Here is a 109,654-nt window from a genome sequence, read left to right on the forward strand (position 1 = left end):
CCGCGTCATCGCTTTTGTTTTGTGCAAGTCGCTGGTCCCAAACCGGTTTCCACTTTTGGGCGACATGCATTAAGTCCAGATTAACCCTGATATCTGGAGCAGGCACTTTGCCTGTCCAGACGTCACCGCTACCTCGCATCGCTCGAATTTCCGCCGACGCCGGGGCACGGTTAACGTTTCGAATCGTCCTGATTCCGCCAATCTGCCAGAAGGTCAAGCGCCTCTGGCATGATTCGCATGAAAAAAGCGAATCAATTACCCGACTTAGAGGCGTCGATTCGACGCGCTGCACGTTTCCACTTCATTTCGAGCGCAGTCCGGCCTAAACGCGTCCAACCCTGCCCGACGAGACGCCGAACCCTTCGATCAGCGCTTCCGTTGCCTGCACGTCGTTGAATTGCGCTTGAATCTCGACGAGATGCCGGAAGTTTTCATCCGAGGGGTCTGCATCGAGCGCCGCCTGCGCCTGCTTCAGCTCTCTATGTAAGGTGCGGGCGCTGCGCTGCAAGTGCAGTGCCTGGTTGAAGGCGTCGCGGGCGTCGTCGAGTCCGGCGGTCTCGAGCGCTGGCCACTGCCGCGCCCGCTTGATCAGCGCCACCGCCCTCTCCCAGATGCCGCCGCAGCCGGCGCGCTCGATGGTGGTGATGACCGCGCCGCGATCGTCGGCCGCGTCATGCGCCATCGCATCGAGGATGGCGACATGGAGCTTGCGCAGATCCGAATTGGCAAGGTCGAGGAATTCGACATGCGCGAAATTCTCGTCGATCAGTGCCGGATGGTTGACGAGCGCCACGACGATCGTCGCCTCGCGCACCGACATTCCCTCGCTGCCGCGCTTGACCAGCGCGGACTGGCCGAGGCTTTCGCTGATCGCCATGCGGCCGCCGCCGGGCTTGGCGAATTGTCCGCCGGGCGCGGGCTTGCCCTGGCCGCGCTCGCCTGGCCGGCCGCCATCCTGGCGGCCTTGCCGCGCATTGCGCTGGGGGCCGAAGAAGCTCAGCACCCGCTCGCGCATTTCTTTCTGGTAGTAATAGCGCGTGCTCTCGTCGCGGATGCGGCTGGTCAGTTCGTGCAGCGTCTTTCCCAGCTCAGCCCGCCGCTCCGGCGTATCGAAGACACCACCGGCCGTCTCGCGCATCCACAGAAGATCGGCAAGCGGCCGCGCTTCGGAAAGCACGGCGCGGAACGCGTCCGGCCCCTCGGCCTTGACGAGGTCGTCGGGATCCTTGCCTTCCGGCAGCAGCGCGAAGCGCGCAGAGCGGCCCGCCTGCACCGATGGCAGCGCGAGATCCGCGGCCCGCCAGGCGGCTTTCAGTCCGGCCTTGTCGCCGTCGAAGCACAGCATCGGCTCCGGCGCCATGCGCCACAACAGTTCAAGCTGGTTTTCGGTGAGCGCGGTGCCAAGCGGCGCCACGGCATTCTCGAAACCGGCCTGCGCCAGCGCGATCACGTCCATGTAGCCTTCCACCGCGATGACGGTGCCGCCCTTGGCCAGCGCCCCCTTTGCCAGCGCTTGGCGGGCGCGGGCGAAATTGTAGAGCACATTGCCCTTATGGAAGAGTTCGGTGTCGGGCGAGTTCATGTACTTGGCGAGCGCATCGGGGGCCAGCGCGCGTCCGCCGAAGGCGATGATCTTGCCGCGCGAATCCGGGATCGGGAACATGATGCGGTCGCGGAACCAGTCATAGGAAACCGGAATGTCGTCGCCATGCCGAACCAGGCCACAGGCCTCGATATCGGCTTTCGGCACGCCCTTTGCCGCCAGATGCTCTTTCAAGGCATTGCGGCTATCGGGCGCGAAGCCAAGCCGGAACGACTGCTGCGTCGCCGGCGTCAGCCCGCGCTCCCTGAGATAGGCGCGCGCCTTCGCCCCTTCCGGGCTCTGCAGGCGCTCCTGGAAAAAGGCGGTCGCCATCTCCATGACATCGGTCAGGCTGGCGCGTTCCTTCTCGCGCCGCTCCTCCTGCTCGTCGCGCGCCGGCATCGGCACGCCGGCCATCTCGGCGATCTTTTCGACCGCTTCCGGAAAGCTCATGCCGTCGAGCTCGGTGAGGAACTTGAAATGGTCGCCCGACACCGAGCAGCCGAAGCAGTGATAGCGGCCCTTCTTGTCCTCGCAGTGGAACGACGGGCTTTTCTCGCCGTGGAACGGGCAGCAGGCCCAGTAGTCGCTGCGCGAGGCGTTGGTCTTCTTCCTGTCCCATGCGACGCGCGTGCCGATGACCTGCGAAATCGGCACGCGGTCGCGTATCTCGTCGAGGAAGGCGGGCGGAAAGCGCATCGGGAAAGCTCGTTTGCCCTCCATATAATCAAGCCGCACGGGCGAGGCGACTCTGTCTTGCCCACCGTACCCGCTTTTCACAGACGAAAAGAAGGCGGCCGGGCGGCCGCCGTCTTCTTGGATTACGGATAGTCGCCGATTACTGCGCGGCGATCGCGCCGAAGATGATGCCGGAAAGGATGCTGACCAGCACATAGTCGTTGCCGACGCGGATCCATTCCTGGCCGGGGCCGGGACGGCGCAGGCCGTAGCGGTTCCAGTCACGGACCGGCTGGTGACGCTTCCAGTTGGAATACCTCTGGCCGTTGCGCCAATGATCGCGCTTCACCACCTTCTTCTTGACGATGACACGCTTGTCGACATGCCTGCCGGGCTTCTGCCAGTCGACCTGCGTGTAATTCGACTGCGGCGCGCTCAGCTGGGCGAGCGGCGCGGCTTGGCCGGAGAAGGCCGAGGCGGCCAGCATCGAGGCGGTGACGGCGCAAAGTATGAGACGCTTCATGGTCGGTACTCCTTGTTGTCGATAGGCAGAGGAATAGCCGCCAATGGATGAACCGAAACTGAACGTGAGAATTACAATTCTGTAATGATTTCCGATGCTTGCAGAGGCTCCCTCAACAAGGCTCTGGATCGCGCTCGGCTCTTGCCTCCCAGCCGTCGCGGCATGCTGAGCGAAGCGCCGCCGCGCGGCCCGTGCAACCAATGCGCCCTGTATTCATTTCCGACATGTTCCGTCGAGCAAAGGCTATCATCACATCAGAAAAATCTATTATTCGGCTAATCTTAACTGGTATATTCCCAGGCCTCGAAATGGCTAAGATTCGTATCCCCCTCCGCGTCGCCGGAGTCACCCCGCGAGGTCGGCTGTGAGCGGCTCCGTCGTCCTCCTGCACCTTGCCGGCGCGGTGGCGCTGATGCTGTTCGCCACCCGCATGGTGAAGACAGGGGTCGAGCGCGCCTATGGCGACGTGCTGCGCCACAGGCTGCGCGCCACCATGCGCAATCCGATCATGGCGGTGCTGGCCGGCTGTGGGCTGGCGATCGCGCTGCAGAGCTCGACCGCGGTGACGCTGCTGGTCGGCTCCTTCGCCGGCGCCGGCATCGTCTCGGGCGCCGCCGGTCAATTGGCAGTGCGCGGCGCCGAGATCGGTTCGGCGCTGGTGGCCAAATTGCTCACCTTCGACCTTACGCTTTTGGTGCCGCTCTGCCTGATCGCCGGCACGGTCATGTTCATGGCCACCGAGCGGCGCGACTGGCGGCGCTTGGGCCGTATCCTGATCGGTGTCGGCCTGCTGATCCTGTCACTGGAGATGATCGGTCAGGCCTCGGAGCCGCTGCGCAACAGCCAGTTGATGCCGCTGGTCATCAATTACTTCTCGAGCGACTCCATCACCACCTATCTCCTGGCCGCGCTGGTCACCTGGCTATTCCAGTCGAGCATCGCCGCGGTCCTTTTGATGGCGACGCTGGCGGCTCGCGGGCTAATCACGCCGGAGCTCGGCGTGGTCCTGGTGCTTGGCGTCAACCTTGGCTCGTCGCTGATTGCGCCGTTGCTGACGCGGTCGGCGCCGCCGGAAGTGCGGATCGTGCCGATCGGCAATCTCCTGATGCGAGGCCTCGGCTCACTGATCATGCTGGTCCTGATCATGACCTTCAAGCCGGATGTCGCCTTTCTCGGCAAGACCGCGCCGGATCAGATCGTCAACGCCCACATCTTGTTCAACGTGCTGATCCTGCTGGCCGGGCTGCCGCTGGCCGGCCTCGTCTACCGCGCTTCCGAAAAGATCGTGGCGCTGGGCAGCAAGCCTCAACTGGCTGCGGCGCTCGAGGTGGTCGAGCTGTCGGCGCTCAACGAGAGCGCCCTCGATACGCCGAGCCAGGCGCTGGCCAATGCGACGCGCGAGGTGGTTCGGGTCTGCGAGACGGTCGAGATCATGCTGAAGCGCATCATCGAACTTTACGAGGATGCCGATCCCGCCAAGATCAAGGCGCTTGCCGCGCTCGACGACCGCGTCGACCGGAAGCACGCCGCGATCAAGCTCTACCTCGCCAAGATCACCAGGAACCCGCTGACCGAGGACGAGGCGTTGCGTTGCCAGGAGTTGATCGGCGCCTGCGTCAAGCTCGAGCAGGTCGGCGACATCGTCGTGCGCAACATGCTGGTGCATGTCAGGAAGAAGCTGGAGCGCGGACTGGAATTCACGCCTGAGGGCTGGCAGGAGCTTTGCGCTTTCCATTCCTCGGTGCTCGCCAATGCACGGCTCGCCTTCAACGTGCTGGTTTCACGCGATCCGGAAACCGCGCGCCAACTGGTGCTGGAAAAGGATCTCTTGCGCGAACGTGAGAAGGAAACCAGCGCCAGCCATTTCGTGCGCCTGCGCGAAGGCACCGCCAAGAGCGTCGAGACGAGCTCGATCCATCTCGACACCATCCGCGATCTGAAGCAGATCAACTCGCTGCTTGCCTCGATGGCGTACCCAGTGCTCGAGGAGCGCGGACTGCTCGGTGCCTCGCGCCTGAAGGCAAGCTAGCGCTGGACATCCCTGGCCACGCGCAAATTTAATCTTTGCCCATCCTCGCCTCTGTCGGCTAAGGATCACCCGAGAACCTGTTGGGAGGACGATCGGTTGATGGACACCCATTCGCGCAGCTTCGCCAAGGCGCTTTCGTGGCGCGCCACCGGCACGATCGACACGATGATCATATCGCTGGTGGTGACCGGCAGCATCAAGCTCGCGGCCACCATCGGGCTCACCGAAGTCGTCACCAAGTCACTGCTTTACTATCTGCATGAACGGGCCTGGCTGAAGATCCCGTATGGGCGCAAAACGGCCGTCTAATGCATATCGCAAAAGTGGGCGGCGGTTTTGCGATCACGACATGCGACGCGCTTTAGCCTCTACACTCAAGAAAAGCTAAAGCGGCATCGACAATTTCTGCATTGCCGCGCCCGCCCAAGCGTGGTTTGAGGCGTGCATTCCTCGCATATGTTTTGAATCATGCTGCCGCTAATTGCCCTTTTCCTTGCCGCCTTCGCCTTCGGCACCACCGAATTCGTCATCGCAGGCGTGCTGCCCGAGGTGGCGCAGGGCCTCGGTGTTTCGATACCGACCGCCGGCTATCTCGTCTCGGGCTATGCCTGCGGCATCGCCATCGGCGGCCCGCTCCTGGCTCTGGCCACCGGCAAGGTCTCGCGCAAGACGCTGCTGATCGGCCTCACTATCGCCTTCACCCTCGGCCAGGTGGCCTGCGCGCTGGCGCCCGACTTCACCTCGATGCTTCTGCTGCGCATCGCGACCGCCGTTGCGCATGGCTGCTATTTCGGTGTCGCCATGGTGGTTGCGGTCGGCCTGGTGCGCGAGGACCAGCGCGGCAGGGCTGTGGCGATCATTCTCTCGGGGCTGACGGTTTCCAATGTCATAGGCGTGCCGGCCGGCACCGCTATCGGCAGCCTGTGGGGCTGGCGGGCGACCTTCTGGGTGATGGGCGCGCTTGGGATCATCGCCATCATCGCCATGCTGGCGCTGCTGCCGCGCACGACGGGCGCCGCCAACCGGCCGGCCGGGCTGGCGCGCGAAGTGCGTGTGCTCGGCCGCCAGCAGGTCTGGACATCGTTGATCCTGATGCTGATGCTGATGATCGGCCAGTTCGGGCTGTTCACCTACATCACGCCGACGCTGCTCGAGGTCACCTGCCTCGACGAAAGCCTGATCCCCTGGGTGCTGCTGCTCAACGGCGTCGGCGCCACGATCGGCGTCCTTGTCGGCGGCAAGCTCGCCGACTGGAAATTGATGCCGGCGCTGATCGTCATGCTTGCCCTGCAGGCGGTGATGCTGGGCGTCATTCATCTTGTCAGCCCCTACCCGGTACCGATGATCGTCGCCATCGTCATCTGGGGTGGCCTCAACTTCGCCATCGGCGCACCGATCCAGACCCGCATCCTTGCCTGGACGGCGGACGCGTCCAACCTCGCCTCCTCGCTGATCCCGTCCGGCTTCAATGTCGGCATCGCGCTCGCCGCATCGCTGGGCGCGACGATGCTCAATGCCGGCTATGGCTATCGCAGCCTGCCGCTGGCCGGCGCTTTGGCCATGCTGGTGGCGGTGGTGGTGGCTGTCGCCTCGCAGACCTGGGAATGGCGCAGCCGCGCGATGCCGCCGCTGCCGGCGGCAGCGGAATAATCTAGAGATCGATCCGGAACTTGAGGCTCTCCGCGCCGCCATAGGCGGCGTCCTCGAAGAAGTGGCCGACGAGCCTGCCGCCATTGGCCGTTATGACCTTCTGCGAAGCTGGATTGCCCGGCTTCGCGGTGATCGCTACGTGGTCGAGCCCGACCGCCCTCGCCTCGTCCAGCATCAGCCGCAGCGCTTCGGTGGCATAACCGCGGCCTCGCTTCCATGGTACCACCGCATAGCCGATATGGCCAAGCACATGCGAAGGCAGCGCCGACGTGCCCTTCTGCCAGCGAAAGCCGATCGAGCCGGCGGCCTCGCCATCCCATATCCAGCGCCGAAAGCCCGGCAGGCGCGGCACTTCGGTGCCGTCCGGCAAGGCGATAGGCGGGCCCTTCGCCTCGGGGTCGTCGAGGCTGGCGAGAAATTCGACAGGATCCTTCTCGATCGCCTCAAGCTGCTCGCGCGTCGCTTCCAGGAGCCGCACATTGTCGGGCGACCACCCGCGCTCCAACGCCGCCTTGTAGGACGGCAGGTGTTCGAGCGTCGGCTTGACGATTTCGATCATCGTTCGTTTCCTGTCGAGAGGGACAGGCATAACCGCCGCACGGATCGCTCTCAAGTCGCCTGAAACTGGATTTCGCCCCGGTTGAGGAAACAGGCCTTGTCGAACAGCGACAAGTCGAGCGGGTTCGGCAGCCGGATATCGCCGATATCCGGAAACGGCTTCCTGGCGGAATCATACGACCTGTCGACCTGCGAGATGAAGACCAGCACCAGTCCGCGTTCCCGGGCAAACGACCTCAGCGCGCGGATCTGGACCATGAGCTCGGGATTCTCCCGTTTCTGGTCGAGCAGCTGCAGATAGTCGATGACCGCCAGCGTGCCGCGCGGCGCCGACCGCAACGTCTCGATGATGTAGCCGGCACTGATGGCGTCGGAATTGTCGAAGTCGAACAGTTGGTCGAAATCGGCAGGGTTGCTCCCGATGTCCCGGAAGCGGTCCAGGATGTCGGCATGCATGTATTCCAGGCTGAAGAATACGGCGCGATTGCCTTGCGTCATGGCCGCCACGGCGAGTTCGAGGCTCATCAGCGTCTTGCCTTGGCCCGGCCGCGCCGCCATGAGAACCATGTCGCCGGGCATCAGCCTCGCCAACAACCTGCCGGCGGGCGCTGCCTCGGCGGCTTTGGCGGCAAGCAGGCTCCAGCTGCCAAAACCTTCCTTGGCGGCAACGCGGTCGAGCGCTTGGTGGAGGGGGACATTCTCCCTGCGAGACAGGAGCCTCGCCTGGCGTTTCAGAAGATGGACGGGTGCGGAAAGCCGCATCGAAAAACCTCCTGCCGCGAGCAGTCTTCGCAACCCTCCTTATGCCTGGCGCTCTAACAGTCGGTTGATTGATCGACTGCCCTGCATGAACAATGCTTTCCCGACGGAGGGAGGAGGCGTGGGCGCACCGGAATCAGATGATAACCCAATCCACGCCGACCGAAAATCGCGGAGTTGCGCAGGCGGCACAGTGGCGATGGCGCTGTGAAATGTCGTCGCAGCAAATTCCGCCTGCAAAAGGTGTTGCTAAACTAGAAGTGTTTCGCCGATGGATGCGAGATCTTCCATAATCTCCCCGGATGATTCATGGTGCGGGACAACGCTTCGACAGGAGGGGCAAACCGGTGCGGTTGATATCTGTTCCGCTGGGCGCGGCCATCTTTTGTCTTGTCGCGATCCTGGCCGCCTTGACGGCATCGGTCAGCTCATTTGCAGCGTTGCGGCCGTCAAGCGTGCCGGACTGGTTGCAGCGCCATGTCGGCGATAGTGAAGGACAGATCTCGCAGGTCGTGCTGGAGCGGGCCCGCGCGCTCTACCAGAAAAAGGTAAGCGATGGTTCGGTCAGCAACCCTTGCTACTTCGCCATGGATGCGACGCGTCCCGGTGATCTCGGCAACAGTGTGCTTGGCCAGCGCTATTATGTCATCTGCGAAGCCAGGCAGCTCTTCCGCGCCGTTTCCTCGGGCCATGGCGGCGGCCGCAATCTGAAAGGCGTTGCCGATTTCTCCAACGGCAGGCGTTGCGCGAAAAACTTCGGCAATGCGATGGACTCGGAGCTGACCGCCGGCGGAGCCTATATGACCGCCGAGACGAAGACCTCGTTCAAGGGTTACTACCGCGTCGGCGCACAGGACACTGTGTTCATGCGCAGTTTCATCCAGTTCGACGGCGAAGGCGAAGCGGCGAACGCCAGGCAGCGTGTGATCGGCGGGCATCCGGCTGCCTTGCTCAGGGGCATGTGCCTGCGCAAAGATCCGAACAGCTCCTACGCCGACCATGACGGCTTTGTCCCGTTCGGCAAGCTGGTCAATTATGCCGGCGGCCGCAGCAATGGCTGCACCAGCTGGTCGCCGGCCGACGCCGAGCAGATCATCCCCATCGTGAAGAACAACCCGACGACGCTCTACATCTATCCCGAGTCGCGCGACATCGCCGCCGTTGCGCGCGCAAAGTCCGGCGGCCAGGCGCTCTCAGTTGCGGGAGCCTATTGGAACGCCTCCTGCCTGAAGGAGATCGGCACTCCCAAATTCTGGCCGAAGAAGACGCTGGAGCCGATCATCGCGCAGTACAAGCAGGATCATCCGGCGCCGCCCCCGCAGCCGGTGCCGATCTGCAAGGATCCGTAAGACCGCAATCCCCTACTGCAGCAGTGCCTTGATGATGGCGCTCGCCTTGGCGAAGTCCATCTGGCCGGCATATTTCTGCTTCAGCGCGCCGATCACCTTGCCCATGTCTTTCTGGCTGGCAGCACCCATGGCGGCGATCGCCTCGCGCGCTGCCGCCGTGATCGCCGCATCGTCGAGTTGCGTCGGCAGGAACCCGCGGATGATCTCCATCTCGCCGCGCTCCTGCGCCGCCAGTTCCGGCCGCTTGCCGTCTTCGAAGGCCTTGGCCGATTCCTCACGCTGCTTCACCATCTTGGCGAGGATCTGCAGGATCTCCTCCTCGCTCGCAGGCGGCTTGCCGGCGCCGCGATTGGCGATGTCGCGGTCGTGGATGGCAGCCTGGATCAACCGCAGGGTCGGCAGGCGGTGCTTGTCCTGAGCCTTCATCGCGCTCTTCATGGATTCGGCGATTTTCTCGCGCATCGTGCTTCTCCTTCGAATGCGGCGGACAATAGCTTTGCCGAACGGCCAACGCAAATCCCGGCAAGCTGCTGATATTGCTGGGCGAAATGCAAACCGACCCTGGCTTGGGGGCGCCGCATTGACCGCTACGGCACCTTCCCCTATGTACTCGGTCCTGCATGAGACAATGAAGTCATGTCGCCCAAAAGTGCGTAGCGGTTTTGGGAAAACGGCATGATCGGAAAGAACCGGCGTGTGAAAGCGGGAAAGCCTGCTTCGCGCGCCTTGCTGCGCAAACGGCCCAGCCGGCCGTGTTGAAGCGCCTGACAGGAGTGCCGCCATGGCCACGACCACCGCCCCCTGGGCCACCGAAAAGCCGACCGCCCTTCTGGTGCTCGCCGACGGCACGGTAATCGAGGGCCGCGGTCTTGGCGCCACCGGTTCGGCCGTTGCGGAAGTCTGCTTCAACACGGCGCTTACAGGTTACGAGGAGATCCTCACCGATCCCTCCTATGCCGGCCAGATCGTCACCTTCACCTTCCCGCATATCGGCAATGTCGGCACCAATGATGAGGACATCGAGGATCTGCATCCAGCCGCCCGCGCGGGCGCTGTCGGCGCCATCTTCAAGGCCAATGTCACCGACCCGTCCAACTATCGTGCCGCCGGCCATCTCGACCAGTGGCTGAAACGCCGCGGCATCGTCGCGCTTTCCGGCATCGACACCCGCGCGCTGACCGTGCTGATCCGCGAGAAGGGCATGCCCAATGCCGTCATCGCGCATGCGCCCGACGGCATCTTCGACATCGAGGACCTGAAGCGGCAGGCCGCGGCCTGGTCGGGCCTGATCGGCCTCGATCTCGCCAAGGAGGTCACCTCGGGCCAGTCTTCGGTCTGGCGCGAGACGCCCTGGATCTGGAACGAGGGCTATAGCGAGCAGGACGCGCCGTCCATGCATGTCGTGGCCATCGACTATGGCGTCAAGCGCAACATCCTGCGTCTGCTGGCAGGCCTCGGCGCCAAGGTCACGGTCGTGCCGGCCAAGACCGATGCTGAGGAAATCCTGGCCATGCAGCCGGACGGCATCTTCCTGTCGAACGGCCCCGGCGACCCGGAAGCGACCGGCGAATATGCCGTGCCGGTTATCCAGGACATCCTCAAGACCGATATACCGGTGTTCGGCATCTGCCTCGGCCATCAGATGCTGGCGCTGGCGCTCGGCGGCAGGACCGAGAAGATGCACCAGGGCCACCACGGCGCCAATCATCCGGTCAAGGACCACACCACCGGCAAGGTCGAGATCGTCTCGATGAACCACGGTTTCGCCGTCGACGCAGACTCGCTGCCGGAAGGCGTCGAGGAAACCCATGTCTCGCTGTTCGACGGCTCCAACTGCGGCATCGCGCTGACCGGCCGTCCCGTGTTTTCGGTCCAGCATCACCCCGAGGCCTCACCCGGCCCGCAGGATTCGCACTATCTGTTCCGGCGCTTCGTCAACCTGATCCGCGGTCGGCGCGGCGAGGAAGCGCTGGGGGAACGTTGACACGCTTAGCCGGTAGAGACGGCTACAGGCTGCGGATCGGTCGCTACCGAGTTATATTCGATGAGGACCGCACCACTATCCTGGCTATCTACATAGGAAAACGCGAGACAACAACCTACAGCAGGTTATAGCAGGACAAGATGTCATGAATGCCCCGCAAATCATCAAAACCTCAACCGGCGAGGAACTGGTCGTGATCCCCAAAGCGGATTACGAGGCGTTGCTGCATGCCGCCGAGGAGGCTCTCGAAGATGCCGCGGATGCCGCCATCTATGACGGGCGCAAAGCCGACCTCAAAACCGAAAGGGCGCTGCCGGCGGACGTGACCATGGATGTCTTGCGCGGCTCCAATCGACTAAAGGCGCTGCGCAACTGGCGAAAGCTTACCCAAGCCGAACTGGCTGCGGCGATCGGTGTCAGCCAGGGTTTTCTGTCGGACCTCGAATCCAATCGCCGGAAGCCGTCCGAGCAGACCAGCGCAATGCTGGCGAAGGCCCTCGATATCCCCGGAGAATGGATCGAGCCTTAATCGCCCTCAAGCCGCGTCGGTCACCGCTTCCTGCGTGTGCATGCGCTCGACTTCCTTCGGGGTCGGCTTGGCCACTTTCGTCACGAAGACGATAACCGCCAGCGTGAGGAAAATCGCGCCGAGCGCATAGGGCGCGCCGCCGAATACAACCGGCGCGCTCGGCCCGGTGAACCAGGAAAAGATCGCCGTGTAGAGCAGCGGCGTGATGATCGAGGTGATCGAGAAGATCGAGGTCATCGCACCCTGCAATTCGCCCTGCGCCGAAGGCGGCACCTTGCCCGCGGCGAGGCTCCTCAGCGGCGGGTCGGCAAGCGCCTCCAGGCAGCCGGCCACGATCACCGCATAGATCATCCAGCCTTGTGTCGAAAACGCGTAGCCGAAGGCGCTGAGCGCGGTGAAGGTCAGCCCGATCACCGCCGTCTTCCACTCGCCGAGCTTGGGAATGACCCGCGGCAGCACCGTCGCCATGACGATCGCGCCGCACAGGCCGAAGGCGCCGAGCGAAAAGCCGATCTGCTGCTGGTTCCAACCGTAGCGATAGCTGGAGACGAACGACCAGACCGCCGGATACATCATGTGACCGAGCGTCATCAGGAAGAAGACGAGACCGATCCAGCCGATGCCTTGATAATTGCGCATCTGCATGAGCGTGCCGACAGGATTGGCGCGCTTCCACTCGAAGCGGCGGCGATGCTTTTCGTCCAGCGTCTCCGGCAGGAAGAACATCGCGATCAGGAAATTGACGAAGGCAAGGCCCGCGGCGAAATAGAACGGCACGCGCGGTCCTAGGGTGCCGAGCAACCCGCCCAGCACCGGGCCGATGACGAAACCGACACCGAAGGCGATACCGAGCAGGCCGAAATTCTTCGCCCGGTTCTCGTCGTTCGAGATGTCGGCGATGAAGGCCGATGTCGTCGAATAGCTGGCGCCGGAAATGCCGGCGAGCAAGCGGCCGATGAAGAGCATCGGGTAGGACCAGGCGACGGCGCAGATAAGATTGTCGATCGAGAAGGTCAGCACCGAGGCAAGCAGGATCGGCCGCCGTCCGAAGCGGTCGCTCAACCCGCCCATGATCGGCGCGAAGAAGAACTGCATCGCGGCATAGACGAAGAACAGCCAGCCGCCCTCGATCGCGGCCTGGCTGACGCTGACGCCGCTCAACTCCTCCAGATAGGCCGGCAGCACCGGCATGATGATGCCGAAGCCGATGATGTCGAGCAGCAGCGTGGTGAAAACGAGCGCAAGGCCCCGCTTGGCGGTCTTGGGATCGATCATGACGATAAGCTCCTCATCCGCCTTGGGGCACAGGCGGGACCGACCTTATAGGCGAGGTCATCGGCGGGAACAATCCGCGAACGAGGGCAAATGTCTTATGCTGACATCACTTGCCAGCTGCCACTGATCGCGGATCGCCGTCAGAAATCAGGCGCATACGCCGGCCTCAGATCGGACCACTCATCGTGTTGCAGTCGGTCAGCTTGCCGCTCTTGAAGCCCCGCGCCAACCAGGTCTGCCGCTGCTGCGAGGTGCCATGGTTGAAGCTTTCCGGCACGACATAGCCCTGCATCTTCTTCTGCAGCGTGTCGTCGCCGATCTGCTTGGCGGCATTGAGCGCGCTCTCGATATCACCCTGTTCCAGGATGCCCTTTTGCTGGGTGAAATGCGCCCATACACCGGCGAAGCAATCGGCCTGTAGCTCGATGCGCACCGACAGCTGGTTGGCGTCGGCCTCGCTCATGCCCTGCCGCATCTGGTTGAACTTGCCCATGATGCCGGTGAGGTTCTGCACGTGATGACCCACCTCATGCGCGACCACATAAGCGCGGGCGAACTCGCCTGAAGCGCCGAACTTCTGGTCGAGCTGCTGGAAGAAGGTCATGTCGAGATAGACCTTATGATCGCCCGGACAATAGAACGGTCCGGCCGCCGCCGAGGCAAAACCACACGCCGAACGAACCTGGCCGCTGAACAACACCAGCTTGGGATCCGAGTAGGTCAGACCCTGGGATTTGAAAATGCCGGTCCAGGTGTCCTCGGTGTCGGCAAGCACGGTGGCGACGAATTGCTTCATCTCGTCGTTGGCGGGCGCGCCGCCACTACCCTGGGAGCCGCTGTTGTCGGTGATCTGGCCACCGCCACCCGGGAGCAGGCCGCCGCTGCCGTCGCCCAGGATTTGCGATGGGTCGAAGCCGAAATACCATCCTGCGAGCACAACCAGGATGACCAGGATGATGCTGCCGCCGCCACCGGTACGGCCGCCGATAGGAAGGCGGAACTGGCCACCGCCGCCCAATCCACCGCCAAGTCCGCCGCCGCTGTCGCTGCGGTCATCCTCGATGTTGTCGCTCTGACGACGGCCTCTCCAAAGCATGGCAACTCCTCGCAACGCGAATGTCTGGAGGAACCGGCCCGCGACCGCCCCCCTGCAGATAATTATCGCAACGGCTGGCCCAAGTCACAGAATTTTTCGCGCTCCAAATGCCGACGCGCAAAGCAATTGCAGTCAGGCAGATAAAAGTTCCACTGACCATAACCCGGCTAAAAGCCTCAACTTTTCTGCTTGGCGCCGGCGCGCGTTGCCGTCCGCGGCGGTTCCGCCCACCGCGTTTTCAGCGATGCGTCATCGCCCGGCGAAAAGCTTCCAGCGTTTCGGCACTGACATGGTGCTCGATGCCCTCGGCGTCGATACGCGCCGTCTCGGCGCTGACGCCCAGCGAACGCAGGAAGGCCTCCACCGTCTGGTGGCGGATGCGGCTTTCCTCGGCGACCTTGCGGCCGGCCTCGGTCAGGAACACACCGCGATAGGGCTTTCTCGAGACCAGCCCATCGGCGCACAGCCTGGTCAGCATCTTTGCCACCGTCGGCTGCGCGACGCCAAGCCTTGCCGCGATATCGACCTGCCGCGCCTCGTTGCCGTCCTCGATCAGATCGGCAATCAGCTCGACATAGTCCTCGACAAGCGCGCTGCGGCGCGCTTCGCGCGTCTGCCGGAATCCTTCCGAATGGATTTCGGCATTGGGAAGCGGCTCTTCGCGTCGAACCGGTTTGTTCCTCAGCGCCAACGCGCGCTCCTCTTAGCTGCCCTAGAGCATGACGCCGAAAAGTGTGAAGCGGTTTTCGGACGACGTCATGCTCTTCGATTGAATCGGGATCGCATCCATAGCACGACCCCTGATGGTCCGGCCGTTTATTTGCATTCCCGTGCAGGCGCAACCAGCGTTTGCGGCAGCCCAGCGCCAGCCTGCCGCCGGCGTATCACGAAAGCATGATCAATGAAATATAGCATATTGCATAATGTTGAGCCATGGCATAGATAATGGGAGCAGCGATACATTCCAGCGGAAATCCTCCATGTCCGACGCCGATGCAGCAACCGTAGCCCGACCCGCGTGGCGATTCGACAGGCCCGACGACGAACAGCCGAGCCTGCGCGAGGTCAACGCATCGATCGCGGTGCCGCAAACCGGCGTCTGGTTCCGCCGCTTGTTCGCCTTCATGGGGCCGGGCTACATGATCTCGGTCGGCTATATGGATCCGGGCAACTGGGCGACCGACCTCGCCGGCGGCGCCCAGTTCGGCTACACGCTGCTTTTCATCATCATGCTGTCGAACCTGATGGCGATCCTGCTGCAGGCGCTGGCCGCTCGTCTCGGCATCGCCACCGGCCGCGACCTCGCCCAGGCTTGCCGCGCCTACTATCCGCGTCCCGTCAATTTGATGCTGTGGATCGCCTGTGAACTGGCGATCATCGCCTGCGACCTCGCCGAGGTGATCGGCACGGCGATCGCACTGCAGCTTCTGTTCGGCATACCGCTGGTCGGCGGCGCCATCCTCACCGCGCTCGACGCGTTCCTCGTGCTGCTCTTGATGAACAAAGGCTTCCGCTATCTCGAGGCCTTCGTCGTCGCATTGCTGATCATCATCTTCGGCTGCTTCGCCATTCAGATCTTCGTCGCCGCGCCGCCGGCGGGCACGATCCTGCATTCGATGTTTGTTCCGTCGTCCGAGATCGTCACCAATCCGGCGATGCTCTACATCGCAATCGGCATCATCGGCGCAACGGTCATGCCGCATAACCTCTATCTGCATTCATCGATCGTACAGACCCGCGCCTATGAGCGCACCGATGCCGGCAAGCGCGACGCCATCAAGTGGGCGACGGCGGATTCGACCATCGCGCTGATCCTGGCGCTGTTCGTCAACGCTTCGATCCTGATCGTCGCGGCGGTCGCCTTCCACGATACCGGGCATCAGGGCGTGGCCGAGATCGGCCAGGCCTTCGAGCTGCTCTCGCCGCTGCTTGGGCTTGGCATCGCCTCGATCCTGTTCGCCGTCGCGCTGCTTGCCTCCGGCCTCAACTCGACAGTCACCGCGACGCTCGCCGGCCAGATCGTCATGGAAGGCTTCCTTCGCCTGCGCATTCCGCAATGGGCGCGCCGCCTCGTGACGCGCGGCATCGCCATCGTCCCGGTCGTGGCCGTCACCGCGCTCTACGGCGAAAAGGGCACGGCCCAGCTGCTGGTCTTCAGCCAGGTGGTTCTGTCGATGCAGTTGCCCTTCGCGGTCATCCCGCTGGTGCAGTTCGTGTCGGACAAGAAGAAGATGGGAAATTTCGCCATACCGCGGGGCGTTGCCGCTCTGGCGTGGGTGGTGGCCGCCGTCATTCTGGTGCTCAACTTCAAGCTGCTCTTCGACGCCCTCGCCGGCTGAAATCGGGCAGCGACATTCCGGCCGGCCGCGCTATGTTCTTCAGGCATGGCCGGATCGGACGACGCTCGAAAATTCTACGCCAGGCTGATGGCCGCGCATGCGCGTTCGGCCGACCCGCGCATCGAGGAGGTGTTCGCCTCGGTGCCCCGCGAGGCCTTTCTCGGACCCGGACCGTGGACAGTCTTTGCTGGCGACGGCAGGATCGAAACGCCGAGCGCCGATCCGGGCTATATCTATCAGAACGTGCTCGTGGTGCTCGATCCCGACAAGGGCATCAACAATGGCGAGCCGATGCTGCATGCCATGTGGATCGGCAAGGTCGCGCCGAAGCCGGGTGAGATTGTCACCCATATCGGCGCCGGCACCGGCTACTACACGGCGCTGCTGGCGAGGCTGGTCGAGCCGGGCGGCAGCGTCACCGCTGTCGAGCTTGAGGCCAATCTCGCGGCGCGCGCCAGGGCGAACCTTTCGGCTTACGGGAATATCGAGGTTATTGAAGGCGACGCCGTCACCAATCCGCTGCGGCCATCCGACATCATCTATGTCAATGCCGGCGTCGTCGCCCCGCCCGCCGCATGGCTGAAAGCGCTGAAGCCCGGCGGCCGCATGATCTTCCCGTGGCGTCCATCCGAAACCGTCGGCCTCGCGGTCCTCGTTACCCGCCTGGAAAACGGCTTCGCCTGCCGACCCTTCATGGGCTCATGGTTCATCCCATGCGTCGGCGCCTCCGTTGCCGGACCTGGGACGAAAATACCGACCCGCGAACGCGCCGCTCGAACCCGGTCGATTTGGCTGACGGCGGACAAAGTTCCGGACCGCACGGCGACTGCCGTCTTCGGCGATGTCTGGTTTTCATCTCGTGCCATTCGCGCAGAAAGGGCGCGATAGAATTTTTTCAGGCCCTTGTCGAAAACGCGCTTCGCAGTTCGTCCTTAGAGCAATTCCAGGAAAAGTGCGAAGCGGTTTTCCGTCCGGAATTGCGTAAAAACAAAGAGATAGAAGCGGTTCGGCGTTTCCGTGAAACGCTGAACCGCTCTGGAGAGAAATCCGGCCCTGACGGCGCGGATCGTGAAAACGGAGAAGACAGATGCGCAAGATCATCGCCGCCACCTTCGTCAGCCTCGACGGCGTCATGCAGGCGCCGGGCGGTCCGGAAGAGGATCCGGTTGGCGGCTTCAAGTTCGGCGGCTGGACCTTCCATTACTTCGACGAGGTGACGGGCGCGGCAATGGATGAAATGTTCTCCAAGCCGTTCGCCCTGCTGCTCGGCCGCAGAACCTACGACATCTTCGCCGCGTACTGGCCGTATCAGAAAGATCCGATCGCGGACGCCTTCAACCCTGCGACCAAATATGTGGCGACGCATCGGCCGGATAGCCTGATCTGGCAGAACACGCAGTCACTTGGACCTGATATCGTCGCGACGTTGCGCCGCCTCAAGCAGGAGGATGGACCTGACCTGCTCATCCAGGGATCGGGCAATCTGATCCAGACCTTGCTCGCCAACGGGCTGATCGACGAGATCCGGCTGATGATCTTCCCGCTGTTGCTAGGCAAGGGCAAGCGGCTGTTCGGCGATGGCGCGATGCCGGCCGCCTTCAAGCTTGTTAAGTCGCAGGCGTCGAGCACAGGCGTGATCATGGCGACTTATGAGCGCTCAGGCGAAATCAAACTCGGGTCGTTCGTGCAGGGGCAACCGTCCGAGGCCGAACTCGAGCGGCGCAAGAACTGGAAGTAGGAGAGGATATCGCGTGGTGGGCCAAGCCCGCCACGCGTTCGCCAGCAGCCTCGAACTACGATCTGAATGACCAGGAGCCCGCCGATGATTCCCACCATTACCGCCTTTGAACGATCGCCCGACGGCGGCAGGGGGCTGGCACGTGACATGCACGTCCGCTGGGCACTCGAGGAAGTAGGCCAACCTTATGACGTGCGTCTTGTTTCGTTCGATGAGATGAAGCAACCCGCGCATCTTGCGCTTAACCCCTTCGGCAAGATCCCGACCTATGAGGAAGGCAATTTCGCTTTGTTCGAGTCGGGGGCAATCGTCTTTCACATCGCGGAGCGTCATGCGGGCCTGTTGACCGGCGATGCGAACGCACGGGCGCGCGCAATCGCCTGGATGTTCGCGGCGTTCAGCACAGTGGAGCCGCCGATCCTCGAGCGCACGACCGCCGTGATTCTGGAGCGCGACGCGACGTGGCACGACCAGCGCCTGCCTTTGGTCGATGACCGTATCCGCAAGCGGCTGGCCGAACTCTCCCGCTATCTCGGCGATTCCGACTGGCTCGATGGCGCGTTCAGCGCCGGCGACCTTGTCATGGTGGGAGTGCTGCGCCGGTTGAACAGATCGGGGCTGCTGGACGAATTCCCGAACCTTTCCGCCTATGTCGCCCGCGGCGAGGCACGACCGGCGTTCAAGCGGGCATTCGATGCGCAATTGGCGGTTGCCATGGCCGCGTCGAACGGCTGATCGAGTCCGACCGTTCACGCCGCCTGGCGATAGCGTGAAAGGCCCTCGCGGATATGGCTGGCAAAAGCCTGCGCGGCCGGCGCGGCGGTATGTTTGGGCAGATGCAGGTTGACGGAGAAATTCGGCAGGGCCGGAAGGCCGGCATCGGACAGGATGTCGAGATCGGCCGGAACCGTCGAGGCAAGCCAGGTGGTTACTGCAAGGTCCGACCGCACCGTCGCGGTCGTTGCGTCGATGTTGCCGTTTTCGAACACGGTGCGCCAATCGAGCCCATGCTCGCCGAGTGCTGCCAGCACCGCCGGCCGGAACGCGCAGGTGTCGGCGACGATCGAGACCGGCAGCGGGCGCTTCAGGCGTGCCGAGCCGCCTTTGGCGCCGACCCAGACCAACCTGTCGACGAGCAGGCATTCGCCGGCGGACCGCCCCACCCGCTCCTCGATGATGGCAAGATCGATGGTGCCGGCCGCCAATGCCGCCGCAAGTTCAGGTGAAGAAGCGCAGACCAGCGAAATCTCTACTTGCGGATAGGCTTCGGCGTAAGCTTTCAGCACCGGCGCGAGCAGCGTGCCGACGAGATCGTAAGGCACGCCGATCCGCACTTGTCCGGCAACTGCCCCGCCCCTGATCTCGGTGAGGATCTCGTCGTTGAGCTGCAGCAGTCGCCTGGCCTTGTCGAGCAGCCGTTCGCCTCCCCGCGTCAGCCTCAGGCCGCGCCGGTCGCGCTCGAACAGGCTTTGACCGAGTACCTCTTCCAGCCGTTTGATCTGCTGGCTGACTGCGCCTTGCGTCAAATGAAGCGCATTGGCCGCCGCCGTCATGCTGGCCTTGTCGGCGGTGGTGACGAAGGTGCGGATGAGGGTCGTGTCGAGGTCGCGGATCATGGGTAGCATTATAATTGCTAATGCAAACCATATCAAACATTGCATTTACTGATGGCGCGAAACGCCTAAGCATGCCTGCTTCTTCGACTGGGAAGTCCGCATGTCCGAAACCATCATCCCGCTGATCCTGTTCGCGCTGATCTCGACCTCGACGCCCGGCATCGCCACGACATTGTCGACCGCTTCCGGCGCGCAGTTCGGCTTTCGCCGTTCGGTGCCGCTGATGGCCGGCAGCGCCGCCGGGCTGGCTTCGGTTGCGGCCGCGGGCGCAGCCGGACTTGCCGGCCTGCTCGCCGCCGTCCCCTCGCTGCAACTCGCGATGAAGATCGCCGGCTCGCTCTATCTGATCTGGCTGGCGATCAAGATCGGCCGCAGCGGTCCACCCAAGCTCGACATCGCCATGGCCAGGCCGAACAGTTTCTTCGGCGGTGCCGGAATCCAGTGGATGAACCCGAAAGGCTGGGCCATGGGACTGGGCGCCGCCGCATCCTTCGCTGCACTGGCTGATGGTCCGATGCAACTCGCGCTGCTGCTGGGCGCCGTGTTCGGGCTGGCCGCGGCTTTCTCGCTGTCGCTATGGTGTGTGGCGGGAACACTGCTTGCCCGCCTGCTCAAGACGGAGCGCCAATGGCGCGCGCTCAACATCGTGCTCGGCGTGCTGCTGGCCGCCTCGATCCTGCAGATGTGGCGGCCGGCGTAGAGCGCTGGGCCTGGTTCCTCGCCCCCGCCAGAGCGGGGGAGAGGCGGCCGCGAAGCGGTCGGAGAGGGGCTTCGTAGGGCGGATGCCTTTGGAGTTCAATCTTCGTCGCGCCAATCCCCTCTCCGTCTCGGCTTTCGCCGAGCCACCTCTGCCCCATTTCATGGGAGTGAGGAAGCTGAGCCTCGTTCAGCCCTCAAGCCGCGTAGCGAGCCGCCGGCTTGTCGGCATGCAGGCTGCCATAGAAGGCCTGCCGGGCGCCAAGGAATGTGTCCAGCTTTCCCGTGTCGGCAAGCGCCGGCACGGTGACGGCTTCGCCACGCGCCAGGCCGACAAGGGCGGCATCGACCATATCGTCGGCGGTCATGATGATCTCCTTCGGAAGGGTATCGATATCGCCGCCGGAAAGCTCCCAGAAATCGGTCCGGGTCGCGCCCGGCAGCACCACCTGAACCGTCACCCCGGTGCCCGCGACCTCGCGATGCAGCGCTTCGGTGAAGTTGACGACATAGGCTTTGGTGCCGCTGTAGATGCCGCCGAACGAGGTGTCGAAGGCCAGCACCGAGGCGATGTTGACGATCCCACCACGTTTGCGCGCCAAAAGCCCCGGCAGCACGGCACGGGTCAGCCGGGTCAGCGCCACGACATTGACCTTGATCATGCGCTCGGCGGCATCCGCATCCGCGGTCGCCACCACTGCCTGACCGCCAAGCCCGGCATTGTTGACCAGCAGCGTCACGGATTCATCGGCTGATATCGCCTGCTCGACACGGCGCACATCGTCATCGTCGGACAGGTCCGCTGCGATCATGCTGACGTTGCGGCTGTAGGCATGGCGAAGCTTCTCGGCCAGTTCCTGCAACCGGTCGGCGCGGCGCGCCACCAGCACCAGATCGTAGCCCTGCCCTGCCAGCCGGTCCGCATAGACCGCGCCGATGCCTGAGGAGGCACCGGTGATGATCGCCGTGCCCTTGTTGTCCTTCGTGCTCATTGTCCTTTTCCTTTCGTCGTTGTTCCTGCACGGACCCACGGGGCCGGTGGATATATTCGCTTTCGGTTCAATTAGTGGCATATGCCACTTTCGGTGAAGTAGGTATATGCCACCATCTTGTCAACGGCGGCGGCGAAAACTATTTCTGCCATAGGCCGGCGCACCTCTTCGCCGGCAAGGAGCGAACATGACCGAAGTTCGGAAGCCAGGATTTAGCAGCTGCAACAACGCCACGCTGCGGCGCGCCGCGCGCAGCCTCGGCCGCTTCTACGATGATGCGCTGGCGCCGTCGGGCTTGAAGGGCACGCAGTTCGGCCTGCTCTTCCAGATCCACGTCGGCAGCGAGCCGACAATGGGAACCATCGCCGAGGCGCTGATCATCGATCTCTCCGCGCTCGGCCACACGCTGAAGCCGTTGATCCGCGACGGCTATGTCGAGACCTTTGCCGACAAGGACGACCGCCGCGTCAAGCGCGTGCGGCTGACGCCGCAGGGCGAAACCAAGCTCGACGAAGCGATCAAGCTGTGGAGCGTTGCACAGCAGCAGTTCGAGGACAGGGTCGGCGCGGAGCAGGCGGCGAAGCTGCGCGCGGCGCTGGATGAGGTGGCTGATCTCAATCTGGAAATACCGACGGCCGCTCCTTCACCCTGAAGAAGCCGCCGCCGCTCGAGCTTTGTGTCCGCCTTATTCCGCCGGCATCGCCACCGGACGGGCGAGCGCACGGCCAGCCATCACCACGCCCAGCCCTACGATCGGAAACACCGCCGCAATCAGGCCGAGATCGGCCGGGGCGCCGAAGCGCAGCACGGCGGCTCCCACAACCGCGCCAAGCGCGACGCCGAAATAGAGCGCCGAGGCGTTGAGCGACAGCACGATCGGAGCAGCATCGGGTGCCAGCTTGATGATGCGGCTCGCCTGCGCCGGCGGGAAGGCCCAGCCGACGATACCCCACGGCACCATCATACCCATCAGCGCCGGGCCGGCGATCGAATGCGGCAGGAAGGTCGGGATCAGCGAGAAAGTGGCAAGCATGGCGGCGCTGAGCGCCAGCGACCAGCAGACGGTTCGTGTCGCGCCGAAACGGTCGGCGGCCTGGCCGCCGGCGATGTTGCCGATGACCGCGCCGACGCCGAAGGCAAGCAGCATGCCGGGCAGCGCCAGCGGGCTCAAGCCGCCGCCCTCGATGGCCAAAGGCGCGATGAAGGCAAAGACGGTGAACGCGCCGATAAGCGCGAGCACCGTCGTCACCAGGATCGGCATCACGCCGGGACGGACCGAGGCCGCCAGCCGCGCTTTCAGCGGCAGCCTGGTGCCGACGATGCCGCGCGGCAGCCGCCACCAGAGGATCGCGCCGGACAGCGCGCCGAGCCCGGCGATGGCGAAGAAGGTGCCGCGCCAGCCGGCAATCGCCGCGACCAGCGCGCCGAGCGGCGCGCCGACCGCCACCGCCACCGTGGTGCCGCCGACGACGACGGCAATGGCGCGGGCGCGATGATGGTCGTCGACCAGCGCCACCGCGGTCCCTTGCGCGGTCGCGGCGAACAGGCCGGACGATAAGGCCATGACGATGCGGGCGATCAAAAGCAGCTCGAAGGACGAGCTCATCGCCGCCACCAGGTTGCCGATGACGAAGAACGCGATCGTCCACAGAATGACGCGCCGCCGGTCCCATTCGCCGGTCAGCGTCGCAAGCACAGGCGCGCCGATCGCATAGGCGAGCGCGAAAGCCGTGATCAGCGAGCCGGCGAGCGGCACGGATATGCCGGCATCGGCCGCGATATCGGGAAGAAGGCTGGAGATGACGAAGCCCTCGGTCGAGATCGCAAACGATCCGAGCGCCAGCCAGTAGATCCGCTTGTCCATGGGGATTTGTCCTTAGTTCAAAAGTTATTGAACAATTGGACATAACAGGGCATGATGTCAACCGAGCCGGGAGAAGATAGCTGAACCCTGCTGACAGCACTGTGTCAGGACGGAACCAAAATGAAGAAGCCACGCTTACCGGCGGGGAAAGGAGTCGCGTTGAAGTTCGTCCCGTTTGTGCTTAATTCTGGGTCATGAGCCTGCCCCATCCAACCACCGACCAGATCAGCCTGCCGATCGTGTTGGCCGTCCTCGGCGATCCGACCCGGCTTGCCATCGTGCGCTATCTGGCAAGCAAGGAAGGCGTGCCGCTGAACTGCAGCAAGTTCCTCGATCTCGCCTCCAAGACCAATCTCAGCTACCACCTCGCCAAGCTGCGCGAGGCGGGTGTCACCCGCAGCGAAGCGGTCGGCACCAGCCGGCTGATCACGCTGCGCCGCGACGACCTCGACAAGCGCTTTCCGGGCCTGCTCGACAGCGTGATTGCCGCCGCTGACGGGGACAAGGCGTTGCCCATGGTCGGCACGTCCGAGGTCGAGCTTTCGACCTGAGCGGCAGATTTGCGTGTATTCGGGTCTCACAATCGCCGCCAATTCAGGATGACATCGCACCGTCTCGCCGCCTATAAGCGCCTCGGCATGTGGTCGGCACTCCCAGAGTCAAATAGCGTTGAGTTGGTCGCGCCTTGGAAATTAGCAGTGCATTTGCCCGTGGCCAAAGGATGAAGCGCAAAGTCACCCTCCGATCGACATTGCTGGTCGCCGCTCCCTTGCTGCTTGCCGCCCTGCCTGCGGTCGCGCAAGACGCGTCGACGACGATCATTTCGATCATCGGCGGCCTTGCGCCGGACGATCTCCTCAACATCCGCGCCACCGCTTCTGCGAGTGGAAAGATCGCGGCGCGGCTGCCCAACGGCACGGCGGTCAAGAATTTCGGCTGCAACCTCGTCAACGGCTATCCCTGGTGCAAGGTCGAGGATACGCAGGACGCTCACATCGTCGGATGGGCGCCCGGCCGCTATCTCAGCCCCAACAATCCCGCGCCTGCGCCTGAGGACGCCGCCGCGCCGCCCGCCGAAGCCGTTGCGCCTCAACCAGCATCCGAGGAACGGCAGCCGGATATCGCGGCGCGCCTGGGCGGCGCAGAGCCGGCCGAGCCGCCCTCCGCGGCCGAGATCGGCATGACCGCGATGCAAGATGCCTACACCCTCGCCTTCGCGGCCTCGGCAAGCGCCGAGACCGACGACCCTGCTCCTGATGCCGCCGGCGGCATTCCCTGCGCGCGCCACATCGGCCAGCCGATGACCCGCTGCGAGATCAGCGTCGCGCGCACGGGCGATGACAGCGCCGTAACCGTGACCTGGCCGGACGGCGGCAGCCGCGTCATCACCTTCCATGGCGGCGTGCCCGCCAACTCGGACTCACCGGACGAATTCCGCTTCACCCGCGAAGGCAGCTTGAACATGATCCGCATCGGCGCTTCCGAGCGCTTCGAGATTACGGATCAGCTTGCGCTGGGAGATTAGGGATTAGGCAATAGGCAGTAGGCAGTAGGGAATAGGCACCGGGCGCTTGAACCCCTCCCTATTCCCTATTCCCTATTCCCTATTCCCTATTCCCTATTCCCTATTCCCTATTCCCTATTCCCTATTCCCTATTCCCTATTCCCTATTCCCTACTGCCTACTGCCTACTGCCTACTCCCTTACCCCCTCGCATTTTCGGGGTTACATCCGCCAAAACTCTTCCCTATAAGGCCCTCCTAGCCTGATACCAGAATCGCAAGCACAACCGGCCGGGTCCTCCCGTCCCGGTTTTTCGTGTAAGCCGCTCGCCGAACGGAATCCGAAGACATGCCAAGACGCACCGACATCAAGTCGATCCTGATCATCGGGGCCGGCCCCATCGTCATCGGCCAGGCTTGCGAGTTCGACTATTCCGGCACCCAGGCCTGCAAGGCGCTGAAGGAAGAGGGTTTCCGCGTCATCCTGGTCAACTCCAATCCGGCCACGATCATGACCGACCCGGAACTGGCCGACGCCACCTATATCGAGCCGATCACGCCCGAAGTGGTGGCCAAGATCATCGCCAAGGAGCGGCCGGACGCGCTGCTGCCGACCATGGGCGGCCAGACCGCGCTCAACACCGCTTTGTCGCTGCGCCGCATGGGCGTGCTGGAGCGTTACAATGTCGAGATGATCGGCGCCGATGCTCACGCCATCGACAAGGCCGAGGACCGCGCGCTGTTCCGCGAGGCGATGAGCAAGATCGGCCTGGAGACGCCGCGCTCGATGCTGGCCAACGCCACCGACGTCAAGAACGCCGACCGCAAGACGCATGAGGCCGAGCGCGCGGCCGTCAAGGCTGAAGCGCCCGCCGATCTCGACGCCGCGCTCGATGCGCTGGAAACCCGCTGGAACCTCGGCGAAGGCGACCGCAAGCAGCGCTATATCAGCCATGGCATGGCGATCGCCGCCCAGGCGCTCGACCATGTCGGCCTGCCAGCCATCATCCGCCCCTCTTTCACCATGGGCGGCACCGGCGGCGGCATCGCCTACAACCGCGCCGAATTCTACGACATCGTCCAGTCCGGCCTCGATGCCTCGCCCACCACCGAGGTGCTGATCGAGGAAAGCGTGCTCGGCTGGAAGGAGTATGAGATGGAGGTCGTCCGCGACAAGGCGGACAATTGCATCATCATCTGCTCGATCGAGAACCTCGATCCGATGGGCGTGCACACCGGCGATTCCATCACCGTCGCGCCGGCGCTGACCTTGACCGACAAGGAATACCAGATGATGCGCAACGCCTCGATCGCGGTGCTGCGCGAGATCGGCGTCGAGACCGGCGGCTCGAACGTGCAGTTCGCCGTCAATCCGGCAGACGGCCGCCTCGTCGTCATCGAGATGAACCCGCGCGTCTCGCGCTCGTCGGCGCTGGCCTCCAAGGCCACCGGTTTCCCGATCGCCAAGGTCGCCGCCAAGCTCGCCGTCGGCTACACGCTGGACGAGCTGGAGAACGACATCACCGGTGGCGCGACGCCGGCCTCCTTCGAGCCGACGATCGATTATGTGGTGACGAAGATCCCGCGCTTTGCGTTCGAGAAATTCCCCGGCGCCGAGCCGGTGCTGACGACCGCCATGAAGTCGGTCGGCGAAGTGATGGCCATTGGCCGCACTTTCCAGGAATCGCTGCAGAAGGCGCTGCGCGGGCTGGAAACCGGCCTCACCGGCCTCGACGAGATCGAGATCCCCGGTCTCGGCCATGGCAGCGCGCCCGCAAACCATGCCGACGACCGCAACGCCATCCGTGCCGCTCTCGGCACGCCGACGCCGGACCGGCTGCGCATGGTGGCGCAGGCGATCCGCATGGGCACCTCGCTGGAAGACGTGCACGCCATGTGCAAGATCGACCCGTGGTTCCTCGAGCAGATCGCCGGCATCATCGCCATGGAGGAACGCATCCGCGAGCACGGCCTGCCGCGGGATGCCGAAAACCTCCGCATGCTGAAGGCGATGGGTTTTTCCGACGCCCGCCTCGGCTCGCTGACGAAGACCGACGCGGAAGTGATCCAGAAGGCCCGGCAAAAGCTCGATGTCCGTCCGGTCTACAAGCGCATCGACACCTGCGCCGCCGAATTCGCCTCGCCGACCGCCTATATGTACTCGACCTATGAGGTGCCTTTCGTCGGCGAGCTCGCCAACGAGGCGCACGTGTCAGCGCGGAAAAAGGTCGTCATCCTCGGCGGCGGTCCGAACCGCATCGGCCAGGGCATCGAGTTCGACTATTGCTGCTGCCACGCCGCCTTCGCGCTGCGCGACGCCGGCTATGAAGCGATCATGATCAACTGCAACCCGGAGACCGTGTCGACCGACTACGACACCTCCGACCGGCTCTATTTCGATCCGCTGACGGCGGAGGACGTGCTGGAGATCCTGCGCGCCGAGCAGGCCTCGGGCGAACTGGTCGGCGTCATCGTCCAGTTCGGCGGCCAGACGCCGCTGAAGCTGGCCGACGCGCTGGAAAAGGCCGGCATCCCGATCCTCGGCACCTCGCCCGACATGATCGACCTCGCCGAAGACCGCGACCGCTTCCAAAAGCTGCTGCACAAGCTGAACCTCAGCCAGCCGAAGAACGGCATCGCCTATTCGGTCGAGCAGGCCCGCCTCGTCGCCGGCGAGCTCGGCTTCCCGCTGGTGGTGCGCCCGTCCTACGTGCTCGGCGGCCGCGCCATGCAGATCATCCATGACGAGGGCATGCTGCAATCCTACCTGCTCGACACCGTGCCCGGCCTGGTGCCGGAGGACATCAAGCAGAAATACCCCAACGACAAGACCGGCCAGATCAACACGCTGCTGGGAAAAAACCCGCTGCTGTTCGACACCTATCTCTCCGGCGCCATCGAGGTCGATGTCGACTGCCTGTGCGACGGCAAGGATACCTTCGTCTCCGGCATTCTCGAACACATCGAGGAAGCTGGCATCCACTCGGGCGACAGTGCCTGCTCGCTGCCGGTGCACTCGCTGCCGTCGGACCTCGTCGACGAGCTGGAGCGCCAGACAGCAAGCCTCGCCCGCGCGCTCAATGTCGGCGGGCTGATGAACGTGCAATACGCGATCAAGGACGGCACGGTCTATGTGCTGGAGGTCAACCCCCGCGCCTCGCGCACCGTGCCCTTCGTGGCCAAGACCATCGGGCGGCCGATCGCCAAGATCGCGGCCCGCATCATGGCGGGCGAGACGCTGGAAAACGCCTTCGCCCATTACGGCGCCATGCCCGACCCGCGCAATCCGGGCCACATCGCCGTCAAGGAAGCCGTCTTCCCCTTCGCCCGCTTCCCCGGCGTCGACATCCTGCTCGGGCCGGAAATGCGCTCGACCGGCGAGGTCATGGGCCTCGACCGCGACTTTGCCCTCGCCTTCGCCAAGAGCCAACTCGGCGCCGGTGTCGATCTCCCCCGCTCCGGAACGCTGTTCGTCTCGGTGCGCGACGAGGACAAGAAGGGTATCCTGCCGGCCGTAAAACGCCTCGCCGGCCAGGGCTTCAAGGTCCTCGCCACCTCCGGCACGGCGCGCTTCCTCGCCGAGAATGGCGTGGTGGCGGAAAAGATCAACAAGGTCCTCGAAGGCCGCCCCCACATCGAGGACGCCATCCGCAACCGCCAGGTCCAGATCGTCTTCAACACCACCGATGGGCAAAAGGCGGTGTCGGATTCGAAGTCGCTGCGCCGCGCGACGCTGATGCAGAAAGTGCCGTATTACACGACGCTATCGGGGGCTGCGGCCGTGGCCGAGGCGATTGCGGCGTTAAGAGCGGGGAACTTGGAGGTGCGGCCGCTGCAGGAGTATTTTGGGTGAGGCGATTGGCGAAGCCGCAGGCAACAAACCTTCCGTCTCGCGAAATTGAACGAAGAGACCATTGGCCGTGCTTAAACTGAACCGGGAGCATGAATAACGGGCATCCGACCGTGTTCCCACTTTGTTCCGGAGCTTCCAACGGTCATAATCTCTGCAACTGATTCGCAGGGGTGATTCGAAATGCAAAACCGATCTCACGCGGTGATGGCGCAGCGTTCCGAGGCCAAGGACAGCAGGGATGATTTCCCGACGCCCCCTTGGGCGACGCGGGCCCTTCTAGAACATGTCCTACCCGAACGATCGGTTTCAAAGGGGATGACGTGTCTAGAACCGGCTTGTGGCGCTGGTCACATGGATAAGGTTCTTCGTGAATATTTTCATGAGACTAGTGCGTCGGATATTTATCCGTATGGCTATGCGAGTGAAGGCGACTTCTTGAAGATTCCCCTAGGGGTCGCATCGTTCGATTGGGTCATAACCAACCCTCCCTTCAACTTGGCGGAAGAGTTTGTGGCGCGTGCGCTTTCCGTTGCCCGACGCGGCGTAGCTATTCTCGCCAGGACTGTTTTTATGGAGAGCGTCGGTCGCTACGAAAGGCTTTTTCAACCCACGCCTCCAGCGATTTTTGCTCAATTTGTCGAGCGCGTACCAATGGTGAAAGGAAGGCTAGACCCGAAGGCGTCGACAGCGACTGGCTACGCGTGGTTTGTTTGGCTGACCGAAGGAACCTCGAATACAAGGGCTATGTGGATTCCTCCTTGCAGGAAGAAATTGGAAACCAAATTAGATTATGACTTGCCGCCAGGCCGCATGTCATCACGTCAGGCGCAGTCGGATTTATTTGGATTCAATGTCCCTGCTAGATATAGTGAAGCCAAACGTAGATACGACGATAGCGTCGCTGGTTGACACTGAATTTCGGCCGGATCCCATTGCAGGAACACTATTTTCCAGAGTCGTCAGCGTTCTGAGTTCTGCCTATAAGCGACATGGCTCAATCATTGAACAAGCCATCGTCGAGTGTCTAAAGGCGAATCCGAGATACACTGTTTGGCGTGTCGATCTGTTCGGCATCCACGACCAAGCAGCCATTACAGTTGCCGCCGCTCAAAACAACCCAAGTTCGCTGGATAGTACTCATCTGCCTTACATAGGCGATGCGGCCGGCAGCAATCGCATACAGTTAGATGCTGTGGTGTTCGACAACGACACGGGTGTCGTCTCAAGCTACGAAATTAAGCGGGGTAATGGTCACTTCGACGCTGGGAAACAGCGCTCGATGAAGCGAGAAGCGCTTCTTTCGAAGATACTCCTCCGAGATCATTGTCGTCAGCGCGGGTTCCCGGCAACCGATAGCAGAGCACATATTGTGTTTTACTATGGCATTAGGTCAATTCCCGCGCCCCTTGGCTTAATCGGTGCGGAGCTTGACGACCATTTCGGCATGCCAATCTTGAGCGAAGTCGAAACTGTGAACGCCTATTTCAGAAGCCGATTGTTCGAGATCATTTCTCAATAAGCATGGCGGAGTGCGGCCCTACCGAGATCAACTCGTTGCGCCGAACAGGACGCGCCCTCACGCCACCGCCACGCACTCGATCTCGATATCAAACTCCATCGGCCACGACGCCACCGGCACGAAACTCCGCGCCGGCGGGTTCTCGCTGAAATACCGGGCATACACCCTGTTTATCGCGTTGTAGAAGCCGGAATTGACGGCGTAGATGCGCACCATCACCACCTTGTCCATCGAGGTGCCGGCAGCTTCCAGGCAGTGTTTCAGCGCCTTCAGCGACGCCTATGTCTAGACCTCGATGTCGCCGCGCACCATCTCGCCGGTCACCATGTCCACCGGCGGCGTCGCCGAGACGAACACGAAGCCGTTGGCCCTCACAGCCGTCGAGCACGGCAGGCCGAGCGCCCGCACCTTGGCCGACATCACCGGCACCTCGATGACTTCCTTGTCCATGGCAATCCTCGCTTGTGTGCGAGGAAGCTTGTCGCGGCGCGGGCGGAACGCCAGCGGGCATTCTTCCTTCTCCCCTTGTGGGAGAAGGCAAGTCACCCCTGATGCGCGACGGCCAGTTCCTTCGCATGCTTCTCGTGCATCTTCAGCACCGGCAGCGTCTTCTTGGCGAACTCCTTCATCGTCGGGTCGTCGCCGGAATTGGCATAGGTGGAAAACAGCGCGACCGCATCCTTATGCGCGTCGGTCTGCATCTTGATGTATTTGGCGTCGAATTCCTTGCCGGTGGCAGCCTTCAACTCACCGAGCATCTGCTGCTCCTTGGGCTGCAGCGCCGGGCCGGCGGGCTTGATCGACGCGGTGGTCTGGCCCTGGCTCAGCGCCGCCTTGAAGTCCTCGCCAGCCTTGGTGTGATCCTTGATCATCTGCGCGGCGAAGGCCTTGACGTCGGCCGACGCCGATTTCTGCTGCGCCAGCTTGCTCGACTGGATCTCGAACTCATTGGCGCCGGGCACCGTCGCGACGAAGGTCTGGGTATCGACCTTGTTGTCGGTCACCATCGGTCCCACCGCGTCTGTATTGGTGTCGTCCGATTGGGCGAGAGCAGCCGGCGCGCCGGCAAACAGCGCGACGGCGACCAGGGGCAGCAGCGTTTTCATCTCAATCTCCGATCCGAAACAGCCCCTCTGCCATCCCCAACGCGGCACCGGCCCCCGGGTTGCCTGAAAAGGTTGCCTGAGAGCTTGCCTGAAAAGAAGCGCGCGGGCCGGGCGCCCGCATCGCCATCAGTGGCAGTGCGCGCCGGCACCATGCCCGGCATATTGCAACTGCTCGTGCCAGTCGGGCCGGCCTTCCGGCGTGAAATCCATCAGGTTCCACAAGATCTCGCAGGTGCCGATCGCGCGCGGATCCTGGCCGGGTTCGGTCGGCGCGAAGCCGAGCTCCGACGACCAGAAATGGCGGATGCCGTCACCGTCCCGATGGAACACCGAAAGCAGCGGTATCTGCGCGCCGTCGGCCGTTTCGGAATTGTAGTCGCGCTTGAAAGCGTTGCCGGCCGAGGAGACGAGCCGCATGTTTTTCCAGCGGCGGTCGCGGCAGAGCGCCGTCAGATTGTCGAGCGCGGTCTTCGCCACCACGGCGAAGTTGATGCCGGCCGCTTCGAGATGCCCGATCGCACCGTCGAACTGGTCGAGCAGCGCGGTGCAGGACGGGCATGGCTGATCCTGCCGGGCAAGCTTCGCCGTCTCGCCGCCCGTCGCGACGTCGCGCGTCTCCCGCGGATGGCGCGGGAACATCATCTGGTAGAGGATCAGCGAGTCCTTGCCCGGAGCGAACAGCTCCGACAATCTCACCTTCGACGGCCGGCCCGTGTCGTCCAGCCCATCGAACACATAATCCTGCGGCACCAGCCCGCCCTGCGGCAAGGCGCGTCTTGCTTCAGCCACCGCCTCCATGGCGAAGCGCAGCTCGATTTCCTTGCGCAGCAGCTTTTCGCGCGCGGTGCGGTATTTGGCGGATTCATTGGGAAAGGTGATCATGATCGTCTCCTTGGCCTTAGTTGCTCTACGATCCAAGGACGCCTCGCCGCGACCTGGTCCGACATTTCGGCACACGCCTTCCGGCTACTTTTTCGCGTCTAGCCCTTCACTCCGCCAGCCGTGAGACCCGAGACGATCCTGCGCTGGAAGACCAGCACCAGCATCACCAGCGGCACGGTGACGATCACCGAGGCGGCCATGATGTTGCCCCAGGGTATCTCGAACTGCGAATTGCCCGACAGCAGCGCAATCGCCACCGGCACGGTGCGCTGCGTGTTGGTGGAGGTGAAGGTCAGCGCAAACAGGAACTCGTTCCAGGCGCTGATAAAGGCAAGCAGCCCGGTGGTGGCGAGCGCCGGCCACATCAGCGGCAGGAAGACGCGCGTGACGATGATCCATGGCCCGGCGCCGTCGAGGATCGCCGCCTCCTCGATCTCGACCGGCAGGTCGCGCACGAAAGTGGTGAGCACCCAGATCGTGAACGGCAGCGTGAAGATCATGTAGGACAGGATGAGCGCCAACAGCGAATTGTAGAGATGCAGCGCCCGGATGATCTCGAACAGCCCGGCAAGCGCGGCGACCTGAGGAAACATCGACACCGACAGGATGGCGAGCATCAGCACCGAGCGCCCGCGGAAACGGATGCGCGCCAGCGCGTAGGCCGCGGTGACGCCGAGCAGCAGCGAGACCGCGACGACCGCGCCGGAGACGATGAGCGAATTGACGAGATTGCGCAGGAAGGGGCCTTCGGTCAGCACGTTGCGGTAATTGGCGAGGCTGAACGTTTCCGGCCACAGGCCTGCCTGGAACAGCTCGGTTCCCGATTTCAGGCTCGTGACGATGGCGTAGTAGAACGGAAAGACCGCGACAAAGACGATCGCCAGAAGCAGGAGATAGAAGGCGGCGCGCTTCAGCACCCTCATGTCAGCGGCCTCCATCCAGGCTCAGCCGGCCGATGCGGATATAGGCGATGGTGAGCATGCCGATGATGAGGAAAAGCAGCGTCGAGGCGGCCGAGCCATAGGCGAACTTGTCGAACTCGAACAGGTTCTCGCGCGCGAAGACAGACATCGACTTGGTCCCGACATTGTTGGGCGTCAGCACGTAAATCAGGTCGAAGATGCGCAGCGCGTCGAGGGCGCGGAAGATCACCGCCACCATCACCGCCGGGCGGATGAGCGGCAGCGTCACCCAGCGGAAGACCTGCCATGGGCTGGCGCCGTCGAGCCTGGCCACTTCGATGATCTCGCGCGGCAGCATCTGCAAGGCGGCCAGGATCAGCAGCGCCATGAACGGCGTCGTCTTCCAGATATCGACGATCAGCACGGCGATCATCGCGGTGTCGGCGCTGGCGGTCCAGGCGATCTTGGCGTGGATCAGGCCGAGATTGAGAAGCACGACATTGATGATGCCGAACTGGTCGTTGAGCATCCATTGCCACATCTTGGCCGAGACGATGGTCGGGATCGCCCAGGGAATGAGGATCGCGGCCCGCACGATGCCGCGCCCTGGGAATTCGGCATTGAGCGCCAGCGCAACGACCATGCCCAGCACCGTCTCGCACGCCACTGACACCACGGCGAAGCGCACCGTGTTCCACACCGCGCGCCACCAGACCGGATCGACGAGCAACCCGTCATAGAGCACCCGGCCGCTCGGCATGCGCAGCACCGAGAAATAATTGTCGAAGCCGACCCATTGCCGGGCGTCGAGATCGGCGAGCGAAGCGTCGGTGAAGCTGTAATAGATCGTGCGCAGGAACGGCCAGCCGGCAACGGCGGCGAGCACGAAAAGCATCGGCGCGAGAAACAGCCATGCCGTGCGCACGCGCCGGCGCATCAGCGGCGATCGCCGTGTCGCGGTCACCACCCCTTGCCTTTCAGCCTGGTCAGCCTCGCCTCGAGATCGGCCAGATTGTCGGAGGCGCTGCCTTGGCCGGAGATCGTGTTGTGCACGGCCGTCCAGAACAGGCTGGAGGCCTCGTTGTATTTGATCCTGGCGGTTGCTGAGGGCCGCGGCTGCGCGTTGAGGAAGATCTGCTTCCAGCGCGGCACGATCGGCTGCTGCCTGGCTATGTCGGGGTCGTCGTAAAGTGCTGCGATGGTCGGCAGGTTGGACGTCTTCAGCGTCCGGTATTTCTGCATCTCGCGCGACGCGATGAACTTGACCAGCTCGATCGCGTCGTCCGGGTGTTTCGAATATTTGGAGACGGCAAGGTTCCAGCCGCCGAGCGTCGCCGCCGGCTTGTCGCCTTCGCCGGTGCCTGCCGGCAGCGGCGCCACGTCGAACTTGCCCTTGATCGGCGAATTCTCGCTGTTGCCGAGCGCATAGGCATAGGGCCAGTTGCGCATGAAGACCGCATTGCCGGTCTGCCAGACACCGCGCGATTCCTCCTCCTGGTAGGCGAGCACGCCCGGCGGCGCGATGGTGCCGATCCAGCCCTTGACCATGTCGAGCGCCGCGGCCGCTTGCGGGTTGTTGATGGAGATTGCGCCGTCCGGCTCGATGATCTCGCCGCCGCCATTCGACATCACCCATTCGAGCGCGTTGCAGGTCAGCCCCTCATAGGCATTGCCCTGGAAGACAAAGCCCCAGATGTCCTTGTTGCCGGCCGCCCGCTCCTTGTCCATGACCAGCCTGGCGGTGTCTTGCAGCTCCTTCCAGGTGGTCGGCACCTTGGCACCGTATTTGTCGAGGAGGTCCTTGCGGTAATAGAGCGCCGGCGCGTCGGTGAAGATCGGCAAGGCGACCAGCCTGCCGTTGACCGTCTGCGACTTGATGATCGACGGGAAATGCTCGCCCGCCACGTCCTTGGTCGCCTCCGTCAGGTCGACGAGTTGGCTGGCAAGCTGCGGCGCCCAGATGACATCGGTCTGATAGACGTCGATGTCGCTGCTGCCGGCGGCAAGCCAAAGCCGGTATTGCCCGAACTGGTCGGTGGTCGAAGGCGGGATGACGACGATGTCGACCTTGTTGCCGCTTTTCTTCTCGTAGCGATCGAGTATCTCGCGCAGCACCTTGATGCCGTTGCCGGTATCGCCCGACACGATCGACAGCTCCACCGCGCGCGCCGGACCGGCGGCAAGCAGGACGCCGGCCGCAAGTGCCAGCAATGCAGGAACAAGTTTCACGGAGTTTTGCGGACCTCCCTGCGCGACCGGCGACGCGACGCGTCGCGGCTCATCAAGGCCCCTGCGATGAATGCGCGGCGGCGCTTAGGGTTCCCCGCGCTTGTCCGGGTTGGTCAGGCCGGCGGGTCGGTGAAGCCGGCCTCGGTCGGCTCGACCACGCCGGTATCCCGCTCCCAGCCTTCATTTTCCAGCTTCATCGACTGGATCGCCACCGCATTGGCGTTGGCGTCGAGTTCCGGCAGCATCTGCACTTCGGACGGCCAGCAGCGATAGATCCTATAGACAAGCGCCACTTGCCCGGCCTCGTTGAGGAATTCGAGGATGACGTCCTTGCGGAAATCCTTCAGCGAAACTTCCGCACCGACGCCTGTGTGCAGATCCCACACCTTGCTAGCCCAGCGCTCGAATTCCAGATCGTGGGTCACGCCGCGCTCGATCGTGATCGGCTCGAAGCGGGTGATGCCGGGCGATTTGCGCGTGTTGCCGGCGGCGCCACCGTCACGATGCTCGACCACTTCGGTGGTGCGCTTCAACCCGCTGATGCGCGAAATGCCGGCAACATATCTGCCGTCCCATTTCAGCCGGAACCGGTAGTTCTTGTAGGGGTCGAAACGCTGCGGGTTGACGGTGAACGGGGCCATGCCAGATCTCCTCCACCTCACTTCGCGCGAAAAGCGGACGGGCTCCGAAACCCCCGCCCCGGAGCCCGCCTGGGAGTGGCTGACGCATGCCGGCACAGCCTCCTCCGACGCCTTGCCCGCGTCGATCCGCCGATCGGCCGCCCGGCACGACGACGAATTAGCATGCCCTAACGTCAGCCTATGTGAAGGAGTTCACAATGCCTGCGGGCAGCTGGTTGCGGCATCCTGCAGGCCTCAACCCTCCCAGCCGAACGGGATCATGCCGAGCCGCTCGTAGAGCCTGAAGGCCGCGGCGTTCTTCACCGTATTGGTCTTGAGATCGACATGGGCTGCCCCGCGCTCGCGGAAGGTCAGGAACACGTGCCGCATCAACGCCTCGCCAATGCCCTGCCTTCTGGACTCCGGATGGACGGCGAGGTCTTTGACGAAACCGGACGCCCAGCAGAGCGCCGCAGCCGCCAGCAAGCCCTTGCCGTCGACCGCCAGGAAACAGAGAGCCGGATCGAATTCGGCATCGCCGGCGATGCGCGGCCACCATTCGTCGAGCGGCCCGTCGGTGCCGTCGTCGAACACCTCTTCCAGCAGCGCGTGCAGGGCTGGCGCATCCCGGTGTTCGAACACGCGCATGACGAAGCCCTCGGGCCAATGAGGCGCGGCCAGCGCGCCGTCGAGCACCCTGCGCAGGCGGATGTCGTTGGGAGCCGGCGGGCGGGGCGCTTTGTTTTCATGCATGGCGCTGTCTCGAAACGCCGCGCGGGACTGGACAGTCCGCTCAGGCGTCGGGCGGCAGGCGGTGCCGCTTGCGGTCGAAGCCGAGGCCCGTCGCCTCGAGCAGGCCCTTGCGCTTGGCGTCGTAGTAATAGCCGGTCTGGTAGAGCATGTCGGCGCGCTTGGCGTTGCCGCCCGAAACCAGCCAGGCACCGCGCAGATACTTCACTGCGTATTTGAGATTGGTCTCGGCGTCGAACAGGCCGGTCGCCGGCCCGTCATAGCCCATGCCGCGCGCCGTCGCGTGCTTGATCTGCATCAGCCCCCAATGTCCGTGATTGAAGGCTTTCGGGTTGAAGGTGCTCTCGCGGTTGACGACATGGCGCACCAGGTCGACCGGCACTTCGTAGATCGCCGAATATTTCTCGATCAGCCGCTCGATCTCGCCGCGCGGGCCGCTGGCGTGCTGCTCGGGCTGGCCGGGTGCTGCAAGCAACGCCGGATTTTCCGGCACCATATAGGCGACCTGCTGGACACCGGGCATCGGGGCGATCTTCGCCGACCGGCCGGTGACCGGCATGGCGACGCTCGCGGTCGTATAGACCGCCGCTCGGCTGATGGACCCCGCACCGGTCGGCGAGCTGCCGGCCGTCAGCGCCGGCGGCGGCGGGAACTGGCCGGCGACCGGCGTCGAACCGGCGAAAGCCACAGGCTGCGCCAACGCCACGCCGGACTGCGGCGCGCCGGGCTGGACAGGTGGCGGCAAAAGCGCGCCAGGCGTCGCCGCAACATCTGGCGTCGTTGCCATGGCGACGGCATCGCCGGTCAACGCCGCGGTCTGCACCTGCGCAAGGCCGGAAGGCTCCGGCAAGATGGCCACTGTTTCCGGCAGCGCGATGGTCGGCGTGTCGTCGGCGACGGCAGGCTTCGAGGCCTCCGCAAGCGCGGGCGCGGCCTTCATCTGCGAGGTCGAGGTGCAACCGCTGAGACCGGCTGCTGCAATGAGCACGCCGATCGCGGTGATGATGACTTTAGCTGGCAAGCCGTGCGGGTCCGGTTTGTCGGTTGTTAAGAAGTCCTTACACCAGCGATTCACACCCGGCAATCGGGGCCGCCCGGCGGTTTTCGGGTGGCGACAACAGGGCCGAAGTGCCATATTGTTCCGGATATGTACTCGTTTTTCGCTGTTTTGCGGAAGGAATACGTCATGAAACCCACATCTCGGATCACGGCCGGCCACGCAGTGTTAGAAACAGTGATCGGCTTCATGGGCATCGCCTGGAGCGAGAAGGGCCTGATCCGGCTTTGCCTGCCCGAGCGCAGCCGCGAAGCGGTCGAGCGCCGGCTGCTTCGCCACCCCGGCGTCTCAACCTCCACAGACCAGCCGTCCTGGGTGATCGATCTGATTGCCTCGATCAAGGCCTATGCGGCCGGCGAGGACGTCGACTTCTCCGGCGTGCCGGTCGATCTCGACGGTGTCGACGATTTTCGCCTGGCCATCTATGACGCTGCGCGCAAGCTCGGCTTCGGCGAGACCACCACCTATGGTGAGTTGGCGAAGCGCGCCGGCCATGCCGGCCTTCCGCGCGAAACGGGCGCGGCGCTCGGCGCCAACCCGGTGCCGCTGGTCATTCCGTGTCACCGCATCCTGGCAGCCGGCGGCAAGATTGGCGGCTTCTCGGCGCCGGGCGGCTCGGCCACCAAGGAAAAGATGCTGGCCATGGAAGGCGTTCGCGTCGGCCCGCCGCCGGTCGCGCAGGCCTCGTTCGGTTTCTGAGGACGCGGCGCTTATGAGCGCGTTCGAAATGCGCCTTCAGCCCGAACCATCAGTGCCGGCGCGGGAATCGCCGGCGGAAATGGTCGAAGTCCGGCCGCTTGCAGACATAGACGGCACAGGATCCGGTGTCGGCGCTGGGCACATAAGCCGGTGATCTTATCTCGCCCATGTTGCAGAAGCGCTCGTCGCGCACGTAGCGGTCGTAGAGCGGCAGCCCCGGCACGCGTGTCGACTGATAGCGCAGGATGACGGCGCCCTGTCTGGCGATCGTCGCCTGCACCCGGTTGCAGCTCATGCGCGTCGGATCGTAACGCGACGCCGCCTGCGCCTCGGCGGCCACCAGCAGCAAGCAGGCGGCAAGCAGAATGGTCTTCATGGTTCCTTTCCCTGGAACGGCAAGGCATCTCATCCCTCCACAACGCACGGCCGCTGTCAAAACGTCCATGCGCCGCTTCCATTCCCAGCGATGCGGACGGCATGCCGACAGCACCACAACCGACCCATCTTGTTTTCTTGCTCAAACTATCCTATATCCGCGATATTGAATTTGGCCGATCGATCGGGCCTCGCGATGCTTCGCGTTTGCTGACGTCTATCTCCAAAATTTCGATACCACCGGCTGGACCTCGGTTCGGTCAAACCAAAGCAAATGTGAAGGACACTCTAAATGGCAACTGGTACGGTCAAGTGGTTCAACGCCACCAAGGGCTTCGGCTTCATCCAGCCTGACAACGGCGGCGCGGACGTTTTCGTCCACATCTCCGCTGTTGAGCGCGCTGGCATGACCAGCCTGGCTGAAGGCCAGAAGATCAACTTCGAGATCGAGCAGGACCGCCGTACCGGCAAGTCCGCTGCTGGGTCTCTGAGCAAGGCAGCCTGATTTGGCGATAGCGCGCGCCGGACGAAGGTTCGGGGCGCGCGGCAAGTCACGGATGTACTGACGGTCGCGCGAGAAGCGCGCCGGAGCGAAGAAACCCGACAAGCTGGAACAGCAGATAGCTGCCAGCCCGGACCAGACGCTCCCAATCAGGCTACCGGCAGAGGAAGGCGGGCATTGCCCGCCTTTTTTGTTGTCTGATCTCCGGCGACTTGCCGTCTGGGTTCAATGGTACCACCGGTGGTACCATTTTAGCCCAATTGTGGTATCATTCGCGCATGACCAAGCTTGAACAGATCGAAAAATCCGTCGCCGAACTCAGCACCGAGGAGTTGAGGGCCTTTGCTGCTTGGTTCGAGGCTCTGCAGGCTGATTTGTGGGATAAGCAAATCGAAGCCGATGCGAAGGCGGGCCGGCTGAACAAGCTGGTTGCGGAAGCACGCGCCGAAATAGCCGCCGGCAAACTGCGTGACCTGTGAAGCACAGAGCCACCGCTAGCTTTTGGACAAGATACAATTCTTTGCCTGAGGCCGTTCGCCGTACGGCCAATAAGAACTTCACTTTGATGAAGACCAATCCGCGACATCCATCCCTCCATTTCAAAAAGGTGGGAGCGCTTTGGTCCGCGAGGATAGACGACAATTATCGGGCCTTGGCCCTGGAAGGCACTGATGGCTTTGACTGGATCTGGATCGGCACCCATGCCGAATACGATCGTCTCATCAAGTAGCGTCTAGCATTCGGCGGCCGCAAAATGCTCGCGGAGTAGAAACAGACCACCCCATTCACCCGATCGGCACATGTCCCTTGTCCGCCTCGACGCGCTTCAGCCAGGCGGCCACGGCCGGAAAGGCGTCAAGCTGGAAGCCGCCCATCTCGGCGGTGTGAGTATAGGCGTATAGCGCGATATCGGCGACGCTATAGGCGTTGCCGGCGAAAAACTCGTTCTGCTCCAGATGCCTGTTCATCACGCCGAGCGCCTTGTTGCCGCGTTCCAGCGTCACGGCGAGCCGCTCCGGCGTGGCGTCCTTCGCCCGTTCCGTGAAGGTCAGCAACGCCTTGCGCACCGCGATATAGGGCTCATGGCTGTATTGTTCGAAGAACAGCCACTGGTAAGCCAGCGCGCGTTCATACCTGCCGCCCGGCAGGAAGCGCGTCCCTTCGGCGAGATAAAGCAGGATGGCATTGCTCTCGGCGATGCGCCTGCCGTCGTCGAGCTCGAGCATCGGCACCATGGCATTCGGATTCTTGGCGACGTAGTCGGGCCTGCGTGTCTCGCCGGTGTGCGAGTTCACCTCGACCCGGGTGAAGGGAATGCCGAGCTTGGCCATCAACAGCCGCGGCTTGTAGCAATTGCCGCTGTCGACCATGTCGTAAAGGATCATGCCACCTACCTCGCGCGTCCGATCGCAAAGGCTCTAGCGCGCGTGGCCGGGTCTCATCCAGTGATTTGTTTTTGAGAAGACCCATCAGCGACGCTGATGCGTCTTTTGGGATCAAGCATCAGCGACGCTGATGGGCCCTTTTGGGATCAAGCATCAGCGACGCTGATGCAGGGGCACCACGTTGCCGGCGCCGAGCAGAGCGTCGATGGAAAGCGGTTCTTCCTTGAAGATCGTGCCGGCAAGCGCCGGGCGGGCAAGATGGAAACCCTGCAGCAGATCGACGCCGCCCTCGAGCGCCACGCGCAAATGCTGGGCGTGCTCTATGCCTTCGACCAGCACCTTGGCGCCTCGCTCGTGCAGCATCCCCACCAATGGCCGGAAGAAGCGCTCGGCCGCGCCATGGCGGCAGAGCTCGGCGAACCAGCCGCCGTCGATCTTGACGATGTCCGGCGCCAGCAGATTGATGCGCGCCTCGGTCGAATGTCCCGTGCCGAAATCGTCGATGGCGATACGGATGCCGTCGCGCCGCATTTCGCGCACCAGGCTGGTAAGAACGTGATCGTCGGCCGCCTGTTCAGTGATCTCGCAGACCAGCAGGCCGGGCTCCAGTTCGAAATCGCCGAGATGCCTGGTCATCAGCCGGATTTCGGCGAGCGCCCGCCCGAGATGATCGTTGATCATCGGATTGTAGTTGAAGAACAGCGTAAGTCCCTCGACGCCGATGTTGCGATAATTGCCGAGATGAAGCATCCGGCACATCGTCTCGACAAACAGCCGGTCGGACGCGGGAACGCCGTCGAAGAAGATCGACGGAGCCACCGGCTGAGCGACGCGACGCGGCTCGATCAGCCCCTCGACGGCAACAGCCCTGAGCGCCCTGCCCTCCGGCGCGAAAATCGGCTGGTAGGTGCTCCACAGCCGGAATTCGCCATAGATGCCGAACTGGAGGCCGATTTCGTCGGCGAAGATCGCCTTGGCGACATTGCGCCGCCTTTCCGGCTTTCCGCTCATGGCGCGACCTTGCGCCCGAACACCCTCGCCGGCCGCGCCTGCGGCACCTGGGCAGCCGGGCCTGCGGCGGCCAGTGCCTTGCTCTGTCCGGCCGCAGCCTGCTGCGCGCCCTTGCCGAAGGCGCGAAAGCTTGTAGGCGCAAGTTCCGGCCGGGCAAGCACATAGCCTTGCACCATGGAGGCGCCGGACTTCTCGGCAAGCTCCAGCTGCCAGCCTTCCTCGATGCCTTCGAAGACGGTGCGGATGCCCTGGTTTTCGAAGCCGTGCACCATCGCCGTCAGCAACGCGAAGCCGGCGCCGGAATCCATCAGCTGGGTGATCCAATGCGCATCGAATTTGACGATGTCGGGCTTGATTTCCTTGATCCGGTTGATGTCCGATTCATCGGCGCCATAGTCGTCCACTGCGATGCGGAAACCATTGGCCCTCAGCGCCTCGACAAAGGAGTAGAGCGTTTCCTGCGAAGCCGACTTCTGCTCGGTGACCTCGCAGACGATGCGGCGCGGATCGATGCCGGCTTCGTGCAGCACCAGCCGCATGTCGCGCAGCGCCTTGTCGGCGATGCTGCGATCGGTGAAGACCGACGGGTCGAAATTGACGAAGATGGACGCCTCTTCCGGCAGGCAGGCCCCGGCGTTCAACAGATGCAGCGTGCGCGTCAGCGCCTCGATATGCAGCCGGTCGCCGGCCGGACAGGTGCCGAAAAAGGTCATCGGCGACTGCGGCTCGCCATCGCGGAACGGCCGGATCAATCCCTCGAAGGCGACAACCGAAAGCTTACCCTCGTTGAAGGCGAAGATCGGCTGGAACGCGCTCTGCAGCGTATAGACGCCCCAGACACCGGTCGCGGTGCCGTCATCATGATGGATGATGTGGGCAAGCCCGATGCTGCGCGACAAAGATCCCTCGCTCCGCGAAACCAGCGGAATTCAAATCAGCCATCCTGCCAGCCAAGGGTTTACCGGTCGTTGATGAATTTAGCGTTGCCGCTCACGCCTCCTTGACCTCTGGCTCATCGCACAATGCTTGCGCTCGCGCCCATGTTGCGACATGAGAGGCGCCGCGGCCGCTCCTGACCGCTTTCCTAGGAGACATTTTGTCATGGCCTTTCTTGCCGACGCCCTTTCCCGCGTTAAGCCATCCGCGACAATCGCGGTGACGCAGAAAGCGCGAGAGCTGAAAAATGCCGGCCGTGACGTGATCGGCCTTGGTGCCGGCGAGCCGGATTTCGATACACCCGACAACATCAAGAACGCGGCGATCGACGCGATCCGCCGCGGCGAGACCAAGTATCCGCCGGTGTCGGGCATCGTGCCGCTGCGCGAGGCGATCGCCAAGAAATTCAAGCGCGAGAACAATCTCGATTACCGGCCGGAGCAGACCATCGTCGGCACCGGCGGCAAGCAGATCCTGTTCAACGCCTTCATGGCGACGCTGAACCCGGGCGACGAGGTCATCATCCCGCGCCCCTACTGGGTGAGCTATCCCGAAATGGTGGCGATCTGCGGCGGCACGTCGGTCTTCACCGACACTTCCATCGACAACGGCTTCAAGCTGACGGCGCCGGTGCTGGAAAAGGCGATCACGCCGAAGACCAAGTGGCTTTTGATGAATTCGCCGTCCAACCCCTCGGGTGCCGCCTACACGGAGGCCGAGCTTCGGGCGCTGGCCGATGTCCTGATGAAACATCCGCATGTCTGGACGCTGACCGACGACATGTATGAGCACCTGACCTATGGCGACTTCGTCTTCAAGACCATTGCCGAGGTCGAGCCGAGCCTCTACGAGCGCACGCTGACCATGAACGGCGTGTCGAAGGCATATGCCATGACCGGCTGGCGTATCGGCTACGCCGCCGGCCCGGTGCCGCTGATCAAGGCGATGGACATGATCCAGGGTCAGCAGACCTCGGGCGCCTGCACCATCGCGCAATGGGCTTCCGTCGAGGCGCTCAACGGCTCGCAGGATTTCATCGCCAGGAACAAAGCGATCTTCCAAGGGCGGCGCGACCTCGTGGTCTCGATGCTCAACCAGGCGCGCGGCATCACCTGCCCGTCGCCGGAAGGCGCCTTCTACGTCTACCCGTCCTGCGCCCAGCTGATCGGCAAGAAGACCAAGACGGGCAAGGTGATCGACAATGACGAGGCCTTCTGCTCCGAACTGCTGGAGGCCGAAGGTGTCGCGGTGGTGTTCGGCTCGGCCTTCGGTCTCGGACCGAACTTCCGTATCTCCTACGCCACGTCGGACGCCCTGCTTGAGGAAGCCTGCACGCGCATCCAGCGCTTTACCGCGTCGCTGACCTGACCGACGACGCGGCCGGCCAATGAGAAAAGCCCGGCTTCATCACGCCGGGTTTTTTTGGGCGCTAATCAGCCGCCATATTGTTCGTCGGAAACTTGCTCCAGCCAATCCGCGTGGACGCCGTCGAGCGCCTCCTGCATGGCGACATGGGTCATGGCGGTTTTCCATCCGGCGCCATGCCAGTGTTTTTCGCCCGGCGCGAAGGAAACGACGTCCCCTGCCTGATCGTTTGGAGCGGCCCGCCCCAGGTCTGGGCCAGTCCGGCGCCGGCGGTGACATAGAGCGTCTGGCCAAGCGGATGCGTGTGCCAATGGGTTCGCGCGCCGGGTTCGAAACTGACCAGTGTCGCTCTAAGCCGCGCTGGTGCTTCTTTCTCGATGATCGGCGTTTGCAGCACCCGCCCGGTGAAATATGTTTCCGGCGCGACGATCGTCGGCACGCTGCCGCACGCTATGATGTTCATCGTTCAAATCCTCGAACTCGTTGGTCGGACAAAGGCCGCGTGGCGTCTCGTGGAGCAGTTTCATCCTGTAGAGAGGCGGTTGCAACCGGCTTTAGGCTGTTGCTGAGCGAAAGCCTCGGTTTCGCGCTCAAGCGTCAAGTAAGCTACAATATTAGATTGTCTGAATATTGTCATAAATGGTTGTTTTTTAACTATAAAGCCGCCGCCTCCACCCGATCGTGAGGGAATAGGCCGAGGCGGGAGCGGCGCTCAGTGTTTCTTAACGGCTGAGGTCCTAGCCATGGCGCGTGCTGTGGGGGCGCGGACATGAGTATCTTGGCGACTATCAAGGATCACAGCGGCCGCATCTATCGCGGCATCCAGGCTTTGCTCGTGATGAGCATCGCCGCTACCGGGCTCGCGGCTTTCGCGCTGACGGAAAACGCGTCGCGCGCCGGCGCGCTGGCGATGTCGGCGACATCGACGTGCCTGGCGCTTCTGGTGTTGATGTATATGCGCTCGAGCGTCGTCCAGCGCCTGCAATCGGCGGCGGACGCCGAGGCCGAGAAGCACCGCTTTCTTACTGTCGATGCCATGACCGGCGCCATGAGCCGGCGCTATTTCATTGAAGCGCTGCGCGATCGGCTCGGCGGTTTGCGCAACCATCGCCAGGCAAGCCTGCTTTTGATCGACCTCGATCATTTCAAGCAGCTCAACGACACGTTCGGCCATCAGTTCGGCGATCTGGCGCTGGCGCATCTGGTCGCGGAAGCGCAGCGCATCTTCGAAGATGGCGCCATCGGCCGGCTCGGTGGCGACGAGTTCGGCATCATGGTTCCGCATGGCGACGTCGCCGCCATCAACAAGGACGCGCGACGGCTGCTGGATGCGATGCGGGCCGGCAAACGGCACGAAGGCAAGATCATTCCGTTGTCAATTTCAGTGGGCGTCGCGCTTGCGCCACTGCATGCTTCGAACGGCACCGAGTTGATGATGCTGGCCGACCTCGCGCTCTACGAGAGCAAGGCCGGCGGCCGCGGCCGCGTCACCGTGTTCGACGAGGAGATGCTGTCGGACAAACGCTATCGCCGGCTGGTGGAACGCGAGTTGCGCGCCGCAATCTACCTCGGCGAGCTGGAATTGCATTACCAGCCGATCGTCGATCCCGATGGCTCGGTCGACGCACTGGAAGGGTTGATCCGCTGGCGCCATCCCGTGCGCAGCTTGATCTCTCCGGCGGAATTCATCCCGATCGCCGAGCGCTCGACGCTGATCGACATGATCGGCGAATGGGTTTTCAAGCGCGCCTGTGCCGATATCGGGCATTTTGCTGGACGGCGCATCTCGATCAACGTCTCCGGCGAGCAGCTGAAGCGCGACGAAATCGTGACGATGTGCGACCGGGTCTTGCGCGAAACCGGACGGTCTGCATCGCGGTTCATCATTGAAATCACCGAGACGGTAGCGACAGCCGCGACACCCGAGGTCCTGAGACGCCTGGAAGCACTGCGCGGCCTCGGCTTCCACATCGCGCTCGACGATTTCGGCACCGGCCATTGCGGCTTCAACTATCTGAAGTCGCTGCCAATCGACAGCATCAAGATCGACCGCTCCTATATCCGCAGCCTCGCCCATGACCAGGTGGCGCAGATCTTCGTTTCGGCGCTTGCCCAGATCGCGCGCATCCAGGACATCACCATCGTCGCCGAAGGTGTCGAGACCTCCGAGGAATTCACCCTTGCCCGAACGGCCGGCTGCAGCCGCTTCCAGGGCTATTTCTTCGGCAGGCCGGCGCCGCGCGACAAGGCAAGCGCGTTGTGTGCCGCCGCCCGCGAGCCGCTCGCCCTCACGGCCTGACAAACAAAAAAATGGCGGCCTGACGAACCCAAGCCGGCGAATATCCTATTTTTCTTGCCCTCCCGGCAAACCCGTGTGACGATGGCTTGGGCAGGGGTGAATAAACCCCGCCCGCGACGGCCGAACAGGCCGGCCGCCGCTCTGCATAGGGTGCGATCGGACGCAAAACCGTTTCCACTTTTGCTGATCGCTCTCTTGGGAAACGCCTGAGTGGAGGTCAGCCATGGGTACTCGCGCCGGAGGACGACGCACGGGACCGAAATGCATCGCCATAGTCGGTCCCTTTGCAAGCGGTAAGACGACACTTCTCGAAGCAATACTCGCCCGCACGGGCGCCATTCCCCGCCAGTCACCCGTTTCAACGGGCAACACCGTTTCCGATCATTCGCCCGAGGCCCGCGCCCACGCCATGAGCGTCGAGGCGACTTTCGCCACCACCGATTTCATGGGCGAGCAGCTCACCTTCGTAGACTGCCCCGGTTCCATCGAATTCGCCTTCGAGGCCGAACCGGTGCTTGCCGCCTGCGACCTCGCGGTCGTTGTCGCTGAAGCCGACGAGAAGAAGATCCCGGCGCTCCAGCTCATCATGCGCAAACTCGATGATCTCGGCGTGCCGCGCATCCTGTTCCTCAACAAGGTCGACAAGGCGATTGCCGGCGTGCGCGACACACTGAAGATGCTGCAGCCGGCAAGTTCGGTACCGCTGCTGCTGCGCCAGATTCCGGTGCGCAAGGACGGCATCGTCATCGGCTCGATCGATCTGGCGCTGGAACGCGCTTATATCTACCGGGAATACGCCGAGAGCGAAGTCGCCGAAATTCCGGGCGACGACAAGGCGCGCGAACTGGAAGCGCGTTTCTCCATGTTGGAGACGCTCGCCGATCACGACGATCATCTGATGGAGCAGTTGCTGGAGGAGATCGAGCCGCCGAAGGATGCGGTCTTCGACGATCTCTCGGCCGACCTGCGCGCCGGCGCGGTGACGCCGGTGCTGATCGGCACGGCCGAGAAGGGCAACGGCGTGCTGCGCCTGTTGAAGGCCATTCGCCACGACGCACCGGATGTCGAGGCAACGAGGAAGCGCCTTGGCGCGCCCGATGGCCAGACGGTGGTGCAGGTGATGAAAACCATCCACACCGCGCATGGCGGCAAGCTTTCGGTGTCGCGCGTGCTCTCCGGCCAATTGGCCGACGCGGCCGAGCTTTTGCTCTCCAATGGCGACACGGCGAAGGTTTCCGGCATCTACAGGATGCTCGGCAAGGACCAGTCGAAGCTGACATCGGCCAAGGCGGGCGACACGGTCGCGCTCGGCAAGCTCGACAACGTCAAGACCGGCCAGACGCTGAGTTCGGCCAAGGGCGGCATCCGGCCATTGGTCGCGCTGGAGCCACCGCAGCCCGTCTTTGCCTTCGCGCTTCGCCCCAAGGAGCGCAAGGACGAGGTCAAGATGTCGGCGGCCATCCAGCGGCTTGCCGAGGAAGACCCCTCGCTCAGCCTGCGCCATAATCAGGATTCCGCCGAAACCATTCTGTCGGGCCATGGCGAAATGCACCTGCGCGTGGTGCGCGAGCGCCTCGAGGGCAAGAATCAGATTCCGATCGAGGGCCATGCACCGGCGGTGCCCTACCGCGAAACCATCCGCAAATCGGCGCAGCAGCGCGGCCGCCACAAGAAGCAGTCCGGCGGCCACGGCCAATTCGGCGACGTGGTGATCGAGATCAAGCCGTTGCCGCGCGGCACGGGCTTCCAGTTCTCCGACACCATCACCGGTGGCGTGGTGCCGAAGACCTATATCCAATCGGTGGAGACCGGCATTCGCGATTATCTGAAGACGGGCCCGCTCGGCTTTCCGGTCGTCGATGTCGCCGTCAACCTGTCGGACGGCTCCTACCACGCGGTCGACTCCTCCGACATGGCCTTCCAGATGGCGGCGAAGCTCGCGATGAAGGAAGGCATGACCGCCTGTTCGCCGGTCTTGCTGGAGCCGGTGATGAGGGTCGAGATCGTCACGCCCTCCGACGCAACCTCGAAGATCATCGCGCTGATCCCGCAGCGCCGCGGCCAGATCCTCGGCTATGACGCGAGGCCCGACTGGCCGGGCTGGGACGTGGTCGAGGCGACCATGCCGCAGTCGGAAATCGGTGACCTGATCATCGAGCTGCGCTCGGCGACGGCCGGCGTTGCCAGCTACAAGGCCGCGTTCGACCACATGGCCGAGCTCACTGGCCGCCTCGCCGACGAGGCGATGAACGCCAACGGCAAAGCCGCCTGAACAGGTCGGCCTGCCTACCGATCTTTCTGTTGGAGATAAGAAAACGGCGTCCGGATGACCCGGACGCCGTTCTATTGCGGACCGTTTTCCTGGGAGGCAACGGCGGGTCCCGCCGCATCCGGAAAAATGGTTCGGACGCGGTAGCTGCCTGAGCCCGATCTATCCGAGTGATGCCCCCATCTCCCGAACCGATCAACCGCGTCCTATCATCTACTTAATCGATAGAGTGCGTCTGCGACATGTTACCCGATGTTACATGTCACTGTTACGTGGTGGATTCAGTCTTTTTTTTGCCGGCTCGAAGACACGCGGGCAACAAAAAAGCCGGATCAATAAAGATCCGGCTGAGTTTGATTGGAAGTGCCGATTAAGGCTAACCTCCAGAGGGGAACACTCAAGGGCGCTAATGGGAGGAGAACGCGCCCTGGAGATGACACTATATATGTGCTCATCATGCCCAAGAAACAAGCATCTATTTTGCAACACACGCATGCAAAAAGACGCAGGCTGTGGGCCAACCTATTCTCGGAACCCATAGGACCAGAAAAATCGCCGATTCCGAGGTGTTTCCAAGCCTAAAGCGACTACTAAAATGCAAAACCGAACCGATTTTGCTCGGAAAAATGCGAGTCGGCAAATGATGCCGATTTCGGCAAGCCGAGTTTATTTTTGCGGCAGGAGACCGATGATGCGGACTTTTTCAGCAATCGCCGGCAGCGCGCTGTTCCTTGTCGTCGCGCCAGGTGTTGTCGCCGGGCTGGTGCCCTGGCTGCTGACCGACCAATATCGCAAACCTCTGTCGGCTGTGCCGGGCTTCGTGCCCGCGGGCTTGATCCTTGTGGTCGGAGCGGCCGCCATCTTGCTACATGCCTTCGCCCGCTTCGCGCTTGAAGGCCTTGGCACACCGGCGCCGGTAGCGCCGACGGAAAAACTGGTCGTTGGCGGCATCTACCGCCATGTGCGCAACCCGATGTATGTGGCGGTGCTGTCGATCATCCTTGGCCAGGCGCTTATTTTCTCGAGCCGGCCGGTCGTGATCTACGGCCTGATTGCGGCAGCAGCGATGGTCTCCTTCGTCAAAGTCTACGAGGAGCCGACGCTCGCCCAACGCTATGGCGCGCAATACGAAGCTTATCGCCGCGCCGTGCCCGGCTGGCTGCCGCGGTTGACGCCATGGCGCGGTTAGGCATGGCGCCAGCCCAGGGTGTGTCGAGATTCAGGTCAGGCCGGCCTCACCTGAATATCCCTGGGAAAGTGCGCAGCGGTTTTCCGTCCGGAATTGCGTCAAATCAAAGAGATAGAGCCGGTTCGCCGTTTCCGAGAAACGGTGAAACGCTCTAGTAGGACCAGCTGCGCGCCTTGGCGATGACAAAATCGCGAAACACGTGCAGCTTCGCCTGGTTCTTCATCGCGTCGGGATAGGCGAAATAGGTGTCGAAGGAAGGCACCTCGGTTTCCGGTAGCAGCTGGATCAGGTTCGTATCCTTGCTGATGACGTAGTCCGGCAGCATGGCGATGCCGGCGCCGCCCTGGACCGCGCGCTTGATCGACAAGATGTCGTTGATCTGCAGCGTTGGCACTCGTTGCCCGCCCTCGAAATCGCCGACCGTCTCCAGCCAGTTCAACTCCGACAGATGCGAAGGCACCGGCACGCCGAAGGTGACGATGCGATGGTTCCTGAGCTCGGCGATCGAGGCCGGCCTGCCGAACTTCGCGATATAGGACGGCGCCGCATAGAGATGGAAATGCACCGTGAAAAGCCGACGCTGGATAAGGTCCGGCTGTTGCGGCTGGCGCAGCCGGATGGCGCAATCGGCCTGGCGCATGGTGAGGTCGAGCTCCTCATTGGCGAGGATCAGCTGCAGGCTGATCTCGGGATAGAGCTCGATGAATTCCTGCACGCGCTCGGTCAGCCAGCCGGCGCCCAAGCCCACCGTGGTCGTCACCCGCAGCACGCCGGACGGCCGGTCCTTGGTCTCGGTCAGCCGCGTCTTGATGGTCTCGAGTTTCATCAGCACGTCATGCGCCGTGCGAAACAGCATTTCGCCTTGCTCGGTCAGCACCAGGCCGCGCGCATGGCGATGGAACAGCGCTACGCCGACGTCATGCTCCAGCGCGCTGACCTGCCGCGAAATGGCCGATTGCGACAGATGCAGCGTCTCGGCGGCATGGGTGAACGACCCGGCCTCCGCCGCTGCGTGAAATACGCGTAATTTGTCCCAGTCCAGCGCCATGATTCCCCTCGCGTAGCCTTTGGCGTCTGAATGATAAAACAGGCTTTTAAACGGCTTTTCTCAGCCGATTTGTTATTCCGCTGCTTCGCGGTGAACCTCGATACCCGCCAGGTATTTTTCCGCCTCGAGCGCCGCCATGCAGCCAAGCCCCGCCGCCGTCACCGCCTGGCGGTAGACGTCGTCGGTGACGTCGCCGGCGGCAAACACGCCGGGTACGTCGGTGCGGGTCGAATCCGGCGCCGTCCACAGATAGCCGTTCGGCTTCTGCTTCAGCTTGCCGGCAAAGAGCTCCACTGCCGGCGCGTGACCGATCGCGACGAACACGCCGTCGAACGGCAGCTTCGATTCCTGGCCGGTCACGACGTTGCGCAGCGTCAAGCCTTCCACCGATGGCGGCAGCGGCGCCTTGCCCGGCCGCCCGGTGATCTCGTCGACGACCGTGTCCCAGATGACGCGGACATTGTCCTTCTTGAGCAGCCGCTCGCGCAGGATGCGCTCGGCGCGGAAATCGCTGCGCCGGTGGATGACGGTGACGCTCTTGGCGAGGTTCGACAGATAGAGCGCCTCCTCGACCGCCGAATTGCCGCCGCCGACCACCGCGACATCCTTGCCGCGGTAGAAGAAGCCGTCGCAGGTGGCGCAGGCCGAGACGCCGAAGCCCATGAAGGTCTGCTCCGAAGGGATGCCGAGCCACTTGGCCTGCGCGCCGGTGGCAATGATCAGCGTATCCGCCGTGTAGACGGTGCCGGAATCGCCGGTCGCGCGGAACGGCCGCACATTGAGATCGACCTCGGTGATGATGTCGTTGATGATATCGGTGCCGACGTGCTCGGCCTGTTTGAGCATTTGCTCCATCAGCCAGGGGCCCTGGATCGGATCGGCGAAGCCCGGGTAGTTTTCGACGTCGGTGGTGATCATCAGCTGGCCGCCCTGCTGCAGGCCGGCGACCAGCATCGGCTTCAGCATGGCGCGGGCGGCATAGACCGCCGCCGTATAACCGGCCGGGCCGGAACCGATGATAAGAACGGGTGCGTGCTTGGTGTTCATGAAAAAGTCCCCTGCGGCGCGAAGCCGTGGTTGTTGCACGTAATGTAAGTGTTGCCCGTGAGGCCAGCAAGGCAGGTTGGGCTTCGTCCCCGGAAAGCTTCGTTCCATGCATATCGGGCCATATCGCCGCTCGTCATTAACGCATGTTGCTCAGAGGTGTGCGCGATTCCGGGATCACGACATGCATCAAAACAAGGAGAAAATCATCGCAAAGGGATAGCCTCCGGCACGAAACCAAATTACAAAATCGCGAAAGATTCTTGCGCGAAAGCCATTCATGCCGCTGAAAGCCGACCTCGACGCCATCGACTGGAAGATCCTGCGCGAGCTGCAGGGCGACGGCCGCATGACCAATGTCGAATTGTCGAGCCGTGTCGGCATCTCGGCGCCGCCTTGCCTGCGCCGCGTCAGGCGGCTGGAAGAGGCCGGCATCATCCGCGGCTACCGCGCCCTCCTTAACGCGCCCGCGCTCGGCATGGATGTGGTCGCTTTCTGCCTCATCGGCCTGCATCATCAGGCCGATGCCGAGCTGAAAACCTTCGCCGAGCGCACCCGTGGCTGGCCGATCGTCCGCGACGCCTGGATGGTCTCGGGCGAATCCGATTTCCTGCTGCATTGCGTGGCGAGCGATCTCGGCACCTTCCAGACCTTCGTCATCGAGGAACTGGCTTCGGCGCCTAACGTCGACACTGTGCGCACGGCCTTGACCATCCGCCGAGTCAAGGATGAAGGGCTGGTGGCCTTTCCGGCTTAACGTGACGGATTGCGGTGGCGCCGCTGAAAAAACAGCGGCTTGGCGTTGAGTTTTGAATCAGTCCGCGATCAGAGCGATCGTATCGCGGTGAGCAGGCCGTCAACATCGTGCGCATCGCGCAACGGGAAAACCGAAAGCCCGCCCATCGTCGAGACCTCGCCCTCGACGAGCCAGCCGCGCCCAAGGCCGGCGCGCTGGCCGGCTTCCATATCGGCCGGCTTGTCGCCGACGATCAGCGATCGCTTCAGGTCGAGGCCGAGCCGACAGCCCGCCTCCAGCAGCATGCCCGGATTGGGCTTGCGCATCGGATGATCGGCAATCGTCAACGGACCCGAGCCGGCCTCGTGGTAGGCGCAGGCAAGCACCATGTCCACGAAAGAATTCCGCTCGCCCAGCAGATCGAGCACGCGCCTGTTGACCCGAGCGAACGCATCCCAGCCGAAATAGCCGCGCGCGATGCCGGACTGGTTGGTGACGACCACGACCGGAATGCCGCATTGGTTCGCGGCCTCGATGACCGGCGCGATACCGTCGCGCAACACCATGGCCGCCGGATCGTCGGGATAGCCGGTGTCGACATTGATCGTGCCGTCGCGGTCGAGGAACAGCGCCGGCCGGCCGGCTGGAAACTCCTTGGAGCCAATCCGCTCCACCCACAGGCCGGGCTCGGCAAGCGGGAAGGCCGCACCGCTCTCAGCCATTGCTGAGACGCGCTTCGACCGCTTCGCACAGATGATGGTAGAGGCACAGGTGCCCCTGCTGGATGATCGGCGTCGAGGTCGAGGGCACGTTGAGCAGGATGTCGGTCAGCGGCTTTAGCTTGCCGCCCGTCTCGCCGGTCAGGCTGATAACCGTCATGCCCATCGCCCGCGCCTGCTCGGCGGCGGCGAGGATGCTCGGCGAATTGCCGCTGGTCGAGATCGCCAGCAGCACCGCTCCTTTCGACCCATGCGCCTCGACCTGGCGCGAGAACACGGTATCGAAGCCATAGTCGTTGCCCCAGGCGGTCAGCACCGCGGCGTTGGCCGGCAGCGCGATGACGTTGTAGGCCTTGCGTTCCTTCAGGAAGCGGCCGACCAGCTCGCCGGCGATGTGGATGGCATCGCTGGCCGAACCGCCATTGCCGCAGATCAGCAGCGCCTTGCCTTGCGAAAGCGCCGTCACCACCGTGCTTACCGCGCGTTCCATCTCGCCGGTCAGGTCGCGCTCGACCATCGCCGAGATCGCCGCCGCGGAGCGGACCAGGTAGTCGTTCAAATCGGACATGAGACCCTCAGTTTGCGGCACGCAGCTTGCCGATCGTGTTCGTCGTGCTCTTGCCGGCGACGAGGTCGACCAGCACCACGCGCCCGCCGGCCTTCTGCACCACATCGGCGCCGACCACGGTCTCGATCGTGTAGTCGGCGCCCTTAACCAGAATGTCCGGTAGAAGCGCCTCGATCAGCTTGAGCGGCGTGTCTTCCTCGAAGACGACGACGGCATCGACCGAGGCAAGCGCGGCCAGCACGCAGGCGCGGTCGTGCTGGTTGTTGACCGGGCGCCCAGGCCCCTTCAGCCGGTGCACCGAGGCGTCGCTGTTGAGGCCGAGCACCAACCGGTCGCACTGGCTGCGCGCGGCATGCAGCAGGCTGACATGGCCGGCATGCAGAATATCGAAGCAGCCATTGGTGAAGCCGACGGTCAGCCCCTCTTCCTTCCAGGCGGCGACCATCCTGGCCGCCGCATTGGCGTCAAGGATGGCATCCGTGTGAGCAACGGGCCCATGTGAGCGGAACAGCGCGCCGGACAGTTCCTCGACGTTCAGCCGCGCGGTGCCGCGTTTTCCCACTACGACGCCGCCGGCCGCGTTGGCGACGACGGCGGCATGCACCCGGTCGGCGCCGGCGGCGAGCGAAAGCGCGAAACTCGCGATGACCGTGTCGCCGGCGCCGGAAACGTCGAACACTTCGCGCGCCTGGGTGGAGATATGGCGGGCGTCCTCGGCGGAGACCACGCTCATGCCCTTTTCGCTGCGCGTGGCGACGATGAACTCGAAATCATGCGCGGCGATCAGGTCGCGCGCCGCGGCCACGATCTCGTCATCGCCGAACACCTTTCGCCCGACTGCCTCGCCAAGTTCCTTGCGGTTCGGCGTCACTGCCGTAGCACCTGCATAGCGCGCATAGTCGCGGCCCTTCGGGTCGACCAGCACCGGCTTGCCGGCATCGCGGCAGATCGCGATCAGCTCGCCGGCGACGCCGTCGAGCAGGATGCCTTTGCCATAATCGGAGAGGATGACGATGTCGGCCCGGCCAAGGGCCGCCTGGAAATGATCGATGAGCTTCGCCCGCTCGGCGGAAGTAAGCGGCTTGATCTCCTCCTCGTCGAAACGCAGCACCTGCTGGTTGAGCGCGCTGAAGCGGCTTTTCGACGAGGTAATGCGGTCCGACCGCTGCAGAAGCCCGTCGGTGTCGACGCCGATCTCGCCGAGCATGCGCATCATATTGTTGCCCGCCTGGTCGGCGCCGATCACCGAAACGGCAATTGCGGCTGCGCCCAGCGAAACGATGTTGGAGACGACATTGCCGGCGCCGCCCATGTTCGACATCTCGCCCCGTCCATGCAGCACGGGGATAGGGGCTTCCGGCGAGATGCGTTCGATCACGCCGTTGACGAAACGGTCGAGGATGAAATCACCCACCACCAGCACGGTGACGTCGCCGAATCGGGCGATGGTGCGATGCAAAGGTTCCGGAGAAGGCGGATTGTGCTTGATCATCTCACTCGAGGTATGCCTGAAGAAGGCCGGACTTGATTAGATTTGAGCGCCGGAATTGTGGCGTGGCTGCTCAAGGCGATGCCGATATATCGCAATTCGGGTCAGTGCAACGCCGGCCCGCCTACCTCAGCTCCTCTGCAGGGCGACATGAACGCCGAGCCCGACAAGCACGGTGCCGCCTGCCCGTTGCATCAAACGCTGCGCCCGGCCCGATCGGCGAAGCCGCGCGACCATCGCGCCGGCGAGAAACACACAGGCGATATCGGCCGAGGAAAACATCAGGTTGACGATGGTTCCCAAGGCCACGAACTGCAACCAGACCGGCAGCGCCGCCGAGGCGTCGATGAACTGCGGCAGGAACGCCATGAAGAAGATCGCCGTCTTGGGATTGAGCACTTCGACCGTGATGCTCTCGAAAAAAGCGCGACGGGCCGATTTACGCTCGATGACGGGCAAACCCGTCTCGCCATCCGCACGCTTTCGGAACAGGCAGACGCCGAGCCAGATCAGATAGAGCGCGCCGAACAGCTTGACCGCCATATAGAGCGGCGGCACGGCGTGAAACAGCACCGACAGGCCGGCGGCGGCCGCAAAGACATGGAAATAACCACCAAGGTGAATGCCAAGTGCCGCCGTCAGCCCCGACCAGCGGCCGCGTGCCACCGTCTGCCCAGCGGCGTAGAGCATGGCAGGACCGGGAATGTAAGCGAAGATCGCGGTGGTGGCGAAGAACGCGATGAGCAGTTCGGTCGACGGCATTTTTATCCCTCATGATCCGGTTGCACGTTGTTCAGTCCGCACGCGGAATGGCTTTTGATTGGCCTTCGCGGACAACCGCGATGAAAGCAGCCATGACTTTCTTGTGGAATGAAGAACTGAATGCGCCGATGCGCGCGCCCGGTTCGAAATAGGCCGACGATTCCAAGATATCGTGATTGTACTCGTCGACTATGACCCAAAGAGGAATAGGGTCAAGGCCGGAGCGACGGCGTTCAATTTCCGGAATGGCAACGGCGACACGATCGCGACCCGGCTGCGTGGAGGTGATTGCGAGGATGAAGAGATTCGTGCCGCCGGCTTTGCCGGGAAGGACGGCCACGAAGGCGACGGGTCGTTTCTTGCGGCCTTCCGTCTCGCCGCCGCCATGCTGGCGATACCACAAATACGGATATCGCCAGACGTCGGCAGCTATTGGCCTAATCACGATCCAGCTCGGCAGAGTATTGCTCAAGCATCTCGACATGTTCGGCCGGGGCGTCTTTCGCCGCGTAAACGCGGCGGCCATCGTTGACGGCGCGAGCCTCGTAAGTCTCGATGCTCATCAGGACGTATCTCGGCTTGTTGTGACGAGTGATGGCGACAGGCTCTTGGCTCGCAGCCGCAAGCACATCTCCGAGCTTCTGTTTCAGATCGGTCGATGGATAGTTTTTCATGGGCTACTACTCCATTTTGTACATAATAGACAAAAAAGACAAAATAGACAAGTGCGAAACCCCTCAATGCAGGGCGACGCCTGCTTTGTCGACAGCCCGGCTGGCCTCCCCTATAAGAGCCGGAATCGGAAGCAACAGAGGCCTTCATGATCATCGTCACGGGCGGCGCCGGCATGATCGGCTCCAACATCGTCGCCGCTCTCAATGCCGAGGGCCATGACGATATCGTCGTCGTCGACGATCTCACCGACGGCCACAAGATCGCCAACCTCGCCGACCTTCGCATCGCCGACTATCTCGACAAGGACGATTTTCTCGCGCGGCTCGAGGGTGGCGCGCTCGGCCGCCGCATCGAGGCCGTCTTCCATCAAGGAGCCTGCTCGACCACCACCGAGTGGAACGGCAAGTTCATGATGGAGGTGAACTACGCCTATTCGAAGCGGCTCTTGCATGCCTGCCTGGCGCTGCGTGTGCCCTTCCTCTATGCCTCGTCGGCTTCGGTCTATGGCGGCGGCAGCGAATTCCGCGAGGAGCCTGAGTTCGAGCGGCCGCTCAACGTCTATGCCTACTCGAAGAAGCTGTTCGACGATTACGTCCGCCGCAACGTCTTCGAGACCGATCATTCGCAGGTCACCGGGTTGCGCTATTTCAACGTCTATGGGCCGCGCGAGGCGCATAAAGGCGCCATGGCTTCGGTCGCTTTCCATTTGTTCAACCAGGTCGAGCGCGGCGAAAACCCGAAACTGTTCGGCGCCTATGGCGACTTCGGCCCTGGCGAGCAGAGCCGCGATTTCATCCATGTCGGCGATGTCGCGGAGGTCAATCTGTGGCTTTGGAAGCGCGGGGCGAGCGGCATCTTCAACTGCGGTACCGGCCGCGCCCAACCGTTCCGCGCCATCGCCGAGACGGTGATCGACACGCTAGGCAAGGGGGAGATTGAATTCATCCCCTTCCCCGACCATCTCAAGGGCAGCTACCAGAGTTTTACGCAAGCTGATATGTCCCGCTTGCGCGCGGCTGGCTACAATGGCCAATTCCGCACAGTCGAAACCGGCGTCAGGGACTATGTCGAATGGCTGAAGGCCCAACGATCCTCGTGATCGGCCCACGCTGGGTGGGCGACATGGTCATGGCGCAGTGCCTGTTTGCGGCGCTGAAGGAAAAGCATCCGAACGCGGTCATCGACGTGCTGGCGCCGGCCTGGGCGGCACCCCTGGTCAAGCGCATGCCCGAGATACGCAGCCAGATCGACTTTCCGTTGATGCCCGGAGCGCTTGAATTCCGCAGCCGTAGACGCTTCGGCCGGCTGCTGCGCGGTCGCTACGACATAGCCTATGTGCTGCCGGGAAGCTGGAAATCGGCTTTGATCCCGTTCTTCGCCCGCATCCCGCACCGCGTCGGCAACTTGCGTGAAATGCGCTACGGCCTGCTGACGGATGTCGTACCGCTGGCAGAAGCGCTGAAGCGACGTACGGCGCGCGCCTATTTCGGCCTCGCGCGCGGCGGCACCTTTCGCGCGCCGAGGCTTACCGTCGACAAGGCCAATCAAGCCGATCTGCTGGCGCGCTTCGGACTGACCGGAGAAAAATTCGTCGCCTTGATGCCCGGCGCCGAGTTCGGCCCGGCAAAACGCTGGCCAAGCGATCACTATGCCGGGTTTGCCCGGGAAATGATGGCAAAGGGTCTGCGCGTGGCTCTGCTCGGCTCCAGGAACGACGCCGACGTGACCGGCGAGATCGCCGCGCTCGCGCCGGGCGCCATCGACCTTGCCGGCAAGACTCGCCTCGAGGACGCCATCGACCTGATCGCCGCGGCGAAGCTCGCGGTGTCGAACGACAGCGGGCTGATGCATGTCGCCGCCGCCGTCGGCACGCCGATCGTGGCCGTCTACGGTTCGACCTCCCCGGAAAACACGCCGCCGCTCAGCGAGCGCTCCGAGCTGATCTGGCTGCATCTGTCCTGCTCGCCCTGCCACAAGAAGGTCTGCCCGCTCGGCCATCTCAACTGCCTGAAGACGCTCGATGCCGCCCGCGTCACCGCCGCGGCCGACCGCTTGCTCAAGGTTCCGGCGGCGGCATGAAGGTGCTGATCGTCAAGACGTCGTCGATGGGCGACGTCATCCACACCTTTCCCGCCGTCGAGGACGCGGTACGCAGTCGCCCCGACATAGACTTCGACTGGTGCGTGGAGGCGCCGTTTGCCGGCATCGTGGCGCTGCATCCGGCGATTGGGGTGATCCACAAGGTGGCGATCCGGCGCTGGCGCAAGACGCTGTTCGACGGCGGCACGTGGCGCGAGATGGCCGGACTGCGCGGAGCGCTCCGCGCCTCCCAATACGATCTTGTCATCGACGCGCAAGGCTTGTTGAAGTCGGCCCTGGTCGCCATCCAGGCCGGCGCGCCGATTGCCGGCTTCGATCGGGCGAGCGCCCGCGAGCCTTCGGCAACGCTGTTTTACCGGCGCAAATACGCCGTGCCGCGCGACCTGCACGCAATCGAGCGCACCAGGCGGCTGTTCGGGCTGATGCTTGGCTATCAGCCGGATCTGTCAACACTTCAGTCAGGCATCGTCCCGCCGGCGGGCGGCCTGCCCAGCGTTGAAGGCAGAACCGCCTTGTTGCTGCACGGCACCAGTCGCGAAGACAAGAAATGGCCGGTCGAGGATTGGATCGAAACCGCGCGCCAGCTGGCGGGCCGGCAATTCACGCCGGTGGTCACCTGGTCGAACGAGGCGGAAAATTCTGTGGCAAAAGCCATTGCCGGCGCCGTGCCGAAGACGGTGCTGGTTCCGAAATCGCCGCTCGCGGATGTCGCCGCAATCCTCGGTCGCTCGGCGCTCGTCATCGGCGCCGATACCGGCCTCACCCACCTGGCCAGCGCCTTCGGCTTGCCGACGGTCGCCATCTTCCTGGCGACGGAGCCAGGCCTGACCGGCCCACGCGGGCCGTACTCATCCACGCTGCCCGCGTCGGCCGGCGGCAAGGTCGCGCCGGCTGACGTTATAGCGGAGGCGGAACGATTGCTGACGCTCCGTTCAAGGGCGCCAGCCTAGCTTTCTTAGATGAACTGGACCTGGACGATCTCATATCCTCTGGCGCCGCCCGGAGCGTTGACCTCGATGGCGTCGCCGACTTCCTTGCCGATGAGCGCGCGCGCGATCGGCGATGAAATCGAGATGCGGCCCGACTTCACGTCCGCTTCCTGGTCGCCGACGATCTGGTAGGTCTTCTTTTCCTCGGTGTCCTCGTCGACCAGCACGACGGTCGCGCCGAACTTCACCTTGTCGCCGGAAAGCTTCGAGACGTCGATGACCTCGGCGCGCGCGATCAGATCCTCGAGCTCGTTGATGCGGCCTTCATTGTGACTCTGCGACTCCTTCGCCGCATGATATTCGGCATTTTCGGACAGGTCGCCATGCGAGCGCGCTTCGGAGATCGCCTCGATGATGCGAGGACGTTCCTCCTGCTGGCGCCAGCGGAGTTCTTCCTTCAATGACGCGAACCCCTCGCCTGTCATCGGGACCATGATCATATGCCTGACCTTTCCTGCCGCCACCCCCGTTTTCGGGAGCGGCCTTGTCAATGGGTACAAAAAGAAAACGGTCCGGCAGCCTCGGGCTAACGGTACCGTTTCACCACAATTTCCCCGAATATAGCGATCTTCGCGCGATTTTCACGCCCAAAAATTGAAGTTCGGCAAAATCATCACCGCTTTCGCGGGTCTGCGGCTGGAGGCGAACAAGAAAAAACCGGCTGTGATTGCTCGCAGCCGGTTCAAGCAGCGTTGAGATCTGTTCAGCTTCTCAGGAAATGATCGATCTGCTCGGACAGCATGCCGTATTCGCGCGAGCCCTTGCCGGTCCGCTTTTCGATTTCCTGGAGCTGCTCCTGGGCGCCGGCAAGATCGCCGATCTGCAGATGCGCCTCGCCGAGATATTCGCGCACCAGCGTGTAGTTCGGGTCGATCCTCAGCGCTTCCTCGTAATAGCCGAGGCCGACGGTGACGCGGCCGGAATGGCGATGCGAATAGCCAAGATAGTTGAGAATGCGCGGATCCTGCTTGTTGGCGGCGAGCGTCAGCACCGAGATCGCTTCGTCATAGCGTCCGGCCATCGCGAGATCGTGGCCCGCCTCATAGATGCTGTCGTCGTCGAGCATGCCATATTGCGGCTTTACGCATTTGTTTTTCTTCTTGTCCCAGACTTCGCCCTTCTTGCATTGCGTGGTCGTCTGGCCGCCGCTGCTGCCACCCTCACCTGCCGTGAACGCAGGCGCCACAAACAGCGGCAGTGCCGCAATAGCCATAACCTGAATAAGCAAACGTCTGCGCATCGAAGCCTCCTTGAGCGTGACAATGGCAGATTAACGCCGCCTCGGCGCGGTTTCATCCCGAAATCCAGGCAGATGCCGAACTATTTTGAACGGCTGGTCAGAAGCCGTTACCTGCGGACGTGACGCGCGCTGCAAATCCGCTATCATCCACGACAAGCGCATCACGTGGAGAAGGGCCGTGCAGCAGCGCCTCGAGAAGGAATGGGATCTTTCGATCGATCCGGACACGGTGCGCCTGTTCGTCCTCAAGGCGAAGGCGTTGAGCGCCGCCGTCAACGAGGACTATGACGATGGCGCCGAGCACGAGGTCGAGTTCGACGGCGACAGACATGCCTGCCACCACCATGACGGCCTTGTCGAGGAGGCCTCGGAAAACCTCACCGAGGAAGAATTCCGCGAACTGATCAACGATCTCAACATCGACGAAGCGGCCGAACTGATTGCGCTCGCCTGGGTCGGGCGCGGCGACTATGACGCGTCCGAATGGGCGGATGCGGTGGCCGCCGCCAAGGACCGGCCCAGAAAGCGCACGGCGAAATATCTGCTCGGCCTGCCGATGCTTGCCGACTGGCTGGAGGAAGGCCTTGAGGCCATCGGCGCGTAACGCGCCGGTAACCGATTGTGATCAGCAAGGAGGGTGACGCAAGCAACTTCGCAACGCGACCGCCGTTTCCGGGCGATGGCAACGCTGAGCCTTTCACGACTTTGCAGACTGGCGCTGCCTTTGGCGGCCGCGGCACTTGTGGTTACGCCGGCCACGGCCAAGCATCATCATCGGCATAAAAGACACCTGCCGCCGGCCAGCCAGAGCGCCGCTCCGGTACCGGAAACACCCGTGGCGACGCCGGTTCCCGGCTCGCGTCCCCAGGATATGGAGAACGGCGCCGACAAGTCCGGGCAAAGCAAATCGCGCGTGGAAAGCAATGACGACTTCCTCAATCAGGAGAAGTCGCACCCGAAGCGGGATGCCCATCCGCCGCGCTCGAAGGGTGCTGAATCCAAGCAAACGGGGTCCGAGCCGCAGACCCCGGAAATCGTGCCCACACCACCGGAGAAGCCCGCCGAACAGGAGCCTGAGCCGCCGGAAACCGCGCCGCAACCACCGGCGAAGCCGGCGGATGCCGGTGAACAGACGATGCTTCCCGATCCGCGATCCGCCGACATGCCGGCCGACAAGATGCCGGCAGAAGAAATCGCGTGCCGCGAGCAGCTCAAGGCGCTTGGCGTCGAGTTCGAGGAGCACAAGGCTGAGCACGATCCTGAGATCGGCTGCTCTATTCCCTACCCGGTCGTCATGAAAACACTTGGCAAATCCATTGGCATCAGCCCCGACACCGAGCTCAACTGCCAGATGGCCGAGGCCGCGGCCCGCTTCATGACCGACACCGTCCAGCCGGTGGCGAATGCCGAACTCGGCGCCGACCTCAAATCGATCAACCAGGCCTCGGCGTTTGTCTGCCGCCCGCGCAACGGCACGCGCAAACTGTCGGAACACGCCTTCGGCAACGCGCTCGATATCGCCAGCTTCACCTTGTCGGACGGGAGGAAGATCGAGATCGGCCCGACCCCGCCCGAAAAGGACGCGAAATTCCTCGACGCGGTGCGCAAGGCCGCCTGCGGGCCGTTCAAGACGGTGCTTGGTCCGGGCAGCGATCCCGACCACGCGCTGCACTTCCATCTTGATCTGGAGCCGCGCCGCCACGGCGGCACTTTCTGCCAATAGGTAAATCCTGGAAGTCTTGGCCGCTTCCAGCCAAGAACAGCGCCGCAATTCCGCCCCAAGCGTGAATGCCGGCGCTGATCTTTCCTTTACTCTTGACGATTAACCTTGTGCCATCGGGAGCATGATCTCAACAGGGATCGGCTCTTGGGGACAGGATGCCTTTCGATGGCTGGAAGACTTGGCGCCATGCTTGGCTTGGCGCGACGGAACAAGCGTGCGCGCATCACGATCGTCGGGGCGGTGGCAGGCGCTGCCGTTGCGACAATATCGGCCTGCACGACCGGCGACGTCTTTGCGCTGCAGCCGGCCGTCGATGTCGGCAGCCAGACCGCCGCCGTGCCCGACGCGCCGCAATATTCGGGCATGCAGCGGCTTGTCCCGTCCAACCCTTATATGACCCAGGCCGCCTATCCGCGCATGGATGAGCCGATGTCGCCGGTCGAGCAGATGCCGGCCAGCGAGATCGACTGCCGCAACGAGTTGAAGCGGATGGGCGTCGTCTATCAGGACATCCAGCCGATCCATGAAGGCCAGTGCGGCATCGATTTTCCGGTGAAGGTCTCGGCAATAGGCAGCGTCGAGATGAAGCCGGCCGCGACGCTGACCTGCAACATGGCCGCCACATTCGCGGCCTGGACGAAAAACGAGCTGCAGCCGGCCGCCCGCTGGCGCTATTTCTCCGGCGTCAAGGCGATCCACCAGGGCTCGAGCTATTCCTGCCGCAACATCGCCGGAGAAGGCGTCCTGTCCGAGCACGGCAAGGGCAACGCGCTCGACGTCATGAGCATCGAGCTCAACAATGGCGACGACATCGACGTCCGCAAGCCCGGCCTGTTCGCCTTCCGCACCCGCGGCTTCCTCAACAATGTGCGCGCCGACGGCTGCCAGTATTTCAGCACCGTGCTCGGCCCGGGCTACAATTACGACCACCGCAACCATTTTCATTTCGACATCAAGAACCGGAAAAGCGGCTACCGCGCCTGCCGCTAGTGGCCCTGCCCAAATCGACCATCGCCTCATAAAATGGTCGCGCATCGATTTGGGAGCGGTTTGTCGTGGGTGAGCGAAGCCTGAAGCGGCGCGCGGCGATCTGGCTGGCGGCGTTTTGCGCCTTCTACCTGACACTCGCCTATGTCGCGGCGCCGGGTTTCTGGACGTGGCGGGAGCGCGGCTTCCGCACCCGGCCCTTCGAGATGGTGACGCATACGCCGCAGGGCATTCCCGGCGACCCGATCAATGTCGGTCTTGTCGGCACCGAAAAGGAAGTCGTCCACGCCTTTGCCGTCGCCGGCTGGGATACGGCCGACGCCGTGACGCTGCGGACCGCGATCGACATCGGCGAAAGCGTGTTGTTTTCCCGCCCCTATCCGGACGCCCCGATAAGCCGCCTGCTGTTCGAGGGCCGCGCCCAGGACCTTGCCTTCGAAAAGCCGGTCGGCGACAGCGCCGACCGGCGCCACCATGTCCGTTTCTGGCTGACCGACACGGTCGGCGACGACGGCCGCCCGTTCTGGCTGGGCGCCGCGAGCTTCGATCGTGGCGTCGGCCTCAGCCACGACACCGGCGCCGTCACCCACCATATCGGCCCCGACATCGATGCGGAGCGCAACTTCCTGATCGGCGATCTCCAGGCCGCCGGTTTGCTGGCGTCAACCAGCGAGATACCCGGGATCGGCGCCACCAGAACGGGACGCAACGGCGGCGGCGATCCCTATTTCACCGACGGCATGGTCGTGATCGGCGTGCTGAAGACGCTGCAGTGACGGCGCCGACGGCGGTCAGGCTGTCGTGATCACGATCTTGCCGAACGGCCCTTCCTCCAGATGCTGGAGTGCCCGCGGCACCTCATCGAAGCGATAGACCTTGTCGATGACCGGCTTGATGCCGAGTGCCTCGATCGCCTGGTTCATGCGCTCGAACGCGCGCCGATGGCCGACCGAAATGCCCTGGACGACGATGCGGTTGCGCATGAACGGGATGATCGGAAAGCTGATCTCCATCGCGCCGAGCAGGCCGATGATCGAAAGCCGGCCGTCGGCGGCAAGAGCGTTGAGCGACAGCCGCGCATTGTCGCCGCCGACCATTTCCAGCACGTGGTTCACGCCGAGCCCGCCCGTCAGGGCGCGAGCGGCTTCGTCCCAGGCCGGCTGGGCGCGGTAGTTGATCGTCTGCCAGGCGCCGAGCTCCCTGGCGCGCTCCAGCTTCTCGTCGCTGCTCGAGGTGACGATGGCACGCAGACCGAAGGCGGCAGCGAATTGCAGGGCAAACAGCGACACGCCGCCCGTGCCCTGGATCAGGATGGTCTGGCCCGGCACCGGCTTTGTCGCCTCCGCCATCGCGAACCAGGCGGTCAGTGCCGCGATGGGCAGCGTTGCGGCTTCAATATCGTTGAGTGGGGCCGGCGCCAGCACCGCCGCGTCCTCGCCGAAGATGACATGCTCCGACAGCATGCCTGAAAGCGAGGAGCCGAGCGTGTGTTGGTGGAGCACCGCCGGCGCATCGCCGTCCGGCCAGTCGGCGATCACCTGCCCCAGCACCCGCTGTCCGACCTTGAAACGGCTGACCGCGCTGCCGACCGCCACGATCTCGCCCACGGCGTCCGAAGTCGGCACGAATGGGAAGGAAAGATCGGGGATCAGCACGCCGTCCACGATCATCTTGTCCTTGAAGTTCAGCGAGACGGCACTGGTCCGCACCAGAAGCTCGTACGGGCCTGGATCGGGTATCTCCCCGTTCACCGGCTTCAGTTTCGAAAGGCCGAACCCGCTCATTTGCCAGGATCTGTTGCCGTCGGTGCCCATGCGTGCGCTCCTTGTTTGATGGTGGCAAAAGATTTATGCGATCCGACTATGGAAAATAGTGCCGCAATGCGGGATATTTGGCGACAGATTGAAGAGCTAAGATCTACAATAGGTGAATGGAAATGGATCCGGCCGACCTCCAGGGTGTCGTCGCATTCGTCAACGCCGTCGAAGCCGGCAGCTTCACCGGCGCCGGCGAGCGGTTGCATGTGACGAAGTCGGCGATTGGCAAGTCGGTCGCGCAACTGGAGCAGCGGCTGGGTGTGCGCCTGCTCAACCGCACCACGCGCAGCCTCAGCCCGACCAGCGAAGGCGTGAGCTACTACGAAGCCTGCGCGCGGGCGCTTGCCGAGATCGAGGCCGGGCAAGCGCAGCTCGCCTCGCGCCGGCAGATCCCATCGGGCAAGCTCCGGGTCGATGTGCCGCTCGCCTTCGGCCGCCGATGCGTCGCGCCGGTGTTGTTCGACATCTCAAGCCGGTTTCCCGACCTGACGATCGAGGTCTCCTTCAATGACCGGCGCGTCGACCTGATCGAGGAAGGCATCGACCTTGCCGTGCGCATGGGCGACCTCGACGACAGCCTGTCGCTCGCGGCACGCCGCCTTTATGCCCAACGCTCGGCGATCTGCGCATCTCCGGCCTATCTCGAACAGCATGGCCGCCCGCAATCCATCGACGACCTCGCCCGGCACAGCGTCATCGGCTATGGGCGCGAAGGCATCGTTCGTCCGTGGGCCATACGCGACGGCGCCGGACATCTGACGACCTTCGTGCCCAAGGCGCGGCTTGTGCTCGGCCACGGCGAACCGATGCTGGACGCCGCGCTCGCCGGCTGCGGCATCACCTTCCTGCCGACCTGGCTTGCCGGCCAGAGCCTGAGGCGCGGCGCACTCGAAATGGTCCTGTCCGATTATCTGGTGGAGCACATCATCGTCCATGCAGTGTGGCCCGTCACGCGCGCGCTGACGCCCAAGGTGCGCGTGGTTATCGACGCGCTGGTCAAGCATTTTTCGGCGCCGATTTGGGATGCCGCCTGAACACTGCGCCTGTCATCTTCCAAAAATAACGGCGGGCTATTTTCGAATGCACTGCAGCAATGCTATTGACCGCCCATGCTTTATGTTGAAATCGCCGTCGTTGCCGTCCTCATCTTGGTGAACGGCCTTTTGTCGATGTCGGAGCTTGCCATCGTCTCGTCGCGGCCGGCCCGCCTCAAGGCCATGATCGACCGCAACGTCAAGGGCGCCGGCCGGGCGCTGGCGCTCGGCTCCAACCCCGGCAAGTTCCTGTCGTCGGTGCAGATCGGCATTACCCTGGTCGGTGTTCTCTCGGGCGCGTTCTCGGGCGCCACGCTCGGCGAACGGCTGGCGCAATATCTGGCGTCGACCGGCATCCGCGAAAACATCGCCGACCCTGTCGGCGTCGGCATCGTCGTTGCTTTGATCACCTATGCTTCGCTGATCGTCGGCGAGCTCGTGCCGAAGCAGATCGCGCTGAAGGATCCGGAACGCGTCGCCGTCAGGGCAGCGCCCGCGATGACTATCCTTGCCACCGTGTCGGCGCCGGTCGTCTTCCTGCTGGACCTTTCCGGCCGCGCCATCCTCTGGCTGCTTGGCCAGAGCGGCGAGGCGGAAGAGAAGGTCACCGACGAGGAGATCAAGATGCTGGTCGCCGAGGCCGAGCATCACGGCACCATCGAATCCGACGAGCGGCGCATGATTGCCGGCGTCATGCGCCTTGGCGACCGCGCCGTGCGCGCCGTGATGTCGCCGCGCACCGAGGTCGACTGGCTGAACCTGCAGTCCGACGAGACGGTAGTCCGAAAGCTGTTGATGGACACACAGCATTCGCGCCTGCCTGTCGGCGACGGCAACGTCGACGCCATGGTCGGCGTCATCCAGACGCGCGACGTTCTCGCCGCCCTTCTCGCCGGCAGGGTGCTGGATCCGCGCCAGCATGTGCGCGCCGCCCCCATCGTGCATGACCAGGCCGACGCGCTCGACGTCCTGCAGAAGCTCAGGGAATCGGACGTGCCTATGGCGCTGGTCCATGACGAATACGGCCATTTCGAAGGCATCGTCACGCCGGCCGACATCCTCGAAGCCATCACCGGCGTCTTCCGCTCCGACCTCGAGGCCGGCGAGGAGGAAAACGCCGTCAAGCGCGAGGACGGCTCCTGGCTGCTCGCCGGCTACATGCAGGCCGACGAGATGGCCGAGGTGCTGGGCATCGACCTGCCCGAGAACCGCGATTACGAAACCGTCGCAGGCTATGTGCTGTCGCATTTGCATCATCTGCCGACGACCGGCGAATGCGTCGACGCGCAAGGCTGGCGCTTCGAGGTGGTCGACCTCGACGGCCGCCGCATCGACAAGCTGATCGCCACCCGCCTGGCCGACGGCCACCGCCCGGTAGCGCGCTGACGCCATCGAAAGTCAGATTCCGACCGCCTGCTGACCGCCCGAGAACGCGATGGTCCACAGGTAAGTTTTTACGATGAAAGATTTGGGTTAAGGTGGCGCACTCCTGAAGCGGCGACGAGCATCCGCTATGGCCGAACACCTCGGCAAAGAAGAAAGCAACCGAACTGTCGACGACGATCCTCGTCTGGCCTTCATCTATAAGGAGGCGGTCAGAGGTCTCGATCATCAGCAGAACGTTGTCGAGAACATGAACACACGCGCCGGCAGCCTTATCTTTGCCACCGCTTTTGCAAACTCGTTGCTCGGCGGCAGGGCTCTTTCCGACGGGCTTGGGCTTTGGGATTGGGTCGCGGTGGCCCTGCTGTTCGCCATCGGCGGGCTCATCGTCTTTATGCTTTGGCCCTATCACAGATACACGTTCCGCTTCGATCCGGAAGAACTGCTTCATCAGTATGTGGACGGCGATAGGCCAGCGAAGATGTCGGCGATGTACCGTGCGCTTGCCCTGCGCATCAAGGAAGACATGGTCGGCAACTGGCGCATTATCCAGCGGCTGCGGCAGGCGTTGCAGATAGCGTTGCTTTTGCTGTTGCTCAACATCCTCGCTTGGCTTCTTGCGATCGCGGGCGTTTGAACCTGACGGCATCTGGCAGCCGCAGCTTCAACTTCGCCTCAATGCGCGTCCGGCGGCGGCGCCTTCGGCGTGCCGTTGCGCAGGAACGGAACCAGCGCCGTCGCGAAGACGAAAGCCGCCATAATGACCAGGAACGCATCCGCATATGTGTGGCGCGGCCTTGGACCGACCGACACGAAGTTGTGAGCAAACACAACGAATGCTTTCAGAAGGCCGCTGGCGACGGCACCGATCAGGGCAGCAGCACGACCTTGCCAATGGCGCGGCGCTCTTCGAGCAATCGATGCGCCTCGCTTGCCTCATCGAGCGGAAAGCAGCCACCGATCGCCACCTTCAGCCGGCCGCTCGCCGCCATGTCGAACAACTGCGCGAGACTTGTCCTGAGACTATCGGGAGACAAAAGCGGCAGCAGGGCAAAGCCTTTGAGCGATTGATTGCGGCCGATCAACGCTTCGAGCTCCGAGGCCGGCAATTGAAACCGGCCAAGCGCCGCGAACACCAGCTCGCCGCCGGGCGCCAGGATGTCGAGAAATTCCTTGGTCAACGCGCCGCCGACGGTGTCGTAGACGATTTCGGCATCCGAGCCATCGCTCGCTTCGCGCACTTGCGCCGGCCAGTCCGCCTCGCTGGAGGCGATCGCCGCATCGGCGCCAAGCGACAGGACGAAATCGCGCTTGGCCTTGCCGCCGGCCAGCGCGATGACGCGACGCGCGCCCTGCCCTTTGGCAAGTTGTACAAGCAGTGAACCGACGCCACCGGCGGCGGCCGGAACCAGCACCGTCCTGCCGGCCGGCGGACTTTGCCGCAGCAGATGCAGGGACGTCACCCCCTGCACCATCAAGGCGGTCGCGTCTTCAAAGGAGAGCGCATCCGGCAAAGGCATGACGAGGCCGGCGTCGATAGCCACATACTCGGCATAGCCGCCGAATGGCCGGGCCGAGACGAACAGCGGCGCGGCGACGCGCTGCCGCAACAGGCGCCGGTCAACGCCCTCGCCGACCGCCTCGACGGTACCGGCGACCTCGACGCCGGGAGATAAAGGCAGGCTCGGCGTGACCGCGTAGCGATCGGCGCGCATCAGCACTTCGAAGAAATTGATGCCGGCGGCTCCGACCCTGACCAGGACCTCGCCGGCTGCCGCGACGGGCGTTGCAAGGTCGACGACTTGCAATACTTCCGGGCCGCCGAAACGGTTGAACTGGATGGCTTTCATAGCAGGCTCCGATCGCTATGGCATCGGCCGCCCTTTGCCACTATCTGCACTGTCGTCGCTACACACGGATTTGTCCGCTGCACACTCGGAGGTGACCATGGCCCGCATGATCAAACGACTGCCTATGCTGCCGGCCGAACGCGCGCTGAAGGTGATCTCGGGGCGCTGGAAAGCGGTGATCCTCTATTATCTGTTCGACGGTCCGCGCCGGCTTTCGGCGCTCAAGGCGCTGATGCCCGGCATCACCCAGAAGGTGCTCATCGATCAGCTGCGCGAGATGGAGGAGCATGGGCTGGTCAGCCGCAAGATTTTTGCGGAAATCCCGGCGCGTGTCGAATATGCCGCGACGCCGCTCGGCCTTAGCCTCGAGCCTATCCTTCTGGCGCTTTGCCAATGGGGACAGCACCACGCCGACGAGCTGGACGAGCGGGCGCATCTTGCCGATTGCATCATCAGGCCGAGGCCGACCACTGAGGCTTCCGCGAATTAAAAGGGCGGCGCAAGCGCCGCCCTTCGGGAGGATGATGTCTTTGTCGCTCAAGCGGCCTGGGCTTCGCTGGCGATCGCGTCGGCGGCGCGCGCGGCCTTCAGCACCTTGGCCCACCAGGCGACGTCATTGACCAGCGCCGCGGCTGACTGGTTCAGATGCTCGATGTCCTCGAGCTTCTTCTCGCCCTGGCGTACCGCAAGGAAATCGCCCCAGGCGATATGCACGGCCGACTTGACCGGCGCCATCTGCAATTCGACGGCGGCCAGGCGAAGGTGCTCGACTGCGCGCGAGCCGCCGACCGAGCCATAGCCGACGAAGCCGGCCGGCTTCTTGTTCCACTCATTGGCGGCGTAGTCGATGGCGTTCTTCAAGACGGCGGTCGGGCCATGATTGTATTCGGCGGCGGTGAAGATGAAGCCGTCGAACCCGGCGACCTTCTTCTGCCAGCGCTGCGCCACTTCATTCTGCGACGGCGCCCAGGCGGAGGAAGCGACCTCGTCGAAGAAGGGCAGCGGCCAGTCGCGCAGATCGACGATCTCGACATCGATATCGGCGTGCGACTTGGCGATCTTGGCGATCCACTGTGTCGGTACGTCAGCGAAGCGGGCAGCGCGCGTCGAACCGACGACAATGGCGATTTTGGGCTTGGACATAAGGGGCTCTCCTTGCGGGAATTTCTGGTATCGTTTGGATACCGGCGCTATATGTGATACTGACAAACCGGCGCGCAAGGAGGCACGTTTTTGTTACTGAGGCACCCGCACAACACCGAGGACTGCCGGGCCGTGTCGGAAATCCTGCAACGGGTCGGCGACAAATGGACCGTGCTCGTCGTCGGCAAGCTGGGCGGCGGGGCGATGCGCTTCAACGAATTGCGCGCGGCCGTCGGCGGCATTTCGCAGAAGATGCTGACCACCACCTTGCGCGGTCTGGAGCGCGACGGCTTCGTCACGCGCAAGGTTTTTCCGACCATTCCGCCGCGTGTCGATTACGAGCTGACCGAACTCGGCCACGAGCTGCTGGTGCCGGTCGGCGCGCTCGGCGAATGGGCGCGCAAGAACACCAATCGGGTCCGCGAAGCACGCGCGAAATTCGACGGCCTGCAGGCCTGAAAGCCTTGCCGTGCAAGGACCTCGGAGCTTTCGCGGCGAGGCGCCTGCCGGCCGCAAGGCAGGCCGCGCAGCAACACCTCAAAATCTTTGGATCTTATCGCATCGGACTGTAGCCGGTCAGGCGCGCATTCACCTCTTATGCCAAAAGTCGCCTTGCCGTGACAGTCATTCAGGTGTTTCGCGCGATGTCGCCGCAAGGCGCGAGATCGCAAATCGCGCCTTGCCCCTCCGCGTCCCCGTTGCCACCCAGACTCGCGGTGCGCGGAAGGTCCGTTTTGACCTCGGCATAGGCCGTTATGCCGAGCAGGCAGACCAGAGCAATAAGAGCTGCCACGAGCCAGCCGTTCAGCATGTGTTGACGCATTGTCTTTCCCCCGCGCCCTGAAAGTGGCGCGTGAAGGCAACCATTGGATGTCGCGGGGCGCATCTGCCGCGCGGGCGTTGTTACAAAACCGCGAGCCTGGGAGAATCAGGAACCCATCAGATCTCCGCCGGAGCGTCAGCTCTCGGCCGGAACCGGCTTCGGCTTGCCCTCGCCGTCGAGCGCCACCATGACGAAATCGGCATGGGTGACCTTCTCCATCAGGTCGGAAAGGTAGCGCTGCGCCCAGGCCTCGACCTTGAGCACCATCGAGGTGCGGCCGACGCGCTCGACATGCGTGTAGATGCATAGCGTGTCGCCGATCTTCATCGCTTTGGCGAAGGACATCTCCTTGACCGCCGCCGTCACCACGCGGCCCTTGGCGCGCTCGGCGGCACGGATGCCGCAGGCAAGATCCATCTGCGCCATCACCCAGCCGCCGAAAATATCGCCGGCGGCATTGGCGTCGGACGGCATGGCGAGCGTCCTCAAGGTGAGATCGCCGAGCGGCTTTCCGTCCGCGTAATGCACCATGCCGGAGTTCCTTCTCGTATTGATTGTGTTGATCCCGTAGCGTTGCTCCCCTCACCCGTCAACGCGTCCTGCAATGCTGACAGCCGGAGCTTTCGATCCTAGGCTGTGTTCGCGTAACGCCTGGTGCAGGAAGGAATTGGCTTTGCCGCTCAATCGCGTCGTCCTTTACGTGAGAAACATCGAAGTGGCGGTGGCTTTTTACGAAAGACACTTCAGCTTCAAAACTTACCGCGAACAGGACGACAGGATTGTCGAGCTGATCAATCCAGCCGGGGGTGCAAGCCTCATGCTCCACCTTGCGGCCAAAGGACAGAAAACGGGACAATCGACCGTCAAATTGGTCTTCGATGTTGAGGATGTCGAAGCCTTTGCCGCGGGTAGCGCGAAGAAAAGGACTGGAATTCGGCGCACTGCACAGGGCGGACGGCTATGCCTTTGCCAACGCCCGCGATCCCAGTGACAATCCGATATCGATTTCGAGCCGTGCTTTTCGAAAAAGCGGCAATACCGTCGGTTGAGCAAAAAGGCGCCGGTCGCTTTTTTCACAAGCCATGCCGGAAGCCACGGCGACGCCACAAGCCGGCAGTGTCTAGGGTAAGCTGCAAATTGCGGAGCCCGCCCTTCCATCATGCAGACTTATGATTTCATCGTCGTCGGCTCCGGCTCGGCCGGTTCGGTCGTTGCCGACAAGCTTTCGGCTTCGGGCCGCTTCTCGGTGCTGGTGCTGGAGGCCGGCGGGACCGACCGGCGCTTCTACGTCCAGATGCCGCTCGGCTATGGCAAGACCTTCTTCGACCCGGCCGTCAACTGGAACTACAAGGCCGAGTTGGATCCCGGCCTCGCCGGCAACGCCGATCATTGGCCGCGCGGCAAGCTGCTCGGCGGTTCGAGCTCGATCAACGCGATGGTCTTCATCCGCGGCGCGCGCGAGGATTTCGATGCCTGGGCCGCCGCCGGCAATCCCGGCTGGAGCTATGACGACCTCCTGCCCTCCTTCAAGGCGATGGAAGACAATGCGGCCGGCGCCGACCAGTGGCGCGGCGTCGGCGGGCCGTTGCACATCACCGACTGCACGAACGCGGTGCACCCGCTGACCAAGCGCTACCTCGCCGCCGCCCAGCAAGCCGGGCTGCCGTTCAACCCGGATTTCAACGGCGCTTCTCAGGAAGGTGTCGGTGTCTACCAGATCACGACGAAGAACGGCCGCCGCATGTCCACCGCCCGCGCCTTCCTGCGGCCGGCGATGAAGCGCGGCAACCTCCATGTCGAGACCAACGCGCTGGCGACGAGAATCCTGTTCGAAGGCAAGCGCGCCGTCGGTGTCGAATATGAGCAGAACGGCGAGAAGAAAACTGTCCGCGCGGGCCGCGAGGTGATTCTTTCGGGCGGCTCGGTCAACTCGCCGCAGTTGCTTCAGCTTTCCGGTGTCGGTCCGTCCGCATTGCTCGGCGACCTCGGCATCCCGGTCGTCCACGCCAACGACAATGTCGGCGCCAATTTGCAGGACCACGTCGGTGTCAACTACACCTTCAAGGGCAAGCTGCCGACGCTGAACCAGATCTTGCGGCCCTGGTGGGGCAAGCTTCTGGTCGGCATGCAATACATCCTGCTGCGTTCGGGTCCGCTGTCGCTGTCGATGAACAATGCCGGCGGCTTCTTCCGCACCCACCCGTCGATGACGCGGCCGAACATGCAGCTCTATTTCCAGGCCTTCTCGACTGTCATTCCAAAGAGCGGCGAGCGTCCGATCCTGACGCCCGATCCGTGGCCGGGCTTCTCGATCGGCCTGTCCAACTGCCGCCCGTCGAGCCGCGGCGAGATCATGATCCGCTCGAAGGACCCGCGCGACTATCCGAAGATCGCGCCCAACGCCTATTCGACCAATGCCGATGTCGACGAAATGCTGGCGGCGGTGAAGTTCGTGCGCAAGATCGCCTCGATGCCGGCCATGGCCGAGATCATCGAGGAAGAGGTGCTGCCCGGCCCGTCGGTCCACTCGGACGCCGATCTGATCCAGGATTTCAGGAAACGCTCGGGCACCGTCTATCATCCGGTCTCGACCTGCCGCATGGGGCCAGACGCCACGCGCACCGTCGTCGATCCACGGCTGAAGGTTCATGGGCTGGAAGCGCTGCGTGTCATCGACGCTTCAATTTTCCCCGACAACATCACGGGCAACACCAATGCCGCCTCGATCCTCACCGGATGGAAAGGCGCCGAACTGGTTCTGGAGGATCACAAATGAAGATCACCGACGTCAAAACCTGGGTCGTCGGCAATCCGCCGCCCGGCATCGGCGGCAAGTATTTCATCTTCGTCAAGCTCACCACCGATAGCGGCGTGGTGGGCTATGGCGAGGCCTACAACGCCACCTTCTCGGCGCATGTCACCGCGAAGATGATCGAGGACATGGCCGAGCGCTATCTCGTCGGCCGCGATCCGCACGACATCGAGAATTTCTTCCGCCGCGCCTATTCCTCCGGCTTCACCCAGCGCCCCGACGTCTCCGGGATGGGCTGCTTCTCGGCGCTGGAAATGGCCTGTTGGGACATTGTCGGCAAGGAGGCCAACAAGCCGGTCTATAAGCTGCTCGGTGGCCAGGTGCACCAGACGCTGCGCTCCTACACCTATCTCTACCCGCATACCGGCAGCGTCCATTCCGAGGACGCGCCAAGCGGCAAGAATGTCTACAACGATCCCGACTTGGCTGCCGCCTGCGCGCTCGAATATGTCGAGCAAGGTTTCAATGCCGTCAAGCTCGATCCGGCCGGCCCCTACACCGCCTTTGACGGTCACCAGCCACGGCTGATCGACATCGATGTCTCGACCCGCATGATCAAGGCGATCCGGGAAGCTGTAGGCACCCGCGCCGACATATTGTTCGGCACGCATGGCCAGTTCACCGCGTCCGGCGCGCTGCGCATGGCGCGCGCCATCGAGCCCTACGATCCTCTGTGGTTCGAGGAGCCGGTGCCGCCCGATATGCCGGAGGTGATGGCGCAGGTCGCCCGCGCGACCTCGATCCCGATCGCCACCGGCGAACGGCTGACGACGAAGTCCGAATTCGCCCGCGTCATCGAGCACCGCGCCGCGACCATCCTACAGCCGGATCTCGGCCGCTCCGGCGGCATTCTGGAGACCAAGAAGATCGCCGCCATGGCCGAGGCCTATCATATCCAGGTGGCGCCGCACTGCTATTGCGGCCCGATCGTCGGCGCCGCAAACATCCAGCTCGCGGTGACGCTGCCCAACTTCCTCATCCTGGAATCGCTGAAGCAGTGGGACGGCTTTCACGCCACGCTGCTCAAGAAGAAGATCGAATGGCAGGACGGCAACGTCATCCCGTCGAAGGAGCCCGGCCTCGGCGTCGAGCTCAACGAGGACGTCTGCGACGCGCATCCCTATAGCGGCAAGGACCTGCATCTGCAGATGATGCAGACGCCGTTGATGCCGTGACCCTCGCTTACGCCTTCATCGGCCTTGGCCATCTCGGCGCCAACCTTGCCGCCAGCCTGCTGCGCAACGGCTTTGCCGTCACCGTCTTCGACCGCGACCCGGCGGCGGTCGAGAGCCTTGTCGCGCTCGGCGCGACGGCGGCGACCAGCCCGGCCGAAGCCGCCGCCCGCGCCGGCAATGCGATCACCTGCCTGCCCTCGCCAAAGGTCAGCGAAGCGGTACTCACCGGCCCCGACGGACTGCTTCACGGTCTGCCCACGGGCGGCACCTGGATCGAGATGTCGACCAATGGCCGCGACGAGATACTGCGGCTTGCCGCACTCGCTTCGGCAAAGGGCATGGAGACGCTCGAATGCCCGGTCACCGGCGGCGTGCATCTGGCGGCCGCGGGCAGGATCACCGCTCTCGTCGGCGGCGATGCGGCGCTCTACGAGCGGCACCGGCCGGCAATCGAGGCGATGTGCGCGAAGTCGTTCCTGATGGGCCCGGTCGGTTCGGCGGCGGTGATCAAGGTCATTACCAATATGCTCGCCTTCATCCATCTGGTCGCCGCCGGCGAGGCGCTGATGCTGGCCAAGCAGGGCGGGCTCGACCTCGCCCAAGCCTACCATGCCATCGTCGCTTCTTCCGGCAACAGCTTCGTCCATGAGACCGAAAGCCAGCTCATCCTCAACGGCTCATACGACATCGGCTTCACCATGGACCTGGCGCTCAAGGACCTCGGCTTCGCGCTGACCATGGGCAGGGATTTCGGCGCGCCGCTCGATCTGGCGTCTCGCGTCAACGCGATCTTCGAAGAGGGCAAGCGCGCCTATGGCGGCGACGCCTGGTCGACCCAGATCGTCAAGCTGCTGGAGGATGAAGTCGGCGTGGAGCTTCGCGCGCCGGGCTTTCCCGCCAAGCTCGAACTATAACCGGCAAACATTTACCCAGCTGTTTCAATCACCTGACTGCACCGGCTGAATCGAACCCTCAGCCAGTTGAATCAACCTCTCAACGTCAGTGCGCGGGGCAGAATCTCGAACGTCGCCGGAATGCGCCCGGGCGACTCGCCGTCTATGTCGACCAGCGCGCCGTTCTTCTCGACATCGCCCAATGGCTCGACCAGCACCTTGCGTCCGCGCCGGATGGTGATTGCCGGATGGTTGCGATGCCATCCGCCATAGAGCAGGCGGATGTCCCGGATCAGGCCGAGCTTGCCGGCGGCGCGCAGGATGACGATGTCGAACTGGCCGTCGGCGAGTTCGGCGTCCGGCGCGATCATCATGCCGCCGCCGAAGAATTTTCCGTTGGCTACCGCCACCAGCGCCACGCGCGCCTCGACCGGTTCGCCGTCGTCGATCGTGATCCTGACGTCCTGGAAGCGGTAGCGGATGAATTCCGCCACGGTGCGCCAGAAGAACAGTGCCTTGGCCGAGACCCTGCCCTTGCGCTTGTCGGCGTTGACGGCGCGGTCCGTCGCGCCGGACAGGCCGAGGCTGGCGACGTTGATGAAGTGGCGGCTGGCCAGCGCCCCGTGGTCGTCGATGTAGCAGATGCGACCCGCGTCGATTTTCCGGTCCTCGGCATCGGCGATCCGCTTCAGCGTGGCGTCGATGCCGCGCGGCAAGTTGAGCCCGCGCGCGAAGTCGATGCCGGTGCCGCAAGGCAGAAGCCCCAGCGCACTTTCGCGGCCGGTCTCATGCTGCGCCTGCAGCAGCCCGTCGGCCACCTCGCTGGCGGTGCCGTCGCCGCCGGCGGCGATCACCAGATCGCATCCGCCGGCGGCGAGGTCGATCGCCAGCCGCTCGGCGTCGCCGCCGGCTTGCGTCTCGCGCAGGTCGAAATCACCGAAATTCCTGCTGAGCGACGCTGCCGCCTCCGCCCAATGCCGCTTGAGCCTGCCGCCGCCGGCTATCGGATTGAGAACCACCCCGACCTTCAAGCTGACCTCCCCCGAGGCAAGTCGCGCAAAATGCGCGGCGGATTCCGCGCTGGCGTCCGAAGTCTTTTGCCGGCCCAAAACCTTTTACCTGCATTGAAACGCGGACCGGGCGGCGGGGCAAGGCTCCAGTGTCCAAGGGCCACAGAAAAGCGGGCAGGCCGTCCAAGGGTCCGACAGGCAATTTCCGGAGCTTTTGGCCATTGGTCCCCGATAATCCCGCTATCCACAGGGCTACCGGCATTCCCCAAACCCCTTACCCGGCGTAGGTTCAACTCATCTCAGGCGGCTACCGAACGCCCAGCCGAAAGGCAAAGCGCAAGGCGGATTTCCTGAGGCCCGTACGGCCCAGAACGAGAGCAGGTTCGCCTGTTGGAGGGATGATGCCGAGACCTACGGGTGCCGCGGAAAGCGTGCCAACGCCGACGGCGGACCGATGCTGCCATGAAGGCCGGTAAAAACCTTCGATGGCACGCTGGGCGAAGCCTGCAAGGGTGGAGATCGGCGTGGTCTGGAACGGGCGCCGCCCTCGGGTGGCGACTGGCAGGACCGTCAAAATCAAGGCTGGCCTGGCGCGACGACTTTACGGAAGTTGCTGCCTTAACCGGTTCTGATCTGACAGGGAGGCGCTGGGAGAAATCCCGGCGCCGACTGTCTTTTTTGGAGCGGCTTTCCGGGCAGTTTGCTGCGGTGCTTCGCCAAGCCGGCGAGTAGCCCCCTGCGGGATCGCCCTGGCCGTTCGCCGCCGCCCTACTTCTTCGACGGCTTGCGCTTGAACAACCCGCTTAAATATTCCGGACGCACGGCGCCGCTGATCACCGTGAAGATCGCCAGCATGATGCTGGCCAGCGCGCCGTCATGCCAGGGCCTGAACGCCACCGCATCGACAGCGTAGGCCCAGAACGGGAAGGCAAGCATCGACATGACGATGTTGGCCCCGGGGGCCTCCGTCCCGTCGGCGGAATCGCTCATCGATTTGAGGTAGAGCGGCGTCATTGCCAGCGCGATGACGAACACGACCCGTGAAATGTCCCAGACGCTGAAGCCGGCCATGGTGACCGTTTGAATTGCAGTCCGCACCGCATCGGGCACGTCTTTGGCATCGCTGGCCTGGGCAACCGCGACAGGTTTTTTGACCGCATTGTCGAGAATGGAATTGACGAAGATGAAGAATGCCACGATTTCGGCCGGCACGTATTTCGCCACCCGCTCCAGATAATCGTCGCCTTTTTTCGCTTTGCCATCCCCGGCGCCTGTCTGCAAATTCTCCTCGACCGCTTCTGCTTTCAGGTTACCGCCGATCGTGGACTCGAGGCGCCTTTGCAATACTGGACTGGCAGGTTGCGCAGTACGGACAATTCTTCCCATGTAAACCCCTCCATCGTTTTCACATGACCCCGCCAGTATCGTAGAAGAAAAATCTTCGGAACAACAGTTGGCACTTCGCCGTCCGGGCCCGATTATTTCAAACCTTCCCAGGCCGTTGTCGTGTCTTGACGTCTCGGATCGTCGAATCGGGGCGGTGGCGGCATATCGCAGGGCGCGCAGCAGTGCCGGTTTTGCAAACGCAGCCAAAATCCCGCCTTGTTCGCGCGCGATGGGATGTCGAGTGTCGCCGGGACCAAGGTCCCGACACGAACCTGAATGGGCTGCCGGGGGGCATCTCGAGGTGACAAAACCGTGATCAAGACCGCCCTTGTCGCCATGACCATTGTCGGCTGCGACTGCGACGCCAAGCTGTGCGAATATATCGGTGAGACGCCGGCCAAATGGACAACGATCGCCGGCTGCGAAGCTGCGATGAAGAGCCAGATGCTGCACCAGCGTAATTTCAACTATCCGCTGGTTTCGGGCATCTGCCGCGTCAAGGGCTCGGCCTCCTCCTCCGAGCTTGCCGCGAAAGCCTCCAAACCGGATCTGAAGCCCACGAACCGCGTCGTCGAAACCATCGCCCCGCTGCCGCCCGAACTCGACCACCGTCCCAGCGCTCCGGTCGGCGCAACGGTGACCGCCAGCGAAACGGAAGCCGCGAAGCCGGTCGCCTTCGATGGGTCGGTCGATGGCGGCCGCGCCGTGCTTTACCGCACCAAGGCCGGCTATGCCGTGGTCAAGACCGATCTCGGCCGCGCCGCTGGCGCGACCGTGGACGCGGCAAAACGCTCGGCAAGCTGGCTGGCCGGTCTGACCGGTCTGTAAGCCCGCCTATAGTTCAACCTTCAGGGTCTCCCAGAACTTGTCGATCAGCGGCTGTTCGGTGGCATTGTCCTGATCGCCGATGCGCGTGATGAAGAGCAGCCCCTGATCGGCGGTGCTGAAGCCGATGAGTCACCGGGAATGATATTTCCGACTGGGGCTACACCAAAAACGGTCGCCAGGTCGGCAGCTTCACCGTTTGCGTGATGTTCAAGAAGATGTCGAAGGAAGAGGCCGACGACATGCGCGCCACATACGGCTTCGATTGCTGAACAGCATGCATCGCGGGACGTGCCTTGGAGGCGAACACTCGCGGGCAATGTCAGCAGTCCGCTTGCAGGGCGGGAAAGATCGCGCCTAAGCGCTCGGTAGCCTTTCGTCTCAATGATCCCTCCAGGGCCTCGACCGGCATCAGCCGCTCGTGGCCGCCTGCTCGCAGCCGCATGAAGAAATGCATCCTGTAGGCGGCGATGGTGCCCCGCGTGACCGGATCGGCGCTGACATCGACAACGAATATCGAGCCGATGCGTGCCGGCCATGGCAGCCTGGCAAAGGCAGTGCCGAGAAAATCGCCGAGCCCATAGGCGGCGAGGCTGTCGCCAATCCGCTCGATTGGCTGCACGACATGCGCGTGATGCCCGACGATCAGCCCGGTGCCGTGGCCAGCCAATTTTCTCGCCAACTGCCGCGTCGCCGGCCTCGGAAAATGCCGGAACTCCCAGTCCCAATGCGGCACCGCGCAAAGCAGGTCGATGCCGGAAACCGCGTCGCGCGGCCATTCGGCGGCACGCGTCGAGACGCGCGTTTCAAACGGCGCCGCACCGGTGTTGCGCCAAAGCGTGAAAGCCGCAAAGCCGATCGTCAGCGATCCGAGGGCATGAACCTGGATCGGTCCACCGGCCACCGTGCCGATGGTGCGAATCCCGAGCCGGTCGAGCGCCGCGAGCGTTTCCTCGAAACCGGCAGTCCCCTGGTCGAGCATATGGTTGTTGGCCAAAGACAGCACGACCTTGTCACGTGAGATGCCGACAGCCGTAAGCGCGTCCGCCAGAAAGCGCTCGCTCATTGCATGGTGGGTGCCGAGCCACGTGCCCGTCACCGCGCGTGGACACTCGATGATCGGGCTTTCGCAATTGCCGACCACAAGGTCGGCGGATGAAAGCAGTGCGGCAATGGCCGGATCGCATTCCGGCGCATCGCGATTGGCGACGGCCGAAATGTCGCCGACGAACGCCAGCCGCACGGTCCGCATTGGCAGCGGATCGACCAGCGTCACCGCGGACGCCGCAAAACCGCTTCTGTCGCCGCCAAGCGACGGTCGCAGCAAGCGCAGCAGCCATGACAGTTTGTAGGAAAGCGGATAATTCGACACGGGCACGTCCAGTTTCGCCCTCTGTAGACTGTCTGACCGGCCGGTTGAAGCCGGGCGCGATTCCGAAAGCAAGCTCGCTGATCGGCACGGGTGGAGGACGCCTTGAGCCAAATACGTGTATGCTCGCGACATGACGCAGTGGAGGGCGATGATGATGATGCGTAGAGCGATCCTTGCAGCAGCCTTGTTTGCATTCTTGCCGGCGTCCTTCGCCTGGGCGGAGATGCCGGACGCAGCCAAGGCCATGTTCGAGGCGAAGAGCGCGGCCGACCGAAACTCCGCGCTTTCGACGCTGGAGGCGGCGGCAGCCAAGGACCCGGCATCGGCCTATGCCGCCGGCGCCGGCGAATTCTTCACCGCGCTGGAGCTGCTCGCCAGCGGCCTGCATCGGCACGGTTTCGAGAGTCCGAAATCCTTCATGCTGCCGCTGATGCAATTGCCCGTGCCGACCAATCCCGATCCGCAACCGCTGACTTACGAACAGTTCCGCGCCATCCTGGTCGCCTTCCGTGACCGGCTCGAAAAATCCGCGGCAACGCTGGGCTCCGTGCCGGCCGAAGCCGATATCGGCATGGTGGTCGATCTCACCCGCGTCGGCATCGATCTCAACGAGGACGGCCATCTCGCGCCCGACGAAAGCATCGCCGCCATCATGGCCTCACTCTCGCGCGGCAGCGTCGATACGAGCGATGCCGCGCCGTCGCTCACCTTCCGCTTCGACCGCGCCGACGGCTTCTGGCTGCAAGGGTACGCCGAGTTCCTGATGGCGCAGGCCGATTTCTGGCTGGCGCATGATTTCCGCAATGCCTTCGACGGCTCGTTCCACATGCTGTTCCCACGCGCCAAACTGCCGCTCCAGGACACGCTGGTGCCGCTGGATGGCGGCATGAGCGGCAACATGTTCGCCTCGGAATGGCGCTTCGCCGACTTCATCTCGCTGGTGCATCTCGTCAACTGGCCGGTAATCGAGCCGGAGCGCCGGCAGGCCGCGCGGCGCCATCTGCTGGAGATGATCCGGCTGTCGCGCCAGGACTGGAAAGCGATCCTGGCCGAGACCGACAACGACCGCGAATGGCTGCCGGGACCACAGCAGAAGGGCGTCAACCCGCTGACCGGCCTTGAAGTCGGTCAGGAACAGGTGCAAGCTTGGCTCGCCACGCTGACCATGGCCGAGGACCTTCTCGAAGGCCGCGTGCTGCTGCCGCATTTCCGCATCGCCGACAAGGGCATCAACATGAAGCGCTTCTTCGACGAGCCGAAACCTTTCGATCTGGTGCTGTCGATCACCGGCCCCGGCATCGCGCCCTATCTCGAAAGCGGCAGTATCCTCAGCAGCGACGATTTCGACCAGATCCAGCGCCAGTTCGGTGGCGCCGGCTTTTTGACGTTCGCGCTATGGTTCAATTGAGCAGCTGCGGTTCGGCGTGACGCCGCTCCTGACAGCCTTCTGTCAGCAGCACCGGCTGCCGTTGCCTGCCCCTTCACTCCGCTCTTTCCATTTCCGCCGAGTCCTCCCATATTCGGGGCATGGCCAAACTTCCTGAAAAGAAAACGCCTTCGCCGGCGAAAGATGGTGCGCCGAAGCGGCGCAGTCCATTGACCGAATTCCTCGATGCCGCCGAACCGCGGGAGCCCGGCGGTTTTGCCGAGGCGCCGCAAGCCGACTTTACGGGCGCGCCGCTGACCGGCTCGATCTCCGATTGGGCCGGGCAGATTGAGCGCGAGGCGGAAAAACAGCCGAAGGCAAAGGCGCCGAAGAAGATCCCCGAACGCTCGTCCGCGCCGGGACGCACCGCGCGCGGCACCTCGATGGGCGGCGCGGCAACCGCGCGTGAACGCACGGCGGCCGGCCTCAACCCGGTCGCCGGCCTCGACGTCTCGCTGGAAGAAGCCGAGACGATGACGTCGAGCGGCGTCACCGCCACGGTGGCGGCGCTGTCGGCGCTGATCGAATCCGGCAATCCCTTGCACAAGGACGGCGTGCTGTGGACGCCGCATCGCCCCGAGCGCCCGGAAAAGTCCGAAGGCGGCATCGCCATCAAGATGGTGTCGGATTTCGAGCCGGCCGGCGACCAGCCGACGGCGATCAAGGATCTCGTCGAAGGCGTCGACAACAACGACCGCACCCAGGTGCTGCTCGGCGTCACCGGCTCCGGCAAGACCTTCACCATGGCCAAGGTGATCGAGGAGACGCAGCGCCCTGCCTTGATCCTGGCGCCCAACAAGACGCTGGCGGCACAGCTCTATTCCGAGTTCAAGAAATTCTTCCCCGACAACGCAGTCGAGTATTTCGTCTCCTACTACGACTATTACCAGCCGGAGGCTTACGTACCGCGCACCGATACCTTCATCGAGAAGGAATCGTCGATCAACGAGCAGATCGACCGCATGCGCCATTCGGCGACGCGCTCGCTGCTGGAGCGCGACGATGTCATCATCGTCGCCTCGGTGTCCTGCATCTACGGTATCGGCTCGGTCGAGACCTATACGGCGATGACCTTCCAGATGCAGATCGGCGATCGGCTCGACCAGCGCGCGCTGCTCGCCGATTTGGTCGCGCAGCAATACAAGCGCCAGGACATCAACTTTGTCCGCGGCTCCTTCCGCGTGCGCGGCGACACGATCGAGATCTTCCCGGCCCACCTGGAAGACCGCGCCTGGCGTATCTCGATGTTCGGCGACGAGATCGAACAGATCACCGAATTCGACCCGCTGACCGGCCAGAAAACCGGCGAGCTGAAAAGCGTCAAGATCTACGCCAACTCGCACTATGTGACGCCGCGCCCGACCTTGAATCAAGCCATCAAGTCGATCAAGGAAGAGCTCAAGCAGCGCCTGCAAGAGCTTGAAAAGGCTGGCCGCCTGCTGGAGGCGCAGCGGCTGGAGCAGCGTACCCGCTTTGATCTCGAGATGCTGGAGGCCACCGGCTCCTGCGCCGGCATCGAGAATTATTCGCGCTATCTGACCGGACGCCAGCCGGGCGATCCGCCGCCGACACTGTTCGAGTATATCCCTGATAACGCGCTGGTCTTCGTCGACGAAAGCCACGTCACCGTGCCACAGATCGGCGGCATGTATCGCGGCGACTTCCGTCGCAAGGCGACGCTGGCGGAATACGGCTTCCGCCTGCCCTCCTGCATGGATAACCGGCCGCTGCGCTTCGAGGAATGGGACGCCATGCGGCCGCTGTCGGTCGCGGTTTCGGCGACGCCTGGCGGCTGGGAGATGGAGCAGTCCGGCGGCGTCTTCGCCGAGCAGGTCATCCGCCCGACCGGGCTGATCGATCCGCCGGTCGAGGTGCGTCCGGCCAAGACCCAGGTCGACGACGTCGTCGGCGAGATCCGCGACACCACCAGGGCCGGCTACCGCACGCTGGTCACCGTGCTGACCAAGCGCATGGCCGAGGACCTGACCGAATATCTGCACGAGAACGGCATCCGCGTCCGCTACATGCACTCCGACATCGACACGCTGGAGCGCATCGAGATCCTGCGCGACCTGCGCCTCGGCGCCTTCGACGTGCTGGTCGGCATCAACCTTTTGCGCGAGGGCCTCGACATTCCCGAATGCGGCTTCGTCGCCATCCTCGACGCCGACAAGGAAGGGTTCCTGCGCTCGGAAACCTCGCTGATCCAGACCATCGGCCGCGCCGCCCGCAATGTCGACGGCAAGGTCATCCTCTACGCCGACCAGATCACCGGCTCGATGGAACGTGCGATGGCGGAGACCAACCGCCGCCGCGAAAAGCAGATGGAATGGAACGCCGCCAACGGCATCACGCCGGAATCGGTCAAGTCGCGCATCGCCGACATTCTCGACTCCGTCTACGAGAAGGATCACGTGCGCGCCGACATCTCGCAGTTCACCGACGATGCCGGTGCGATGATCGGCAACAACCTCAAGGTCCATCTCGACGCGCTCGACAAGCAGATGCGCGACGCCGCCGCCAATCTCGACTTCGAGAAAGCGGCCCGCATCCGCGACGAAATCAAGCGGCTGCGCGAGATGGAACTGTCGATCTCCGACGACCCGCTGGCGCGCGAGGTGGAAGGCCAAAGTCCCGCCTCGGGTCGCGAAAAGGGCAAGCACAACAAGGGCGTGGCCAAGCATCGCACAGTCGAGGAACAGGAGCGTTTCCGCAAGCTCGACGAAGCACGTGCCGCCGAAGAGGCGGCCAAGGCTGCCCGGCCCAACCTCTTCCGCAAGCCCGATCTCGACGAGATGGGCGCCGACGGCGCCGTGCCGGTGAAGAAGCCGCTCTTCGCCAAGCCGTCGATCGACGACATGGGGCCAGGTACCGACATGCCGACGCCGGCGGGTGCAGTGTCACGCTCGCTCTTCAAAAGGCAGACGGCGCAGGAAGCGCATGGCTCCGACTTCGGCATTCCCGGCGAACCCACCAAGCCGCTGTTCAAGAAGAACTCGCTCGACGAGATGACGGTGCGGCGGACGGAAAAGCCGGTCGAAGGAAAACTACCGGCAAAGCCAAAGCCAATCTCCCCCCAAGTGGGGGCCGCCAGGGCAGAGGAGAGCGCGAAGGGCCGCGATGACAAACCGGTAATTCGTCAACGCGCCGGCATCGGATCCTACGAGGACCCGGCCGACGAGCGCCGTCAAAAGCGCCGCCCGGGCAAGACGGGGCGGCCGGGACACTAATGCATGTCGCCCAGAAGTGTGATGCGGTTCTGGGACAACGACATGCCTCGAAACGAACACTCAAAGCGCGTCGCCTGAATCCGTTTCAGCGCGACGCATCGCTTCACACATAAGGCGGGAAGGAAGCGTGGCCCATCGGCCTCCGCTTGCTATGGACGCGCGCAAACGCTAGGCGACGGTTCCGCACACCGTTCGCCATCCTCGCCACCTGCCAAAGATGAAACCCAGAGACATTGCGTCCTATGTCTTCCTGGCCCTGATCTGGGGCCTGTCGTTTCTTGTCCTGCTGAAGACAGTCCACGCTTTCGGCTGGATCGGCGCGGTGACCTTGCGCGCCTTGATCGCCGGCGGCGCGCTGTTCCTGCTGGCGACGATCACACGCCGGCGACTCGACTTCAGCGCCGGCTGGCGCCATTTCGCGGCGGTCGGCGCGACAACCGTCGCCGCTCAATTGATCGGGCTTTCCTTTGCCACGCCGCGCATCGGCACGGCGATGGCAGCCATCCTCGTCGCCGCCATCCCGCTCTTCTCGATGATCCTCGGCCGGCTATGGGGCCTGGAGCGCATTACGCTGCGCGGACTGTCGGGGCTGCTGATCGGCACCGCCGGCATCGGGCTTCTGGTCGGCTTCCCGGCAGTCCCGGTGACACCGTCGTTCCTGGTCGGATGCGCCGCCTCGCTGTTCAGCTCGTTCTCGGCGGCGTTCGGCAGCAACTATGTGAGCCGCCACCTTCGGTCGGTCGGTTCGCTCGAAGTCACCAGCGCGGCTTTCTTTTTCGGCGGACTGATGACGTTGCCCTTGTTGTTCTTCGTACCGGTGCCGGCTGTGCCGCGTGTCGTCGATTTCCTCTATCTCGCCATTCTGAGTTGCGTGATGAGCGCGCTGACCTATGTCGTGTATTTTCGTCTCGTCGCGAGCATAGGCGCCACCAAGACCATCAGCGTCGAATTCGCGGTGACGGTGGTCGCGGTCCTGGTCGGCACGATGCTGCTCAAGGAGCCGATGTCGCCCATTCAGGGTTTTGGCGCCGCGGCGATCATTGCCGGCTGCGTGCTCGTTCTCGACCCTTTTCCGCGCCGTGCCAAATCGTTGCCCCAGGCTGCGCCCTTGCCATCGGCCACGCCTTTGGTGTAACCCATGCCCATTCTCGAACGTCCCGGAAAGGAGGGCTGCGTGTTTATCGATCACCATCGTCAGCGTGGCCCGATTTGTGCCCTGCGAGCTTGCTTGCAGGGCTGACCAGGACGGTCCGGGTTTTCCCGTTTCGATTTTTTGGTCTGCCCTTTCGTGGTGCCGCTAGCCCGAGCCCGATGCCGGTATGCGCACCGTCCAAGTGCATCAGCCGGACTTTGCCTCCGGCAGACCAGAGAAATCACAATGGCCCTGATCAGCCTCAAATCTCTCGGCGTCACCATGAGTGCGCCGCTGTTTTCCAATCTCGACCTCACCATTGGCGCCGGCGACCGGCTCGGCCTCGTCGCCGCCAACGGGCGTGGCAAATCCACCTTGCTCAAATGCCTGGCCGGCGAGTTGGAACCGACCTCCGGCGACATCACAAGGTCGCGCGGCCTGCGTGTCGGCCATGTCGAGCAATCCGTTCCCGAGGCGCTGCTCGACCGCGGCTTCCACCATGTCGTCGCCGATGCCTTGCCTGCCGAGCAACGCGACAGCGAGTTGTGGCGCGTCGACGTGGTGCTGGATTCGCTCGACGTGCCCGAAGAGATGCGCAACCGGCCGCTATGCGCTTTGAGCGGCGGCTGGCAGCGGCTGGCGCTGATCGCCCGCGTCTGGGTCACCGATCCGGATGTGCTCATGCTCGACGAACCGACCAACCATCTCGACCTTGCAAGGATCAGCCAGCTGGAGACATGGCTGAACGCGTTGCCGCGCGAGGTGCCTGTCGTCATCGCCAGCCACGACCGTGCCTTCCTCGATGCAGTCACCAACCGCACCTTGTTCCTGCGCCCAGACGACTCGCCCGTGTTTGCGCTGCCCTATTCGCGCGCTAGGCAGGCGTTGGATGAGGTCGATGCCTCGATGGAGCGCAAGTTCCAGCGCGACATCAAAGTCGCCCAGCAGTTGCGCCGGCAGGCGGCTAAGCTCAACAACATCGGCATCAACTCGGGCAGCGACCTGCTGACCGTGAAGACCAAGCAGCTCAAGGAGCGTGCCGAGAAGCTGGAAGATGCGGCCGTGCCCGCGCATCGCGAGCGCTCGGCCGGCGCGATCAGGCTGGCCAATCGCGGCACGCACGCCAAGGTGCTGATCACGTTGGAGGACGCCGCGGTCGAAACGCCCGACGGCACACTGCTGTTCAGGACCGGCAAGCGCCACATCTGCCAGGACGATCGCATCGTGCTGCTCGGCCGCAACGGCGTCGGCAAGACGCGTTTCATTGCGATGATCCGCAACGCCATCGCCGAGCCGGGGTCGGTTGCGAGCGTCAAGGTGACGCCGTCGACCGTGCTCGGCTACGGCGACCAGGCGCCGTCGGGCACCGGCGGCGACGACACGCCGCTGGCGATGGTCTCGCGTCGCTTCGAGGTCGGCGAACAGCGCGCCCGCTCGCTGCTTGCCGGCGCCGGCGTCGTCATCGAGATGCGGGACAGGAAGATCGGCGCCTTGTCGGGCGGCCAGAAGGCACGGCTGATGATGCTGGTTCTGCGCCTCGCCAACCCCAACTTCTATTTGCTCGACGAACCGACCAACCATCTCGACATCGACGGCCAGGAGGCGCTGGAAGGAGATTTGCTGAAACATCAGGCGAGCTGCCTGCTCGCCTCGCATGACCGCTCCTTCATCCGTGCCGTCGGCAACCGCTTCTGGCTGATCGAGAAACGGCGGCTGGTCGAAGTCGACGACCCGCAGGCGTTCTTCCGCTCGGTCGCCGAAACGACCAGCTGAGAGGCGGTACACCTGCCGGGCCGGCATTACTTTTCCGCCTGCTAAAAAAGGAGCATGCTGAGTTGCTTAGCCATGGAGGGAACGGCCCATGCGTGCAGTGGATATCGTCAGCAATCTTTACAAAGCCTATGCGGACCGTGACATCGAGGGCGCCTTGGCGCACTGCGCCGAGGATGTCGTGTTCCGGTGGATTGCCGACCCTCGGCAATCGCGTCACGCCGGCACCGCGCACGGCAAGCAGGAATTCCTCGCCAGGCTCCTGGCTCTCGACGATGACTTCGAATACCGGCGCTTTGTCCCGGTCGAGATCGTCGACGGCGGCGACAAGGTCGCGGCGCAGGTCGAGATCCACATGACACGCCGCGCCACCGGTGAGGAGTTCGTCATGCGCACCGCCAATTTTTGGACGGTCCGCGACGGGCAGATCCTCGAGATGGTCGAATATTACGACACCGCGCTGGCTGCGTCGGTGTTCTAAAAAAGATTGCTGCGATCTGTCGGATCGCGAATTGCCGCCTCGTCCTTGGAATGCCGACACGATGATGCCGGCGTCAACCAGGGAGAATTGTCATGTCGGTACTGTCATCCATTGGACGCCTCGCCAACCGGTATGCCGCGGCGCGTGCCCGCCATCGCAGCGAGCGCATCCTGCTTTCTCTGCCCACCGAGCTGCGCAAGGACATCGGCTTTCCGGAGATTTTCGAAACGCGGGAAAGCCGCCGCGCGGCTACCTTCTCGGCGAAGATCATATAAGCGGCACTTTCAACGCGATTGTCTTGCAGCGCCGGTCGCCCGAACCATCCTGACCTTGGCACTTCAAAAATATTTCGAAGGCCATGTAGGATCGCCGCCGCTTCATCCGTCCTTTGGGTCGCAAGCTGGATCAACCCCGTGAAGAGGAACGCGAGAATGAACGACCAGACCCCGCCCCGCGCCAAGGTTCTTGGCGGATTGACCCCGTATCTGCAGGTCGACGGCGCCATCAAGGCCGCCGAGTTCTACAAGAAGGCTTTCGGCGCGGAAGAAGTGTTTGCCTATCCGCCGGACGACAAGGGCCGCACCATGCACATCCATCTCTACGTCAACGGCTCGACGCTGATGCTGGGTGATGCCTATCCGGAACACGGCCACCCGCATCAGGCCGCGCAGGGCTACACGCTGCAGCTCCATCTCGGCAGCGACGACATCGACGCCTGGTGGCAGCGCACCGTCGATGCCGGCTGCGAAGTCGTCACGCCGCTGCAGGTGATGTTCTGGGGCGACCGCTGGGGCCAGGTGAAAGACCCCTTCGGCGTCGCCTGGGCGATGAACGCGCCGGTGAATGGCTGAAACCTGCCTCTCCCCCTGTGGGAGAGGTCGGATTGCCCCGAATTGCCCTTCGCAATTCGGTTGGCAATCCGGGTGAGGGGTAGCTTGGCGCCAAGCTGGAACACCCCTCATCCGACCGAGCTTCGCTCGGCCACCTTCTCCCACAGGAGAAGGAATACCGCCACCAAAGAGGAGACCGCCATGTCCTATGTCGATGCCTTCGTGCTCGCCGTACCGAAGGCAAATCTCGATGCGTACAAGAAGATGGCCGAGAACGCCGGCACCGTCTGGATGGAACACGGCGCGCTCGCCTATGTCGAATGCGTCGGCGACGACGTGCCCTATGGTGAGCTGACCTCGTTCCCGCGTGCCGTTCAGGCAAAGGACGACGAGACCGTTATCTTCGCCTGGGTCGTCTATGAGTCCAGACAAAGCCGCGACGCGGTCATGGCCAAGGTGATGGCCGATGAGCGTCTCAAGATGGACTGGTCCGCCATGCCGTTCGACGGCAAGCGCATGATCTTCGGCGGCTTCCAGCCGTTCGTGGAGCTCTAGGCGGGTGCCGACACCGAAACTCGTCTTCATTTCTCAAGATAGGACCGATGTATGCGCAAGCTGATCGTATTCAACAGCATATCGCTCGACGGCTATTTTACCGACGGGCACGGCGCCATGGACTGGGCGCACAGCCAGGATCCGGAATGGAACGCTTTCGTGGCCGACAATGCCAAGGGCGGAGGCATGCTGGTGCTCGGCCGCGTTACCTACGACCTGATGATCCAGTTCTGGCCGACGCCGCTGGCTGCGCAGATCGCACCGGTGGTGGCAGAACGCATGAACGCCATGCCCAAAGTCGTGTTTTCCCGAACGCTCGACACGGCAAGTTGGAACAATACCGAGTTGGTCAAAAGCGGTGCGGCGGCGAAGGTTCGACACCTGAAGCAGCAGCCGGGCAATCACATGACGATCCTGGGGAGCGGCAATCTCGTCGCTCAATTGGCCGAGGAGAACCTTATCGACGAATACCAGTTCGTCATCGTTCCGGTCATGCTTGGCGCCGGCAGGACGATGTTCGAAGGCATCGGCAACCGGCTCAATGTGAAGCTGGCCCGGTCACAGGCCTTCGGCAACGGCAACGTCTTGCTGCGCTATGAGCAGAAGGCGCGGGCCGCCTGATGCATCCAAAGGGTCAGGACGACGTTCAACCGACGTCATCCTGATCCGGCACGCAACATAGGTCTGGCTGTTCAGCCCAGCTTGACCAGCAGCGGCTTCAGCCGATCCCCATAGCGCTTCCACAGATCGACCGAGCCCTGATACATCGGCTGGCGCACCTGCGCCGCCGATGCGGTGCGCACCGGCCGGTCCGTCTCGTGGAACGACAGCACCTTGTCGTCCCAGGGCAGGCCGAGATGCGTCATCAGCGTCCTTGTCTGCCCTTCCTGGTCGGCGACGAAATCCTCGTAGCGCACATCATGCACGACGCCCGGCAGCACTTTGTGCCAATGCGCCATGATGTCGGTGTAGAGGTTATGGAAATCGGCGAGTTCGCCGAGATCGTAACCATAGCGGTGGCTGTCGCCGCGGAAATGCATCTTGAAGATCGACAGGCATGTCGCCGCCGCGTCGCGTGCGCAATGGATGATCTTGGCCTTCGGCAGCATCATGTGCAGGAAGCCGATCAACATGAAGTTGCCCGGCATCTTGTCGGTGACATGGCGGAAGCCCGGATAACGGCTATGCAGCATGTCGAGATAGGCCTGGCCGGCTTCAGCGAAGGCCTTGTCCGGCATGTCGGCGACCCCTCCGGGAAATCCAGCCGGTATGCTCATCGGAAACTGTTTGCCGACGGCCGTCTTCAGGATGTTCAACTCGCCCGCGCCGAAAACCTGCGGGTGGCTGGCGATGATCTGTTCGACCAGCGTGGTGCCGGAGCGCGGCATGCCGACGACGAAGATCGGGGCATCGTCGGAAATGTCGCTCGGCTTGTGCTTCTCGAAGAAGGCCTTGTCGAAGACCGTCTTCATCGCCTCGAACTCGCTGCGTGTCCTCACCGGATCGTAGTCGATGCCCTGGCGGCGGATGGCATTGCCCTCGGCGAAATAGTCGAAGGCGCGGCCATAATCCCTGAGGTCGTCATTGACCTTGCCGAGACCGAAGGAAAGCTGCATGCGCGCCAGGCTGCCCTGCGGCGCCTTGGCATGCTCTGCCTCCATGCCGGAAAGCTCCTTGTCGCGCTCCGTCTGGCGCTTGACCTGCGTCAGCAAAAGCCAGGCCTTCGCCATCGCCGGCGCGACCGCCACCGCCTGGCGGGCAAGATCGGCGGCTTCGTCCAGCTTGCCCTTCTCCATCATGGCGACGCCCAAGCCATAAAGCAGTTCCGGATCCTTTGGCCGGATCGACAAGGACTCGCGGAACAGAGTGATCGCCTCGTCGAGGCGCGCAGCTTCCTGCAGCGTTTCGGCGAGGCCGACGCGCGCACGGACATGAAATGGATTGCGGCCGATCGTGCCGCGATAGATCTCCTCGGCGGCGTCGAACTGGCCTAGCTGCTTCAGCGACGAACCGAGATTGTCGCGCGCGGCCAGTTGCTCCGGCCGGATGTCCACCGCACCGCGGAAGAAATCGACGGCGGCGGCGACGCGGCCGAGGTCGCGCATGACAGTGCCCATATTGTTGAGGAAGTCGGCGTTCCCGGGCTGCAGCGTCACCGACTGCTCGATGAGCTCGAGCCCCTCCTCGCTGCGTCCGGTCTGGTGCAGCAGCAATCCGAGGAAGTGCGATGCGGCGGCATGGTTCGGCTGCTGTCCCAATACCTGCCGGTAGAGTGCCTCGGCTTCCTCGCGGCGGCCGGCCTGGTGCAGCTGCAGCGCCCGCTGCACATAAGGATCGAGCGGACTCGCCGAACCCGGCTTGCCACCCGCGTTTGCCGCTCTTCTCTGATCTCTGTTAATGGGAAACCTGCCGTGTTTGTTGGTCCGTCGGACCTAAGCCATGCGGGCGAGAGATTCAAGACTAATGCATGTCGCCCAAAAGTGCGCAGCGGTTTTGAGATAACGACATGCATCAAAACAAAGACTAAAAGCGCGTCGCCTGAATCCGTTTCATCACGACGCGCTTTAAGCATCACCACACGCTTTGCCGTACCCATATCCGCCTCTGGAGACCGGCGCCGCAATCTTTTCAGCAAGGCCCATCACCAACGATGCGATAATCCGCTGCGCGGGCCTCGCATGCATTCGGGAAGGTGCGCACTTGCCCATGGCGCCTGGCGCAGACCGGGGCGTATTCGCGTGTGCAGAACGTCTGCTCGCCGCCTCCACCGCCACCACGGCAAGGACCGTCACGCACGGTGCGGTACCCTTCCCTTTCGGCCAGGCAGGCATTGGCGAAGGTCTGGCGGTCGCCGTCGCGCCGGGCACAGACCGGTTGATACTGCATGGTGCAGAGCTGCGGATGCGGCCTTGGCGGGCGCGGGCGCGGCCCGTCGTCGACGACGACAGTACAGGCCGCCAGCAGCGCGGACAGGATGAAAATGACCAGGCCTTGCCGAGAGATCGCAAGAAATCGCATGTGCCCCTCCTCTATCCGGCGCCGCAATGCCGGCTCGCGATATCCTCGCATCCTCTGTGGCGAACACAACCATCATCAGGCCGAGTACCCGCATTCGAGTGCCTTCGCGCTGGCCCATGCTTGGCCCGTCTCTGGCCGATGCCCCATGGAGGCACGGGGTCTATCGAGGCCCAGCGTTGGACGCGCCACAGGCCGCCCGCGACCGTCATCTTGCAACTATCACGGTTCCGTGTAATAAAAATCAGGTTCGGGCATTTGCGACCCGGAGAGCGGAACGTTTTGGACGACCTTTCCCCGATAAGTGTGAATCTCTGACAGCCCCGTTTTTCGGCGGGGGGTTTGACCATGCGCGAATGCATGACCGCCGAAGCAACCACCGGGATTTGCCCGAGGCGCGAGGCAGCGGGCAAACCACACAAGACTGACACGGGTGAAGGAGTTTTCCCCAATGGCCCAGACCGGTACCGTTAAGTTCTTCAATGCCACCAAAGGCTTCGGCTTCATCACGCCGGATGGCGGCGCAAAGGACGTGTTCGTCCACATTTCCGCGATCGAGGCATCTGGCCTGCGCACGCTGGTCGACGGTCAGAAGGTCACCTTCGACGTCGAGCCGGACCGCATGGGCAAAGGCCCGAAGGCAGTCAACCTGCGCGCAGCCTGACCGTCGCAACCAGCCTGTCCTTGCGGATGCAATGATGCGGCAGGATCGTGAACAGGCTTCTGGACAGGCCTGAAAATGCAAAGGCGCGACCGAACCGTCGCGCCTTTTTTGCACCCAAATGCCTGGGTCGGCAGGCGAAAACTTTCTCTTGCCGATAGCGCTAAAATAAAGGACAAATTTCCTCTCGGGCAGTTTGCCGGCCCGAGACTTGACTTGATGGGATCAAAGGAGTTTCCCATGCCGCAGACCGGCACCGTCAAATTCTTCAACCATGCCAAGGGCTTCGGCTTCATCACGCCCGATGATGGCGCGAAGGATGTCTTCGTCCATATCTCGGCTGTGCAGGCGTCGGGCCTTCCCGGTCTTGAGGATGGGCAGAAAGTGACGTTCGACACCGAGCCGGACAAGCGCGGCAAGGGTCCGAAGGCCGTCAATCTGTCGATCGGCTGATCCGGCTCACGACAGGTCCGACGGAGGCTGTTCAGGCGGGGCCGCTCCTGCCCGGAACGGGTTGTGCCCAAGCCTCGAAAAAATAGCCTCCTCCAAAAAATCGATTGCGCCGATTTCCGTTCAGCCTCCGTTCAGCCACGGTCTTCTATTAATCTTTGCTAAAGCCGGTTCGCATCCCCTGAAAAATGCGCGGGCCGGTGCGAAGGAGACCGAAATGAACCGTTTTCTCAAGACCGCCATCCTGACCGCGGGCATTGCCGCGACCACCTTGGCCACCTTCTCGGCGGCCAATGCCGACGACTGGCGCTGGCACCATCATCGCCATCATGGCGGCGACGCCCTCGCCGCCGGCGTTGTCGGCCTCGCGGCAGGCGCCCTGATCGGCAGCGCGCTCAGCAATCCCGGACCGAGATATTACGATCCGGCCTATGACGACGGTTATTATGCCGGCCGGCCGGTGCGTCGCTACTACGTCCAGCAGCCGCGCGTCGTCTATGCCGACCGCTATGCCGAGCCGTGGACCCGGGCCTGGTACGAGTATTGCTCGGACCGCTACCGCAGCTTCAATTCCCGGACCGGCACTTTCACTGGCAGTGACGGCGACCAGCATTTCTGCGTCGCCAACTGACCGAAGTAATTCCAGAAAACGGCTCGGCTCCTTCGCCGTAGCTTTCCGTCTGGAATTGCGTCCAACAAAGACTGGGTTCCCTGCCCAAGCAAAGCGCTGCCTGTCGGCGGCGCTTTTCTTTTGCAAAGTGCGGGTCAGGTCAGAAACGGATTGGTCCGCCGCTCATCGCCAAAGCGGCTGCCCGGTCCATGGCCGCAGATGAAGCCTATATCGTCGCCAAGCGGCAGAAGCTTTTCCTTGATCGAGGCGATCAGCGCGGCATGATCGCCGCCGGGCAGATCGGTGCGACCGACCGAGCCGCGAAACAGCACGTCGCCGACATGCGCGAACTTGGCCGCGCGGTTATAATAGACGACATGGCCCGGCGCATGCCCTGGGCAATGCAGTACCTCGAACACATGATTGCCGAACGACACCGTCTCGCCTTCGGCGAGAAAGCGGTCCGGCACGCAATTGCGCACGCCGGCGATGCCATAGCGCCTGCCCTGGTTCTCAAGATTGTCGAGCAACATCTTATCGGCCTCGTGCGGGCCGATGATGTCGATGCCCAGCGCATCCTTCAGTTCCATCGCGCCGCCGGCATGGTCGATATGACCGTGTGTGATCCAGATAGCGCCGGCTGCAATCGCATTGTCCTTCAGCGCCTTGAGCACCTGGTCGATATCGCCGCCGGGATCGACGACGACGCCCGTCTTGTCGTCCATGTCGAATAGGATGGTGCAGTTCTGCTGGAACGGCGTAACCGGCACGATGCCGGCATTGAGCTGACCCATAGCTTTCCTTTCGGGATGTCGCCCTGATGTAGAGGCCCCTGATGTAGAGGCCATGGCGAGCCGCGTCCACCGTCGGCCGAAGCGAATAATCCTCGAAAAGAAATGGGCGGCCGAAGCCGCCCATGCGCAGGCCCGAAGGGTATATCTGGGCCTATTTCTTCATGGCGCCCATGACCGCGCCGATGATGGCGGTCAGGATGGCGCCGCCGCCGGCACCACCGACGATGTTTGGAATGTTCAGCGAACTGCCCAATCCGCCTGCGGCCGCTGCAGCCGCCGCCGGATCAACCGTGCCGCCGCCGAGCAGGCTGCCCAGGATGGCCGCGCCGCCGACGCCGCCGATCGCGCCGCCGAGGATTTTAGGAAGCTGACCCAGTGCCGCCTGTTTGAACGCCGCGCCGACCGCCTGGCCGCCGATGACACCCGTAATCACCTGAATAACGATCGCAACGAGCGTGTTCGTATCCATGTACCTAGTCCCTCCATAGCCGCCAGCCTCCTCGGGCCGACGCCATCATGAGACGCCGAATTGTTCGAAAGTCAAATGCACAGATGCTGAAATAAAAGGGGCGGCTCGAAAACCGCCCCTGTTGCATAAAAAAGCTGTGACTATCGCTATTCTGCGGCGATGGCGCGCTTTGGCTGCACCGCGGCAGAATAGTCGTTCATCAATGTCTTGGCGATGTCGCCGACCTCGAATCGGTAAGGACCGATCTCGGAAACCGGCGTGACTTCGGCGGCCGTGCCGGTGAGGAAACACTGTTCGAAGCCCTCAAGCTCCTCCGGCATGATGACGCGCTCGATCACTTCGAAACCGCGGTCCTTTGCCAGGCCGATCACCGTGCGGCGGGTTATGCCGTCGAGGAAGCAGTCGGGCGTCGGCGTATGGATCTTGCCTTCCTTGACGAAGAAGATGTTGGCGCCCGTGGCTTCCGCCACCTGGCCACGCCAGTCGAGCATCATGGCGTCGGCGTAGCCCTTGGCCTCGGCGGCGTGCTTGGACAGCGTGCAGATCATGTAGAGCCCGGCGGCCTTCGACTTGGACGGCGCGGTGCGCGGATCGGGCCGGCGCCATTCGGCGATATCGAGACGGATGCCCTTGAGCTTCTGCGCGGGGTCGAAATAGCTCGGCCACTGCCAGATGGCGATGGCGCAATTGATGCGGTTGTTCTGCGCCGAAACACCCATCTGCTCGCTGCCGCGCCAGGCGATCGGCCGCACATAGGCGTCCTGAAAACTCTGCTTCTTCAGAAGCGTGCGGCAGGCCTCGTCGATCTCGGCGACCGGATAGGGAATCTTGAAACCGAGCAGACGCGCCGATTCATGCAAGCGCTCATTGTGCTCGGTCAGCTTGAAGATCTGGCCGCCATAGGCGCGCTCGCCCTCGAAGACGGCGCTGGCGTAGTGCAGGCCGTGGGTCAGCACGTGGATCTTGGCGTCGGCCCATTTGACGAACTCGCCGTTCATCCAGATGAAGCCTTCCAATTGATCGAAGGGAACGGATGCCATGGAAACCTCCCGCGGGCGGGCGCCCGCAAATCGTTGCGTCATATAGCCTTCGTGCCGGCCCCGCCGCAGGATCCGAAACGCTGGCCAGTGCTTGAAAGCGTAGGCGGATATTTAATCCGTGGCAAACTCAGGAAGTTCCGGAAAAACGGCTTCTGCTTGCCTTTTCGTTCGCAATCCGCCGAAAAGCTTGTCAAAAATTATCATTGCCCGGAAATTACGTCAATAGTACTGACATAATTCCCGCCTCGCATGGAGAAATGATGACGAGCCCCGCAGCCGGAAAACCGATCAGGACGGCGATTACCGATGAGGACGGCATCGACTTCGCCATCATCGAACTGTTTTTCTTCGCCTATCGCGATTTCACCTCCGATCCGGATCAGATCCTCGCCGATTACGGCTTCGGCCGTGCCCATCATCGTGTGCTGCACTTTGTCAACCGCAGGCCGGGCCTCACCGTCGCCGAACTGCTCGACGTGCTGAAGATCACCAAGCAGAGCCTTGCTCGGGTTTTGAAGCAGTTGATCGACACCGACCATATCGTCCAGGTGCAGGGTCCGCGCGACCGCCGGCAGCGCGAACTCTACCCGACCGCCAAGGGTCGCGCCTTGGCCCTGGCACTGGCGCGGCCACAGTCGCGCCGCATCCGTGCGGCATTGGAAGATTCCGGAGCCACCGAACGCACCACGATCGAGCGTTTCCTGGAAGCGATGGTCAATCCGGAACTAAGAGCGCAGATCGACATTGTGCCTGCGCAAACATCGGGGAAGAACCATGGAGACCATTGAGAAGGTTGATCATCCGGCCGCGCCCGACGATGACGCGCCGCACCTTCTGGTTGTCGATGACGACACGCGTATCCGCAACCTGCTCAAGCAGTATCTGTCCGAGAACGGTTTTCGCGTCACCGTCGCCGGCAATTCCGGCGAGGCCAGGCGCAAGCTTGCCGGCCTCGACTTCGACCTTTTGGTGCTCGACGTCATGATGCCGGGCGAAACCGGCGTCGACCTCACCAAGGCGCTGCGGGCCGAGAAGAACGTGCCGATCCTGATGCTGACGGCGCTGTCCGAGACCGACAGCCGCATCACCGGGCTGGAAGCCGGCGCCGATGATTACCTGCCGAAACCCTTCGATCCGCGCGAGCTCATCCTGCGCATCAACAATATCCTGCGCCGTGGCGGCCCGGCGGCGACACCGAAGGTGGAACAGCTGGTGTTCGGGCCCTATACATTCCAGATCGCCAAGCGCGAATTGAAGCGTGGCGGCGAGGCGCTTAAACTGACCGACCGCGAGCAGGAGATCCTCGCGATCTTCGCCGCGCGAGCGGGCGAGACCATACCGCGCCATGAACTGGTGGGCGATGAATCGGATGTCGGCGAGCGCACCATCGACGTGCAGATCAACCGGCTGCGCCGCAAGATCGAGCGCGATCCGTCCAACCCGGTGTGGCTGCAGACGGTGCGCGGTATTGGGTATCGGCTCAGCGTCGAATAAGTTAGCGTCGAAGGCCCTTTGCTGAACAGGCCATCGACAAGCGGAAGGGCGAATGGCGACCACGCAACTGGAACAGCCGAAAGGGGGCGGCCCCGGCGATCTCGCGATGCGAACGCTGAGGGCGATGCCGCGCGCCTGGAACCGGTTCTGGCGCCTGGTCGCGCTCTACATGCCGAAGCGGCTCTACGCTCGCTCGCTGATCATCGTCATCGCGCCGATGATCCTTTTGCAGTCGGTGGTCGCCTTCGTCTTCATGGAGCGCCATTGGCAGACGGTCACCCAGCGCCTGTCGCAGGCGACGATCGCAGACATCGCCGCCATCATCGACATGATGGAGACCTATCCGCACGACGCCGACTACGCCAACGTCATCCGCATCGCCCAGGACCGCATGCAGCTCAAGGTCGATCTGCTGCCGCCCGATCCATTGCCGCCCCCGGGGCCGAAGCCGTTCTTCTCCATCCTCGACACTGCGCTGTCGTCGGAGATCACCAGGCAGATCAACCGCCCGTTCTGGATCGACACCGTCGGCAACTCCAACGTCGTCGAGGTTCGCGTCCAGCTGGAAGGCAAGGTGCTGCGCGTTTTCGTGCGGCGCAGCCAGGCATACGCCTCCAACACCCACATCTTCCTGATCTGGATGGTCGGCACTTCGCTGGTTCTGTTGATGATCGCCGTTCCTTTCCTGCGCAACCAGATAAGACCGATCTTGACGCTCGCCGAAGCCGCCGAGAGTTTTGGCAAGGGCCGGCCGATGCCGCGCGATTTCCGCCCGCGCGGGGCTGAGGAAGTCCGTCGCGCCGGCTTCGCCTTCATCCAGATGCGTGAGCGTATCGAGCGCCAGATCGAGCAGCGCACCGCCATGCTGACCGGCGTCAGCCACGATCTCAGGACCATTCTCACCCGCTTCAAGCTGCAGCTGGCGCTGGCCGGCGGCAAGTCCGAGACCAAGGCAGCCCTCAACCAGGACATCGACGACATGCAGTCGATGCTGGAAGGCTATCTCTCCTTTGCCCGTGGCGAGGCCGCGGAGGACACCGGCCGCTTCGATCTCGAGACCTATTTCCAGAAGCTCGGCGAGGAAGCGCGGTTGCGCCGCTGCGCGCTCACGACGACGCTGACCGGCGATCCGACCGTGCATGTGCGGCCGAACGCCTTTGCCCGTTTGCTTTCGAACGTCATCGGCAATGCTTTCCGTTATGCCAAGACCGTCGAGGTCCACGCCAATCACGGCCGCGGGTCGCTCACCGTCACCATCGACGATGACGGCCCGGGCATCGCTGCCGACAAGCGTGAAGAGGTGTTCAAGCCTTTCCTGCGGCTCGACGAGGCGCGCAACCTCGACGCCAGCGGCACCGGGCTTGGCCTGTCGATCGCCCGCGACATCGCCCGCAGCCACGGCGGCGACATCAACCTCGAGGACAGTCCGCTCGGCGGCCTGCGCGCGGTGATCAAGGTGCCCGCCTAGCCAGAGCATGATGCCGAACCGGAGGTCGGCGCGGCAAAAAGTGGAAGCCGGGTTTTGCTTTCGCTGACCTGCGGTTCGGACAAGATCATGCTCGATCAAAAACAGCTTCATCCGCCCGTCATGAAATCATGGTCAAGAGCGCGCATGAAGCGCGCGATCCTTGTTGATTCGGCCCTGCCGCCCCGCTTCGATCCAGCCCCTGCCCGGGTGCGCTGGAGCGAGGCGCGAGTTGCTGCCTGGCTGCCGTTCCGGCACCGCGCCGGCGCGCTCAGGACCTATTGCGGCAAAGGGCCGTCATGCGCATCGGGATCGCCATACGTATCGGGATCGCCATGCGTATCGGGATCGCCATGCGTATCATGATGGTCACCGACGCCTGGCGGCCGCAGGTCAACGGGGTGGTGCACACGCTGGAACGCCTCACCGAGGCGCTGAAGCCCTTCGACGTCGAGCTCGATTTCCTGACGCCGAGCCTGTTTCGCACCTTGCCGATGCCGACCTACCCCGACATCCGCCTCGCCCTGACGGCGCCGGCCCATGTCGCGCGCCTGATCGAGGCCGCCAAGGCCGACCATATCCACATCGTCACCGAGGGTCCGCTCGGCATCATGGCGCGCCGCTATTGCCGCAGGATCGGTCGCCCCTTCACCACCAGCTACCACACGCGCTTTCCCGAATATCTCAGCGCCCGCCTGCCGGTGCCGGAGAGCTGGGCCTATAACTGGCTACGCGACTTCCACAATTCCGGACAGGGCACGCTGGTGGCGACGCAATCGCTGGCTGACGATCTTGCGGCGCGCGGCTTCACCAAGCTGAGGCCCTGGACACGCGGCGTCGACACCAACCATTTCCGACCGGACAAGCGCAAGGAAACCGAATTCCCGCGCCCGGTTTTCTTATGCGTCGGCCGCGTTGCGATCGAAAAGAACCTGGCCGCTTTCCTCGACCTCGACCTGCCCGGCAGCAAGATCCTCGTCGGCGAAGGACCGGAATTGGCCAAGCTCAAGGCGCGCTATCCGAAGGCGTATTTCCTCGGTCACCGTCCGAACGACGAGCTGGCCGAGATCTACGCATCGGCCGATGTCTTCGTCTTCCCGAGCCGCACCGATACTTTCGGCAACGTCATCATCGAAGCACTGGCCAGTGGAACGCCGGTCGCCGCCTATCCGGTGACCGGACCGATCGACATCGTCGGGGACGGTGTCGGCGGAGCGGTGTCCAACGATCTGCGCGAGGCCGCGCTGAAGGCGCTTCAGGTCGATCGTGCCGAAGCGCGCCAGCGCGCGATGCGCTACAGTTGGCAGGCCTGCGCCGAAATGTTCCTCGACGTGGTCGACGAAGCGCTGGGGATGCCGCGCAAGCGCACAGATCAGGATGTTGTAGCGTCCGGCCGACCGAGGCTGGCCCTAGAATAAGCGCCCGCCGTCGGGCACGTTGCGCTCGATGGCGCCGAGCACCACGGCACCCTCTTCGTCCGGAAAGCCGAGCGTCAGCACTTCCGACATGAACGGACCGATCTGGCGTGGCGGGAAATTGACCACCGCAAAGACCTGCCGGCCGATCAGCGTTTCCGGCGTGTAGTACTTGGTGATCTGCGCCGATGACTTCTTCACCCCGATGGCCGGGCCGAAATCGATCTTCAGCTTGATTGCCGGCTTGCGCGCCTCCGGAAACGGCTCGGCCTCGACGATCGTGCCGGCACGGATGTCGACACGGTCGAAATCGGCAAAGCCGATCTCGGGCTTGCGCTCGCTGCTCGAACTCATCGGTAAATATGCTCAGGCGTTTCCATGGGTTTCAAAGAGCACGCTGGACAGCGCATCCTTGGCCGAAGTGCCCGACCAGACGACGAACTGGAAAGCCTGGAAATAGCATTCGCAGGCTTCGAGCGCCGATGACAAAAGCACCTCGACCTGCTGGCTCGACGGCTCGACCCCGCCTGCAAGCAGCAGCGACTGCCTGAACATGATAGCGCCCTCCTGCTCCCAGAGATCGAAATGGCCGAACAGCATCTGCTCGTTGATCAGTGAAAGCAGACGCATCACTTCCAGGGCCCGCGTCTCCGGCACCTTGATGTCGAAGGCACAGGCCAGGTGCAGCGCCTCGAAATCCTCCATCCAGGAGAAGGAGACATGATAGTCGGTCCAGCTGCCTGCGACCGAAATAGAAATCTCGTCGTCGCCGGCGCGCTCGAAAGACCAGTCATTGTTGTGGGCCACCTGCTCGATGACATCCACCGGGTGGATTTCGCGGGAGAATTCGAGTTCGAGGAGTTCCATGAATGCTTCCTGTGTTCAGGGGAGCGCCACACGCTCCGCGGGGCACACACGACGAACAATCTTGTCTAGAACTCGGACGGTCAGGACTTTCCAACGCAAAGACCCCAACCGGACCCCACCGCCCGGCGCATGACCCTGCTTCGAATCATGCAACAAATTCAGTCTATTGATCGGGAGTCGCGTGAACAGCCCAATTTTTCGCACTGCGTCATTCGCATGTGGAAAGCTGCTGTCACAAAGATTCATGCAATGCCGGTAAACGATTCACGGCAAAGCGATTTTTCGGATCGCGCTATGTGGAAAAGTTTAATGATTATTTTTTTGCACGGGGCTTTGCGGCACCCGCAGGTGCGGCCTGTCCCGTCAGTTCGGCGAGCCTGGCCTCGAGCGCCTCGATGCGCGTCGCCAACTGGATGTTGTCTTCCCGCGCCTTGACCGCCATCTCGCGCACGGCCTCGAATTCTTCGCGCTGCACCACATCCATGGAATTCAGCATACGCTCGGCCTGCGCCCGGAACGCCGTCTCCACTTCGCGTCGCACGCCCTGCGCGGCACCTGCGGCATCGGTCATGATCTTGGCGAATTCGTCGAGAATGCGGTTCGGTCCGGTCGACATGGCAGATCCTCGCTTGGTCGTTTTGACGTAGTGGCGCGCGGCGCGGAATGCAAGCGAAGCCTTGCCTTGACCCCGCCAAAACCCTGCCGCATGGTCCGCGCCCAATCGTGACCGTCACCGGGGAGACCCTGTTTGAGCGAATATTTCCTGCTGCCGCTGGCCTCCCTGCCCTTCCCCAACATCGACCCGGTCATCCTCCATATCGGGCCGCTGGCGGTGCATTGGTATGGCGTCGGTTATATCGTCGGCATCCTCTTTGCCTGGTGGTACGCTAAGCGTCTCGTCATCGACCCCCGCCTCTGGCCGGACGGAAACCTGCCGATGAAAACCGAGGACCTCGACGATTTCATCGTCTGGGCGGCGATCGGCGTCGTGCTCGGCGGGCGCACCGGCTATGTGCTCTTCTACGACCTGCCGCGCTACATCGCGCATCCGCTCGACATCTTCGCCGTCTGGCAGGGCGGCATGTCGTTTCACGGCGGCTTGCTTGGCGTGATCCTCGCCATGACGCTGTTCTCGCTCAAGCGCCGCATTCCTACCTGGACGCTGTTCGACGTGGTCTCGGCCGGCGTGCCGGTTGGGCTCGGCCTGGTGCGTGTCGCCAACTTTGTCAATTCGGAGCTTTGGGGCCGGCCTTCGAACGTGCCCTGGGCGATTGAATTCCCTAATGGCGGCCCATTCACCCGCCATCCCAGCCAGCTCTACGAGGCCCTGCTCGAAGGCCTTGTTCTCTTCCTGGTATTGCGCTTCCTCACCCATTCGCGGCTCAAGCTGAAGGCGCCGCGCTTCGTCGGCGGCGCCTTCATCTGCGGCTACGGCCTGTCGCGCATCTTCGTCGAGTTCTTCCGCGAGCCCGACCAGCAGCTCGGCTATCTGCTCTATACGAACTGGCTGACCATGGGCATGATCCTGTCCACGCCGATGGTGCTCGCCGGCATCTGGGCCATGGCGACGGCAAAGCCGGCGCCACAGCCGCAGGCGGCGTGATGAGCCTGCTGAAGGAGCGCATCGTTGGCCTGATCGGCGCGACGGGGCCGATCCCGGTCAGCGAATTTATGGCGCTCTGCCTGTTCGATCCCGACGCCGGCTATTACACGACGCGCGAGCCGTTTGGCTCCGCCGGCGACTTCGTCACCGCACCCGAGATCAGCCAGATGTTCGGCGAGCTTGTCGCCGTCTGGCTGTACCGTGCATGGCAGGGCGCCGGCCGGCCTCTACCCGCGACCTTTGCCGAGATAGGACCGGGTCGCGGCACGCTGATGAAGGACATGCTGCGCACCTGGTCGCGGCTGGATCCCGCGCTCGTCGCGGGCGCCTCCTTTGCCATGATCGAGACCAGCCCACGCCTGGCCAAGATCCAGGAACAGACGCTTGCCGGGCAAAGCGCGGTACTTGCCTGGCACCAAACCATCGACACGCTGCCGCCGCAGCCGCTCTTCATCGTCGGCAATGAGCTGTTCGACGCGGTGCCGATCCGGCAGTTCGTTTACGCCGGCTCGGGCTGGCGCGAGCGCGTGGTCGGTCTCGATGGCGCCGACGAGCTGCACTTCTTCGCTGGTGCGGGATCTGTCGACACTGCGCTGCTGCCGACTGCGGCGGCCGATGCACCGCAAGGCGCCATCGCCGAGGTGGCGCCCGCCCGTTCGGCGCTGATGTCGGCGATCGCCGCGCGAATTGCCGCCCATGGCGGCGCTGGCCTCTTCATCGACTACGGCCACCTGCAGCCGGGTTTCGGCGACACCTTCCAGGCGCTGCGCCGGCATCAGCGCGAAGACGTGCTGGCCAATCCAGGTGAAGCCGATCTCACCGCCCATGTCGATTTTGCCCCCCTTGCCGAAATGGCTCGCGCTCACGGCCTCGATGTGCACTTGTCGACCCAGGGCGAATTCCTGCTCGGCATGGGCCTGCTCGAGCGTGCCGGCACGCTGGGCGCCGATGCCGATGACAAGGCACGTCAAACCATTTCGGACGCGGTCGAACGCCTCGCCGGTCCCGGCGCGATGGGTGAGCTGTTCAAGGTGATGAAGATCCTGCCGGCGGCGAGAGCCGCCTGAGGTTGGCGGGCGGTCCTGCCGCCTGGTCCTGCTTGTCGTCCGAACTTCGCCTTGACGAAACCGCCTCGCACGGACGACAAACCCAACCATGCTGAATCAGACCAGGCCCGATCCAGTACGCTCGCCGCGCCTTGAAAAGGCGCAAGGCATACGCCACGGCTATTTCACCCGCATCGGCGGCGTCTCCGATGGTATCTATCGGGGGCTCAACATCGGCACGGGTTCCAGCGACGATCAAACACTGGTCGCCGAGAACCGGCGGCGCGTTGCCGACTGGATGGGCGTGCCGGCGGATCATCTGCTGACCGCGCACCAGATCCACTCGCCGGACGTCGTCGTCGCCAGGGAACCTTTCGCGGGCCCTCGCCCGAAAGCCGACGCCATCGTCACCGACCGTGCGGGCATCGCCATCGGCGCCTCGACCGCCGATTGCGGGCCGGTTCTCTTCGCCGATGCCGAGGCTCGCGTCATTGGTGCCGCCCATGCCGGCTGGAAGGGTGCCTTCACCGGTGTGCTCGAAAACACCGTCACCGCGATGGAAAGCCTAGGCGCCAGCCGGGACCGCATCGTCGCCGTGCTTGGTCCCTCCATCGGACCCGACAACTACGAAGTCGGGCCGGAGTTCGTCGCCCGCTTCTTCGAGGCCGATGCCGGCAATCGACGTTATTTCAGGCCATCGAAGGCTGCTGGCCACTCGATGTTCGACCTCAACCAATATACGGTCGACCGGCTGCGCAAGGCCGGCGTGACCGCCGAGGGCCTTGGCCGCTGCACCTATGAGGAAGAAGACCTTTTCTATTCCTACCGGCGCACCACACACCGCAAGGAAGCGGATTACGGGCGCCAGGTTTCGGCAATCGTTTTGGAGAATGAGTAATGGCGCTGCATTTCGAACGGTCGGAATTCGACGCGCGGCGAGACCGGCTGCTGATCGAGATGGCCGACAAGAAGCTCGACGCCGTGCTGTTGTTCGCCCAGGAGAGTATGTACTGGCTCACCGGTTACGACACGTTCGGCTTCTGCTTCTTCCAGTGCCTGGTGGTGAAGGCCGACGGCTCGATGGTGCTGCTCACCCGTTCCGCCGATCTCAGGCAGGCGCGCCATACCTCGACCATCGAGAACATCGTGCTGTGGACCGACCGCCAGGGCGCCAATCCGGCGATCGATCTGCGCAACCTGCTCAACGACCTCGATCTGCTCGGCGCCCGCATCGGCGTCGAATATGACACCCATGGCCTGACCGCTTACAATGGCCGCCGCATGGACGAGCAGTTGCAGACCTTCGGCCAGATCGCCGATGCTTCCGGCATCGTCGGCCGGCTGCGCCTGTTCAAGAGCCCGGCCGAGGTCGCCAAGGCGGAAAAAGCCGCCAATCTTGCCGATGACGCGCTGGATGCGGCGCTGCCGCTGATCAAGCAGGGCGGCGACGAAGGGAACATCCTCGCCGCCATGCAGGGCGCGGTCTTTGCCGGCGGCGGCGACTATCCCGCCAACGAGTACATCATCGGCTCCGGCGCCGATGCCCTGCTCTGCCGCTATAAGGCCGGCCGCCGCAAGCTCACCAAGAACGACCAGCTGACGCTGGAATGGGCCGGCGTCTTCCATCACTATCATGCCCCGATGATGCGCACCGTTCTGACCGGTAAGGTGTCGAAGCGCCACCAGGAACTGTTCGACGCTTCCCGTGCCGCCCTGCTCGCGGTCGAAAAGGCGATGATGCCGGGCAACACCTTCGGTGATGTCTTCGACGCGCACGCCCGCACGCTCGAGGCCCACAATCTGACCAAGCACCGGCTCAATGCCTGCGGCTATTCGGTCGGCGCCCGCTTCACGCCGTCTTGGATGGACATGCCGATGTTCTACCAGGGCAATCCGGAGCCGATCGCACCCAATATGACGCTGTTCGCGCATATGATCATCATGGACTCCGAAACCGAGACCGCGATGACCCTTGGCCGCACCTACCTCACCACGGAATCGGCGCCGAAGCCGCTGTCGCGCCATGATCTCGACTTGATCGTACAGTGAATCCATAATGGTTGGTTCATGCGGGGGCGTTCGCCAGTAAGGAGTTTTCAGGCAGATGAGACGATCGCAGGTGACGACCGTGTCATTGCTTGCGGTGTTGGCGCTTGGCGCCTGCACCAACGCCAAGGACGTTCTGGAACCTTCGGCGATTACTCCGCCGGCAAGCTCGGCCCAGTCTTTGCCTGCCACGCAGAGTACATCATCGGCCGCCACGTCTCCGACCACGACCGCGCCGGCCCCTTCGACCGCCCCTCCGACAGCGGCGGCGTCCGCGACCCCCGCCACGTCGACCCAGACCGCCGTCCTCGCCAGGACGCGGCTGCAGGTGGCGCCGATCGTCGGCGCCTCCGTGGAGGTCGCCGCACCCTTGACGGCGGAACTGCAGGCACGCGCCAGGCAGCGCGGCGTGACGCTCGTCGGCAGCACGGACCAGACGGCGACGCATGTGCTGAAAGGCTATTTTTCGACGATGTCAGAGGGCAAGGACACGACCGTCATCTATGTCTGGGACATTTACGACCCCTCCGGAAATCGCCTGCACCGCATCAATGGCCAGCAGAAGGCGCCCTCCGTCGGCAGCGGTGAGGGCTGGCCCACGGTGGCGCCCGCGACCATGCAGGCCATTGCCGACCAGACGATCGACCAGTTCGCCGCATGGCTCGGTAGCGGCGGCGCCGGCTGACCGAACCGGTCCCGGCCGAACTGTTGCCGGCTTGCGATGTTTTCAACGTTTGTTGCGGTCGCCGGACGGTTTCCCCACAACGAGGCTTGCAATACCGGCGCGGACCGCTAAAAGCCCCGCATAAAAGGCTCATGAGAGTCTCTTCGGTCTCTCCATCCTTCACCAGGAACGGTGCATGAAGCTTTTCGCGGGCAATTCCAACCGGGTGCTGGCCGAAGCGGTCGCTCGCTATCTCAACATCCCGCTGGGAAAAGCCAGCGTCAGGCGCTTCGCCGATCAGGAAATCTTCGTCGAGATCCAGGAAAACGTGCGCGGCGAGGACGTCTTCATCCTCCAGTCGACCTCTTATCCGACCAACGACCACCTGATGGAACTGCTGATCATGATGGACGCCTTCATGCGCTCGTCGGCGCGGCGCATTACGGCGGTCATCCCCTATTTCGGCTATGCCAGGCAGGACCGCCGCGCATCGGGGCGCACGCCGATCTCGGCCAAGCTCGTCGCCAACATGATCACCCGCGCCGGTGCCGACCGCGTGCTGACGCTGGACCTGCATGCCGGCCAGATCCAGGGCTTCTTCGACATCCCGACCGACAACCTGTTCTCGGTGCCGGTGATGGCCCGCGACGTGAAGGCGAAATACAAGCAGCTCGGCAACGTCGTCGTCGTGTCGCCCGACATCGGCGGCGTGGTGCGGGCGCGCGCGCTGGCCAAGCGCTTCGACGCGCAACTGGCTATCGTCGACAAGCGCCGCGAGCGCCCCGGCGAATCGGAAGTCATGAACATCATCGGCGCCGTCGCCGGCAAGGACTGCCTGTTGATCGACGACATCGTCGATTCCGGCGGCACGCTTTGCAATGCGGCCGACGCGCTGCTCGCCAATGGCGCGACCTCCGTCACCGCCTACATAACCCATGGCGTGCTCTCCGGCGGCGCCGTTGCCCGCATCGCCGGCTCGAAGCTGCAGGAGCTGGTGATCACCGATTCCATCCAGCCGAGCCAGGCCGTGCTCGACGCGCCGAACATCCGCGTCATTTCGATCGCCGACCTGTTGGGCGAAGCGATTTCGCGCACGGCAACGGAAGAATCAGTGTCGAGCCTGTTCGACTAATTACCGGCAGGCGCATAGCGCAGCAGCGTCACACCTTGCGTAAGGCGCTCCGTGCCGAGCGGTGTCAACGCCAGCGACAAGCCGGACTGGAAATACGGCTTACCGCCGCCCAACACGACCGGATGCATATAGAGCCGGTACTCATCGAT

Annotated in this window: 115 protein-coding genes and 3 pseudogenes (1 of these 118 only partly in view); 65 read left to right on the forward strand and 53 right to left on the reverse strand. The window is 63.4% G+C overall.

The window, feature by feature from the left end:
* Window positions 1-322: 322 nt before the first annotated feature.
* Both dnaG and RFM68_RS19490 read right to left on the reverse strand, forming a co-directional pair.
* Complete coding sequence (gene dnaG, locus RFM68_RS19485) at window positions 323-2,281, reverse strand: DNA primase (RefSeq protein ID WP_320234633.1); 1,959 nt, start codon at window positions 2,279-2,281, stop codon at window positions 323-325.
* Window positions 2,282-2,420: 139 nt separating this feature from the next.
* Entirely contained in the window at window positions 2,421-2,783 is a 363-nt protein-coding gene (locus RFM68_RS19490; RefSeq protein ID WP_320234634.1) for an RcnB family protein, read from the reverse strand.
* A 364-nt stretch (window positions 2,784-3,147) separates the two neighbouring features.
* Between RFM68_RS19490 and RFM68_RS19495 the strand changes: the two genes are divergently transcribed.
* The 3 genes from RFM68_RS19495 to RFM68_RS19505 all read left to right on the forward strand — a co-directional run bounded on the left by RFM68_RS19495 (window position 3,148) and on the right by RFM68_RS19505 (window position 6,462).
* Window positions 3,148-4,812: a Na/Pi cotransporter family protein gene (locus RFM68_RS19495; RefSeq protein WP_320234635.1), complete on the forward strand. Its 1,665-nt coding sequence runs from the start codon at window positions 3,148-3,150 to the stop codon at window positions 4,810-4,812.
* Between the two features lie 99 nt (window positions 4,813-4,911).
* Window positions 4,912-5,121: a DUF2061 domain-containing protein gene (locus RFM68_RS19500; RefSeq protein ID WP_320234636.1), complete on the forward strand. Its 210-nt coding sequence runs from the start codon at window positions 4,912-4,914 to the stop codon at window positions 5,119-5,121.
* A gap of 156 nt (window positions 5,122-5,277) precedes the next feature.
* Window positions 5,278-6,462 carry an MFS transporter gene (locus RFM68_RS19505; RefSeq protein ID WP_320234771.1) on the forward strand — a complete coding sequence of 395 codons (1,185 nt, stop codon included), beginning with the start codon at window positions 5,278-5,280 and terminating at the stop codon, window positions 6,460-6,462.
* A gap of 1 nt (window position 6,463) precedes the next feature.
* Here the strand turns inward: RFM68_RS19505 and RFM68_RS19510 are convergent, their stop codons facing one another.
* Together RFM68_RS19510 and RFM68_RS19515 are read right to left on the reverse strand one after the other, a co-directional pair.
* The gene (locus RFM68_RS19510; protein ID WP_320234637.1) at window positions 6,464-7,021 is read right to left on the reverse strand and encodes a GNAT family N-acetyltransferase; all 558 of its coding nucleotides are present in this window, start codon (window positions 7,019-7,021) and stop codon (window positions 6,464-6,466) included.
* Between the two features lie 50 nt (window positions 7,022-7,071).
* Window positions 7,072-7,782, reverse strand: a complete 711-nt coding sequence (locus tag RFM68_RS19515) for a DNA helicase (RefSeq protein ID WP_320234638.1) — start codon at window positions 7,780-7,782, stop codon at window positions 7,072-7,074.
* Window positions 7,783-8,126: 344 nt separating this feature from the next.
* Between RFM68_RS19515 and RFM68_RS19520 the strand changes: the two genes are divergently transcribed.
* A complete protein-coding gene (locus RFM68_RS19520) occupies window positions 8,127-9,128 on the forward strand; it encodes a hypothetical protein (RefSeq protein WP_320234639.1) in 1,002 nt (333 codons plus the stop codon).
* A gap of 12 nt (window positions 9,129-9,140) precedes the next feature.
* Here the strand turns inward: RFM68_RS19520 and RFM68_RS19525 are convergent, their stop codons facing one another.
* Window positions 9,141-9,590, reverse strand: a complete 450-nt coding sequence (locus RFM68_RS19525; RefSeq protein WP_320234640.1) for a GatB/YqeY domain-containing protein — start codon at window positions 9,588-9,590, stop codon at window positions 9,141-9,143.
* A gap of 319 nt (window positions 9,591-9,909) precedes the next feature.
* On the opposite strand from RFM68_RS19525, the gene carA reads away from it, so the two are divergent.
* On the forward strand, window positions 9,910-11,112 hold the full coding sequence (gene carA, locus RFM68_RS19530) for a glutamine-hydrolyzing carbamoyl-phosphate synthase small subunit (protein ID WP_320234641.1): 1,203 nt from the start codon (window positions 9,910-9,912) through the stop codon (window positions 11,110-11,112).
* 145 nt (window positions 11,113-11,257) lie between these two features.
* Window positions 11,258-11,641: a helix-turn-helix transcriptional regulator gene (locus tag RFM68_RS19535; protein WP_320234642.1), complete on the forward strand. Its 384-nt coding sequence runs from the start codon at window positions 11,258-11,260 to the stop codon at window positions 11,639-11,641.
* A 6-nt stretch (window positions 11,642-11,647) separates the two neighbouring features.
* On the opposite strand, the gene RFM68_RS19540 is transcribed toward RFM68_RS19535, so the two are convergent.
* The 3 genes from RFM68_RS19540 to mntR all read right to left on the reverse strand — a co-directional run bounded on the left by RFM68_RS19540 (window position 11,648) and on the right by mntR (window position 14,703).
* Entirely contained in the window at window positions 11,648-12,916 is a 1,269-nt protein-coding gene (locus RFM68_RS19540; protein WP_320234643.1) for a TCR/Tet family MFS transporter, read from the reverse strand.
* A 166-nt stretch (window positions 12,917-13,082) separates the two neighbouring features.
* Window positions 13,083-14,012 carry a KPN_02809 family neutral zinc metallopeptidase gene (ypfJ, locus tag RFM68_RS19545; RefSeq protein WP_320234644.1) on the reverse strand — a complete coding sequence of 310 codons (930 nt, stop codon included), beginning with the start codon at window positions 14,010-14,012 and terminating at the stop codon, window positions 13,083-13,085.
* A 238-nt stretch (window positions 14,013-14,250) separates the two neighbouring features.
* Window positions 14,251-14,703 (reverse strand): manganese-binding transcriptional regulator MntR, encoded by a 453-nt coding sequence (gene mntR, locus RFM68_RS19550; RefSeq protein ID WP_320234645.1) that lies wholly within the window; start codon window positions 14,701-14,703, stop codon window positions 14,251-14,253.
* Window positions 14,704-14,992: 289 nt separating this feature from the next.
* Here mntR and RFM68_RS19555 point away from each other — a divergent pair, with 289 nt between their 5' ends.
* From RFM68_RS19555 to RFM68_RS19570, 4 genes are all read left to right on the forward strand, one after another.
* A complete protein-coding gene (locus RFM68_RS19555) occupies window positions 14,993-16,351 on the forward strand; it encodes an Nramp family divalent metal transporter (protein ID WP_320234646.1) in 1,359 nt (452 codons plus the stop codon).
* 45 nt (window positions 16,352-16,396) lie between these two features.
* Window positions 16,397-17,239 (forward strand): protein-L-isoaspartate O-methyltransferase family protein, encoded by an 843-nt coding sequence (locus RFM68_RS19560; protein WP_320234647.1) that lies wholly within the window; start codon window positions 16,397-16,399, stop codon window positions 17,237-17,239.
* Window positions 17,240-17,438: 199 nt separating this feature from the next.
* Entirely contained in the window at window positions 17,439-18,089 is a 651-nt protein-coding gene (locus tag RFM68_RS19565; protein ID WP_320234648.1) for a dihydrofolate reductase family protein, read from the forward strand.
* 84 nt (window positions 18,090-18,173) lie between these two features.
* Complete coding sequence (locus tag RFM68_RS19570) at window positions 18,174-18,824, forward strand: glutathione S-transferase family protein (RefSeq protein WP_320234772.1); 651 nt, start codon at window positions 18,174-18,176, stop codon at window positions 18,822-18,824.
* A gap of 14 nt (window positions 18,825-18,838) precedes the next feature.
* On the opposite strand, the gene RFM68_RS19575 is transcribed toward RFM68_RS19570, so the two are convergent.
* Window positions 18,839-19,705, reverse strand: a complete 867-nt coding sequence (locus RFM68_RS19575) for a LysR family transcriptional regulator (protein WP_320234773.1) — start codon at window positions 19,703-19,705, stop codon at window positions 18,839-18,841.
* A gap of 100 nt (window positions 19,706-19,805) precedes the next feature.
* Between RFM68_RS19575 and RFM68_RS19580 the strand changes: the two genes are divergently transcribed.
* On the forward strand, window positions 19,806-20,405 hold the full coding sequence (locus tag RFM68_RS19580; RefSeq protein WP_320234649.1) for a LysE family translocator: 600 nt from the start codon (window positions 19,806-19,808) through the stop codon (window positions 20,403-20,405).
* A gap of 193 nt (window positions 20,406-20,598) precedes the next feature.
* On the opposite strand, the gene RFM68_RS19585 is transcribed toward RFM68_RS19580, so the two are convergent.
* Window positions 20,599-21,393 carry an SDR family NAD(P)-dependent oxidoreductase gene (locus RFM68_RS19585; protein ID WP_320234650.1) on the reverse strand — a complete coding sequence of 265 codons (795 nt, stop codon included), beginning with the start codon at window positions 21,391-21,393 and terminating at the stop codon, window positions 20,599-20,601.
* Between the two features lie 187 nt (window positions 21,394-21,580).
* Here RFM68_RS19585 and RFM68_RS19590 point away from each other — a divergent pair, with 187 nt between their 5' ends.
* Entirely contained in the window at window positions 21,581-22,045 is a 465-nt protein-coding gene (locus RFM68_RS19590) for a MarR family winged helix-turn-helix transcriptional regulator (protein ID WP_320234651.1), read from the forward strand.
* Between the two features lie 33 nt (window positions 22,046-22,078).
* On the opposite strand, the gene RFM68_RS19595 is transcribed toward RFM68_RS19590, so the two are convergent.
* On the reverse strand, window positions 22,079-23,257 hold the full coding sequence (locus tag RFM68_RS19595) for an MFS transporter (RefSeq protein WP_320234652.1): 1,179 nt from the start codon (window positions 23,255-23,257) through the stop codon (window positions 22,079-22,081).
* Between the two features lie 194 nt (window positions 23,258-23,451).
* Here RFM68_RS19595 and RFM68_RS19600 point away from each other — a divergent pair, with 194 nt between their 5' ends.
* From RFM68_RS19600 to RFM68_RS19620, 5 genes are all read left to right on the forward strand, one after another.
* The gene (locus RFM68_RS19600; RefSeq protein WP_320234653.1) at window positions 23,452-23,808 is read left to right on the forward strand and encodes an ArsR/SmtB family transcription factor; all 357 of its coding nucleotides are present in this window, start codon (window positions 23,452-23,454) and stop codon (window positions 23,806-23,808) included.
* Between the two features lie 170 nt (window positions 23,809-23,978).
* On the forward strand, window positions 23,979-24,782 hold the full coding sequence (locus RFM68_RS19605) for an SH3 domain-containing protein (protein WP_320234654.1): 804 nt from the start codon (window positions 23,979-23,981) through the stop codon (window positions 24,780-24,782).
* A gap of 326 nt (window positions 24,783-25,108) precedes the next feature.
* Window positions 25,109-28,612: a carbamoyl-phosphate synthase large subunit gene (carB, locus tag RFM68_RS19610; RefSeq protein WP_320234655.1), complete on the forward strand. Its 3,504-nt coding sequence runs from the start codon at window positions 25,109-25,111 to the stop codon at window positions 28,610-28,612.
* A 351-nt stretch (window positions 28,613-28,963) separates the two neighbouring features.
* Window positions 28,964-29,521: a TRM11 family methyltransferase gene (locus RFM68_RS19615; protein ID WP_320234656.1), complete on the forward strand. Its 558-nt coding sequence runs from the start codon at window positions 28,964-28,966 to the stop codon at window positions 29,519-29,521.
* Complete coding sequence (locus RFM68_RS19620; protein ID WP_320234657.1) at window positions 29,463-30,131, forward strand: hypothetical protein; 669 nt, start codon at window positions 29,463-29,465, stop codon at window positions 30,129-30,131. The genes RFM68_RS19615 and RFM68_RS19620 overlap by 59 nt, the downstream gene beginning before the upstream one ends.
* A gap of 57 nt (window positions 30,132-30,188) precedes the next feature.
* Here RFM68_RS19620 and RFM68_RS19625 read toward each other — a convergent pair.
* From RFM68_RS19625 to RFM68_RS19665, 9 genes and pseudogenes are all read right to left on the reverse strand, one after another.
* A pseudogene (locus RFM68_RS19625) lies at window positions 30,189-30,581 on the reverse strand (Rid family hydrolase).
* Window positions 30,582-30,673: 92 nt separating this feature from the next.
* Window positions 30,674-31,237, reverse strand: a complete 564-nt coding sequence (locus tag RFM68_RS19630; RefSeq protein ID WP_320234658.1) for a DUF4142 domain-containing protein — start codon at window positions 31,235-31,237, stop codon at window positions 30,674-30,676.
* Window positions 31,238-31,363: 126 nt separating this feature from the next.
* Window positions 31,364-32,119, reverse strand: coding sequence for a DUF899 family protein (locus RFM68_RS19635; protein WP_320234659.1), 756 nt, complete (start codon window positions 32,117-32,119; stop codon window positions 31,364-31,366).
* 98 nt (window positions 32,120-32,217) lie between these two features.
* Window positions 32,218-33,042: a carbohydrate ABC transporter permease gene (locus tag RFM68_RS19640; RefSeq protein WP_320234660.1), complete on the reverse strand. Its 825-nt coding sequence runs from the start codon at window positions 33,040-33,042 to the stop codon at window positions 32,218-32,220.
* Window position 33,043: 1 nt separating this feature from the next.
* Window positions 33,044-33,958, reverse strand: a complete 915-nt coding sequence (locus tag RFM68_RS19645; RefSeq protein WP_320234774.1) for a carbohydrate ABC transporter permease — start codon at window positions 33,956-33,958, stop codon at window positions 33,044-33,046.
* A 23-nt stretch (window positions 33,959-33,981) separates the two neighbouring features.
* Window positions 33,982-35,250, reverse strand: a complete 1,269-nt coding sequence (locus tag RFM68_RS19650) for an ABC transporter substrate-binding protein (RefSeq protein WP_320234661.1) — start codon at window positions 35,248-35,250, stop codon at window positions 33,982-33,984.
* 113 nt (window positions 35,251-35,363) lie between these two features.
* The gene (locus tag RFM68_RS19655; RefSeq protein WP_320234662.1) at window positions 35,364-35,891 is read right to left on the reverse strand and encodes a phage tail protein; all 528 of its coding nucleotides are present in this window, start codon (window positions 35,889-35,891) and stop codon (window positions 35,364-35,366) included.
* A gap of 234 nt (window positions 35,892-36,125) precedes the next feature.
* Entirely contained in the window at window positions 36,126-36,623 is a 498-nt protein-coding gene (locus RFM68_RS19660; RefSeq protein WP_320234663.1) for a GNAT family N-acetyltransferase, read from the reverse strand.
* Window positions 36,624-36,663: 40 nt separating this feature from the next.
* The gene (locus tag RFM68_RS19665) at window positions 36,664-37,641 is read right to left on the reverse strand and encodes a transglycosylase SLT domain-containing protein (RefSeq protein WP_320234664.1); all 978 of its coding nucleotides are present in this window, start codon (window positions 37,639-37,641) and stop codon (window positions 36,664-36,666) included.
* Window positions 37,642-37,806: 165 nt separating this feature from the next.
* Between RFM68_RS19665 and RFM68_RS19670 the strand changes: the two genes are divergently transcribed.
* A complete protein-coding gene (locus tag RFM68_RS19670) occupies window positions 37,807-38,376 on the forward strand; it encodes a methylated-DNA--[protein]-cysteine S-methyltransferase (RefSeq protein ID WP_320234665.1) in 570 nt (189 codons plus the stop codon).
* Between the two features lie 49 nt (window positions 38,377-38,425).
* Here the strand turns inward: RFM68_RS19670 and RFM68_RS19675 are convergent, their stop codons facing one another.
* Window positions 38,426-38,752 (reverse strand): hypothetical protein, encoded by a 327-nt coding sequence (locus tag RFM68_RS19675; RefSeq protein ID WP_320234666.1) that lies wholly within the window; start codon window positions 38,750-38,752, stop codon window positions 38,426-38,428.
* 291 nt (window positions 38,753-39,043) lie between these two features.
* Here RFM68_RS19675 and RFM68_RS19680 point away from each other — a divergent pair, with 291 nt between their 5' ends.
* Window positions 39,044-39,256 carry a cold-shock protein gene (locus RFM68_RS19680; protein WP_320234667.1) on the forward strand — a complete coding sequence of 71 codons (213 nt, stop codon included), beginning with the start codon at window positions 39,044-39,046 and terminating at the stop codon, window positions 39,254-39,256.
* Between the two features lie 275 nt (window positions 39,257-39,531).
* Window positions 39,532-39,732: a hypothetical protein gene (locus RFM68_RS19685; protein WP_320234668.1), complete on the forward strand. Its 201-nt coding sequence runs from the start codon at window positions 39,532-39,534 to the stop codon at window positions 39,730-39,732.
* A 306-nt stretch (window positions 39,733-40,038) separates the two neighbouring features.
* Here the strand turns inward: RFM68_RS19685 and RFM68_RS19690 are convergent, their stop codons facing one another.
* The 3 genes from RFM68_RS19690 to RFM68_RS19700 all read right to left on the reverse strand — a co-directional run bounded on the left by RFM68_RS19690 (window position 40,039) and on the right by RFM68_RS19700 (window position 42,548).
* Window positions 40,039-40,638, reverse strand: coding sequence for a glutathione S-transferase family protein (locus RFM68_RS19690; RefSeq protein ID WP_320234669.1), 600 nt, complete (start codon window positions 40,636-40,638; stop codon window positions 40,039-40,041).
* 153 nt (window positions 40,639-40,791) lie between these two features.
* Window positions 40,792-41,649 (reverse strand): EAL domain-containing protein, encoded by an 858-nt coding sequence (locus RFM68_RS19695; protein ID WP_320234670.1) that lies wholly within the window; start codon window positions 41,647-41,649, stop codon window positions 40,792-40,794.
* On the reverse strand, window positions 41,646-42,548 hold the full coding sequence (locus tag RFM68_RS19700; RefSeq protein ID WP_320234671.1) for an EAL domain-containing protein: 903 nt from the start codon (window positions 42,546-42,548) through the stop codon (window positions 41,646-41,648). The genes RFM68_RS19695 and RFM68_RS19700 overlap by 4 nt, the downstream gene beginning before the upstream one ends.
* A gap of 202 nt (window positions 42,549-42,750) precedes the next feature.
* Here RFM68_RS19700 and RFM68_RS19705 point away from each other — a divergent pair, with 202 nt between their 5' ends.
* A complete protein-coding gene (locus tag RFM68_RS19705; RefSeq protein WP_320234672.1) occupies window positions 42,751-43,953 on the forward strand; it encodes a pyridoxal phosphate-dependent aminotransferase in 1,203 nt (400 codons plus the stop codon).
* Between the two features lie 65 nt (window positions 43,954-44,018).
* Here the strand turns inward: RFM68_RS19705 and RFM68_RS19710 are convergent.
* Window positions 44,019-44,413: pseudogene (locus RFM68_RS19710) on the reverse strand ((R)-mandelonitrile lyase).
* 306 nt (window positions 44,414-44,719) lie between these two features.
* On the opposite strand from RFM68_RS19710, the gene RFM68_RS19715 reads away from it, so the two are divergent.
* From RFM68_RS19715 to RFM68_RS19725, 3 genes are all read left to right on the forward strand, one after another.
* Window positions 44,720-46,249 (forward strand): putative bifunctional diguanylate cyclase/phosphodiesterase, encoded by a 1,530-nt coding sequence (locus RFM68_RS19715; protein ID WP_320234673.1) that lies wholly within the window; start codon window positions 44,720-44,722, stop codon window positions 46,247-46,249.
* 223 nt (window positions 46,250-46,472) lie between these two features.
* A complete protein-coding gene (locus RFM68_RS19720) occupies window positions 46,473-48,521 on the forward strand; it encodes an elongation factor G (RefSeq protein ID WP_320234674.1) in 2,049 nt (682 codons plus the stop codon).
* 688 nt (window positions 48,522-49,209) lie between these two features.
* Entirely contained in the window at window positions 49,210-49,707 is a 498-nt protein-coding gene (locus RFM68_RS19725; RefSeq protein ID WP_320234775.1) for a methyltransferase family protein, read from the forward strand.
* A gap of 151 nt (window positions 49,708-49,858) precedes the next feature.
* Here RFM68_RS19725 and RFM68_RS19730 read toward each other — a convergent pair whose 3' ends face one another.
* Both RFM68_RS19730 and trxB read right to left on the reverse strand, forming a co-directional pair.
* A complete protein-coding gene (locus RFM68_RS19730; RefSeq protein ID WP_320234675.1) occupies window positions 49,859-50,755 on the reverse strand; it encodes a LysR family transcriptional regulator in 897 nt (298 codons plus the stop codon).
* 72 nt (window positions 50,756-50,827) lie between these two features.
* Window positions 50,828-51,802, reverse strand: coding sequence for a thioredoxin-disulfide reductase (gene trxB, locus RFM68_RS19735; RefSeq protein ID WP_320234676.1), 975 nt, complete (start codon window positions 51,800-51,802; stop codon window positions 50,828-50,830).
* Window positions 51,803-52,079: 277 nt separating this feature from the next.
* Here trxB and RFM68_RS19740 point away from each other — a divergent pair, with 277 nt between their 5' ends.
* Window positions 52,080-52,556: an Lrp/AsnC family transcriptional regulator gene (locus RFM68_RS19740; RefSeq protein ID WP_320234677.1), complete on the forward strand. Its 477-nt coding sequence runs from the start codon at window positions 52,080-52,082 to the stop codon at window positions 52,554-52,556.
* A gap of 68 nt (window positions 52,557-52,624) precedes the next feature.
* Here RFM68_RS19740 and RFM68_RS19745 read toward each other — a convergent pair whose 3' ends face one another.
* From RFM68_RS19745 to RFM68_RS19770, 6 genes are all read right to left on the reverse strand, one after another.
* Complete coding sequence (locus RFM68_RS19745; protein ID WP_320234678.1) at window positions 52,625-53,257, reverse strand: D-glycero-alpha-D-manno-heptose-1,7-bisphosphate 7-phosphatase; 633 nt, start codon at window positions 53,255-53,257, stop codon at window positions 52,625-52,627.
* Window positions 53,250-53,822: a D-sedoheptulose-7-phosphate isomerase gene (locus tag RFM68_RS19750; RefSeq protein ID WP_040996773.1), complete on the reverse strand. Its 573-nt coding sequence runs from the start codon at window positions 53,820-53,822 to the stop codon at window positions 53,250-53,252. Before RFM68_RS19750 ends, RFM68_RS19745 begins: the two co-directional genes overlap by 8 nt.
* A gap of 7 nt (window positions 53,823-53,829) precedes the next feature.
* The gene (gene rfaE1, locus RFM68_RS19755) at window positions 53,830-55,314 is read right to left on the reverse strand and encodes a D-glycero-beta-D-manno-heptose-7-phosphate kinase (protein ID WP_320234679.1); all 1,485 of its coding nucleotides are present in this window, start codon (window positions 55,312-55,314) and stop codon (window positions 53,830-53,832) included.
* A gap of 126 nt (window positions 55,315-55,440) precedes the next feature.
* Complete coding sequence (locus RFM68_RS19760) at window positions 55,441-56,073, reverse strand: LysE family translocator (RefSeq protein ID WP_320234680.1); 633 nt, start codon at window positions 56,071-56,073, stop codon at window positions 55,441-55,443.
* Between the two features lie 31 nt (window positions 56,074-56,104).
* A complete protein-coding gene (locus tag RFM68_RS19765) occupies window positions 56,105-56,545 on the reverse strand; it encodes a hypothetical protein (protein WP_320234681.1) in 441 nt (146 codons plus the stop codon).
* Window positions 56,511-56,747 (reverse strand): type II toxin-antitoxin system Phd/YefM family antitoxin, encoded by a 237-nt coding sequence (locus RFM68_RS19770; protein WP_320234682.1) that lies wholly within the window; start codon window positions 56,745-56,747, stop codon window positions 56,511-56,513. Before RFM68_RS19770 ends, RFM68_RS19765 begins: the two co-directional genes overlap by 35 nt.
* Before the next feature lie 146 nt (window positions 56,748-56,893).
* Here RFM68_RS19770 and rfaD point away from each other — a divergent pair, with 146 nt between their 5' ends.
* From rfaD to waaC, 3 genes are read left to right on the forward strand one after another with little or no spacing between them, the layout of a single operon-like run.
* Window positions 56,894-57,847: an ADP-glyceromanno-heptose 6-epimerase gene (gene rfaD, locus RFM68_RS19775; RefSeq protein WP_320234683.1), complete on the forward strand. Its 954-nt coding sequence runs from the start codon at window positions 56,894-56,896 to the stop codon at window positions 57,845-57,847.
* The gene (gene waaF, locus RFM68_RS19780) at window positions 57,820-58,827 is read left to right on the forward strand and encodes a lipopolysaccharide heptosyltransferase II (protein WP_320234684.1); all 1,008 of its coding nucleotides are present in this window, start codon (window positions 57,820-57,822) and stop codon (window positions 58,825-58,827) included. Before rfaD ends, waaF begins: the two co-directional genes overlap by 28 nt.
* Window positions 58,824-59,798 (forward strand): lipopolysaccharide heptosyltransferase I, encoded by a 975-nt coding sequence (waaC, locus tag RFM68_RS19785; RefSeq protein ID WP_320234685.1) that lies wholly within the window; start codon window positions 58,824-58,826, stop codon window positions 59,796-59,798. The genes waaF and waaC overlap by 4 nt, the downstream gene beginning before the upstream one ends.
* A gap of 5 nt (window positions 59,799-59,803) precedes the next feature.
* Here the strand turns inward: waaC and greA are convergent, their stop codons facing one another.
* Together greA and RFM68_RS19795 are read right to left on the reverse strand one after the other, a co-directional pair.
* Complete coding sequence (greA, locus tag RFM68_RS19790; RefSeq protein WP_320234686.1) at window positions 59,804-60,277, reverse strand: transcription elongation factor GreA; 474 nt, start codon at window positions 60,275-60,277, stop codon at window positions 59,804-59,806.
* 263 nt (window positions 60,278-60,540) lie between these two features.
* The gene (locus RFM68_RS19795; RefSeq protein WP_320234687.1) at window positions 60,541-61,077 is read right to left on the reverse strand and encodes a tetratricopeptide repeat protein; all 537 of its coding nucleotides are present in this window, start codon (window positions 61,075-61,077) and stop codon (window positions 60,541-60,543) included.
* 178 nt (window positions 61,078-61,255) lie between these two features.
* On the opposite strand from RFM68_RS19795, the gene RFM68_RS19800 reads away from it, so the two are divergent.
* The 4 genes from RFM68_RS19800 (at window position 61,256) to RFM68_RS19815 (ending at window position 64,563) form a co-directional block, all read left to right on the forward strand.
* Window positions 61,256-61,681, forward strand: coding sequence for a DUF3775 domain-containing protein (locus RFM68_RS19800; RefSeq protein WP_320234688.1), 426 nt, complete (start codon window positions 61,256-61,258; stop codon window positions 61,679-61,681).
* 75 nt (window positions 61,682-61,756) lie between these two features.
* A complete protein-coding gene (locus RFM68_RS19805; RefSeq protein ID WP_430694893.1) occupies window positions 61,757-62,800 on the forward strand; it encodes an extensin-like domain-containing protein in 1,044 nt (347 codons plus the stop codon).
* Between the two features lie 165 nt (window positions 62,801-62,965).
* The gene (locus RFM68_RS19810) at window positions 62,966-63,790 is read left to right on the forward strand and encodes an extensin-like domain-containing protein (RefSeq protein WP_320234690.1); all 825 of its coding nucleotides are present in this window, start codon (window positions 62,966-62,968) and stop codon (window positions 63,788-63,790) included.
* Window positions 63,791-63,855: 65 nt separating this feature from the next.
* Complete coding sequence (locus RFM68_RS19815) at window positions 63,856-64,563, forward strand: LssY C-terminal domain-containing protein (protein WP_320234691.1); 708 nt, start codon at window positions 63,856-63,858, stop codon at window positions 64,561-64,563.
* A 15-nt stretch (window positions 64,564-64,578) separates the two neighbouring features.
* Here the strand turns inward: RFM68_RS19815 and RFM68_RS19820 are convergent, their stop codons facing one another.
* Window positions 64,579-65,601, reverse strand: a complete 1,023-nt coding sequence (locus RFM68_RS19820; RefSeq protein WP_320234692.1) for a zinc-dependent alcohol dehydrogenase family protein — start codon at window positions 65,599-65,601, stop codon at window positions 64,579-64,581.
* A gap of 122 nt (window positions 65,602-65,723) precedes the next feature.
* Between RFM68_RS19820 and RFM68_RS19825 the strand changes: the two genes are divergently transcribed.
* The 3 genes from RFM68_RS19825 (at window position 65,724) to RFM68_RS19835 (ending at window position 68,658) form a co-directional block, all read left to right on the forward strand.
* Window positions 65,724-66,638: a LysR family transcriptional regulator gene (locus RFM68_RS19825; protein ID WP_320234693.1), complete on the forward strand. Its 915-nt coding sequence runs from the start codon at window positions 65,724-65,726 to the stop codon at window positions 66,636-66,638.
* Between the two features lie 75 nt (window positions 66,639-66,713).
* A complete protein-coding gene (locus RFM68_RS19830) occupies window positions 66,714-68,024 on the forward strand; it encodes a hemolysin family protein (RefSeq protein ID WP_320234694.1) in 1,311 nt (436 codons plus the stop codon).
* A 127-nt stretch (window positions 68,025-68,151) separates the two neighbouring features.
* Window positions 68,152-68,658, forward strand: coding sequence for a hypothetical protein (locus tag RFM68_RS19835; RefSeq protein ID WP_320234695.1), 507 nt, complete (start codon window positions 68,152-68,154; stop codon window positions 68,656-68,658).
* Between the two features lie 38 nt (window positions 68,659-68,696).
* Here the strand turns inward: RFM68_RS19835 and RFM68_RS19840 are convergent, their stop codons facing one another.
* Both RFM68_RS19840 and RFM68_RS19845 read right to left on the reverse strand, forming a co-directional pair.
* A complete protein-coding gene (locus tag RFM68_RS19840; RefSeq protein WP_320234696.1) occupies window positions 68,697-68,852 on the reverse strand; it encodes a hypothetical protein in 156 nt (51 codons plus the stop codon).
* A 38-nt stretch (window positions 68,853-68,890) separates the two neighbouring features.
* Window positions 68,891-69,871: a quinone oxidoreductase family protein gene (locus tag RFM68_RS19845; protein WP_320234697.1), complete on the reverse strand. Its 981-nt coding sequence runs from the start codon at window positions 69,869-69,871 to the stop codon at window positions 68,891-68,893.
* A gap of 97 nt (window positions 69,872-69,968) precedes the next feature.
* Between RFM68_RS19845 and RFM68_RS19850 the strand changes: the two genes are divergently transcribed.
* Window positions 69,969-70,361 carry a winged helix-turn-helix transcriptional regulator gene (locus tag RFM68_RS19850; RefSeq protein ID WP_320234698.1) on the forward strand — a complete coding sequence of 131 codons (393 nt, stop codon included), beginning with the start codon at window positions 69,969-69,971 and terminating at the stop codon, window positions 70,359-70,361.
* Between the two features lie 47 nt (window positions 70,362-70,408).
* On the opposite strand, the gene RFM68_RS19855 is transcribed toward RFM68_RS19850, so the two are convergent.
* A complete protein-coding gene (locus tag RFM68_RS19855) occupies window positions 70,409-71,014 on the reverse strand; it encodes an NADPH-dependent FMN reductase (RefSeq protein WP_320234699.1) in 606 nt (201 codons plus the stop codon).
* A gap of 90 nt (window positions 71,015-71,104) precedes the next feature.
* Between RFM68_RS19855 and RFM68_RS19860 the strand changes: the two genes are divergently transcribed.
* A complete protein-coding gene (locus RFM68_RS19860; protein WP_320234700.1) occupies window positions 71,105-71,473 on the forward strand; it encodes a winged helix-turn-helix transcriptional regulator in 369 nt (122 codons plus the stop codon).
* Window positions 71,474-71,642: 169 nt separating this feature from the next.
* Here the strand turns inward: RFM68_RS19860 and RFM68_RS19865 are convergent, their stop codons facing one another.
* Together RFM68_RS19865 and RFM68_RS19870 are read right to left on the reverse strand one after the other, a co-directional pair.
* Window positions 71,643-71,825: a hypothetical protein gene (locus tag RFM68_RS19865; protein ID WP_320234701.1), complete on the reverse strand. Its 183-nt coding sequence runs from the start codon at window positions 71,823-71,825 to the stop codon at window positions 71,643-71,645.
* A 147-nt stretch (window positions 71,826-71,972) separates the two neighbouring features.
* The gene (locus RFM68_RS19870; RefSeq protein WP_320217521.1) at window positions 71,973-72,368 is read right to left on the reverse strand and encodes an acyl-CoA thioesterase; all 396 of its coding nucleotides are present in this window, start codon (window positions 72,366-72,368) and stop codon (window positions 71,973-71,975) included.
* 142 nt (window positions 72,369-72,510) lie between these two features.
* On the opposite strand from RFM68_RS19870, the pseudogene RFM68_RS19875 reads away from it, so the two are divergent.
* The 4 genes and pseudogenes from RFM68_RS19875 (at window position 72,511) to RFM68_RS19890 (ending at window position 76,738) form a co-directional block, all read left to right on the forward strand.
* Window positions 72,511-72,886 (forward strand): annotated as a pseudogene (locus RFM68_RS19875) (VOC family protein).
* A 110-nt stretch (window positions 72,887-72,996) separates the two neighbouring features.
* Window positions 72,997-74,613, forward strand: coding sequence for a GMC family oxidoreductase (locus tag RFM68_RS19880; RefSeq protein WP_320234702.1), 1,617 nt, complete (start codon window positions 72,997-72,999; stop codon window positions 74,611-74,613).
* A complete protein-coding gene (locus RFM68_RS19885; protein ID WP_320234703.1) occupies window positions 74,610-75,824 on the forward strand; it encodes a mandelate racemase/muconate lactonizing enzyme family protein in 1,215 nt (404 codons plus the stop codon). Before RFM68_RS19880 ends, RFM68_RS19885 begins: the two co-directional genes overlap by 4 nt.
* The gene (locus RFM68_RS19890; protein ID WP_320234704.1) at window positions 75,821-76,738 is read left to right on the forward strand and encodes an NAD(P)-dependent oxidoreductase; all 918 of its coding nucleotides are present in this window, start codon (window positions 75,821-75,823) and stop codon (window positions 76,736-76,738) included. Before RFM68_RS19885 ends, RFM68_RS19890 begins: the two co-directional genes overlap by 4 nt.
* A 71-nt stretch (window positions 76,739-76,809) precedes the next feature.
* Here the strand turns inward: RFM68_RS19890 and RFM68_RS19895 are convergent, their stop codons facing one another.
* Window positions 76,810-77,748: a diacylglycerol/lipid kinase family protein gene (locus RFM68_RS19895; RefSeq protein WP_320234705.1), complete on the reverse strand. Its 939-nt coding sequence runs from the start codon at window positions 77,746-77,748 to the stop codon at window positions 76,810-76,812.
* A gap of 747 nt (window positions 77,749-78,495) precedes the next feature.
* Entirely contained in the window at window positions 78,496-79,113 is a 618-nt protein-coding gene (locus tag RFM68_RS19900; RefSeq protein WP_320234706.1) for a hypothetical protein, read from the reverse strand.
* A 312-nt stretch (window positions 79,114-79,425) separates the two neighbouring features.
* Here RFM68_RS19900 and RFM68_RS19905 point away from each other — a divergent pair, with 312 nt between their 5' ends.
* Together RFM68_RS19905 and RFM68_RS19910 are read left to right on the forward strand one after the other, a co-directional pair.
* On the forward strand, window positions 79,426-79,941 hold the full coding sequence (locus RFM68_RS19905) for a hypothetical protein (RefSeq protein WP_320234707.1): 516 nt from the start codon (window positions 79,426-79,428) through the stop codon (window positions 79,939-79,941).
* A 143-nt stretch (window positions 79,942-80,084) separates the two neighbouring features.
* Window positions 80,085-80,210, forward strand: a complete 126-nt coding sequence (locus RFM68_RS19910; protein ID WP_320234776.1) for a DUF2314 domain-containing protein — start codon at window positions 80,085-80,087, stop codon at window positions 80,208-80,210.
* A 50-nt stretch (window positions 80,211-80,260) separates the two neighbouring features.
* Here RFM68_RS19910 and RFM68_RS19915 read toward each other — a convergent pair whose 3' ends face one another.
* Complete coding sequence (locus RFM68_RS19915; RefSeq protein WP_320234708.1) at window positions 80,261-81,310, reverse strand: CapA family protein; 1,050 nt, start codon at window positions 81,308-81,310, stop codon at window positions 80,261-80,263.
* A 157-nt stretch (window positions 81,311-81,467) separates the two neighbouring features.
* Here RFM68_RS19915 and RFM68_RS19920 point away from each other — a divergent pair, with 157 nt between their 5' ends.
* The 9 genes from RFM68_RS19920 to RFM68_RS19960 all read left to right on the forward strand — a co-directional run bounded on the left by RFM68_RS19920 (window position 81,468) and on the right by RFM68_RS19960 (window position 91,355).
* Window positions 81,468-82,718 carry a hypothetical protein gene (locus RFM68_RS19920; RefSeq protein ID WP_430694894.1) on the forward strand — a complete coding sequence of 417 codons (1,251 nt, stop codon included), beginning with the start codon at window positions 81,468-81,470 and terminating at the stop codon, window positions 82,716-82,718.
* A gap of 119 nt (window positions 82,719-82,837) precedes the next feature.
* Window positions 82,838-85,966, forward strand: coding sequence for an excinuclease ABC subunit UvrB (uvrB, locus tag RFM68_RS19925; RefSeq protein ID WP_320234710.1), 3,129 nt, complete (start codon window positions 82,838-82,840; stop codon window positions 85,964-85,966).
* 217 nt (window positions 85,967-86,183) lie between these two features.
* Window positions 86,184-87,101: a DMT family transporter gene (locus RFM68_RS19930; RefSeq protein WP_320234711.1), complete on the forward strand. Its 918-nt coding sequence runs from the start codon at window positions 86,184-86,186 to the stop codon at window positions 87,099-87,101.
* 243 nt (window positions 87,102-87,344) lie between these two features.
* Entirely contained in the window at window positions 87,345-88,871 is a 1,527-nt protein-coding gene (locus RFM68_RS19935; RefSeq protein ID WP_320234712.1) for an ABC-F family ATP-binding cassette domain-containing protein, read from the forward strand.
* Between the two features lie 88 nt (window positions 88,872-88,959).
* A complete protein-coding gene (locus RFM68_RS19940) occupies window positions 88,960-89,349 on the forward strand; it encodes a nuclear transport factor 2 family protein (protein WP_320234713.1) in 390 nt (129 codons plus the stop codon).
* 92 nt (window positions 89,350-89,441) lie between these two features.
* The gene (locus RFM68_RS19945; RefSeq protein WP_320234714.1) at window positions 89,442-89,624 is read left to right on the forward strand and encodes a hypothetical protein; all 183 of its coding nucleotides are present in this window, start codon (window positions 89,442-89,444) and stop codon (window positions 89,622-89,624) included.
* Window positions 89,625-89,780: 156 nt separating this feature from the next.
* The gene (locus RFM68_RS19950) at window positions 89,781-90,200 is read left to right on the forward strand and encodes a VOC family protein (RefSeq protein ID WP_320234715.1); all 420 of its coding nucleotides are present in this window, start codon (window positions 89,781-89,783) and stop codon (window positions 90,198-90,200) included.
* Window positions 90,201-90,380: 180 nt separating this feature from the next.
* On the forward strand, window positions 90,381-90,734 hold the full coding sequence (locus RFM68_RS19955) for a DUF1428 domain-containing protein (RefSeq protein ID WP_320234716.1): 354 nt from the start codon (window positions 90,381-90,383) through the stop codon (window positions 90,732-90,734).
* A gap of 51 nt (window positions 90,735-90,785) precedes the next feature.
* Window positions 90,786-91,355: a dihydrofolate reductase family protein gene (locus tag RFM68_RS19960; RefSeq protein WP_320234717.1), complete on the forward strand. Its 570-nt coding sequence runs from the start codon at window positions 90,786-90,788 to the stop codon at window positions 91,353-91,355.
* Between the two features lie 71 nt (window positions 91,356-91,426).
* On the opposite strand, the gene RFM68_RS19965 is transcribed toward RFM68_RS19960, so the two are convergent.
* Both RFM68_RS19965 and RFM68_RS19970 read right to left on the reverse strand, forming a co-directional pair.
* Window positions 91,427-93,061, reverse strand: coding sequence for a tetratricopeptide repeat-containing sulfotransferase family protein (locus RFM68_RS19965; protein ID WP_320234718.1), 1,635 nt, complete (start codon window positions 93,059-93,061; stop codon window positions 91,427-91,429).
* A gap of 301 nt (window positions 93,062-93,362) precedes the next feature.
* On the reverse strand, window positions 93,363-93,752 hold the full coding sequence (locus RFM68_RS19970; protein ID WP_320234719.1) for a Kazal-type serine protease inhibitor domain-containing protein: 390 nt from the start codon (window positions 93,750-93,752) through the stop codon (window positions 93,363-93,365).
* Between the two features lie 448 nt (window positions 93,753-94,200).
* On the opposite strand from RFM68_RS19970, the gene RFM68_RS19975 reads away from it, so the two are divergent.
* The 3 genes from RFM68_RS19975 (at window position 94,201) to RFM68_RS19985 (ending at window position 95,491) form a co-directional block, all read left to right on the forward strand.
* Window positions 94,201-94,413 carry a cold-shock protein gene (locus RFM68_RS19975; protein ID WP_006202520.1) on the forward strand — a complete coding sequence of 71 codons (213 nt, stop codon included), beginning with the start codon at window positions 94,201-94,203 and terminating at the stop codon, window positions 94,411-94,413.
* A gap of 237 nt (window positions 94,414-94,650) precedes the next feature.
* Complete coding sequence (locus tag RFM68_RS19980) at window positions 94,651-94,863, forward strand: cold-shock protein (protein ID WP_006202521.1); 213 nt, start codon at window positions 94,651-94,653, stop codon at window positions 94,861-94,863.
* A 214-nt stretch (window positions 94,864-95,077) separates the two neighbouring features.
* A complete protein-coding gene (locus tag RFM68_RS19985; protein ID WP_320234720.1) occupies window positions 95,078-95,491 on the forward strand; it encodes a BA14K family protein in 414 nt (137 codons plus the stop codon).
* 134 nt (window positions 95,492-95,625) lie between these two features.
* Here RFM68_RS19985 and RFM68_RS19990 read toward each other — a convergent pair whose 3' ends face one another.
* The 3 genes from RFM68_RS19990 to RFM68_RS20000 all read right to left on the reverse strand — a co-directional run bounded on the left by RFM68_RS19990 (window position 95,626) and on the right by RFM68_RS20000 (window position 97,773).
* Entirely contained in the window at window positions 95,626-96,264 is a 639-nt protein-coding gene (locus tag RFM68_RS19990; protein ID WP_320234721.1) for an MBL fold metallo-hydrolase, read from the reverse strand.
* A 151-nt stretch (window positions 96,265-96,415) separates the two neighbouring features.
* Window positions 96,416-96,733, reverse strand: a complete 318-nt coding sequence (locus tag RFM68_RS19995; RefSeq protein WP_320234722.1) for a hypothetical protein — start codon at window positions 96,731-96,733, stop codon at window positions 96,416-96,418.
* Between the two features lie 146 nt (window positions 96,734-96,879).
* On the reverse strand, window positions 96,880-97,773 hold the full coding sequence (locus RFM68_RS20000) for a branched-chain amino acid aminotransferase (protein WP_320234723.1): 894 nt from the start codon (window positions 97,771-97,773) through the stop codon (window positions 96,880-96,882).
* Window positions 97,774-98,030: 257 nt separating this feature from the next.
* On the opposite strand from RFM68_RS20000, the gene RFM68_RS20005 reads away from it, so the two are divergent.
* From RFM68_RS20005 to RFM68_RS20020, 4 genes are all read left to right on the forward strand, one after another.
* Window positions 98,031-98,561 (forward strand): MarR family winged helix-turn-helix transcriptional regulator, encoded by a 531-nt coding sequence (locus RFM68_RS20005; protein ID WP_430694891.1) that lies wholly within the window; start codon window positions 98,031-98,033, stop codon window positions 98,559-98,561.
* Window positions 98,548-99,267, forward strand: a complete 720-nt coding sequence (locus tag RFM68_RS20010; protein ID WP_040989639.1) for a response regulator — start codon at window positions 98,548-98,550, stop codon at window positions 99,265-99,267. Before RFM68_RS20005 ends, RFM68_RS20010 begins: the two co-directional genes overlap by 14 nt.
* 52 nt (window positions 99,268-99,319) lie before the next feature.
* Window positions 99,320-100,735, forward strand: coding sequence for an ATP-binding protein (locus tag RFM68_RS20015; RefSeq protein ID WP_320234725.1), 1,416 nt, complete (start codon window positions 99,320-99,322; stop codon window positions 100,733-100,735).
* A 350-nt stretch (window positions 100,736-101,085) separates the two neighbouring features.
* A complete protein-coding gene (locus RFM68_RS20020) occupies window positions 101,086-102,150 on the forward strand; it encodes a glycosyltransferase family 4 protein (RefSeq protein WP_320234777.1) in 1,065 nt (354 codons plus the stop codon).
* Here the strand turns inward: RFM68_RS20020 and RFM68_RS20025 are convergent.
* From RFM68_RS20025 to RFM68_RS20035, 3 genes are all read right to left on the reverse strand, one after another.
* Window positions 102,142-102,501 carry a tRNA-binding protein gene (locus RFM68_RS20025; RefSeq protein ID WP_320234726.1) on the reverse strand — a complete coding sequence of 120 codons (360 nt, stop codon included), beginning with the start codon at window positions 102,499-102,501 and terminating at the stop codon, window positions 102,142-102,144. The two genes, RFM68_RS20020 and RFM68_RS20025, sit on opposite strands and share 9 nt — an antisense overlap.
* 12 nt (window positions 102,502-102,513) lie before the next feature.
* Window positions 102,514-103,014: a type III secretion system chaperone family protein gene (locus tag RFM68_RS20030; RefSeq protein ID WP_040989643.1), complete on the reverse strand. Its 501-nt coding sequence runs from the start codon at window positions 103,012-103,014 to the stop codon at window positions 102,514-102,516.
* A 313-nt stretch (window positions 103,015-103,327) separates the two neighbouring features.
* Complete coding sequence (locus tag RFM68_RS20035) at window positions 103,328-103,630, reverse strand: accessory factor UbiK family protein (RefSeq protein ID WP_320234727.1); 303 nt, start codon at window positions 103,628-103,630, stop codon at window positions 103,328-103,330.
* A 132-nt stretch (window positions 103,631-103,762) separates the two neighbouring features.
* Between RFM68_RS20035 and lgt the strand changes: the two genes are divergently transcribed.
* The 6 genes from lgt (at window position 103,763) to RFM68_RS20065 (ending at window position 109,505) form a co-directional block, all read left to right on the forward strand.
* The gene (gene lgt, locus RFM68_RS20040; RefSeq protein WP_320234728.1) at window positions 103,763-104,617 is read left to right on the forward strand and encodes a prolipoprotein diacylglyceryl transferase; all 855 of its coding nucleotides are present in this window, start codon (window positions 103,763-103,765) and stop codon (window positions 104,615-104,617) included.
* Complete coding sequence (locus RFM68_RS20045) at window positions 104,617-105,684, forward strand: class I SAM-dependent methyltransferase (protein ID WP_320234729.1); 1,068 nt, start codon at window positions 104,617-104,619, stop codon at window positions 105,682-105,684. The genes lgt and RFM68_RS20045 overlap by 1 nt, the downstream gene beginning before the upstream one ends.
* A gap of 88 nt (window positions 105,685-105,772) precedes the next feature.
* Complete coding sequence (gene pgeF, locus RFM68_RS20050) at window positions 105,773-106,561, forward strand: peptidoglycan editing factor PgeF (RefSeq protein ID WP_320234730.1); 789 nt, start codon at window positions 105,773-105,775, stop codon at window positions 106,559-106,561.
* Entirely contained in the window at window positions 106,561-107,712 is a 1,152-nt protein-coding gene (locus RFM68_RS20055) for a M24 family metallopeptidase (protein ID WP_320234731.1), read from the forward strand. Before pgeF ends, RFM68_RS20055 begins: the two co-directional genes overlap by 1 nt.
* Window positions 107,713-107,767: 55 nt before the next feature.
* Window positions 107,768-108,394: a hypothetical protein gene (locus RFM68_RS20060; protein WP_320234732.1), complete on the forward strand. Its 627-nt coding sequence runs from the start codon at window positions 107,768-107,770 to the stop codon at window positions 108,392-108,394.
* A gap of 175 nt (window positions 108,395-108,569) precedes the next feature.
* Window positions 108,570-109,505, forward strand: coding sequence for a ribose-phosphate pyrophosphokinase (locus RFM68_RS20065; protein WP_320234733.1), 936 nt, complete (start codon window positions 108,570-108,572; stop codon window positions 109,503-109,505).
* Here RFM68_RS20065 and RFM68_RS20070 read toward each other — a convergent pair.
* On the reverse strand, window positions 109,502-109,654 hold the 3' end of the coding sequence (locus tag RFM68_RS20070; RefSeq protein WP_320234734.1) for a dihydrofolate reductase family protein. The gene runs 408 nt beyond the window's last position; the window shows 153 of its 561 coding nt (coding positions 409-561); its start codon lies off the right edge, out of view — the gene reads right to left on this strand; it ends in the stop codon at window positions 109,502-109,504. The genes RFM68_RS20065 and RFM68_RS20070 overlap by 4 nt on opposite strands.

Source organism: Mesorhizobium montanum (assembly GCF_033977145.1).
GTDB classification, from domain to species: Bacteria; Pseudomonadota; Alphaproteobacteria; order Rhizobiales; family Rhizobiaceae; genus Mesorhizobium; species Mesorhizobium montanum.

What these genes read in the sequence shown, in the direction of transcription:
- RFM68_RS19945 (WP_320234714.1), top strand. Translation starts at nt 89,442, where the DNA reads ATGTCGGTACTGTCATCCATTGGACGCCTCGCCAACCGGTATGCCGCG.
- RFM68_RS19990 (WP_320234721.1), bottom strand. Translation starts at nt 96,264, where the DNA reads ATGGGTCAGCTCAATGCCGGCATCGTGCCGGTTACGCCGTTCCAGCAG.
- RFM68_RS19980 (WP_006202521.1), top strand. Translation starts at nt 94,651, where the DNA reads ATGCCGCAGACCGGCACCGTCAAATTCTTCAACCATGCCAAGGGCTTC.
- RFM68_RS19985 (WP_320234720.1), top strand. Translation starts at nt 95,078, where the DNA reads ATGAACCGTTTTCTCAAGACCGCCATCCTGACCGCGGGCATTGCCGCG.
- carA (WP_320234641.1), top strand. Translation starts at nt 9,910, where the DNA reads ATGGCCACGACCACCGCCCCCTGGGCCACCGAAAAGCCGACCGCCCTT.
- RFM68_RS19660 (WP_320234663.1), bottom strand. Translation starts at nt 36,623, where the DNA reads ATGCATGAAAACAAAGCGCCCCGCCCGCCGGCTCCCAACGACATCCGC.
- RFM68_RS19835 (WP_320234695.1), top strand. Translation starts at nt 68,152, where the DNA reads ATGGCCGAACACCTCGGCAAAGAAGAAAGCAACCGAACTGTCGACGAC.
- RFM68_RS19570 (WP_320234772.1), top strand. Translation starts at nt 18,174, where the DNA reads ATGATTCCCACCATTACCGCCTTTGAACGATCGCCCGACGGCGGCAGG.
- RFM68_RS19695 (WP_320234670.1), bottom strand. Translation starts at nt 41,649, where the DNA reads ATGAGCGGAAAGCCGGAAAGGCGGCGCAATGTCGCCAAGGCGATCTTC.
- RFM68_RS19930 (WP_320234711.1), top strand. Translation starts at nt 86,184, where the DNA reads ATGAAACCCAGAGACATTGCGTCCTATGTCTTCCTGGCCCTGATCTGG.
- RFM68_RS20060 (WP_320234732.1), top strand. Translation starts at nt 107,768, where the DNA reads ATGAGACGATCGCAGGTGACGACCGTGTCATTGCTTGCGGTGTTGGCG.
- RFM68_RS19770 (WP_320234682.1), bottom strand. Translation starts at nt 56,747, where the DNA reads ATGAAAAACTATCCATCGACCGATCTGAAACAGAAGCTCGGAGATGTG.
- RFM68_RS19725 (WP_320234775.1), top strand. Translation starts at nt 49,210, where the DNA reads ATGCGGACTTTTTCAGCAATCGCCGGCAGCGCGCTGTTCCTTGTCGTC.
- RFM68_RS19615 (WP_320234656.1), top strand. Translation starts at nt 28,964, where the DNA reads ATGGATAAGGTTCTTCGTGAATATTTTCATGAGACTAGTGCGTCGGAT.
- RFM68_RS19535 (WP_320234642.1), top strand. Translation starts at nt 11,258, where the DNA reads ATGAATGCCCCGCAAATCATCAAAACCTCAACCGGCGAGGAACTGGTC.
- RFM68_RS19655 (WP_320234662.1), bottom strand. Translation starts at nt 35,891, where the DNA reads ATGGCCCCGTTCACCGTCAACCCGCAGCGTTTCGACCCCTACAAGAAC.
- RFM68_RS19950 (WP_320234715.1), top strand. Translation starts at nt 89,781, where the DNA reads ATGAACGACCAGACCCCGCCCCGCGCCAAGGTTCTTGGCGGATTGACC.
- RFM68_RS19555 (WP_320234646.1), top strand. Translation starts at nt 14,993, where the DNA reads ATGTCCGACGCCGATGCAGCAACCGTAGCCCGACCCGCGTGGCGATTC.
- RFM68_RS19605 (WP_320234654.1), top strand. Translation starts at nt 23,979, where the DNA reads ATGAAGCGCAAAGTCACCCTCCGATCGACATTGCTGGTCGCCGCTCCC.
- rfaE1 (WP_320234679.1), bottom strand. Translation starts at nt 55,314, where the DNA reads ATGATCAAGCACAATCCGCCTTCTCCGGAACCTTTGCATCGCACCATC.
- greA (WP_320234686.1), bottom strand. Translation starts at nt 60,277, where the DNA reads ATGATCATGGTCCCGATGACAGGCGAGGGGTTCGCGTCATTGAAGGAA.
- RFM68_RS19670 (WP_320234665.1), top strand. Translation starts at nt 37,807, where the DNA reads ATGAAACCCACATCTCGGATCACGGCCGGCCACGCAGTGTTAGAAACA.
- RFM68_RS19740 (WP_320234677.1), top strand. Translation starts at nt 52,080, where the DNA reads ATGCCGCTGAAAGCCGACCTCGACGCCATCGACTGGAAGATCCTGCGC.
- RFM68_RS19975 (WP_006202520.1), top strand. Translation starts at nt 94,201, where the DNA reads ATGGCCCAGACCGGTACCGTTAAGTTCTTCAATGCCACCAAAGGCTTC.
- RFM68_RS19870 (WP_320217521.1), bottom strand. Translation starts at nt 72,368, where the DNA reads ATGGTGCATTACGCGGACGGAAAGCCGCTCGGCGATCTCACCTTGAGG.
- RFM68_RS19645 (WP_320234774.1), bottom strand. Translation starts at nt 33,958, where the DNA reads ATGCGCCGGCGCGTGCGCACGGCATGGCTGTTTCTCGCGCCGATGCTT.
- RFM68_RS19690 (WP_320234669.1), bottom strand. Translation starts at nt 40,638, where the DNA reads ATGATCCTTTACGACATGGTCGACAGCGGCAATTGCTACAAGCCGCGG.
- pgeF (WP_320234730.1), top strand. Translation starts at nt 105,773, where the DNA reads ATGCTGAATCAGACCAGGCCCGATCCAGTACGCTCGCCGCGCCTTGAA.
- RFM68_RS20005 (WP_430694891.1), top strand. Translation starts at nt 98,031, where the DNA reads ATGATGACGAGCCCCGCAGCCGGAAAACCGATCAGGACGGCGATTACC.
- RFM68_RS19590 (WP_320234651.1), top strand. Translation starts at nt 21,581, where the DNA reads ATGACCGAAGTTCGGAAGCCAGGATTTAGCAGCTGCAACAACGCCACG.
- RFM68_RS19595 (WP_320234652.1), bottom strand. Translation starts at nt 23,257, where the DNA reads ATGGACAAGCGGATCTACTGGCTGGCGCTCGGATCGTTTGCGATCTCG.
- carB (WP_320234655.1), top strand. Translation starts at nt 25,109, where the DNA reads ATGCCAAGACGCACCGACATCAAGTCGATCCTGATCATCGGGGCCGGC.
- RFM68_RS19510 (WP_320234637.1), bottom strand. Translation starts at nt 7,021, where the DNA reads ATGATCGAAATCGTCAAGCCGACGCTCGAACACCTGCCGTCCTACAAG.
- RFM68_RS19760 (WP_320234680.1), bottom strand. Translation starts at nt 56,073, where the DNA reads ATGCCGTCGACCGAACTGCTCATCGCGTTCTTCGCCACCACCGCGATC.
- RFM68_RS20065 (WP_320234733.1), top strand. Translation starts at nt 108,570, where the DNA reads ATGAAGCTTTTCGCGGGCAATTCCAACCGGGTGCTGGCCGAAGCGGTC.
- RFM68_RS19830 (WP_320234694.1), top strand. Translation starts at nt 66,714, where the DNA reads ATGCTTTATGTTGAAATCGCCGTCGTTGCCGTCCTCATCTTGGTGAAC.
- RFM68_RS20030 (WP_040989643.1), bottom strand. Translation starts at nt 103,014, where the DNA reads ATGGAACTCCTCGAACTCGAATTCTCCCGCGAAATCCACCCGGTGGAT.
- RFM68_RS19560 (WP_320234647.1), top strand. Translation starts at nt 16,397, where the DNA reads ATGGCCGGATCGGACGACGCTCGAAAATTCTACGCCAGGCTGATGGCC.
- RFM68_RS20000 (WP_320234723.1), bottom strand. Translation starts at nt 97,773, where the DNA reads ATGGCATCCGTTCCCTTCGATCAATTGGAAGGCTTCATCTGGATGAAC.
- RFM68_RS19810 (WP_320234690.1), top strand. Translation starts at nt 62,966, where the DNA reads ATGGCTGGAAGACTTGGCGCCATGCTTGGCTTGGCGCGACGGAACAAG.
- RFM68_RS19675 (WP_320234666.1), bottom strand. Translation starts at nt 38,752, where the DNA reads ATGAAGACCATTCTGCTTGCCGCCTGCTTGCTGCTGGTGGCCGCCGAG.
- uvrB (WP_320234710.1), top strand. Translation starts at nt 82,838, where the DNA reads ATGGCCAAACTTCCTGAAAAGAAAACGCCTTCGCCGGCGAAAGATGGT.
- RFM68_RS19795 (WP_320234687.1), bottom strand. Translation starts at nt 61,077, where the DNA reads ATGCGCAGACGTTTGCTTATTCAGGTTATGGCTATTGCGGCACTGCCG.
- RFM68_RS19995 (WP_320234722.1), bottom strand. Translation starts at nt 96,733, where the DNA reads ATGGATACGAACACGCTCGTTGCGATCGTTATTCAGGTGATTACGGGT.
- RFM68_RS19685 (WP_320234668.1), top strand. Translation starts at nt 39,532, where the DNA reads ATGACCAAGCTTGAACAGATCGAAAAATCCGTCGCCGAACTCAGCACC.
- RFM68_RS19620 (WP_320234657.1), top strand. Translation starts at nt 29,463, where the DNA reads ATGTCCCTGCTAGATATAGTGAAGCCAAACGTAGATACGACGATAGCG.
- RFM68_RS19825 (WP_320234693.1), top strand. Translation starts at nt 65,724, where the DNA reads ATGGATCCGGCCGACCTCCAGGGTGTCGTCGCATTCGTCAACGCCGTC.
- RFM68_RS20055 (WP_320234731.1), top strand. Translation starts at nt 106,561, where the DNA reads ATGGCGCTGCATTTCGAACGGTCGGAATTCGACGCGCGGCGAGACCGG.
- RFM68_RS19635 (WP_320234659.1), bottom strand. Translation starts at nt 32,119, where the DNA reads ATGATCACCTTTCCCAATGAATCCGCCAAATACCGCACCGCGCGCGAA.
- RFM68_RS19630 (WP_320234658.1), bottom strand. Translation starts at nt 31,237, where the DNA reads ATGAAAACGCTGCTGCCCCTGGTCGCCGTCGCGCTGTTTGCCGGCGCG.
- RFM68_RS20010 (WP_040989639.1), top strand. Translation starts at nt 98,548, where the DNA reads ATGGAGACCATTGAGAAGGTTGATCATCCGGCCGCGCCCGACGATGAC.
- RFM68_RS20035 (WP_320234727.1), bottom strand. Translation starts at nt 103,630, where the DNA reads ATGTCGACCGGACCGAACCGCATTCTCGACGAATTCGCCAAGATCATG.
- rfaD (WP_320234683.1), top strand. Translation starts at nt 56,894, where the DNA reads ATGATCATCGTCACGGGCGGCGCCGGCATGATCGGCTCCAACATCGTC.
- RFM68_RS19750 (WP_040996773.1), bottom strand. Translation starts at nt 53,822, where the DNA reads ATGTCCGATTTGAACGACTACCTGGTCCGCTCCGCGGCGGCGATCTCG.
- RFM68_RS19715 (WP_320234673.1), top strand. Translation starts at nt 44,720, where the DNA reads ATGAGTATCTTGGCGACTATCAAGGATCACAGCGGCCGCATCTATCGC.
- RFM68_RS19565 (WP_320234648.1), top strand. Translation starts at nt 17,439, where the DNA reads ATGCGCAAGATCATCGCCGCCACCTTCGTCAGCCTCGACGGCGTCATG.
- RFM68_RS19935 (WP_320234712.1), top strand. Translation starts at nt 87,345, where the DNA reads ATGGCCCTGATCAGCCTCAAATCTCTCGGCGTCACCATGAGTGCGCCG.
- RFM68_RS19705 (WP_320234672.1), top strand. Translation starts at nt 42,751, where the DNA reads ATGGCCTTTCTTGCCGACGCCCTTTCCCGCGTTAAGCCATCCGCGACA.
- RFM68_RS19525 (WP_320234640.1), bottom strand. Translation starts at nt 9,590, where the DNA reads ATGCGCGAGAAAATCGCCGAATCCATGAAGAGCGCGATGAAGGCTCAG.
- RFM68_RS19515 (WP_320234638.1), bottom strand. Translation starts at nt 7,782, where the DNA reads ATGCGGCTTTCCGCACCCGTCCATCTTCTGAAACGCCAGGCGAGGCTC.
- RFM68_RS19730 (WP_320234675.1), bottom strand. Translation starts at nt 50,755, where the DNA reads ATGGCGCTGGACTGGGACAAATTACGCGTATTTCACGCAGCGGCGGAG.
- RFM68_RS19960 (WP_320234717.1), top strand. Translation starts at nt 90,786, where the DNA reads ATGCGCAAGCTGATCGTATTCAACAGCATATCGCTCGACGGCTATTTT.
- RFM68_RS19820 (WP_320234692.1), bottom strand. Translation starts at nt 65,601, where the DNA reads ATGGGCACCGACGGCAACAGATCCTGGCAAATGAGCGGGTTCGGCCTT.
- waaF (WP_320234684.1), top strand. Translation starts at nt 57,820, where the DNA reads ATGGCTGAAGGCCCAACGATCCTCGTGATCGGCCCACGCTGGGTGGGC.
- RFM68_RS19575 (WP_320234773.1), bottom strand. Translation starts at nt 19,705, where the DNA reads ATGATCCGCGACCTCGACACGACCCTCATCCGCACCTTCGTCACCACC.
- RFM68_RS19880 (WP_320234702.1), top strand. Translation starts at nt 72,997, where the DNA reads ATGCAGACTTATGATTTCATCGTCGTCGGCTCCGGCTCGGCCGGTTCG.
- RFM68_RS19580 (WP_320234649.1), top strand. Translation starts at nt 19,806, where the DNA reads ATGTCCGAAACCATCATCCCGCTGATCCTGTTCGCGCTGATCTCGACC.
- RFM68_RS19500 (WP_320234636.1), top strand. Translation starts at nt 4,912, where the DNA reads ATGGACACCCATTCGCGCAGCTTCGCCAAGGCGCTTTCGTGGCGCGCC.
- RFM68_RS19490 (WP_320234634.1), bottom strand. Translation starts at nt 2,783, where the DNA reads ATGAAGCGTCTCATACTTTGCGCCGTCACCGCCTCGATGCTGGCCGCC.
- RFM68_RS19600 (WP_320234653.1), top strand. Translation starts at nt 23,452, where the DNA reads ATGAGCCTGCCCCATCCAACCACCGACCAGATCAGCCTGCCGATCGTG.
- RFM68_RS19845 (WP_320234697.1), bottom strand. Translation starts at nt 69,871, where the DNA reads ATGAAAGCCATCCAGTTCAACCGTTTCGGCGGCCCGGAAGTATTGCAA.
- RFM68_RS19970 (WP_320234719.1), bottom strand. Translation starts at nt 93,752, where the DNA reads ATGCGATTTCTTGCGATCTCTCGGCAAGGCCTGGTCATTTTCATCCTG.
- RFM68_RS19940 (WP_320234713.1), top strand. Translation starts at nt 88,960, where the DNA reads ATGCGTGCAGTGGATATCGTCAGCAATCTTTACAAAGCCTATGCGGAC.
- RFM68_RS19955 (WP_320234716.1), top strand. Translation starts at nt 90,381, where the DNA reads ATGTCCTATGTCGATGCCTTCGTGCTCGCCGTACCGAAGGCAAATCTC.
- trxB (WP_320234676.1), bottom strand. Translation starts at nt 51,802, where the DNA reads ATGAACACCAAGCACGCACCCGTTCTTATCATCGGTTCCGGCCCGGCC.
- RFM68_RS19865 (WP_320234701.1), bottom strand. Translation starts at nt 71,825, where the DNA reads ATGCTGAACGGCTGGCTCGTGGCAGCTCTTATTGCTCTGGTCTGCCTG.
- RFM68_RS19745 (WP_320234678.1), bottom strand. Translation starts at nt 53,257, where the DNA reads ATGGCTGAGAGCGGTGCGGCCTTCCCGCTTGCCGAGCCCGGCCTGTGG.
- RFM68_RS19900 (WP_320234706.1), bottom strand. Translation starts at nt 79,113, where the DNA reads ATGGGAAGAATTGTCCGTACTGCGCAACCTGCCAGTCCAGTATTGCAA.
- dnaG (WP_320234633.1), bottom strand. Translation starts at nt 2,281, where the DNA reads ATGCGCTTTCCGCCCGCCTTCCTCGACGAGATACGCGACCGCGTGCCG.
- RFM68_RS20015 (WP_320234725.1), top strand. Translation starts at nt 99,320, where the DNA reads ATGGCGACCACGCAACTGGAACAGCCGAAAGGGGGCGGCCCCGGCGAT.
- RFM68_RS19585 (WP_320234650.1), bottom strand. Translation starts at nt 21,393, where the DNA reads ATGAGCACGAAGGACAACAAGGGCACGGCGATCATCACCGGTGCCTCC.
- RFM68_RS19885 (WP_320234703.1), top strand. Translation starts at nt 74,610, where the DNA reads ATGAAGATCACCGACGTCAAAACCTGGGTCGTCGGCAATCCGCCGCCC.
- RFM68_RS19540 (WP_320234643.1), bottom strand. Translation starts at nt 12,916, where the DNA reads ATGATCGATCCCAAGACCGCCAAGCGGGGCCTTGCGCTCGTTTTCACC.
- RFM68_RS19920 (WP_430694894.1), top strand. Translation starts at nt 81,468, where the DNA reads ATGCGTAGAGCGATCCTTGCAGCAGCCTTGTTTGCATTCTTGCCGGCG.
- RFM68_RS20020 (WP_320234777.1), top strand. Translation starts at nt 101,086, where the DNA reads ATGCGTATCATGATGGTCACCGACGCCTGGCGGCCGCAGGTCAACGGG.
- waaC (WP_320234685.1), top strand. Translation starts at nt 58,824, where the DNA reads ATGAAGGTGCTGATCGTCAAGACGTCGTCGATGGGCGACGTCATCCAC.
- RFM68_RS19855 (WP_320234699.1), bottom strand. Translation starts at nt 71,014, where the DNA reads ATGTCCAAGCCCAAAATCGCCATTGTCGTCGGTTCGACGCGCGCTGCC.
- RFM68_RS19850 (WP_320234698.1), top strand. Translation starts at nt 69,969, where the DNA reads ATGGCCCGCATGATCAAACGACTGCCTATGCTGCCGGCCGAACGCGCG.
- ypfJ (WP_320234644.1), bottom strand. Translation starts at nt 14,012, where the DNA reads ATGCTTTGGAGAGGCCGTCGTCAGAGCGACAACATCGAGGATGACCGC.
- RFM68_RS19720 (WP_320234674.1), top strand. Translation starts at nt 46,473, where the DNA reads ATGGGTACTCGCGCCGGAGGACGACGCACGGGACCGAAATGCATCGCC.
- RFM68_RS19680 (WP_320234667.1), top strand. Translation starts at nt 39,044, where the DNA reads ATGGCAACTGGTACGGTCAAGTGGTTCAACGCCACCAAGGGCTTCGGC.
- RFM68_RS20025 (WP_320234726.1), bottom strand. Translation starts at nt 102,501, where the DNA reads ATGAGTTCGAGCAGCGAGCGCAAGCCCGAGATCGGCTTTGCCGATTTC.
- RFM68_RS20045 (WP_320234729.1), top strand. Translation starts at nt 104,617, where the DNA reads ATGAGCCTGCTGAAGGAGCGCATCGTTGGCCTGATCGGCGCGACGGGG.
- RFM68_RS19805 (WP_430694893.1), top strand. Translation starts at nt 61,757, where the DNA reads ATGGCAACGCTGAGCCTTTCACGACTTTGCAGACTGGCGCTGCCTTTG.
- RFM68_RS19640 (WP_320234660.1), bottom strand. Translation starts at nt 33,042, where the DNA reads ATGAGGGTGCTGAAGCGCGCCGCCTTCTATCTCCTGCTTCTGGCGATC.